The organism is Actinomadura pelletieri DSM 43383 (genome assembly GCF_003634705.1).
Classification (GTDB): Bacteria; Actinomycetota; Actinomycetes; order Streptosporangiales; family Streptosporangiaceae; genus Spirillospora; species Spirillospora pelletieri.
Map to the genome: position 1 here is coordinate 1 of NZ_RBWU01000002.1, position 111,708 is coordinate 111,708.

118 protein-coding genes, 3 tRNA genes and 1 pseudogene (1 of these 122 only partly in view) are annotated in these 111,708 nt (G+C 69.1%); 102 read left to right on the forward strand and 20 right to left on the reverse strand.

The window, feature by feature from the left end:
• The first annotated feature begins 90 nt into the window (after nt 1-90).
• From BZB76_RS06710 to BZB76_RS06720, 3 genes are all read left to right on the forward strand, one after another.
• The gene (locus tag BZB76_RS06710; protein WP_121433487.1) at nt 91-693 is read left to right on the forward strand and encodes an RNA polymerase sigma factor; all 603 of its coding nucleotides are present in this window, start codon (nt 91-93) and stop codon (nt 691-693) included.
• 1 nt (nt 694) lies between these two features.
• Entirely contained in the window at nt 695-1,711 is a 1,017-nt protein-coding gene (locus BZB76_RS06715; RefSeq protein WP_170180614.1) for a CU044_5270 family protein, read from the forward strand.
• A gap of 215 nt (nt 1,712-1,926) precedes the next feature.
• Nucleotides 1,927-2,457, forward strand: coding sequence for a hypothetical protein (locus tag BZB76_RS06720; protein WP_211342885.1), 531 nt, complete (start codon nt 1,927-1,929; stop codon nt 2,455-2,457).
• Nucleotides 2,458-2,853: 396 nt separating this feature from the next.
• Here the strand turns inward: BZB76_RS06720 and BZB76_RS06725 are convergent, their stop codons facing one another.
• Entirely contained in the window at nt 2,854-3,387 is a 534-nt protein-coding gene (locus BZB76_RS06725) for an SMI1/KNR4 family protein (protein ID WP_121434525.1), read from the reverse strand.
• Between the two features lie 129 nt (nt 3,388-3,516).
• Here BZB76_RS06725 and BZB76_RS06730 point away from each other — a divergent pair, with 129 nt between their 5' ends.
• Together BZB76_RS06730 and BZB76_RS06735 are read left to right on the forward strand one after the other, a co-directional pair.
• A complete protein-coding gene (locus BZB76_RS06730; protein WP_121433488.1) occupies nt 3,517-4,242 on the forward strand; it encodes a MerR family transcriptional regulator in 726 nt (241 codons plus the stop codon).
• Between the two features lie 63 nt (nt 4,243-4,305).
• Nucleotides 4,306-5,028 (forward strand): protein phosphatase 2C domain-containing protein, encoded by a 723-nt coding sequence (locus BZB76_RS06735; RefSeq protein ID WP_246006800.1) that lies wholly within the window; start codon nt 4,306-4,308, stop codon nt 5,026-5,028.
• On the opposite strand, the gene BZB76_RS06740 is transcribed toward BZB76_RS06735, so the two are convergent.
• The gene (locus BZB76_RS06740) at nt 5,025-6,056 is read right to left on the reverse strand and encodes a hypothetical protein (RefSeq protein ID WP_121433490.1); all 1,032 of its coding nucleotides are present in this window, start codon (nt 6,054-6,056) and stop codon (nt 5,025-5,027) included. The genes BZB76_RS06735 and BZB76_RS06740 overlap by 4 nt on opposite strands.
• Before the next feature lie 175 nt (nt 6,057-6,231).
• Here BZB76_RS06740 and BZB76_RS06745 point away from each other — a divergent pair.
• From BZB76_RS06745 to BZB76_RS06775, 7 genes are all read left to right on the forward strand, one after another.
• A tRNA-Thr gene (locus tag BZB76_RS06745) sits at nt 6,232-6,304 on the forward strand.
• Between the two features lie 267 nt (nt 6,305-6,571).
• Nucleotides 6,572-6,645: transfer RNA gene (locus BZB76_RS06750), tRNA-Met, on the forward strand.
• A 118-nt stretch (nt 6,646-6,763) separates the two neighbouring features.
• Complete coding sequence (gene rpmG / locus BZB76_RS06755; RefSeq protein WP_026404241.1) at nt 6,764-6,928, forward strand: 50S ribosomal protein L33; 165 nt, start codon at nt 6,764-6,766, stop codon at nt 6,926-6,928.
• Nucleotides 6,929-7,158: 230 nt separating this feature from the next.
• Nucleotides 7,159-7,596: a MaoC family dehydratase N-terminal domain-containing protein gene (locus BZB76_RS06760; RefSeq protein ID WP_121433491.1), complete on the forward strand. Its 438-nt coding sequence runs from the start codon at nt 7,159-7,161 to the stop codon at nt 7,594-7,596.
• Between the two features lies 1 nt (nt 7,597).
• Entirely contained in the window at nt 7,598-8,023 is a 426-nt protein-coding gene (locus tag BZB76_RS06765; RefSeq protein WP_121433492.1) for a MaoC family dehydratase, read from the forward strand.
• Nucleotides 8,024-8,071: 48 nt separating this feature from the next.
• Complete coding sequence (locus tag BZB76_RS06770) at nt 8,072-9,139, forward strand: UDP-N-acetylmuramate dehydrogenase (protein WP_121433493.1); 1,068 nt, start codon at nt 8,072-8,074, stop codon at nt 9,137-9,139.
• 261 nt (nt 9,140-9,400) lie between these two features.
• Nucleotides 9,401-9,982: a TMEM165/GDT1 family protein gene (locus BZB76_RS06775; RefSeq protein ID WP_121433494.1), complete on the forward strand. Its 582-nt coding sequence runs from the start codon at nt 9,401-9,403 to the stop codon at nt 9,980-9,982.
• Between the two features lie 379 nt (nt 9,983-10,361).
• Here BZB76_RS06775 and BZB76_RS06780 read toward each other — a convergent pair whose 3' ends face one another.
• Nucleotides 10,362-11,432, reverse strand: coding sequence for an adenosine deaminase (locus BZB76_RS06780; RefSeq protein ID WP_121433495.1), 1,071 nt, complete (start codon nt 11,430-11,432; stop codon nt 10,362-10,364).
• A 223-nt stretch (nt 11,433-11,655) separates the two neighbouring features.
• Here BZB76_RS06780 and BZB76_RS06785 point away from each other — a divergent pair, with 223 nt between their 5' ends.
• The 3 genes from BZB76_RS06785 to BZB76_RS06795 all read left to right on the forward strand — a co-directional run bounded on the left by BZB76_RS06785 (nt 11,656) and on the right by BZB76_RS06795 (nt 14,162).
• Nucleotides 11,656-12,648 (forward strand): hypothetical protein, encoded by a 993-nt coding sequence (locus BZB76_RS06785; protein WP_121433496.1) that lies wholly within the window; start codon nt 11,656-11,658, stop codon nt 12,646-12,648.
• Between the two features lie 245 nt (nt 12,649-12,893).
• Nucleotides 12,894-13,403 carry a SigE family RNA polymerase sigma factor gene (locus tag BZB76_RS06790; protein ID WP_117398304.1) on the forward strand — a complete coding sequence of 170 codons (510 nt, stop codon included), beginning with the start codon at nt 12,894-12,896 and terminating at the stop codon, nt 13,401-13,403.
• A 3-nt stretch (nt 13,404-13,406) separates the two neighbouring features.
• Entirely contained in the window at nt 13,407-14,162 is a 756-nt protein-coding gene (locus BZB76_RS06795) for a hypothetical protein (RefSeq protein ID WP_121433497.1), read from the forward strand.
• Nucleotides 14,163-14,371: 209 nt separating this feature from the next.
• Here BZB76_RS06795 and BZB76_RS06800 read toward each other — a convergent pair whose 3' ends face one another.
• The gene (locus BZB76_RS06800) at nt 14,372-15,583 is read right to left on the reverse strand and encodes a pyridoxal phosphate-dependent aminotransferase (RefSeq protein WP_121433498.1); all 1,212 of its coding nucleotides are present in this window, start codon (nt 15,581-15,583) and stop codon (nt 14,372-14,374) included.
• 231 nt (nt 15,584-15,814) lie between these two features.
• Here BZB76_RS06800 and BZB76_RS06805 point away from each other — a divergent pair.
• The 23 genes from BZB76_RS06805 (at nt 15,815) to BZB76_RS06915 (ending at nt 42,668) form a co-directional block, all read left to right on the forward strand.
• Nucleotides 15,815-15,887: transfer RNA gene (locus BZB76_RS06805), tRNA-Trp, on the forward strand.
• A 120-nt stretch (nt 15,888-16,007) separates the two neighbouring features.
• Nucleotides 16,008-16,274 carry a preprotein translocase subunit SecE gene (gene secE, locus BZB76_RS06810; RefSeq protein ID WP_117398310.1) on the forward strand — a complete coding sequence of 89 codons (267 nt, stop codon included), beginning with the start codon at nt 16,008-16,010 and terminating at the stop codon, nt 16,272-16,274.
• A gap of 223 nt (nt 16,275-16,497) precedes the next feature.
• The gene (gene nusG, locus BZB76_RS06815) at nt 16,498-17,247 is read left to right on the forward strand and encodes a transcription termination/antitermination protein NusG (protein WP_121434526.1); all 750 of its coding nucleotides are present in this window, start codon (nt 16,498-16,500) and stop codon (nt 17,245-17,247) included.
• Nucleotides 17,248-17,470: 223 nt separating this feature from the next.
• Nucleotides 17,471-17,899, forward strand: a complete 429-nt coding sequence (gene rplK, locus BZB76_RS06820; protein ID WP_121433499.1) for a 50S ribosomal protein L11 — start codon at nt 17,471-17,473, stop codon at nt 17,897-17,899.
• 76 nt (nt 17,900-17,975) lie between these two features.
• Nucleotides 17,976-18,692 (forward strand): 50S ribosomal protein L1, encoded by a 717-nt coding sequence (gene rplA / locus BZB76_RS06825; RefSeq protein ID WP_121434527.1) that lies wholly within the window; start codon nt 17,976-17,978, stop codon nt 18,690-18,692.
• A gap of 280 nt (nt 18,693-18,972) precedes the next feature.
• Nucleotides 18,973-19,827, forward strand: a complete 855-nt coding sequence (locus BZB76_RS06830; RefSeq protein ID WP_246006802.1) for an SCO4651 family lipoprotein — start codon at nt 18,973-18,975, stop codon at nt 19,825-19,827.
• Between the two features lie 133 nt (nt 19,828-19,960).
• Nucleotides 19,961-20,851, forward strand: coding sequence for an SCO4651 family lipoprotein (locus tag BZB76_RS06835; RefSeq protein WP_170180537.1), 891 nt, complete (start codon nt 19,961-19,963; stop codon nt 20,849-20,851).
• Nucleotides 20,852-21,189: 338 nt separating this feature from the next.
• Nucleotides 21,190-21,762: a 50S ribosomal protein L10 gene (rplJ, locus tag BZB76_RS06840; RefSeq protein WP_121433502.1), complete on the forward strand. Its 573-nt coding sequence runs from the start codon at nt 21,190-21,192 to the stop codon at nt 21,760-21,762.
• A gap of 53 nt (nt 21,763-21,815) precedes the next feature.
• Complete coding sequence (gene rplL, locus BZB76_RS06845) at nt 21,816-22,208, forward strand: 50S ribosomal protein L7/L12 (protein ID WP_121433503.1); 393 nt, start codon at nt 21,816-21,818, stop codon at nt 22,206-22,208.
• Nucleotides 22,209-22,485: 277 nt separating this feature from the next.
• A complete protein-coding gene (locus BZB76_RS06850) occupies nt 22,486-23,565 on the forward strand; it encodes an ABC transporter ATP-binding protein (protein ID WP_121433504.1) in 1,080 nt (359 codons plus the stop codon).
• Nucleotides 23,565-24,353 carry an MlaE family ABC transporter permease gene (locus tag BZB76_RS06855; protein ID WP_246006803.1) on the forward strand — a complete coding sequence of 263 codons (789 nt, stop codon included), beginning with the start codon at nt 23,565-23,567 and terminating at the stop codon, nt 24,351-24,353. Before BZB76_RS06850 ends, BZB76_RS06855 begins: the two co-directional genes overlap by 1 nt.
• On the forward strand, nt 24,353-25,201 hold the full coding sequence (locus BZB76_RS06860; protein ID WP_121433505.1) for an MlaE family ABC transporter permease: 849 nt from the start codon (nt 24,353-24,355) through the stop codon (nt 25,199-25,201). Before BZB76_RS06855 ends, BZB76_RS06860 begins: the two co-directional genes overlap by 1 nt.
• A gap of 16 nt (nt 25,202-25,217) precedes the next feature.
• Nucleotides 25,218-26,531, forward strand: coding sequence for an MCE family protein (locus tag BZB76_RS06865; protein WP_246006804.1), 1,314 nt, complete (start codon nt 25,218-25,220; stop codon nt 26,529-26,531).
• Nucleotides 26,528-27,568, forward strand: a complete 1,041-nt coding sequence (locus tag BZB76_RS06870; RefSeq protein ID WP_121433507.1) for an MCE family protein — start codon at nt 26,528-26,530, stop codon at nt 27,566-27,568. Before BZB76_RS06865 ends, BZB76_RS06870 begins: the two co-directional genes overlap by 4 nt.
• On the forward strand, nt 27,569-28,609 hold the full coding sequence (locus BZB76_RS06875) for an MCE family protein (protein ID WP_121433508.1): 1,041 nt from the start codon (nt 27,569-27,571) through the stop codon (nt 28,607-28,609). It begins immediately after the preceding gene.
• A gap of 15 nt (nt 28,610-28,624) precedes the next feature.
• Nucleotides 28,625-29,857: an MCE family protein gene (locus tag BZB76_RS06880; RefSeq protein ID WP_121433509.1), complete on the forward strand. Its 1,233-nt coding sequence runs from the start codon at nt 28,625-28,627 to the stop codon at nt 29,855-29,857.
• A complete protein-coding gene (locus BZB76_RS06885; protein ID WP_121433510.1) occupies nt 29,854-31,140 on the forward strand; it encodes an MCE family protein in 1,287 nt (428 codons plus the stop codon). Before BZB76_RS06880 ends, BZB76_RS06885 begins: the two co-directional genes overlap by 4 nt.
• Nucleotides 31,137-32,555, forward strand: coding sequence for an MCE family protein (locus BZB76_RS06890; RefSeq protein WP_121433511.1), 1,419 nt, complete (start codon nt 31,137-31,139; stop codon nt 32,553-32,555). The genes BZB76_RS06885 and BZB76_RS06890 overlap by 4 nt, the downstream gene beginning before the upstream one ends.
• A 10-nt stretch (nt 32,556-32,565) precedes the next feature.
• Entirely contained in the window at nt 32,566-33,054 is a 489-nt protein-coding gene (locus tag BZB76_RS06895; protein ID WP_246006805.1) for a hypothetical protein, read from the forward strand.
• The gene (locus BZB76_RS06900; RefSeq protein WP_121433512.1) at nt 33,051-34,535 is read left to right on the forward strand and encodes a hypothetical protein; all 1,485 of its coding nucleotides are present in this window, start codon (nt 33,051-33,053) and stop codon (nt 34,533-34,535) included. Before BZB76_RS06895 ends, BZB76_RS06900 begins: the two co-directional genes overlap by 4 nt.
• Before the next feature lie 352 nt (nt 34,536-34,887).
• A complete protein-coding gene (gene rpoB, locus BZB76_RS06905) occupies nt 34,888-38,355 on the forward strand; it encodes a DNA-directed RNA polymerase subunit beta (protein ID WP_121433513.1) in 3,468 nt (1,155 codons plus the stop codon).
• Nucleotides 38,356-38,375: 20 nt separating this feature from the next.
• Nucleotides 38,376-42,248, forward strand: coding sequence for a DNA-directed RNA polymerase subunit beta' (locus BZB76_RS06910; protein WP_121433514.1), 3,873 nt, complete (start codon nt 38,376-38,378; stop codon nt 42,246-42,248).
• Between the two features lie 177 nt (nt 42,249-42,425).
• Nucleotides 42,426-42,668 (forward strand): hypothetical protein, encoded by a 243-nt coding sequence (locus BZB76_RS06915; RefSeq protein WP_147449358.1) that lies wholly within the window; start codon nt 42,426-42,428, stop codon nt 42,666-42,668.
• 548 nt (nt 42,669-43,216) lie between these two features.
• Here BZB76_RS06915 and BZB76_RS06925 read toward each other — a convergent pair.
• On the reverse strand, nt 43,217-43,720 hold the full coding sequence (locus BZB76_RS06925) for a MarR family winged helix-turn-helix transcriptional regulator (protein ID WP_121433516.1): 504 nt from the start codon (nt 43,718-43,720) through the stop codon (nt 43,217-43,219).
• A 212-nt stretch (nt 43,721-43,932) separates the two neighbouring features.
• On the opposite strand from BZB76_RS06925, the gene BZB76_RS06930 reads away from it, so the two are divergent.
• The gene (locus BZB76_RS06930) at nt 43,933-44,469 is read left to right on the forward strand and encodes a dihydrofolate reductase family protein (RefSeq protein ID WP_121433517.1); all 537 of its coding nucleotides are present in this window, start codon (nt 43,933-43,935) and stop codon (nt 44,467-44,469) included.
• Between the two features lie 275 nt (nt 44,470-44,744).
• Here the strand turns inward: BZB76_RS06930 and BZB76_RS06935 are convergent, their stop codons facing one another.
• On the reverse strand, nt 44,745-45,464 hold the full coding sequence (locus BZB76_RS06935) for a tetratricopeptide repeat protein (protein WP_121433518.1): 720 nt from the start codon (nt 45,462-45,464) through the stop codon (nt 44,745-44,747).
• A gap of 105 nt (nt 45,465-45,569) precedes the next feature.
• Nucleotides 45,570-45,824 carry a DivIVA domain-containing protein gene (locus BZB76_RS06940; RefSeq protein ID WP_121433519.1) on the reverse strand — a complete coding sequence of 85 codons (255 nt, stop codon included), beginning with the start codon at nt 45,822-45,824 and terminating at the stop codon, nt 45,570-45,572.
• 47 nt (nt 45,825-45,871) lie between these two features.
• Between BZB76_RS06940 and BZB76_RS06945 the strand changes: the two genes are divergently transcribed.
• A complete protein-coding gene (locus BZB76_RS06945; protein WP_121433520.1) occupies nt 45,872-46,891 on the forward strand; it encodes a DNA polymerase IV in 1,020 nt (339 codons plus the stop codon).
• A 38-nt stretch (nt 46,892-46,929) separates the two neighbouring features.
• Nucleotides 46,930-47,748 (forward strand): DUF4253 domain-containing protein, encoded by an 819-nt coding sequence (locus BZB76_RS06950; RefSeq protein WP_121433521.1) that lies wholly within the window; start codon nt 46,930-46,932, stop codon nt 47,746-47,748.
• Between the two features lie 83 nt (nt 47,749-47,831).
• Here the strand turns inward: BZB76_RS06950 and BZB76_RS06955 are convergent, their stop codons facing one another.
• Nucleotides 47,832-48,776, reverse strand: coding sequence for an ankyrin repeat domain-containing protein (locus tag BZB76_RS06955; RefSeq protein WP_121433522.1), 945 nt, complete (start codon nt 48,774-48,776; stop codon nt 47,832-47,834).
• Nucleotides 48,777-49,494: 718 nt separating this feature from the next.
• Complete coding sequence (locus BZB76_RS06960; protein ID WP_121433523.1) at nt 49,495-51,153, reverse strand: hypothetical protein; 1,659 nt, start codon at nt 51,151-51,153, stop codon at nt 49,495-49,497.
• 131 nt (nt 51,154-51,284) lie between these two features.
• On the opposite strand from BZB76_RS06960, the gene BZB76_RS06965 reads away from it, so the two are divergent.
• Nucleotides 51,285-54,008 carry a hypothetical protein gene (locus BZB76_RS06965; protein WP_121433524.1) on the forward strand — a complete coding sequence of 908 codons (2,724 nt, stop codon included), beginning with the start codon at nt 51,285-51,287 and terminating at the stop codon, nt 54,006-54,008.
• 8 nt (nt 54,009-54,016) lie between these two features.
• Here BZB76_RS06965 and BZB76_RS06970 read toward each other — a convergent pair whose 3' ends face one another.
• The gene (locus BZB76_RS06970) at nt 54,017-54,400 is read right to left on the reverse strand and encodes an Lrp/AsnC family transcriptional regulator (RefSeq protein WP_211342964.1); all 384 of its coding nucleotides are present in this window, start codon (nt 54,398-54,400) and stop codon (nt 54,017-54,019) included.
• A gap of 66 nt (nt 54,401-54,466) precedes the next feature.
• Between BZB76_RS06970 and BZB76_RS06975 the strand changes: the two genes are divergently transcribed.
• From BZB76_RS06975 to BZB76_RS07135, 33 genes and pseudogenes are all read left to right on the forward strand, one after another.
• A complete protein-coding gene (locus tag BZB76_RS06975) occupies nt 54,467-54,832 on the forward strand; it encodes a type II toxin-antitoxin system RelE/ParE family toxin (RefSeq protein ID WP_121433525.1) in 366 nt (121 codons plus the stop codon).
• A gap of 16 nt (nt 54,833-54,848) precedes the next feature.
• On the forward strand, nt 54,849-55,130 hold the full coding sequence (locus BZB76_RS06980; RefSeq protein ID WP_121433526.1) for a helix-turn-helix domain-containing protein: 282 nt from the start codon (nt 54,849-54,851) through the stop codon (nt 55,128-55,130).
• A gap of 101 nt (nt 55,131-55,231) precedes the next feature.
• Nucleotides 55,232-56,212, forward strand: coding sequence for an aldo/keto reductase (locus tag BZB76_RS06985; protein WP_121433527.1), 981 nt, complete (start codon nt 55,232-55,234; stop codon nt 56,210-56,212).
• A gap of 158 nt (nt 56,213-56,370) precedes the next feature.
• Entirely contained in the window at nt 56,371-57,834 is a 1,464-nt protein-coding gene (locus BZB76_RS36320; protein WP_121433528.1) for a hypothetical protein, read from the forward strand.
• A gap of 670 nt (nt 57,835-58,504) precedes the next feature.
• Nucleotides 58,505-58,879, forward strand: coding sequence for a 30S ribosomal protein S12 (gene rpsL / locus BZB76_RS06995; protein WP_067889275.1), 375 nt, complete (start codon nt 58,505-58,507; stop codon nt 58,877-58,879).
• A complete protein-coding gene (rpsG, locus tag BZB76_RS07000; RefSeq protein ID WP_117398361.1) occupies nt 58,879-59,349 on the forward strand; it encodes a 30S ribosomal protein S7 in 471 nt (156 codons plus the stop codon). Before rpsL ends, rpsG begins: the two co-directional genes overlap by 1 nt.
• Before the next feature lie 39 nt (nt 59,350-59,388).
• Nucleotides 59,389-61,500, forward strand: a complete 2,112-nt coding sequence (gene fusA / locus BZB76_RS07005; protein ID WP_121433529.1) for an elongation factor G — start codon at nt 59,389-59,391, stop codon at nt 61,498-61,500.
• Between the two features lie 108 nt (nt 61,501-61,608).
• Nucleotides 61,609-62,802, forward strand: a complete 1,194-nt coding sequence (tuf, locus tag BZB76_RS07010; protein WP_121433530.1) for an elongation factor Tu — start codon at nt 61,609-61,611, stop codon at nt 62,800-62,802.
• A 136-nt stretch (nt 62,803-62,938) separates the two neighbouring features.
• Nucleotides 62,939-63,247: a 30S ribosomal protein S10 gene (gene rpsJ / locus BZB76_RS07015; RefSeq protein WP_018657599.1), complete on the forward strand. Its 309-nt coding sequence runs from the start codon at nt 62,939-62,941 to the stop codon at nt 63,245-63,247.
• Between the two features lie 13 nt (nt 63,248-63,260).
• On the forward strand, nt 63,261-63,911 hold the full coding sequence (rplC, locus tag BZB76_RS07020) for a 50S ribosomal protein L3 (RefSeq protein WP_117398365.1): 651 nt from the start codon (nt 63,261-63,263) through the stop codon (nt 63,909-63,911).
• The gene (gene rplD, locus BZB76_RS07025) at nt 63,908-64,510 is read left to right on the forward strand and encodes a 50S ribosomal protein L4 (protein WP_121433531.1); all 603 of its coding nucleotides are present in this window, start codon (nt 63,908-63,910) and stop codon (nt 64,508-64,510) included. The genes rplC and rplD overlap by 4 nt, the downstream gene beginning before the upstream one ends.
• Nucleotides 64,511-64,522: 12 nt before the next feature.
• Nucleotides 64,523-64,822, forward strand: a complete 300-nt coding sequence (rplW, locus tag BZB76_RS07030) for a 50S ribosomal protein L23 (RefSeq protein WP_117398367.1) — start codon at nt 64,523-64,525, stop codon at nt 64,820-64,822.
• 45 nt (nt 64,823-64,867) lie between these two features.
• Nucleotides 64,868-65,701 (forward strand): 50S ribosomal protein L2, encoded by an 834-nt coding sequence (gene rplB / locus BZB76_RS07035; protein WP_121433532.1) that lies wholly within the window; start codon nt 64,868-64,870, stop codon nt 65,699-65,701.
• Between the two features lie 12 nt (nt 65,702-65,713).
• A complete protein-coding gene (gene rpsS / locus BZB76_RS07040; protein ID WP_021597487.1) occupies nt 65,714-65,995 on the forward strand; it encodes a 30S ribosomal protein S19 in 282 nt (93 codons plus the stop codon).
• Between the two features lie 34 nt (nt 65,996-66,029).
• Nucleotides 66,030-66,410 (forward strand): 50S ribosomal protein L22, encoded by a 381-nt coding sequence (gene rplV / locus BZB76_RS07045; RefSeq protein WP_117398370.1) that lies wholly within the window; start codon nt 66,030-66,032, stop codon nt 66,408-66,410.
• Nucleotides 66,410-67,249, forward strand: coding sequence for a 30S ribosomal protein S3 (gene rpsC, locus BZB76_RS07050; RefSeq protein ID WP_117398372.1), 840 nt, complete (start codon nt 66,410-66,412; stop codon nt 67,247-67,249). The genes rplV and rpsC overlap by 1 nt, the downstream gene beginning before the upstream one ends.
• 6 nt (nt 67,250-67,255) lie before the next feature.
• Entirely contained in the window at nt 67,256-67,675 is a 420-nt protein-coding gene (rplP, locus tag BZB76_RS07055; protein ID WP_121433533.1) for a 50S ribosomal protein L16, read from the forward strand.
• Nucleotides 67,675-67,914: a 50S ribosomal protein L29 gene (gene rpmC / locus BZB76_RS07060; protein ID WP_117398376.1), complete on the forward strand. Its 240-nt coding sequence runs from the start codon at nt 67,675-67,677 to the stop codon at nt 67,912-67,914. The genes rplP and rpmC overlap by 1 nt, the downstream gene beginning before the upstream one ends.
• A complete protein-coding gene (rpsQ, locus tag BZB76_RS07065) occupies nt 67,911-68,183 on the forward strand; it encodes a 30S ribosomal protein S17 (protein ID WP_121433534.1) in 273 nt (90 codons plus the stop codon). The genes rpmC and rpsQ overlap by 4 nt, the downstream gene beginning before the upstream one ends.
• 63 nt (nt 68,184-68,246) lie before the next feature.
• Nucleotides 68,247-68,615, forward strand: coding sequence for a 50S ribosomal protein L14 (rplN, locus tag BZB76_RS07070; protein ID WP_067629407.1), 369 nt, complete (start codon nt 68,247-68,249; stop codon nt 68,613-68,615).
• A pseudogene (gene rplX / locus BZB76_RS07075) lies at nt 68,615-68,902 on the forward strand (50S ribosomal protein L24); the annotation flags it as partial. The gene rplN and the pseudogene rplX, both read left to right, overlap by 1 nt.
• Before the next feature lie 139 nt (nt 68,903-69,041).
• Nucleotides 69,042-69,617 carry a 50S ribosomal protein L5 gene (rplE, locus tag BZB76_RS07080; RefSeq protein WP_121433536.1) on the forward strand — a complete coding sequence of 192 codons (576 nt, stop codon included), beginning with the start codon at nt 69,042-69,044 and terminating at the stop codon, nt 69,615-69,617.
• A 6-nt stretch (nt 69,618-69,623) separates the two neighbouring features.
• Nucleotides 69,624-69,809 carry a type Z 30S ribosomal protein S14 gene (locus BZB76_RS07085; protein ID WP_018657585.1) on the forward strand — a complete coding sequence of 62 codons (186 nt, stop codon included), beginning with the start codon at nt 69,624-69,626 and terminating at the stop codon, nt 69,807-69,809.
• Nucleotides 69,810-69,967: 158 nt separating this feature from the next.
• The gene (gene rpsH, locus BZB76_RS07090) at nt 69,968-70,366 is read left to right on the forward strand and encodes a 30S ribosomal protein S8 (protein ID WP_117398383.1); all 399 of its coding nucleotides are present in this window, start codon (nt 69,968-69,970) and stop codon (nt 70,364-70,366) included.
• Between the two features lie 14 nt (nt 70,367-70,380).
• Entirely contained in the window at nt 70,381-70,917 is a 537-nt protein-coding gene (rplF, locus tag BZB76_RS07095; protein WP_117398385.1) for a 50S ribosomal protein L6, read from the forward strand.
• Nucleotides 70,918-70,919: 2 nt separating this feature from the next.
• Complete coding sequence (rplR, locus tag BZB76_RS07100; RefSeq protein ID WP_121433537.1) at nt 70,920-71,306, forward strand: 50S ribosomal protein L18; 387 nt, start codon at nt 70,920-70,922, stop codon at nt 71,304-71,306.
• 34 nt (nt 71,307-71,340) lie between these two features.
• Nucleotides 71,341-71,961 carry a 30S ribosomal protein S5 gene (gene rpsE, locus BZB76_RS07105; protein WP_407921463.1) on the forward strand — a complete coding sequence of 207 codons (621 nt, stop codon included), beginning with the start codon at nt 71,341-71,343 and terminating at the stop codon, nt 71,959-71,961.
• Nucleotides 71,958-72,140, forward strand: coding sequence for a 50S ribosomal protein L30 (gene rpmD, locus BZB76_RS07110; RefSeq protein ID WP_121433538.1), 183 nt, complete (start codon nt 71,958-71,960; stop codon nt 72,138-72,140). The genes rpsE and rpmD overlap by 4 nt, the downstream gene beginning before the upstream one ends.
• 2 nt (nt 72,141-72,142) lie before the next feature.
• Nucleotides 72,143-72,625 carry a 50S ribosomal protein L15 gene (gene rplO / locus BZB76_RS07115; protein WP_121433539.1) on the forward strand — a complete coding sequence of 161 codons (483 nt, stop codon included), beginning with the start codon at nt 72,143-72,145 and terminating at the stop codon, nt 72,623-72,625.
• Between the two features lie 284 nt (nt 72,626-72,909).
• Complete coding sequence (gene secY / locus BZB76_RS07120; RefSeq protein ID WP_420534767.1) at nt 72,910-74,208, forward strand: preprotein translocase subunit SecY; 1,299 nt, start codon at nt 72,910-72,912, stop codon at nt 74,206-74,208.
• Entirely contained in the window at nt 74,209-74,859 is a 651-nt protein-coding gene (locus tag BZB76_RS07125) for an adenylate kinase (RefSeq protein WP_121433540.1), read from the forward strand.
• A gap of 69 nt (nt 74,860-74,928) precedes the next feature.
• Nucleotides 74,929-75,771: a type I methionyl aminopeptidase gene (gene map, locus BZB76_RS07130; RefSeq protein WP_121433541.1), complete on the forward strand. Its 843-nt coding sequence runs from the start codon at nt 74,929-74,931 to the stop codon at nt 75,769-75,771.
• Nucleotides 75,772-75,785: 14 nt separating this feature from the next.
• Entirely contained in the window at nt 75,786-76,232 is a 447-nt protein-coding gene (locus BZB76_RS07135) for a DUF1707 SHOCT-like domain-containing protein (protein WP_121433542.1), read from the forward strand.
• 28 nt (nt 76,233-76,260) lie between these two features.
• On the opposite strand, the gene BZB76_RS07140 is transcribed toward BZB76_RS07135, so the two are convergent.
• A complete protein-coding gene (locus BZB76_RS07140) occupies nt 76,261-77,088 on the reverse strand; it encodes a phosphodiesterase (protein ID WP_121433543.1) in 828 nt (275 codons plus the stop codon).
• A gap of 157 nt (nt 77,089-77,245) precedes the next feature.
• Nucleotides 77,246-77,803 (reverse strand): hypothetical protein, encoded by a 558-nt coding sequence (locus tag BZB76_RS07145; RefSeq protein WP_121433544.1) that lies wholly within the window; start codon nt 77,801-77,803, stop codon nt 77,246-77,248.
• A gap of 262 nt (nt 77,804-78,065) precedes the next feature.
• Here BZB76_RS07145 and infA point away from each other — a divergent pair, with 262 nt between their 5' ends.
• The 8 genes from infA (at nt 78,066) to truA (ending at nt 83,023) form a co-directional block, all read left to right on the forward strand.
• Nucleotides 78,066-78,287 (forward strand): translation initiation factor IF-1, encoded by a 222-nt coding sequence (gene infA, locus BZB76_RS07150; RefSeq protein ID WP_018657567.1) that lies wholly within the window; start codon nt 78,066-78,068, stop codon nt 78,285-78,287.
• A 73-nt stretch (nt 78,288-78,360) separates the two neighbouring features.
• Nucleotides 78,361-78,474 (forward strand): 50S ribosomal protein L36, encoded by a 114-nt coding sequence (gene rpmJ / locus BZB76_RS07155; protein WP_026404072.1) that lies wholly within the window; start codon nt 78,361-78,363, stop codon nt 78,472-78,474.
• A gap of 198 nt (nt 78,475-78,672) precedes the next feature.
• Complete coding sequence (rpsM, locus tag BZB76_RS07160) at nt 78,673-79,053, forward strand: 30S ribosomal protein S13 (protein ID WP_121433545.1); 381 nt, start codon at nt 78,673-78,675, stop codon at nt 79,051-79,053.
• Between the two features lie 49 nt (nt 79,054-79,102).
• On the forward strand, nt 79,103-79,504 hold the full coding sequence (gene rpsK, locus BZB76_RS07165; RefSeq protein ID WP_117398397.1) for a 30S ribosomal protein S11: 402 nt from the start codon (nt 79,103-79,105) through the stop codon (nt 79,502-79,504).
• Between the two features lie 21 nt (nt 79,505-79,525).
• Nucleotides 79,526-80,152 (forward strand): 30S ribosomal protein S4, encoded by a 627-nt coding sequence (gene rpsD, locus BZB76_RS07170; protein ID WP_117398398.1) that lies wholly within the window; start codon nt 79,526-79,528, stop codon nt 80,150-80,152.
• Between the two features lie 107 nt (nt 80,153-80,259).
• Nucleotides 80,260-81,273: a DNA-directed RNA polymerase subunit alpha gene (locus tag BZB76_RS07175; RefSeq protein WP_089324443.1), complete on the forward strand. Its 1,014-nt coding sequence runs from the start codon at nt 80,260-80,262 to the stop codon at nt 81,271-81,273.
• Between the two features lie 92 nt (nt 81,274-81,365).
• Complete coding sequence (gene rplQ, locus BZB76_RS07180) at nt 81,366-81,890, forward strand: 50S ribosomal protein L17 (RefSeq protein ID WP_121433546.1); 525 nt, start codon at nt 81,366-81,368, stop codon at nt 81,888-81,890.
• 245 nt (nt 81,891-82,135) lie between these two features.
• Nucleotides 82,136-83,023 (forward strand): tRNA pseudouridine(38-40) synthase TruA, encoded by an 888-nt coding sequence (gene truA / locus BZB76_RS07185; RefSeq protein ID WP_211342965.1) that lies wholly within the window; start codon nt 82,136-82,138, stop codon nt 83,021-83,023.
• 55 nt (nt 83,024-83,078) lie between these two features.
• On the opposite strand, the gene BZB76_RS07190 is transcribed toward truA, so the two are convergent.
• The 3 genes from BZB76_RS07190 to BZB76_RS35745 form a co-directional block, all read right to left on the reverse strand.
• On the reverse strand, nt 83,079-84,560 hold the full coding sequence (locus BZB76_RS07190) for a hypothetical protein (protein ID WP_147449359.1): 1,482 nt from the start codon (nt 84,558-84,560) through the stop codon (nt 83,079-83,081).
• A gap of 24 nt (nt 84,561-84,584) precedes the next feature.
• Nucleotides 84,585-85,919 carry a hypothetical protein gene (locus BZB76_RS07195; RefSeq protein ID WP_121433548.1) on the reverse strand — a complete coding sequence of 445 codons (1,335 nt, stop codon included), beginning with the start codon at nt 85,917-85,919 and terminating at the stop codon, nt 84,585-84,587.
• A 130-nt stretch (nt 85,920-86,049) separates the two neighbouring features.
• Nucleotides 86,050-86,817, reverse strand: a complete 768-nt coding sequence (locus BZB76_RS35745) for a CAP domain-containing protein (protein ID WP_121433549.1) — start codon at nt 86,815-86,817, stop codon at nt 86,050-86,052.
• 684 nt (nt 86,818-87,501) lie between these two features.
• Between BZB76_RS35745 and rplM the strand changes: the two genes are divergently transcribed.
• From rplM to glmM, 3 genes are all read left to right on the forward strand, one after another.
• Nucleotides 87,502-87,954: a 50S ribosomal protein L13 gene (gene rplM / locus BZB76_RS07205; RefSeq protein ID WP_121433550.1), complete on the forward strand. Its 453-nt coding sequence runs from the start codon at nt 87,502-87,504 to the stop codon at nt 87,952-87,954.
• Nucleotides 87,955-88,054: 100 nt separating this feature from the next.
• Complete coding sequence (rpsI, locus tag BZB76_RS07210; RefSeq protein ID WP_121433551.1) at nt 88,055-88,558, forward strand: 30S ribosomal protein S9; 504 nt, start codon at nt 88,055-88,057, stop codon at nt 88,556-88,558.
• 678 nt (nt 88,559-89,236) lie between these two features.
• The gene (gene glmM, locus BZB76_RS07215; protein WP_121433552.1) at nt 89,237-90,580 is read left to right on the forward strand and encodes a phosphoglucosamine mutase; all 1,344 of its coding nucleotides are present in this window, start codon (nt 89,237-89,239) and stop codon (nt 90,578-90,580) included.
• Between the two features lie 40 nt (nt 90,581-90,620).
• On the opposite strand, the gene BZB76_RS07220 is transcribed toward glmM, so the two are convergent.
• Nucleotides 90,621-91,268: an HNH endonuclease family protein gene (locus tag BZB76_RS07220; protein WP_121433553.1), complete on the reverse strand. Its 648-nt coding sequence runs from the start codon at nt 91,266-91,268 to the stop codon at nt 90,621-90,623.
• Nucleotides 91,269-91,435: 167 nt separating this feature from the next.
• Between BZB76_RS07220 and BZB76_RS07225 the strand changes: the two genes are divergently transcribed.
• From BZB76_RS07225 to BZB76_RS07250, 6 genes are all read left to right on the forward strand, one after another.
• The gene (locus BZB76_RS07225; RefSeq protein ID WP_121433554.1) at nt 91,436-92,389 is read left to right on the forward strand and encodes an ABC transporter ATP-binding protein; all 954 of its coding nucleotides are present in this window, start codon (nt 91,436-91,438) and stop codon (nt 92,387-92,389) included.
• Entirely contained in the window at nt 92,386-93,264 is an 879-nt protein-coding gene (locus BZB76_RS07230; RefSeq protein ID WP_121433555.1) for an ABC transporter permease, read from the forward strand. The genes BZB76_RS07225 and BZB76_RS07230 overlap by 4 nt, the downstream gene beginning before the upstream one ends.
• Nucleotides 93,265-93,316: 52 nt before the next feature.
• Nucleotides 93,317-94,228, forward strand: a complete 912-nt coding sequence (locus BZB76_RS07235) for an ABC transporter ATP-binding protein (RefSeq protein WP_121433556.1) — start codon at nt 93,317-93,319, stop codon at nt 94,226-94,228.
• Entirely contained in the window at nt 94,225-94,941 is a 717-nt protein-coding gene (locus tag BZB76_RS07240; RefSeq protein WP_121433557.1) for an ABC transporter permease, read from the forward strand. Before BZB76_RS07235 ends, BZB76_RS07240 begins: the two co-directional genes overlap by 4 nt.
• A gap of 88 nt (nt 94,942-95,029) precedes the next feature.
• On the forward strand, nt 95,030-95,659 hold the full coding sequence (locus BZB76_RS07245; RefSeq protein ID WP_121433558.1) for a DUF4328 domain-containing protein: 630 nt from the start codon (nt 95,030-95,032) through the stop codon (nt 95,657-95,659).
• 105 nt (nt 95,660-95,764) lie between these two features.
• On the forward strand, nt 95,765-97,138 hold the full coding sequence (locus BZB76_RS07250) for an alkaline phosphatase PhoX (protein WP_121433559.1): 1,374 nt from the start codon (nt 95,765-95,767) through the stop codon (nt 97,136-97,138).
• On the opposite strand, the gene coaA is transcribed toward BZB76_RS07250, so the two are convergent.
• Complete coding sequence (gene coaA / locus BZB76_RS07255; protein ID WP_121433560.1) at nt 97,135-98,076, reverse strand: type I pantothenate kinase; 942 nt, start codon at nt 98,074-98,076, stop codon at nt 97,135-97,137. The genes BZB76_RS07250 and coaA overlap by 4 nt on opposite strands.
• 121 nt (nt 98,077-98,197) lie before the next feature.
• On the opposite strand from coaA, the gene glmS reads away from it, so the two are divergent.
• Nucleotides 98,198-100,042: a glutamine--fructose-6-phosphate transaminase (isomerizing) gene (glmS, locus tag BZB76_RS07260; protein ID WP_121433561.1), complete on the forward strand. Its 1,845-nt coding sequence runs from the start codon at nt 98,198-98,200 to the stop codon at nt 100,040-100,042.
• A gap of 256 nt (nt 100,043-100,298) precedes the next feature.
• Here the strand turns inward: glmS and BZB76_RS07265 are convergent, their stop codons facing one another.
• The 3 genes from BZB76_RS07265 to BZB76_RS07275 form a co-directional block, all read right to left on the reverse strand.
• Nucleotides 100,299-100,505 carry a DUF397 domain-containing protein gene (locus BZB76_RS07265; protein WP_121433562.1) on the reverse strand — a complete coding sequence of 69 codons (207 nt, stop codon included), beginning with the start codon at nt 100,503-100,505 and terminating at the stop codon, nt 100,299-100,301.
• Nucleotides 100,506-100,750: 245 nt separating this feature from the next.
• Complete coding sequence (locus BZB76_RS07270) at nt 100,751-100,972, reverse strand: DUF397 domain-containing protein (protein WP_121433563.1); 222 nt, start codon at nt 100,970-100,972, stop codon at nt 100,751-100,753.
• Between the two features lie 39 nt (nt 100,973-101,011).
• The gene (locus tag BZB76_RS07275) at nt 101,012-101,872 is read right to left on the reverse strand and encodes a helix-turn-helix domain-containing protein (RefSeq protein WP_121433564.1); all 861 of its coding nucleotides are present in this window, start codon (nt 101,870-101,872) and stop codon (nt 101,012-101,014) included.
• A 239-nt stretch (nt 101,873-102,111) separates the two neighbouring features.
• Between BZB76_RS07275 and BZB76_RS07280 the strand changes: the two genes are divergently transcribed.
• The 9 genes from BZB76_RS07280 to BZB76_RS07320 form a co-directional block, all read left to right on the forward strand.
• Nucleotides 102,112-103,590, forward strand: coding sequence for an NAD(P)H-hydrate dehydratase (locus BZB76_RS07280; RefSeq protein ID WP_121433565.1), 1,479 nt, complete (start codon nt 102,112-102,114; stop codon nt 103,588-103,590).
• A gap of 248 nt (nt 103,591-103,838) precedes the next feature.
• Nucleotides 103,839-104,963: an alanine racemase gene (gene alr / locus BZB76_RS07285; RefSeq protein ID WP_121434534.1), complete on the forward strand. Its 1,125-nt coding sequence runs from the start codon at nt 103,839-103,841 to the stop codon at nt 104,961-104,963.
• Nucleotides 104,964-104,974: 11 nt separating this feature from the next.
• Nucleotides 104,975-106,045, forward strand: a complete 1,071-nt coding sequence (locus tag BZB76_RS07290; RefSeq protein WP_121433566.1) for an alpha/beta fold hydrolase — start codon at nt 104,975-104,977, stop codon at nt 106,043-106,045.
• Nucleotides 106,046-106,098: 53 nt separating this feature from the next.
• On the forward strand, nt 106,099-106,560 hold the full coding sequence (gene tsaE, locus BZB76_RS07295) for a tRNA (adenosine(37)-N6)-threonylcarbamoyltransferase complex ATPase subunit type 1 TsaE (protein WP_281273868.1): 462 nt from the start codon (nt 106,099-106,101) through the stop codon (nt 106,558-106,560).
• Nucleotides 106,561-106,686: 126 nt separating this feature from the next.
• Nucleotides 106,687-107,427 (forward strand): hypothetical protein, encoded by a 741-nt coding sequence (locus tag BZB76_RS07300; protein WP_121433567.1) that lies wholly within the window; start codon nt 106,687-106,689, stop codon nt 107,425-107,427.
• 52 nt (nt 107,428-107,479) lie between these two features.
• The gene (tsaB, locus tag BZB76_RS07305; RefSeq protein ID WP_121433568.1) at nt 107,480-108,160 is read left to right on the forward strand and encodes a tRNA (adenosine(37)-N6)-threonylcarbamoyltransferase complex dimerization subunit type 1 TsaB; all 681 of its coding nucleotides are present in this window, start codon (nt 107,480-107,482) and stop codon (nt 108,158-108,160) included.
• Entirely contained in the window at nt 108,157-108,648 is a 492-nt protein-coding gene (gene rimI, locus BZB76_RS07310) for a ribosomal protein S18-alanine N-acetyltransferase (RefSeq protein ID WP_420534768.1), read from the forward strand. Before tsaB ends, rimI begins: the two co-directional genes overlap by 4 nt.
• Before the next feature lie 19 nt (nt 108,649-108,667).
• On the forward strand, nt 108,668-109,702 hold the full coding sequence (tsaD, locus tag BZB76_RS07315) for a tRNA (adenosine(37)-N6)-threonylcarbamoyltransferase complex transferase subunit TsaD (RefSeq protein ID WP_211342886.1): 1,035 nt from the start codon (nt 108,668-108,670) through the stop codon (nt 109,700-109,702).
• A gap of 147 nt (nt 109,703-109,849) precedes the next feature.
• Nucleotides 109,850-111,708 carry the 5' portion of an MMPL family transporter gene (locus tag BZB76_RS07320; protein WP_121433569.1) on the forward strand. 346 nt of this gene lie beyond the right edge of the window, so the window shows 1,859 of its 2,205 coding nt (coding positions 1-1,859); the start codon lies at nt 109,850-109,852; its stop codon lies beyond the right edge, outside the window.

Consider the following 111,708-nt stretch of genomic DNA (forward strand, 5'->3'; position numbering starts at 1 on the left):
GGGGGTGGGGGGGGGGGGGGGGGGGGGGGAACCGGTGGCTTTTGGGTGGGCAATAAGAGTTGTCCCCATCGAGAGCCGAGAGGCCAGAGTATGAGCGAAACCAGCCGGACCAAGGAGGAGGCCGATGCTTCCTTCATCGAGCGGTCTCGGCGCGATCCAGAGGCGTTCGCCGAGGTGTTTCGGCGGCATGCCGCCGAAATCAAGCGTTATGTGATTCGTCGGCTGGGTGCCGACGCGGCCGAGGACGTGGTCGCCGAGACCTTCCTGGTCGCGTTCCGGCAGCGCGAGCGGTATGACACGGCCAGACCGGACGCGCGGCCCTGGCTGTACGGGATCGCCACCAAGCTGATCCGACGGCACGTTCGGACCGAGGTCCGGTGGTTGCGGGCCCTTGCCCAGACCGGCACCGACCCGTTGACCGTTCCGTTCACCGATCGCAGTGACGAGCGGGTCAGTGCGGTCGCCGCTCGCCGCAGTCTGGCGGCCGCGCTGGCGAAGCTGCCCGCAAGCCACCGGGACACGTTGCTGCTGGTCGCCTGGGGTGGGCTGACCTATCAGGAGACCGCACAGGCACTGGGCGTGCGAATCGGGACCGTGCGGTCTCGGATCAACCGCGTTCGGGCCAAGCTGCGCAAGGAGCTCGGCGACCTCAACCCCATGTCACCGATTGTCGAGGAGTCTGTTCGTGGATGAGATGATCATGGTGGAGCGGCTGCGCGCGGAAGTTCCGCAGCCTGAGGCGGACGAGCTGCGGGTTGAGGAGGCCCGGCTGATGGCGGCCATCGCCGACTCGCGGCCCGTCCGGCGTGGATTCTCGCTGCCCCGACGGGTCGTCGTCCCGCTGCTCGCGGCGGCTGGCACAGCGGTGGCACTGGCCGGTGGTGGCATCTTCGTGGACGGCGATCAGCCGAAAGGTTCTGTTGTCCATGTGATGCCCGCGAGTTCGGTCGAGGTGCTCAAGCGTGCCGCCGACAACGCTGCGAGGCGACCCGAGTTGCACCCTCGTCCGGGGCAGTTCATGGTGTTCGAATCGGTGGCCATGAGCACCGTCGAGGCTATTCACAAGGACAGCCAGGAGCGGTATCTGTCCCGGTCCCGGCGCAAGGTCTGGCTGCCGGTCGAGGGAACGTCGGTGCAGGGAGTGATCGTCTACGAGAAGCTGGCGCCCCGCCAGTGGCCGGGATGGCCGCTGCCCCCGCAGGCCCGGGAGGGCGTCGGCGTCACCGGTGAACCCGAGCGGCTGGCCGACTTCGACCAGAGGCCGCAGTGGGCGCATACCGACTACGCCAGCCTGAGCCGGCTTCCCACCGATCCGGCCAAGATGTACCAGCACCTCTTCAGAGGGCTCGGCAATGACGAGCAGGCCAATCGGGACGCCTGGCAGCGGGTCATGGGCATGTTGAACGAGGCCTACATGCCCGCGGCGCAACGTGCGGCGCTGTACCGGGCGGCGGCGGCGATCCCCGGTGTTACCACCGTGCCGCAGGCCGAGGACGCGGCCGGTCGCAAGGGGATCGCGGCGGCAATGACCATCAAGGCGATGGGCGTCCGGGAGGAGTACATCTTTGATCCCCGGACCTACCAGTACCTGGGCGAGCGGACCGTCGTCGTGGACTCCGGCCCGCTCAAGACGCCCGTGGGGAGCGTGCTGACGGCTTCGGCGCTGTTGAAGGTGAGTGTCGCCGACAACGCTCCGGCGCCTCGGCGCTGACAGTCCTTCATCGCGAGATCTGGCAGGTCACGCAGGTAGGGCGTTGAGGTTGTGAACCTGTTGGCAACCGCCGCCTCGCATAGAACAGCCCTTGACCGGGCCCTGCCTGGTTAAGGGCTGTTGGCCACCTTGACGGCGAGCCCCGGGATAGGTCTCGAAGGGTTCCGATTTTAACGAGCTGCGGTTTGGTGGAGTTGTCATCGAGACTTGGGCGTGTGGTGGACGAGGGGGAACTGCGGCGGATCTGGTCGGGGCCGTCGGCTGAGGAACGTGCGTTTCTGGTGCGTGTTGTCTTCGAGGCTGAAGACCCGGAGGCGGTCTTGGCGGTGGCGCGGAAGACGCTCGCGGCCGTGTTGGGGCGGGTCGAGTCGTGGCCAGAAGACGACGGCGTGTGGATCGACCTGCTTCCTGCCGAGTTCATCGGACGTTGCGCACCCGAACCGGTTGAGACAGCACGCCTTGATGCACCCGAGGAAATCGCGAGGGGGACGGCGTGGTGGAGCGCGCTCACGCCGGAGGAGAAACGGGCGGCCAGTGAGGGGCCCTGGATGCTGTCGGATTGGTTGTACTACTTCGATCCCACGACCGACGGTGGGGGAGACGATCGAAGTTGGTGGTGGTGGGACGCGGGGATCGACACTTCTGAAACGGGCTGGATCGACGTCGCCACCACCGGGTGGCCGTTCGGGACGGGTTCGTTGTACTGGCTCATCGAGGCGAGCGGCGGACAGAATCCCCACTCCTGAGCGCGGACAATCCCGGTTCGCGTGGTGGACGCCGGCGAAGCCGGGTGCGGCATGTGTTCGGGGGTTTGGTCGCCTCGCCAATCGGCGCTCGGCGCCATCGCCCTGCATGCCATGCGCTGGGGAGGCCCGCGGCAGGACGGTCATGTTGTGCCCTGCTCTTCGATCCCGCTCGCGACGAACAGACGACCGTCGGCCGGAGCGTTGAACCCCTTGAGGGGGTGGCGCAGCAACGTGACGAGTATGGGACGGGGCTCGCCGCGTGCCCGCCGCTGTCCATTTCGCTGTTTTCTCTGGTCGAAGCGGCTTGTGCATGATGGCTGAGAACGCCACCCTGCGTTCACCATGGAACGGTCGAATTCCCATCGAATGTGCTCGACGTGCTTGATGTCGGGCGGTCTAGGTCAGGCGTTGTTTGGCTTGGGGCCATGGTCGGGGGTCTGAGTAGTCTTCGTCTGTCATGGCCTCCTCCATGTACCAGGCTTCTCCGGAAAGCCAGGTGCGCAGCCAGTCGGAGAGGGTGTCGGCGTCCTGGAACCACGCGTCGCTCCAGTTGCCTCCGGCCACGACGTTGGGTTCGAAGAGCAGGACGGGCGCTTGGGGGTCGGTGCAGTCGACGGCCGCGTACATGGCGCAGCCCCAGTCGAGGATAGGGAGGACGCCCGATGGCCACCGGTGGGGTTTCTGTTCAGCGTGGTAGGTGCTGACAGCGGTCGGGCCTTCTGCGGCGATCAGGGGTAGGAGTTGGGAGTCGGGCCCGAATCCGCCGTTGCCGACTTCCTGGTAGAGCCGTGCCAGTAGAGGAGGCAGGGAGAAGCCGAGCAGGGTTTCGGCTTCCTCGATCTCTTCGCGGGTGGCGGGGGAGAGCGTGTCGTCGGATTCCTCCATCGCGTGGGCCCTGACCTGACGCAGTAGCTCGTCCTCGTCTGTCATGCGGCTCATGATGGCAGTCGTCTACGACATGGATGCGGCGCATCGGTAGGCGGGCGTGCGAGGGTTGCCGCATGAGAGTGGGGCCGCTAGGGGCGGGGCTTGACCTTCACGCCGTGTCATGGTGTGGGTATGCGGATCGGTGAATTGGCCGCGTTGGTCGGGGTCTCGACTCGGACCGTGCGGCATTACCACCAGTTGGGGCTGATGCCTGAGCCGGAGCGGCTCGGTAATGGGTATCGGGATTATCGGTTGCGGGACGCCGTTCTGCTCGCGCGGGTGCGGAGGCTGGTGGGGTTGGGGCTGGCGCTGGACGAGGTACGCGATGTTCTCGCCAGTGATCGAGGGCGGGAACTGCGTGAGGTGCTGGTCGCGTTGGACGCCGATCTCGCCGCGGAGGAGAAGGCGATCAGGGCGCGACGGGAACGGCTGGCCCGGTTGCTGAACGAGGCTGACCTCACCCCCGACTCGGCCGTGTCACCTGAAATGGCGGAGGTGCTGCGGGGGTTGCCGCGCGGGTCGCGGTTCGGGGAGTTCGATCGGGATCTGTTGGCCTTGGTCGACACGAAGGTCGGGGAGGGTGAGCGGGAGCAGTTCGTAAAGATGATGCGGCCTTTCGGTGAGGCACGGGAGCGCATCGCCCAGATCTACGCGCGTATGGACGAGATAGCGGACGCGCCGACGAACGACCCGCGAATCGGCGAGATCGCCCGCGACCTTGCTGACGAGGTGCCGGAGGACATGGCGGCGCTGGCGGTCGGGCACGATCTGGATCACCGGTGGCTGGACGAGATGCCCCCGGCTCAGGCCGAAGTGCTCCGACAGATGATCGGCATTCTGAAGGGGCGGGCGGGCTGAACGTCCGCTCCTTTCCGGTTGGGCGCGCCTCGGTGTAGACCTGCTTGGGTGCAGGTGAGTTATGTGAGTGAGGCGACGCCGGGACGGAAGAACGAGGATTTCGTCGCGGCGGGCGCCGGGTGGGTCGTGCTGCTGGACGGGGCGACCGCACCGGCGGGTGTGGAGAGCGGGTGTCGGCACGATCCGGTGTGGCTGGTGCGCAGGCTCGGTGGGCGGATGGCCGGGCTGCTGGCCCTGGCGGACGGTAGGCCGCTGCCCGACCTGGTGGCCGAGGCGATCAAGGAGACGGGGGAGGCGCACACGGGGACATGCGATCTACAGAACCCGGACAGCCCGTCGGCGACGGTGTCGCTGCTGCGGCGCCGAGGTGAGGTGGTGGAGTGGTACGTCCTGGCCGACTCGCCGATCGTGATCGATGCCGGTGAGGTCCGGGTGTTCCGGGACGACCGCGTCGATCATTTGCCCAGTTACACACTCGAAGGCGTGCGGAGGTCGCGTAACAGTCCGGGCGGGTTTTGGGTCGCGAGCACGAGACCGGAGGCCGCGTACGAGGGGCTGACCGGGGAGGTGCCGGTCGCGGGGCTGAGGCGGGCGGCGGTGTTGAGCGACGGCGCGTCCAGGCTGGTGGAGCGGTTCGGGCTGTTGGAGTGGAAGGAACTGCTCCGGCTTCTCGATGAGGAGGGGCCGCGCGAACTCGTCAGGAGGACGAGAGAAGCCGAGGCCTCGGTTGAAGGGGGTCGGGGGAAGCGGTACGACGACGCTACGGCGGTCCTCGTTCGTTTCTAGTGTTTGGCGGGGGCGATGTGCTGCCACCAGCCGGTGAGGTCCTCGGGCGAATGGTCGGCGTTGACCTGGAGGGTGGCGGGCATCAGCGGGAAGCGTCGTCCGGCGGGGAACGTCCTCTCGTAGGACGGCGGATCGATGACGATGACACGGGTCGCGTTGACGACCGGGATGTCGGCGGGCACCCCCTCGTTCCAGATCCACTCGCCGTGCGCGTCCACGAGGTTCCACGGGCTGGAGATGACGGGCGGCCCGGACGGGACGTCGGCGTCCAGGAAACAGGCGATGATCTCGGGGGCCGGACGGTCCCCGGAGAGGCCGCCCGGTCGGTCGATGAGGGCGCCCGCGAGGAGGACGTGGAGCTGGAAGTTGTCGCCGATGCCGGCGATGGTGACCGTCCAGCCCTTACGGCTCTCCCGGTCGAGGACGAGGAGCCGCTCGTCGTCCAGGACGCGCAGCAACGCGTGGAAATGGTCCATCTGCGGCAGGTACTCGGCGGCCTCACCGGCGGCGAGGGCGCGGAAGTCCCGGTCGGGGAGCCCGGCGCGGATGGACGGCGCCATCTGCAGGACGGTGCAGCCCGCCATCGTGAACTGGGGCAGCGCGAACCACGCCAGCATCGCGCCGGCCGCGCGTTCTGCGAGCTTCGGCGTCAGGGTGTCGAAGATGTGCTGGGACGGCTGCTCCTCGTGCATGTCGGGGAGCGGCTTCCCGCCCGCGACCTCCTCCCAGGCGTTGGCGAACGTCAACGCCCCGGAGATCACATCGGTGATCCGCTGGACGACGGCGAGGCCCGCGATGACGGGCTCGGCCCCGGACTCGATCCAGGCGCCGGCGATGATGGCGAGCCAGCCGCCGAGGTTGGCGGGCGCCTCGGCGATGCCCTCCGCCATGCGCGGCATCGCGTCGTTCATCTCGGCGGGCGGCGCCGTCTTGGACGCCTCCATGAGCTGCGGCAGGAGGTCGCCGAAGGACCTGTCCTCGGTGACGGCGGCCCAGACGATCTGGTCGACGAGGTGTAGGAGCGCCATGGATGATCACCTTGGCACAGCGGACCGAAAGGTGGACCCCGCATCGGCCATCCCGCCCGCATTGCCCGCAACCTTCGGAGCTGACCAGCGATGACGACCGCAACCTTCGGTGAGGCTTAACGAGTTCGCGCCATCTGCTCCGGGCGTGTATGGTTTCACTGCGCGAACGACGCAGGCCCCTTTAGCTCAGTCGGCAGAGCGTCTCCATGGTAAGGAGAAGGTCTACGGTTCGATTCCGTAAAGGGGCTCACGACATCACGGCCGCCATCCGTACGGGACGGCGGCCTTCGTCGTCCCCGGAGCCCGAGCGGCCCGATTTCGCTCCATACCAGGCCCTGTGGTACCGTCCCACCGGTTCCAGTGGGACGTTTCGCAGGTCATCGGCGCAGCCGGTAACCTGAGGGGCGGTTCGGAGCCCGCGAAGCCGATTTCCCGATCATGATCCGGGGTTTTCGTGTTTCCAGGGTTCGGTGGACATCCGGTATCCTTGCAATCCGGTCCACACCGACCATCGCGGCGGGGTAGCTCAGTCAGGCAGAGCAAGCGGCTCATAATCGCTGTGTCGCCGGTTCAAGTCCGGCCCTCGCTACTACCCAAGTCTCTCACCTCCTCCGGAGGTGGGCAGGCCTGGGTCGATTCGCCGCCCGCCCATCCGGGTGGACGACGTCCGAAAGTCCTTTGTCCCTAGCCCAGAAAGGCACTCCATCGTGGCTGCCACCGACGTCCGGCCGAAGATCACGCTGGCCTGCCAGGAGTGCAAGCACCGCAACTACATCACGCGGAAGAACCGGCGCAACGACCCGGACCGCCTTGAGATCAAGAAGTACTGCCCCAACTGCCGTACGCACCGCCCGCACCGGGAGACCCGCTAGCCGACGGCCGGACGGCGAGGTCCCGCCCCTGTGACGGGCCGGAACCACCGTCCGCACCCGGGAACCCGGGCCGTGGAGGTTCGCGGCATGGCCGCTTCTTCGCACGCTTGCCCCGACTTGATCAGCCCGTCCTCGCCGGTGAGTCCGAGGGCGGGCTGTACGTCGTCCTGTTAGCGTCCGTCGCAGGGCGGATGCACCCCACCACGATCCACCCGGAGGGACGGGATTGCATGGCACTCAACCGTGACTACGTCGGACGGACCTTCCCGGCCAGCGAGCCGTACGAGGTCAGCCGGGTGAAGATCCGCGAGTTCGCGGACGCGATCGGCGACGACAACCCGATCTACCGCGACCAGGAGGCGGCCAAGGCCGCCGGACATCCCGATGTGATCGCGCCGCCGACCTTCCCGATCGTGGTGTCCCTCCTCAGCCCCGCCCTCACCGACCCGGGCCTCGGCCTGAACTTCGCGATGGTCGTCCACGGCGAGCAGCGGTTCGAGTACACCCGACCCCTCCGCGCCGGGGACGTCATCACCTGCGTCACCACCATCACCGAGATCAAGACGCTCGCGGGCAACGAGAAACTGTCCGTCGAGACCGACATCAGCACCGTCGAGGGCGAGCCGGTCTGCAAGACCTACAACGTGATCGTGGAGCGGGGGGCCTGAGATGACCGCCAACGTGAAGTACGCCGACGTCGAGGTCGGCACCGAGATCCCCGCGCGGACGTTCGCCGTCGACCGCGCCGACCTCGTCCGGTACGCGGGCGCGTCCGGCGACTTCAACCCGATCCACTGGCGCGAGTCCGCCGCGAAGGCCGTCGGGCTCCCGGACGTGATCGCGCACGGTATGTACACGATGGCGCAGGGCGGCCGGTTCGTCACCGACTGGGTCGGCGACCCCGGGGCCGTGGTCGACTACGGGGTACGGTTCTCCTCGCCGGTCGTCGTCCCGGACGACGGCGGCGCGACCCTGGAGATCAGCGGCAAGGTGGAGAAGAAGCTCGACGACAACAAGGTCGTCGTGGCGCTGACCGCCAGGTCGGAGGGCCAGAAGGTCCTCACCCGCGCGAAGGCCGTCGTCAAACTCGCCTGACCGGCGGGAACGGCGACGCGAACGCACGTAGGGGAGGGGAAGGACGACGTGGCGGTGTTCGCTGAAGAGGTGAACCTGGCCGGTTTCACCACGCTGCGGCTGGGCGGTCCCGCGCGGCGCTTCGTCGAGGCGACGACCGAGGCCGAACTCGTCGCCGCGGTCCGTGACGCCGACGCGGCCGACGAACCGTTGCTCGTGCTCGGCGGCGGCAGCAACCTCGTGGTGTCCGACCACGGTTTCCCCGGCACCGTCGTGCACGTCGGCACCCGCGGCGCCGAACGCGTCACCGCCGACGGTGACCGGGTCCTCGTCCGCGTCCAGGCGGGCGAGGACTGGGACGCGTTCGTCGCCCGCTGCGTCGCCGACGGCCTCGCCGGGGTCGAATGCCTGTCCGGCATCCCCGGACGCGTCGGCGCGACCCCGATCCAGAACGTCGGCGCCTACGGCCAGGACGTCAGCGAGACGATCGTCGAGGTCCGCGCCTACGACCGGCGGACCCGCGCCCATGTCACCCTCGACCGCGACGCCTGCCGCTTCACCTACCGGCACAGCGCCTTCAAGGGCGACGACCGGTACGTCATCCTCGACGTCACGTACGCGCTGCACGAGGCCGAGGAATCCCAGCCGATCGCCTACGCCGAACTCGCGAGGAAACTCGGCGTCCGGCCGGGCGACCGGGTCACGCTGAAGGAGGCCCGCGACGCCGTCCTCGAACTGCGGCGCGGCAAGGGCATGGTCCTGGACGCCGCCGACCCCGACACCCGCAGCGCCGGATCGTTCTTCACCAACCCGATCCTCGACCCCGACCAGGTCACCGACCTGGAACGCCGCGTCGTCGAACGCCTCGGACCGGACGTGACGTTCCCCCGCTACCCCGAGACCGACGGACGCGTGAAGACGTCCGCCGCCTGGCTCATCGACCGCGCCGGTTTCACCAAGGGCCACACCCTCGGACGGGCGCGCATCTCCACCAAGCACACCCTCGCCCTCACCAACCCGGGCGACGCCAGCACCGCCGACCTTCTCGCCCTCGCCCGCCAGGTCCGCGGCGGCGTCCACGACGCGTTCGGCGTCGAACTCGTCAACGAACCCGTCCTCGTCGGCGTGACCCTCTGACCGTTCCCTCTGCTGCTGGTCGGTGTGACGTTCCGAACGTCCGACCCGCCGCTCCGGCTTGATACTGTCGAAACGTCGAGGGGGAGTAGTCCCAATCGCGTGGTCGACATACTGGCGCCGCCGACGGCGCCCGGTCACGCGGGCCCGAACATCGCATCCGGGCGGACGAGACCTTCGGCCTGGCAGTCATTGCCGGGCCGAGGTCGCAGCGCCCGAAAAGCTCCCGCCCTCCGGCTCGGCAGTCCGAGCGAGAGGGAACCGGTGTCCGCCTTCCTCATCAGCCTGGCCGTGATCTTCGTCGCCGAACTGGGCGACAAGAGCCAGCTCATGGCCATGACCTTCGCCACCCGATTCCGGGCGCTTCCGGTGCTGGTCGGCATCACGGCGGCGACCGCGATCGTCCATCTGGCGAGCGTCGCCGTCGGCGCGGCGCTCGGCGCGGCGCTCCCCACCGGCCCGATCACCATCGCCGCCGGGCTCGCGTTCCTCGGGTTCGCGGCGTGGACGCTGCGCGGCGACGAACTCGACGACGACGAACGCGCCAAGGCCCGCCGCGCCACGGGCTCGGCGATCCTGGCCGTCGGCGGCGCGTTCTTCCTCGCCGAACTGGGCGACAAGACGATGCTCGCCACCGTCACCCTCGCCGCCGACCAGGGCGGGCTCATCGCGTTGACCGGGGTGTGGGCCGGATCGACCCTCGGCATGGTCGCCGCCGACGCGCTCGCCATCGGGGTCGGTCACCTCCTCGGCAGGAACCTCCCCGAGCGGATCATCAAGTACGGCGCGGCCGCCGGGTTCGCGGCCTTCGGCGTCCTGCTCCTCGTCGAAGGCTTCACGGGGTGACCTGACCTGGCGGTCAGCCGTCGAGCCGGCCGTCGACACTGGCCATGAGCCGTGCCCGGACGTCGCTGGGTGCTGCCGAAGCATTGGTCGATTGGTGGGTCGGCTCCGCTCATCGAGGACGGCGGTGCCGTCGGGTTCGCGGTTTCGGTGTTCTGCTGCTCGTCGAGGGCTTCACGGGGGTGACCTGGCCTGGCGGCCAGCCGATGAGCTGGCCGTCGGCACCGGCCATGAGCCGTGCCCGGACGTCGCTGGGTGCTGCCGAAGCGTTGGTCGATTGGTGGGTCGGCTCCGCTCATCGAGGACGGCGGTGCCGTCGGGTTCGCGGTTTCGGTGTTCTGCTGCTCGTCGAGGGCTTCACGGGGGTGACCTGGTCCACGGGTCAGGTGTTGAGCCAGCCGTCGACACCGGCCAGAAGCCGCGCGCGGACGTCGCCGGGCGCGGCCGACGCCCTGATCGACTGGCGGGCCAGCTCCGCGAGCTCCGCGTCGGAGAAACCCTGCTCGCTGCGGACGAGTTCGTACTGGCGGGCCAATCGGGAACCGAACAGCAGCGGATCGTCCGCGCCCAACGCGATGGTGGCGCCCGCCTCGTACAGCCGCCGCACCGGGACCTCCGACGCCGTCGACGCCACCCCGAGACTCACGTTCGACGCCGGGCAGACCTCCAACGCCACGTCCCGCCGGACCAGCGCCTCCACCAGCAGCGGATCGGCCGCCGCGCGCACCCCGTGGCCGATCCGGTCGGCCCCCAGCGTCTCCAGGCACTCCCGGACGCTCGCCGGGCCGAGCAGCTCACCACCGTGCGGCACCGACAGCAGACCACCGCGCCTGGCGATCCGGAACGCGCCCTCGAAGTCGTACGCGCGGCCCCGCCGCTCGTCATTGGACAGCCCGAACCCGACGACGCCCCGATCCGTGTACCGGACGGCGAGCCGCGCGAGCGTCTTGGCGTCCAGGGGATGGCGCGTCCGGTTCGCCGCGATCACGACGCCGATACCGACGCCGGACGCCCGCGACGCCTCCCGCGCCGCGTCCAGGATCAGCTCGACGGTCGGGGTCAGACCACCGAACATCGCCGCGTAACCACTCGGGTCCACCTGGATCTCCAGCCAGCCCGACCCCTCGGCCGCCTCGTCCTCGGCGGTCTCGCGCAGCAACCGGCGCAGATCGTCCGGTGTCCGCAGCACCGAACGCGCGATGTCGTACAGGCGCTGGAACCGGAACCATCCGCGTTCGTCCGTCGCGTGCAACCGGGGCGGCCAGTCCTCGACGAGCGCGTCCGGCAGATGCACACCGTGCAGCCCGGCCAGCTCCACCAGCGTGGAGTGCCGCATCGAGCCGGTGAAGTGCAGATGAAGATGCGCCTTCGGGAGCAGGGCCACGTCCCGACGGGAGGAGCCGCACGCGACGCGGGCGCTCCCCGGGTGAGCTGAAACGGTACTGGCCTCCATGAGCCAATGTTGCCGGATCATCGCCTCCGCCGAACCCCCGGCCCACCGGGATCACCACACCGGACTACCTCGAATGACACGCCACGGCCATGCCCGCGCATGGGCATCACAAAAAATCTCGGGAACCCGTGCAACCCCGACCGGCCACCGTGCGTATACGAGGGGCGCCAGAGAGAGAACATGCCGTCCCGCTGCGCAGCAGGCGGGCAGAAGGGATATCACGATGATCACGCTGAAGGCCGCCCTGATCGCGGCGTCCGCCGTTGGCACCGTCGCCGTGGGCGGCGGTGCGACGTGGGCGATGACCGGCTCCACCGGCACGGCGGCCCCTCAGTCCCACGCCGAGGCACCCGCGGCGGAGCGGAAGGTGCAGGACACCGTCCCCAACGGCGCTCCGACGTGCCTGCCGGTCAAGCCCGGCCTGCCCAAGACCAACCTCCCGGACGGCGCCGCCAGGAAGGAGGTCGAGAAGCACCTCAAGCAGAACCCGGTCACGAAGGACCTTCCGCCCACCACCCTGCCGAAGCCCGACGTCCCGACCGGAACCCTCCCGCAGGGCGAACTGCCCAAGACCGACCTCCCGAAGACCGACCTCCCGAAGGGTGATCTGGCCTCGCCGGGCCTGCCGAAGACCGACGTGCCCGGCGCCAAGGTCCCGAACGGCAGGACGCTCCCGGCCGACCTGCCCACCTGCGCGCCGTCCACCGGCGACCTCCAGAAGAAGGCGCCCGCGCCCAGGCCGTCCATCGATGTCCCGGGTGTCCCCGGTGTGCCCGGAAAGCCCGGCCTGCCCGCCGTTCCCAAGCTCGACTGCGCCAAGCTGCCGCCCGCGGTGAAGGCCGGCGGCCCGGTCGAGAAGGCCGTCATGCTGGCGAAGGGCCTGCGCCTCACCTCGACCGTCCCGGGCACCGCCGACCTCCGCAGGTACAACATCTGCGCCGTCACACAGAAGTGGACCGGCCCCGCCGGTCGGTGGATCACCGTCGAAACGCTGAAGACGCCGGTCGGGATGACGGAGAATCAGCTGCGGCGCGCGCTGAACCTGCCCCAGGGCGGCACCCCCGTCACCGTGCACGGTTCTACCGCCTGGATGGCCCCGGGCAACAACGGCGTGCTGCTGTTCGACCCGAACGGCTACTCGCTGCTCGTCAACGGCAGCCCCGTCCTCGCGGGCGACCTGAAGGACGTCACCACCGCCGTCCGCAAGGCCCAGTAACAGAAAGAGACTTGGCCCCAGCCACGCGCGAACGCGTGACCTGCGCGGTGCGGCGACGCCGATGGCGAACCGCATCACGCAGATCGCGGAGCGATGTCGCGTTCGCCCAGGCGCGGACACGGCGTGAGCCGCCAGGCGAACGCCGTGACCGGGGCTGAAATAAGCAGGGCGGGCGGCCCTCGGCGCGGTGGGTCGCTCGCCCTCGGGGGAACGCCGGAACCGCTCTAGAGCCGGGACGGAGCACAGTGGGGCGTCGAGACGACAGCTCGTTCGTGGAGTTCGTGACGGAACGCGGCGATGCCCTGCTGCGTACCGCGGCACTGCTGTGCGGGGCCCGGCAGGACGCCGAGGACATCCTGCAGTCCGCGCTGGAGAAGGCCTACCGGCACTGGGGCCGGCTGGAGGCCGACAGCGATCCGGAACCCTATGTGCGCCGGATCCTCGTCAACCTCGTGATCAGCCGGTCCCGCCGCTGGAAGGTGCTCCGGGAGATCCATATGGCGCGGCCCCCGGAGACACCGGCCGTCTCACCGAACCACGCCGTCGAGCTGAGGGGGACGCTCATGGACGAACTGCGCAGGCTCGGCCCACGGCAACGGGCCGTCCTGGTCCTGCGCTTCTGGGAGGACCTCTCGGAGGCGGAGACGGCGCAGGCCCTCGGCTGTTCGGTCGGAACGGTCAAGAGCCAGGCGTCCCGGGGGCTCGCCAGGCTCCGGGAACGGCTCGACACGAACCTGGCGCCACTGGGGAGATGAGCGATGGATCTGGAGAGTGAACTGCGGAAGGCCATGGCCGAGCAGGTGGCCGAGGCGTCCGCGTCGCCGTCGCTCGTCGCCGACGTCAAACGCCGCCACCGGCGCAGGAAGGCCCGGATCCACACCGCCGCCGCGGTGGCCGCGGCCTCGGTCGCCGCGCTGGTCCTGGTGCCCACCTACCAGTCGTTCCGGGCCACACCCGTCATGAACACCGGGACCGAACGTCCGACGAACCCTGTCCCGGCGTCTCGACGGCCGGAACGACCTCCCGCCCCGGGCCTCTCCCGGCCCCCATCACACAAGGAACGGCCCGGGGCGGGAACCTCGTCGAAACCGAGAATCCCCCCGCCGTCCGGCGGGCCGGAGGGCGGCCCCCACCGGCCGGGGCCCGGCGCGGCACTCGACGACCTGCCGCGCTGGATCACCTACCTCCCGGACGGTCTCGCCGCCGCCTCGCCGTGCGCGGTGGCGGGCGACGCCGAACGCAGGACGACGACCTGCGCATGGCGCGGAGACGTCGGCTGGGTGGAGATCGTCCTCGTGAAGAGCCAAGGGTTGTCCGACCCCCGGGACCTCATGAAGTCCGCGGGCATCCCCGGCCGCACCACCGTGCGCGGCATGCCCGCCTTCACCATCGACCGTCCCGACTCCGGACGCCAGATCTCGTGGCTGGCCAGGCCCGGAGTCGGCGTGACCGTGTCCGCGGGCGGATCGGTCAAAGGCCAACTGATGCGCATCGCCGAGGGAGTGCGCCCATGAACGTCGACACGGCCGTGCGCACGCGCGGCGACTGACCCCGTTCCGGCGGGACGTTCCGCGGCGGGGAGGGGCCGTTGACGGAACGTCCCGCCGGAACCTCCGGGGAACGGGACCGGGAGGCGGTCCTCGTTCCACCCGAAACCGGCCCCGGGCTTGTGTGCGAGCCCGGGGCCGGTTTCGGGTGGATCCGTATGGAGATCGTGCGGAGTTCAGCTCGCTTCGGAGAGCAGCTTCGCGACCCGCGAGACGCCCTCGACGAGGTCGTCGTCGCCGAGCGCGTACGACAGGCGGAAGTAACCGGGGGTGCCGAACGCCTCGCCCGGTACCAGCGCGACCTCGGCCTCCTCCAGGATCAGTGACGCCAGCTCCACCGACGTCTCCGGGCGCTTCCCGCGGATCTCCCGCCCCAGCAGCGCCTTGACCGACGGGTAGGCGTAGAACGCGCCCTCCGGCTCGGGGCAGACGACGCCCTGGATCTCGTTCAGCATCCGCACGATCGTCTTACGGCGCCGGTCGAACGCTGTCCGCATCTCCGCCACCGCCGACAGGTCGCCGGTCACCGCGGCCAGCGCCGCCGCCTGCGACACGTTCGCAACGTTGGACGTCGCGTGCGACTGGAGGTTCTGCGCGGCCTTCACCACGTCCGCCGGGCCGATCATCCAGCCGACCCGCCAGCCCGTCATCGCGTACGTCTTCGCCACGCCGTTCAGGACGAGCGTCCGGTCGGCGAGTTCCGGCACCACCACGGGCATCGAGTGGAACTCGGCGTCGCCGTACACGAGGTGCTCGTAGATCTCGTCCGTGATGACCCACAGGCCGTGCCCGTCCGCCCACCGGCCGATCGCCTCGACCTCGTCGCGGGAGTACACGGCACCGGTCGGGTTGGACGGCGACACGAACAGCAGCACCTTCGTCCGGTCGGTGCGGGCCGCCTCCAACTGCTCGACGCCCACCTTGTAACCGGTGGTCTCGTCGGCGACGACATCGACCGGCACCCCGCCCGCCAGCTTGATCGACTCGGGATAGGTCGTCCAGTACGGCGTCGGGACGATCACCTCGTCGCCCGGGTCGAGCAGCGCGGCGAACGCCTCGTACACCGCCTGCTTGCCGCCGTTCGTCACCAGCACCTGAGCGGCCTCGACCCGGTACCCGGAGTCGCGCTCGGTCTTCTCGGCGATGGCGGCCCGCAGCTCGGGCAGCCCGCCCGCGGGCGTGTACTTGTGGAAGCGCGGCACCCTGCACGCGGTCACCGCCGCCTCGACGATGTAGTCCGGGGTCGGGAAGTCGGGCTCGCCCGCGCCGAACCCGATGACCGGTCGGCCCGCCGCCTTCAGCGCCTTGGCCTTGGCGTCGACGGCCAGCGTTGCGGATTCGGATATCGCGGCGATGCGCTTGGAGATGCGAGGACGGTCGATGCTCATACCCCTATCGTTACAGACGCCGTCCGCGCGCCCGAGACATATTTCCGCGCCGGTGGGACGGCGTGCGGTCGGCTGGTTCGACGCGGGGGCCTTCGACACGTAGACTCACCGTCCTAGTGGCGGGTCCCGCCATACGAGCCTGTGCGCACACGGATGCCCGCGGAGGTCGTAAGCTGGGACTCACCATCACCCTGATCCCATGGTCGGGTGTTCTCCTTCCCGGGAGAATGAAGGGCAGTGGCTCAATTGGTAGAGCTCCGGTCTCCAAAACCGGCGGTTGGGGGTTCGAGTCCCTCCTGCCCTGCGAGGTGCGGTGCGCACCGCGTCGGCCGCGTCACGGCGATGCCGTGGCAGTCCGCCTTCGCGGTACGGGACCGCGCGACGACCACGGGGGTTGGAACGACCGATGAGGTGAACGGCGGCAATGGCTACCGAGACTGACGAGCGCGACGAGCCCGAGGCCAAGGACGAGGGCAAGCGCAAGAAGGAGAAGAGGTCGGCGTCCCGACGGACGTCTCCTTCGCTCTTCGTGCGCCAGATCGTCGCCGAGCTGCGCAAGGTCATCTGGCCCACGCGGCGGGAACTCGTCACCTACACGACCGTTTCCCTCGTCTTCGTGCTGATCATGGTTGCGCTGGTCTCCGCCGTCGACTACGGGCTGCAAGAGGGCGTTTACGCCATCTTCGGCTGACGGCCCCCGGGTCGGCGTCGGGCGGCGGACGCCGCCGTGGTCGGCGCGGGTCGTTCCGACCGCCCTCGCACCATCGCAAGTTCATCACCGAAGACCGAGAGAAAGAGTCACCGTGTCCGAGCCCTCACAGCCCTACGACGAGGCCGTTGACGAGGCCCAGTCCGCTGCGGCTGCTGCGGCGGACCAGGCGGCGCAGCCCACCGACGAGACGGCCGAGGCCGTCGTGTCCGCGGGCGACGCCGAACCCGCGGACACGAAGCTCGAGGGCGAGGACGGCCCCGCCCCCGACGCCGCCGAGGGCGCCGCCGAACTCGCCGAGTCCGTCGCGGACGAGGAGTCGACCGAGGCCGAGGAGGTCGAAGAGGAGGCCGCCGAGCCGCCCGTCGACCCCTACGCCGACTTCAAGATGCAGCTGCGCCTCCAGCCGGGCGACTGGTACGTCGTGCACTCCTATGCGGGGTACGAGAACCGGGTCAAGACCAACATCGAGACCCGCACCCAGACCCTCAACATGGAGGACTACATCTTCCAGATCGAGGTCCCGCAGCACGAGGTCACCGAGATCAAGGGCGGCAAGCGGCAGAAGGTCAACGAGAAGGTCCTGCCGGGCTACATCCTGGTCCGCATGGAGCTCACCGACGAGTCGTGGGCCGCGGTCCGCAACACGCCCGGTGTGACCGGGTTCGTCGGCCTGCTGAACAAGCCGTCCCCGCTGAGCCTGGACGAGGTCGCCAACCTGCTGGCCCCCGAGCCGGAGGAAGGCGCCGCGCCCGCCAAGGAGCAGGCGAAGGTCACCGCGACCGTCGACTACGAGGTCGGCGAGTCCGTCACCGTCATGGACGGCCCGTTCGCCACCCTCCCCGCCACCGTCAACGAAATCAACGCTGAGCAGCAAAAACTCAAGGTATTGGTCTCGATTTTCGGGCGGGAGACTCCGGTCGAGCTGTCCTTCAATCAGGTCTCCAAGATTTGAGCGAGGCGCTCTGGGGAGCGCCTATCCTGGATGAGCTTGTCCCCGCCTCTGCGGGGATGGTCCGTTGAAGGTGCTCGTGTCGATCTTCGGCCGGGATTTGGCCCCGCGCATGCGGGGATGAGCGGACATTTAGCGGTTCCTACACGGTGGATGCGTCCCAGCCGCCGTGTTGCCCGGACGTCCGGGAGTCGGAACCACCGATAAATGGGACAAAGGGGTTCACATGCCTCCGAGAAAGAAGCCGGTCGCGCTGGTCAAAGTCCAGTTGCAGGCGGGTGCCGCGACTCCGGCGCCGCCGGTGGGTACCGCGCTCGGTCCGCACGGTGTCAACATCATGGACTTCTGCAAGCAGTACAACGCTGCCACGGAGTCCCAGCGCGGCAATGTCATCCCCGTAGAGATCACCATCTACGAGGACCGGTCGTTCAGCTTCGTCACCAAGACCCCGCCCGCCGCGCAGCTCATCCTGAAGGCCGCGGGTGTGGAGAAGGGCAGCGGCGAGCCGCACAAGACCAAGGTCGGTTCCATCACCCGCGACCAGGTCCGCGAGATCGCCACGACGAAGATGCCCGACCTGAACGCCAATGACCTCGACGCCGCCGAGAAGATCGTCGCCGGTACGGCGCGGTCGATGGGCATCGACGTCAAGTAAGAGGGCACACAGCACATCCCAGTGGGAGGGCCAGGCGCTGGCCCATGACCACGAAGTTCCAGTGGAGGAACGCGAAATGAAGCGCAGCAAGGGTTACCGCGCCGCGGCGGACAAGATCGACCGGGAGCGGCTGTACAGCCCGGCGGAGGCCGTGAAGCTGGCCAAGGAGACCACGGTCGTCAAGTTCGACCCGACCGTGGAGGTCGCCCTGCGGCTGGGTGTCGACCCGCGGAAGGCCGACCAGATGGTGCGCGGCACCGTCAACCTGCCGCACGGTACCGGTAAGACCGCCCGGGTGCTGGTGTTCGCCGTCGGGGCGAAGGCGGAGGAGGCCGAGTCGGCGGGTGCCGACCTGGTGGGCTCCGACGACCTGATCCAGCGGATCCAGGGTGGTTTCCTGGACTTCGACGCGGTGGTGGCGACGCCCGACCAGATGGGCAAGGTCGGACGGCTCGGTCGTGTGCTCGGTCCGCGTGGTCTGATGCCGAACCCGAAGACGGGCACGGTGACCATGGACGTGGCGAAGGCCGTTTCCGACATCAAGGGCGGCAAGATCGAGTTCCGGGTGGACCGGCACGCGAACCTGCACTTCATCATCGGTCGGGCGTCGTTCGACGAGCGTCAGCTGGTGGAGAACTATGCGGCGGCGATCGAGGAGATCCAGCGGCTCAAGCCGTCCGCCGCGAAGGGCCGGTACGTGAAGAAGGCGGTGCTGACCACGTCGATGGGGCCGAGCATCCCGGTGGACCCGAACGCGGTCCGTAACCTGACCGCGGACCTCGAAGCGGTCTGACCGTCCCGGAGCAACGCATCGGGCAGTGTCTCAGGGTAGGGCGCTTCCGCCACGGCGGGGGCGCCCTATCGCTGTCCTGGGGTTTTCCGCCCGCCTTCGCGTTCTTCGTCGTGCCGACCCCGAGTCTGTGGGGTCGCCGTGTCGCTGATCGGCAGGGGAAAGGGCTACGTCGGTGGTCGTACTCCCCAAGGGGCCATTCGTACCATCGGGGGATGTAGCGCCGTTATCGCCTCGGGAGACTGGGAACATCAGCAGGGCGATCTAGGGAGGCTCTACCCTCATGAACCGACGACTCATGGTGGCGGCCGGCGGCACCGCCGTGGGTGCCGCGCTTCTCCTGTCCGGATGCGGCGGGGACGGGACGACGAGCACCGAGAACATGAAGCTCAGCGCCGATCAGGCGCTGCTCAAGGCGTCCGAGAAGACCGGACAGGCCGACACTTTCAAGGCCGATCTCACCGTGACCGGCACCGGTGACCATGTCGGCAAGGTCCGTGCCAGTGGGCGGTTCCAGTTGCGCCCGTCGCTGCAGTTCAGTGCGAAGCTGGACGAGTTCAGCGCGGGTGGGCAGAGCGTCCCCGGTGTGAAGGGGCAGGCGCTGTTCGCGGAAAACGTCCTGTACGCGAAGGTTCCGCAGCTCGCCAAGTTCGTCAGTGGCGGCAAGCCGTGGCTGAAGATCGACGTGAACCAGATGGCGCAGCGGACGGGCTTCGACGTCAAGGGGCTGCTCGAGCAGGTGCAGCAGGTCGATCCGGCCAACCAGACGAAGATGTTCACCGGTTCGAAGGACGCGCGCCGGGTCGGCACGGAGACGATCGACGGGGTGAAGACCGTCCACTACAGCGGGACGGTGACCGTCCAGGACGCGCTGAACCGCCTCGACCCGGAGGCGCGGGAGAAGGTGCGGACGTGGCTGCCGAAGGACGACCGCGTCAACAGCAAGATCTCCTTCGATCTGTGGACGGACGGCGAGAACCTGCCGCGCAAGCTCGTGTCGAAGGGGAAGAGCCCGCAGGGCGAGACCGGTACGGTGACGGTCGTCTACAGCGACTACGGAAAGTCGTTCAAGGTCAACCCGCCGCCGTCCGACCAGGTGGGGCGGCTGTCGCTGGATGGGCTGCTCGGCGGTAGCTGATAACTGTCATACAAACGACATCGCGGGACAGAGTGAACTCCGGCGGTCTCCGGGGCGTCTGATCTAGCATTCGGCTCCGATGGCCGGGCGCGTCCTTGCGCCCGGCGCTAGCAGACCAAGGAGACCCCCCACGATGATCCGACGTTTCGCCGCGGGCACGGTGCTGGCGACCGGCCTGGCCCTCTCGCTGACCGGGTGTCTCGGTGACGCCGGTAACAAGGTGGACGAGGCCGGCAAGAACCTGAAGTTGTCGGCCGCCCAGGTCCTGGGTAAGACCGCGGAGAATACCGGCCAGGCCGATTCGTTCAAGGCCGAACTCTCGCTGGAGGTCACCGGATCGAGCGAGGGCAACGTCACGGCGACCGGTGGGATGCAGTACCGGTCGAAGCCGGACCTGGCCTACAGCATGAGCTTCGACAAGATGTCGGTCGGCGCCCAGTCGATGGGAGGTATGCAGTACGTCCTGGTCGACCGCACCATGTACATGAAGATCCCGATGCTGTCGCAGCTCGGTGCCGGTACGGGTGCGGCGAACAAGCCGTGGCTGAAGATCTCGTTGGACGAGCTGGGCCAGAAGTCCGGCATGAACATCGACGAGCTGCTCAAGCAGTCGCAGCAGATGGACCCCGTCCAGAACACAAAGATGCTCACGGCGTCGAAGGACGCGCGCGAGGTCGGCAAGGAGACGATCGGCGGCGTCGAGACGACGCACTACACCGGCACGTACAAGATGGAGGATGCGATCGCGAAGCTCTCGCCCGAGCAGCAGCAGGCCGTCCGTAAGAACTACAGCGAGCTGGGCATGGGGACCATGTCCTTCGATCTGTGGGTGGACGACAAGCAGCTTCCGCGGAAGATGACGATGAAGTCGCCGCAGACCGCGCAGGGCGCGATGAGCATCTCGATGACGTACCGCGACTACGGTAAGCCGGTGGAGGTCACGGCGCCTCCGGCGAACCAGGTCACCGACCTCAGCCAGATGTTGAACGGTCTCGGTGGCGGCGGTGGCCTTCCGGGTAGCTGACCGGTAGCACCGCACCGTTCCGGGCTCGTAACGGGGGCCGCGCCGCGTTCGGCGTGGTCCCCGTTCGCCGTATCGGGTTTGGGGCGGGCGAGCTGATGAGGTAGCCTGCTTGACGCCGAAGACCGCCGGTCGTCACCTCGCCTGGGGTGACCGAAGGACCCGATCTCATGTCGGGCGGCCTGCGTAGGTGAGACGAGAGCTTCGCATGGCCTTCCCGCCGTGCCTGAACGCCCCGTGCGCCTGCGCCGGGGCGTTTTTTGGTCGATCCGAACCGTTCCGCCGGTCGTTCGCGGGGCCGGTGAGGGTCGTGACCACCCAGGTAATCGGAAGGAGGCCGCATGGCCAAGGCCGACAAGGACGCGGCGATCGCCGAGCTCAGGCAGGAGTTCGAGAGCTCCAACGGCGCCGTGCTGACCGAGTACCGCGGGCTGACCGTCGCGCAGGTCAGGGAACTGCGCGGCAACCTCGGCGAGACCGCACGGTTTCGCGTGGTGAAGAACACGCTGACCAAGCGCGCGGCGGACGAGGCGGGCCTCGACGAGCGGTTCCGCGACTGGCTGGAGGGCCCGTCGGCGATCGCGTTCGTGCGCGGCGACGTGGTCGAGGCCGCCAAGGGTCTGCGTGACTTCGCCAAGGCCAACCCGATGCTGGTGATCAAGGGCGGTTTCATCGACGGTCAGTCGATGGACGCCGAGCAGGTCACCAAGCTGGCGGACCTGGAGTCTCGCGAGGTTCTGCTCGCGAAGCTCGCCGGTGCGATGAAGGCGTCCATGGCGAACGCCGCCGGGCTCTTCAACGCCCTGCCGACGCAGGCAGCCCAGCTCGTCGAGGCGCTGCGCGTCAAGCGCGAGGCGGAGGGCGAGTCCGCCGAAGCCCCGGCCGAACAGCCCGCCGAGGCGTCAGCCGAGTAGGCACCGCGGTTACGTAATCCCCAGTTTTCACAAGCCATAGCGGAGGAAAGATCATGGCGAAGCTCAGCACCGACGAGCTGCTCGACGCGTTCAAGGAGATGACGCTCCTGGAGCTGTCGGCGTTCCTGAAGGAGTTCGAGGAGACCTTCGACGTCAAGGCCGCCGCGCCGGTCGCGGCCGTGGCCGCCGTGCCGGGCGCCCCGGCCGCCGGTGGTGGCGAGGAGGCCGCGGCCCAGGACGAGTTCGATGTCATCCTGGAGGCCGCCGGCGACAAGAAGATCCAGGTCATCAAGGAGGTTCGCGCGCTGACGAGCCTCGGTCTCAAGGAGGCCAAGGACCTGGTCGACGGTGCGCCGAAGCCGCTGCTGGAGAAGGTCAACAAGGAGGCCGCCGACAAGGCCAAGGAGGCCCTGGAGAAGGCGGGCGCGACGGTCACCGTCAAGTAGGCTCCGGCCCCCTCTGCGTGAAGAGGCGGTCGTCCACCTGGTGTGGACGGCCGCCTCTTTCGCGTGTTGGCGGTACGTAACGATTCGCTCACAACGCCATATTTCGCCGCCGAACCGTCCAAGAACCCCTTCCATTTCGTCAGCGGGCCACTACGGTAGGGGACCGGCTACCGAGGGGTAGCAAGAGGGCGGTCACCCTATGTAACGGCGGACCGGACCGGTGCGCTTCGCGCTCACCGCGTTCGGGATCCCCCCCGGCCTGGACGGATGGTGACGAGTGGGCGTCGAGATCAGGGTCGAGGGCTTGACGAAGTCCTTCGGCCGGCAGGTCATCTGGCAGGACGTGTCGTTGACCGTTCCGGCGGGTGAGATCTCGGTTCTTCTGGGCCCGTCCGGCACCGGTAAGTCGGTGTTCCTGAAGTCGCTGGTCGGGCTGTTGAAACCCGATCGGGGGCATATCTGGATCGGCGACCGTGATCTGCCCCGCCTTTCCGAGTCGAAGCTGTACGAGACGCGGAAGCTGTTCGGTGTTCTGTTCCAGGACGGCGCCCTGTTCGGCTCGATGAGTCTTTTCGACAATGTCGCGTTTCCGCTGCGCGAGCACACGAGGAAACGTGAGTCCGAGATCAGGCGCATCGTCCTCGAGAAGATGGAGATGGTGGGGCTGCTCGGCGCCGAGCACAAGCTGCCCGGCGAGATCTCCGGTGGCATGAGGAAGCGGGCCGGGCTCGCCCGCGCGCTGGTGCTGGACCCGGAGATCCTGCTGGTGGACGAGCCCGACTCGGGTCTCGACCCGGTCCGCACCGCGTTTCTGAACCAGGTGTTCCTCGATCTGAACGCGCAGATCGGCGCGACGTTCCTCATCGTCACCCACGACATCAACACGGCCAGGACGCTGCCCGACAACATCGGCCTGCTGTATCAGCGGCATCTCGCGATGTTCGGCCCGCGGGAGATGTTGCTGTCCAGTGAGGAACCGGTCGTCCGGCAGTTCCTCAACGCCAGCAAGGTCGGCCCGATCGGAATGTCGGAGGAGAAGGACGAGTCGGAGTTGGCGGCCGAGGCGAGGATGGGCCACGATCCCGGCCGTCTTCCGCCGATTCCGCCGCAGCAGATGCCGAGTGACGGCCTGGTCCGGGCCGGGATGCGCGCGCCCGGCGCCTGGTGCGCGGCGCACGGCGTGACCCCGCCGCCCGGGTCGTTCGTCGACGACCAGGGCCGCGACTGGGTAGAGGAGTGGCCGCGATATGTGGCGTCCATGGCCTCGGCCGCCGGCGCGGCCGCAGGTTCCGTTCCGAGCCGTCCGGGGCGCGCCGATCCGTCGCGGCGCCGGTACGACGCGGACGCGGAGTCCTGATGTCCGGTCGTGTCGGCGACGGCGTCGTCAACGTCATGCTCAAGGAGCCGGGCCGGTTCTTCGCGTTGTGCCTGGACACCGGCCGCGCGATGTTCCGGTGGCCGTTCCAGTGGCGCGAGTTCGTCCAGCAGGCCTGGTTCATCGTCAGCGTCACCGTCGTCCCCACGATGCTGGTCGCGATTCCCTTCGGCGGGATCCTGTCGTTGCAGGTCGGCGGGCTGATCAGGCAGCTCGGCGCGCAGTCCTACACCGGGGCGACGGCGGTGGTCGCGATCGTCCGGGAGGCCAGTCCGCTGGTCACGTCGCTGCTGGTCGCGGGGGCCGCGGGCGCGGCGATCTGCGCCGACATCGGTTCGCGGAAGATCCGTGAGGAGATCGACGCGATGGAGGTGCTGGGCATCGACCCGCTGCACCGTCTCGTCGTTCCGCGGGTGCTCGCCTGCGCGTTCGTCGCGCTGTTCCTGAACGGACTGGTGTCGGTGGTCGGCCTGATGGGCGGCTACTTCTTCAACGTCATGTTGCAGGACGGGACGCCCGGCGCGTATCTGGCGTCCTTCAACGCGATCGCGCAACTGCCCGACCTGCTTCAGGCGGAGTTCAAGGCGTTCGTGTTCGGCGTCACCGCCGGGCTCGTCGCCTGCTACAAGGGCCTGAACGCCAGGGGCGGCCCGAAGGGGGTCGGTGACGCGGTCAACCAGACCGTCGTCATCACGTTCATGCTGCTGTTCCTGGAGAACTTCCTGATCTCCGCGCTGTACTTCCAGCTCGTCTCGTCGAAGGGCATGTGATGCCCGTGCCGGGAAGCGGGACGACATGGTCGGCGCGGTGGCTAAACGCGCTGCTGCGGTGGCTGGACGACCTCGGCCGCCAGATGTCGTTCCACGCCCGCGCGTTCGGGTGGGTGTTCCGGGTGCTGCGCCGCTACCGCACCGAGGTGCTGCGGCTGCTCGCGGAGGTCAGTCTCGGCACCGGCGGCCTCGCCGTGATCGGCGGCTCGGTGGTGATCGTCGGCTTTATGACGTTCTTCACCGGCAGCCAGGTCGGGCTGCAGGGCTACGAGTCGTTGAACCAGATCGGCACGGCCGCGTTCACCGGGTTCGTCGCGTCGTACTTCAACACGCGGGAGATCGCGCCGCTGGTGTCGGCGCTGGCGCTGTCGGCGACGGTCGGCTGCGGCTTCACCGCGCAGCTCGGGGCGATGCGGATCTCGGACGAGATCGACGCGCTGGAGGTCATGGCCGTCCCGTCGATGCCGTTCCTGGTCACGACCCGGCTGCTGGCCGGGATGATCGCGGTCGTTCCGCTGTACATCGTGGGGTTGCTCGCGTCCTATGGCGCGACCCGGGTGATCGTGACCGTGTTCTACGGGCAGTCGACCGGCACCTACGACCACTATTTCCGTCTTTTTCTCCCGCCGACCGACATCCTCTGGTCGTTCGGCAAGGTGATCGTCTTCTCGATGCTGGTGATGCTGATCCACTGCTACCACGGCTACCACGCGAGCGGTGGGCCCGCGGGCGTCGGTGTCGCGGTGGGCCGCGCGGTGCGCACCAGCATCGTCGTGATCAACGTGGCCGATCTGATGCTCGGCATGGCGATCTGGGGCACCGACACGACCGTCCGGATAGCGGGGTGACGCCCCCATGAGCGCCATGAGCGAAAACGTCCGGTATCGGCTGCTCGGTACGGCGATGCTCGTCGTGATCGCGTTGCTGTGCGCGTTGACGGTGGCGCTGTTCAACAAGGCGTTCACGCCGGTGACCGAGGTGACCGTCGAGGCCGAGCGGGCCGGGTTGCAGTTGATGCCGCATTCGGACGTGAAGGTGCGCGGCCTGATCGTCGGTGAGGTCCGTGACACCGACGCGACCGCGAACGGCGCGACGGTGCATCTGGCGCTCGACCCCGACAAGGCGAAGTTGATCCCGCGCAACGTCCGGGCGCGGCTGCTGCCGAAGACCCTGTTCGGCGAGAAGTACGTCGATCTGGACGTCCCCGACCGGCCGGGCCCGCCGGGGCTGCGGGCGGGGACCGTCATCCCGCAGGACCGCTCCCAGGCCGCCGTGGAGATCGACGAGCTGCTGAACGACCTGCTGCCGCTGCTGCGCGCGGTGAAGCCCGCGGAGCTGAACGCGACGCTGAACGCACTGGCGACGGCGCTCCAGGGCCGCGGTGACCAGATCGGACGGAACCTGGAGCAGGCGGACGCCCTGCTGCAGAAGATCAACCCGGAACTGGGCACGCTGGTCCGCGACCTGCACGGCCTCGCGGACGTGTCCGACGTCTACCACGCAGCCGCGCCCGACCTGTTGCAGACGCTTCGGAACCTCAATGTCACCAGCCGGACGATCACTGCCAGGAAGGCGACGATCGAGGAGCTGATTCCGGCGACGACCGCGCTGGCGCAGGACGCCGACACGTTCATGCGCCGCAACGGCCCGAAGATCATCGGGGTGAACATCGCGAACCGGGAGGCGCTCAGCCTGGTCGCCCGGTACTCGCCGTCCATACCGTGCGTGCTGGCCGGTCTGATGAAGCTCAAGCCGGAGGCGGAGAAGGCGGGCGGCGGCGACGGGTCGAAGACGTTCAACCTCACCATCGAGATCGTCAAACCACGGCCCGGCTACAAGAACCCGCTGGACAGGCCCGAGGTCAAGGACCAGCGGAACCCGCGCTGCTACGGCCTGCCGAACCCGAAGGTCCCGTTCCCGCAGCACCTGGCGTTGGACGGCACGCAGGACGACCGGTGGTGGAAGAACCCCGACGGCCCGGACGGCGGAGGCCCCGCCACCGGGAGGGGCAGGGTGCTGTCGTCCGTGTTCGTCGATCCGGGCTCGATGAGCGAGGAAGAGAAGATCAAGAGCGTGGTCGGGCCGTTGACGCGGACCCCGGCCGGCGAGGTGTCCGACGTGTCGTCGCTGCTGTTCGGCCCGCTCCTCGGCGACGGATCGGTGGTGACGCTCCGATGAGCCGGAGGGGGACGACCAGCGCCGCGATCAAGCTGGCGATCTTCGTGGTGGCCACCTCGGTGGCCACCGGGGTGCTGGCGATGACGATCGGGAACCTGCGGTTCCGGAGCACCGTCGAGTACAAGGCGATCTTCACCGATGTCACGGGGTTGCTGGCCAACGATGACGTCCGCGCCGCGGGAGTCCGGGTCGGGCAGGTCGAAGACGTCCGGCTGTATCGGGGCACGCAGGCGGAGGTGACGTTCAGCGTCGAGGACGACGGCGTGTTCAGGAACGGGCTGCCGTCGTCGACGAAGGCGCAGATCCGCTACCGGAACCTGATGGGCCAGCGGTATCTCGCGTTGACCGACGGCGCCGGGCCCGCCAACCGGTACCTCGACCCCGGCGACACGATCCCGGTGTCGCGGACCGCGCCCGCGCTCGACCTGACGACCCTGTTCAACGGGTTCCGGCCGCTGTTCCGCGCGCTGGAGCCGAAGGACGTCAACACGCTCGCCATGCAGATCGTCCAGGTGCTCCAGGGTGAGGGCGGGACGGTCAACAGCCTCCTCGCGCATGTCGCGTCGCTGACCGGCACGCTCGCCGACCGCGACCGGGTCATCGGCCAGGTGATCGACAACCTGAACGCCGTCCTCGGCACCATCGACCGGCGCCACGCCGAGGTGGACCGGCTGATCAGGGACCTGCGCGGCTTCGTCGGCGGCGTCTCCGCCGACCGCGAGGCGATCTTCGACTCGGTCGCGGCGATCAACGACCTGACCGGCACCACGCGTGATCTGCTCGCCGAGGGGCGCCCGGACATCAGGAACGACATCGCCGGGCTCCGCAAGCTGATGGGGACGCTCGACGCGAACAAACGCGACCTCGACCAGGGCCTCCAACGGACTCCGAACCGGCTGCAGGAACTGGTCAACATCTCGTCCTACGGCTCCTGGTTCAACATGTACATCTGCGGTTTCGACGCGAGGGTGCGGCTGCCGGGCGGACCGGTCTACGAGACACCCGCGATCGTGAACGAGAACGCGAGGTGCAAGTAGATGAGGGTCTCGTTCCGGGAACGCAACCCCGTCCCCATCGGCCTCGCCGGGTTCGCGGTCATCACCGTGTTGGTGGTGCTTGCGCTGAACCTGGAGAGCGTCCCGTTCGTGTCCGGCGGCACCACCTACACCGCCGCGTTCAAGGAGGCCGCCGGCCTGAAGACGGACGAGGAGGTCCGTGTCGCGGGCGTCAAGGTCGGCGAGGTCACCGGTCTCGAACTGGACGGCGACCACGTCACGGTCACCTTCCGGGTGGACGAGGGCGTCCGGCTCGGCGACCGCACCGAGGCCGGAATCAAGATCAAGACGGTGTTGGGGGCGCACTATCTGGCGCTCACCCCGCGCGGCGAGGGGAGGCTGGGCCGCCATATCCCGATCGAGCGGACGCATGTCCCGTTCGAGATCGTCCCGGCGATCAGCGAGCTGACCCGCCGGGTCGGCGCGATCGACGTCCGGCAGGTCGCCCGGTCGTTCGACGTGCTGGCGGCCACGTTCGAGAACTCCCCGGACGAGGTCCGCGCGTCGTTGGAGGGGCTGCGGCGGCTGTCCCGCACGGTCGCGTCCCGGGACGAGCAACTCCACGAGCTGGCGGGCAAGGCCAGGGACGTCACCAAGCTGCTCGCCGACCGCAACCAGGACTTCGCGAGACTCGTCCAGGACGGCGACCGGGTGCTGCAGGCCGTGCGGGCCAGACGCGCGGTCATCCACCAGCTACTGCTCAACACCGTGGCCCTGTCGCAACAGGTGAACGCCCTCATCCGGGAGAACGAGAAGCAGCTCCGGCCGATGCTGGACGACCTGGCGAAGGTCAACCGGGTCCTGCTGAAGAACCAGGACAACCTCGACCGGATCCTTCAGCTGTTCGCGCCGTTCGCCCGGCAGTTCGCCGACGTCACCGGCACCGGACGCTGGTTCGACTCCTGGATCCAGAACCTCGTCCCGATCCCCGCCTCGCTGCAACCTCCAGGAGGGACGTCCAGAAAACCCGCCGACCGTCCCGGTAAGACCGGCGACCCGCTACCGCTCCCTTTCCTCCCGTAACCAGGCAGGCCACCAGTGCGCAACTCCGCAACCGTCCTTCGCCTCGGCGGCGCGCTCCTCGCCGTCGCGGTGCTCGCGGCAGCGCTCACGCTCCTGTTCCAGAAGCCGGAGCGGCGCCACCTGACGGCGTACTTCACGAAGACGGTCGGCCTGTACGAGGGCGCGGACGTGCGCATACTCGGCATCCCCGTCGGGGAGGTGACCGGCGTTGAACCGGTCGGCGACTCGGTACGGGTCGAGTTGAGCTACGACGCCAAGTACAAGGTGCCCGCGAACGCGCAGGCCGTCATCGTCAGCCAGACGCTCGTCGCCGACCGCTACGTCCAGCTCACACCCGTCTACAAGGGCGGCGCCGTCCTACCCGACGATGCGACGTTGACCGTGAGCCGCACCGCCGTCCCGGTCGAGGTCGACGAGATCGGCGGCAACCTGAACGAGCTGTCCAAGGCGCTCGGCCCCCAGGGTGCGAACGCGCCGGGTCCGGACGGTCGGGAGGGGTCGCTGTCGCGGCTGCTGGGCGTCGGCGCCGCGAACCTCGACGGCCAGGGCGACGACATCCGGCAGACGATCGCGGACACGTCCAAGGCGCTCGGCACGCTCAGCACCGACCGCGGCGACATCGCCGAAACGATCAAGAACCTGCGGATCATCACCGAGGCGATGAAGGCGAACGACCAACAGATCAAGTCGTTCACCGGACATCTCAACGCCGTGTCGGGGCAGCTCGCCGGGGAGAAGGAGGAGCTGAGCGCGGCCCTGAACACGCTCGCTCCGACCCTGCGGAACGTGCAGCGGTTCGTCCGCGACAACCGGGGCGAACTCGCCGCGAACGTCCGGCAACTCGCGCAGATCACGGGCGTGCTCGTGAAGGAGAAGGAGGCGCTCGCCGAGATCCTCACGGCCGGTCCGCTCGCGGTCAGCAACCTGACACACGCCTACGACCCGATCAGCGGCACCATCCACACCCGCAACAACTTCCGCCAGTTCCACGACCTCGCCGACTGGCTGTGCTCGCTGGCGTACTCGGTGGGAACACCGGCCCGGCAGTGCCTGAACCTCGTCCGCCCGGTCAACGGCATCGGCGAGGCGCTGACGGGTTTCAGCCTGGACCTGTCCTGGATCACCGCGCTGACCACGCACTACGACCCGGTCCCCGTCCCGCCGGACGCCTACGGCCCGTCCGGTCGGCCGCCTGACCGGAAAAGGCCGAAGGGCATCACCGCGCTCCTGCCCGGAGGCGCCCGATGACCACGACACGGCGACCGGCGCGCCTCGCCCGGTCCGTGGGCGCCGCGACGATCGCGCTGACCCTGGCGGGCTGCTCGTTCGACGGCGTGGCGTCGCTGCCGCTGCCCGGCGGCCCCGACCTCGGCGCCGACCCGACCACCGTGAAGATCGAGTTCGCGGACGTGCTGGACCTCGTCCCGCAGTCCGCGGTCAAGGTCAACGACGTCTCGGTCGGCAAGGTCGACGAGATCGAACTCGCCGGAGGAGCGTCCGGCGGGCGGGGCGGCTGGCACGCCGTCGTCACCGTCAAGATCCGCAAGGACGTCGCGCTGCCCGACAACGCCGTCGCCGCGATCGGCCAGACCAGCCTCCTCGGCGAGAAGTTCGTCCGGATCGACCCGCCGAAGAACGAGGCCCCGGCCGGAAAGCTGGCCTCCGGCGACCTGATCCCGCTGGACCGCACGACCCGCGGCACCGAGGTCGAGGAGGTCCTGTCGGCGATGTCGCTGCTGCTGAACGGCGGCGGGCTGGAACAGGTCTCCACGATCAGCCGTGAACTCCAGGCCGCCATGCGCGGCCGCGAATCCACGATCAGGTCGGTGCTGCACCGCGTCGACACCTTCGTCGGCACCCTCGACCGGAACCGCGCCGCGATCGTCCGCGCCCTCGACAGCATCGACAGGCTCAGCGGCAGGCTCGCGACCGAACGGAAGACCATCCGCAACACCATCGACGAGACGGGCCCCGCGATCGCCGTCCTCGACCGCAACCGCGCCGACCTGACCCGGATGCTCGTCGCGCTGAACCGGCTCGGCCGCACCACCACGAACGTGATCGACCAGTCCAAGGCCGACATGCTCGCGAACCTCCGGGACCTCGACACCATCCTGCGGAACCTGAACAGAGCGGGCTCCGACCTACCGAAGGCCTTGGAGAGCGCGATCACGTTCCCGTTCCCCGCCACGTTCGAGAACACCATCGCGGGCGACTACGGCAACGTCCGGCTGACCCTCGACCTGGACTTCGAGGCCATCGCCCGGAACCTGCTCGGCGGCACCGACGTGGAGGGCCTGCTCGGCAGCGGCGGGCAGAGGCGCGACATGCTCCAGGGGCCGAACGGCAACGACGGCCCGCTGGGCGTCCTGCCGGAAATGCCCGGCGACGGCGACCCCGGAGCCCTGCCCGATCTGCCCGACCTTCTCGCCCCGACCGAACCCCCGCCGAGCCGACCGGAACGGCCTGGCCAACCACCCCGACCCGGCGGCGGCGATCTGTGGACCCTGCTGATGGGAGGCATGTCGTGATCCTCAAACGCGGCGTCATCCTCCAACTGATCGCGTTCGCGGTCATCACGGTCGTCGGCGTGACGATCGTCGCGGTGAACTACATCGGCATCGGTCGCGGCCTGCTCGGCCGGGAGTACACCGCCTACGTCGACCTCACCGACTCCGGGGGAGTGTTCACCAACGCCGAGGTCACCTATCGGGGCGTCCCGGTCGGACGGGTCGGACCAATCGAACTCACCCGGGACGGTATACGCGTCAAGCTCGTCCTCGAACGCGGCGAACGGATCCCCCGCGACGGGACGAAGGCGATCGTCGCCAACCGGTCGGCGGTCGGCGAACAGTACATCGACCTGGAACCCACCAAGAAGAGCGGCCCGTACCTGGACGAGGGCGCCACCTACACGATCCCGCGGAACCGCACGACGCTGCCGGTGCCCACCGCCGAACTCCTCCGTAACGTCGACGCGCTCGTCGGTTCGGTCAACACCAAGCACCTCGGCGTCATCGTGGACGAACTAGGCAAGGCGTTCACCGGCTCCGCGGACGACCTCCAGTCGCTCCTGGACGACACCGACCGGCTGCTGAAGACCGCCGACCAGGCCTACCCCGACACCAAGCGGCTCCTGGACAGCGGCGTGACCGTCCTGGAGACCCAGCGCGGGCAGGCCGCCAACATCCGCGGCTTCGCCCGCAACCTGAACGATCTGACCGCCTCCCTACGCGACGACGACCCGGCCCTGCGCAAGACCATCGACGGCGTACCCGGCGCGGTGAGCGAAACCCACAAGGCCATCGACCAACTCTCCCCGACACTGCCGATCCTCCTGGCGAACCTCACCACCACCGGTCAGATCGTCACCTCGCGCAAGGCGGGCCTGCGGTCGCTGTTCGTCCTCTACCCGATGACGGTCGCGGGCGCGTTCACCGTCACACCCGGAGACGGAACCCAGCACCTGGGACTCGCACTGAACATCGACGAGCCACCGGCGTGCACCGACGGCTACGAAAAGGTCGAACACCGCTGGCCGCAGGACACCACAAGCAAGAACCCGCCGCTGAACGCGGGCTGCAAGGCCCCGCACGACGCGTCCACGGGCGTACGCGGAGCCCGCAACTTCCCGCGCGACGCCATCGCGCCGTACCCGTCCGTCCCGCCGGGGGCGACCGCAGGCGCCGGATTCCCCGAAGACGACGACAAGACCGAGGCCAAGGCCTCCAACCCGAGCCCATCCGCGCCCACCGGCCAACTGTCGGACGGACGGCTCTACCTGTCGTATCCCGCCGGATCAGTCGAGTTCGCCGGCTACGACCCGGCGACCGGCGCGGTCTACGGCTCCGACGGCGCGCGATACGTCATGCCCCGCAGTGCCGGTACCCGTGAGTTGGGAGATTCCTCATGGAAATGGCTCATGTTCGGACCCCTGACCCAGTGAGGCCGGTCCGATGAAGCAGCCCCGACGCCAGACCACCACCATCACCCTGAGCACCCTCGTCCTCGCCCTGGTCGTCACCACCGGTGTGCTCGGCGTCCGCACCTGGCACGGCAGAAGCGACGCCGACCAGCGCGCGGCGGCGGCACAGGCGGCACGGCAGATGGGCGTCAACCTGATGTCCATCAGCGCCGCGACCGGCCAGCGAGACGTCGACCGCATCGTCGCCGGCGCCACCGGCGACCTCAAGGACAAACTCAGCTCCCAGTCCAGACGGCTCCTCGCCCAACTCGCCAAGACGCAGGCCACATCGAGCGTGGACGGAGTGGAGGCGGGCGTCGTCTCGATCGACGACGACTCCGCGGAGGTCATGGTGTCCATCAACTCGACGGTCACCAACCCGAAGGTCAAGAACGGGGCTCCCCGCGCCTACCGGTACCTGATGGACCTCACCCGCGAAGGTGACCGTTGGCTCGTCTCCGACCTGGAGGTCGTCCCATGACGAAGCTCGGCAAGAGCGGACTCTCCGCTGAAGAACGAGCCCGCAGAGCCGCCGAGCAGGCGGCCAGGGCAGAAGAGGCCGCCGCGGCCGCCCGCCTCGCCGAAGAGGCGGCCGCCAAGGCCCGAGAAGCCGCCCGCCTGGCCATGATCGCCGCCACCGAGGCCGCCGCCGCACAAGCCCCGGACCCCGAGGCCCCATACACAGAACCGATCACGAACGACCCGAACGCAGACAAACCGAACGCGGAGCAGCCAGCCACCGAGGACCTGAGCGCGAAGAACCCAGGCGCGGAGCAGCGGGACGCGAAGAAGCCGGGCGCGAAGGAGCCGGAGGCGAAGGAGCCGGGCGGGGAGCAGCCGGGCGCGGAGGAGCCGCGCGCGGAGGAGCCGGTCGCGAAAGTGCTGGGCGCGGAGCAGTCGGGCACGAAGGAGCCGGGCGCGGAGGAGCCGGTCGCGAAGGAGCCGGTCGCGGAGGAGCCGGTCGCGAAAGTGCTGGACGCGGAGCAGCCGGGCGCGGAGGAGCCGGACGCGGAGGAGCCGGGCGCGGAGGAGCCGGACGCGGAGGAGCCGGTCGCGGAGGAGCCGGGCGCGGAGCAGCCGGTCGCGAAAGTGCTGGGCGCGGAGCAGTCGGACGCGGAGGAGCCGGGCGCGGAGCAGTCGGATGCGAAAGTGCTGGGCGCGGAGGAGTTGGGCGCGGAGGAGCCGGGCGCTGAGGAGGCGGGGGCGGAACGGTCGGTTGGGGAGGGGGGTGGTGTGGATGGGGGGGGGGGCGCCAGAGCGTCTCTGACGGACTGTGACGGTGCGAATGCAACTGAATGCGTGGGTGAGGTTGGGGAGTCCGTAGAGGGCGGCTCAGGGGCGGGGCCGGGGATGGCGGCGGGCGTTGACGATGGTGAAACGGACGCTGAGCCCGGAGAGGACGTTCCCGCCAAGAGGTCGGTTCGGCTCAAGAAGGGCGGGGCGGCCCGGGATGTGGGTGGCGCCGGTCGCCTGGGCGGGGCCTCGTCGGCCCTGGTCATCGCGGTCTTGGCCGTGCTGGTTGTGGTGCTCGGCGTTGCCGCCACTGTGTTGTTCCTCAAGGAGCGTGACCAGAGTGCCGTTGCCGATGCGCGGAAGGACGCGGCGTGGGCGGCGTCGAGGGTGGCCAAGGAGTTGTCGGCCTATGACTACCGGACGATCGACGGCGACATGAAGTCGGCCACGGCGCTCACGACCGGTGAGTTGCGCGAGGACTACCAGCGGGAGACCCCGGCGTTCAGGGCGGAGGCCGTCAGGAACCAGCTCGTCGGAACGACCACGGTGATGAAGACGGGAGTGGTCAGTGCGACCTCCGACAAGGTCGTGGTCCTCGTGTTCGCCGACCGGGTGTCGGCGACCAAGAACGACAAGACCCAACGGCTACCGGAGCCGTTGCGGCTCAAGGTGACGATGGTCAAGGTCGACGGCGCATGGCTGGCCTCGAAGATGGACGTCATCTCCTGACCAGGGACGCACCGGTCGAGGAGGCACGTTTTCGTCGCCGTTCCCGTGCGGTGGGGCACCTTAAACTATGGCGTTCCTCACTGCAGGTCAGAGCCCGAAAAGTCCAAGTCCGCTCTTGACTGAGAGGCGCTGAGGAGCGATGCTCCATGGCAACGTGATGCATACTGCGGCGCTAGAGTTGCGAGCGGTGTGGCATGTCGGCTACACTGCCCCTTTGCGCTGCCCTCTGACTATCCGCGTGTGAGAGCACCCCTGCTTCGGTCCGTTTTGGATCACTCTGTGCAGGTCTCGGACGTGGATCGTCTGGCGTGCGTGTCAACAGTTACGCCGCGAGCCCTCGGAAGGACCACTCTTGGCAGCCTCGCGCAACGCCTCGAATACCGCAACCGGTCCGAACCGCGTCTCCTTCGCGCGCATCAAGGAGCCGCTCGAAGTCCCGGACCTCCTTGCCCTGCAGACCAACTCCTTTGACTGGCTGCTCGGCAACGAGAGGTGGAAGGCCCGGGTCGAGGCGGCCCAGAAGGCCGGAAGTAAGAGCGTCCCGACCCAGTCGGGTCTCGAGGAGATCTTCGAGGAGATCAGCCCCATCGAGGACTTCTCCGGGACCATGTCCCTCTCGTTCCGCGACCACCGGTTCGAGCCGCCCAAGTACTCCGTCGAGGAGTGCAAGGACAAGGACATGACCTACTCCGCCCCGCTGTTCGTCACGGCGGAGTTCATCAACAACACCACGGGTGAGATCAAGAGTCAGACGGTGTTCATGGGCGACTTCCCGCTCATGACCCCCAAGGGCACCTTCATCATCAACGGCACCGAGCGTGTGGTCGTCTCCCAGCTGACCCGGTCGCCCGGCGTGTACTTCGACCGTGCCCTCGACAAGGCGTCCGACAAGGACATCTACGGCTGCCGCGTGATCCCGAGCCGGGGCGCCTGGCTTGAGTTCGAGATCGACAAGCGCGACAACGTCGGCGTGCGCATCGACCGCAAGCGCAAGCAGCCCGTCACCGTGCTGCTCAAGGCGCTCGGCTGGGACGAGGCGCGCATCCGCGAGCGCTTCGGCTCCTACGAGTCGATCAACGTCACGCTGGAGAAGGACCACACCTCCGGGCAGGACGACGCACTGCTGGACATCTACCGCAAGCTGCGTCCGGGCGAGCCGCCGACCCGCGAGTCGGCGCAGACCCTGCTGGAGAACCTGTACTTCAACCCCAAGCGGTACGACGTCGCCAAGGTCGGGCGCTACAAGATCAACAAGAAGCTCGGCCTCGACCTCGACATGAAGCAGGGCACGCTCACCAAGGACGACATCGTCGCGACGATCGAGTACCTGGTGCGGCTGCACGCCGGTGAGGAGGAGGCGACCCTCGGCGCCGTTCCCGTGCCGATCGAGGTCGACGACATCGACCACTTCGGCAACCGGCGCCTGCGTACCGTCGGCGAGCTGATCCAGAACCAGGTCCGGCTCGGTCTGGCCCGGATGGAACGCGTCGTCCGCGAGCGGATGACCACCCAGGACGTCGAGGCGATCACTCCGCAGACGCTGATCAACATCCGGCCGGTCGTGGCGTCCATCAAGGAGTTCTTCGGCACCAGCCAGCTCTCCCAGTTCATGGACCAGACCAACCCCCTGGCCGGGCTGACCCACAAGCGGCGTCTGAACGCGCTCGGCCCCGGTGGTCTGTCCCGTGAGCGGGCGGGCATGGAGGTCCGTGACGTCCACCCGTCGCACTACGGCCGCATGTGCCCGATCGAGACGCCGGAAGGCCCGAACATCGGCCTGATCGGCTCGCTCGCCGCGTTCGGCCGGGTCAACCCGTTCGGGTTCGTCGAGACGCCGTACCGCAAGGTCACCGACGGTGTGGTCACCGAGCAGATCGACTACCTCACCGCCGACGAGGAGGACCGCTACGTCATCGCGCAGGCCAACTCCCTGCTCAACGACGACGGCACCTTCGTCGACGACCGCATTCTGGTTCGCCGTAAGGGCGGCGAGGTCGAACTCGTCCCGGCCCGTGAGGTCCAGTACATGGACGTCTCGGCGCGGCAGATGACCTCCGTCGCCACCGCGATGATCCCGTTCCTGGAGCACGACGACGCCAACCGCGCGCTGATGGGCTCCAACATGCAGCGCCAGTCCGTCCCGCTGCTGCGCAGCGAGGCGCCGCTGGTCGGCACCGGCATGGAGTACCGCGCCGCGACCGACGCCGGTGACGTCATCACCGCCGAGAAGGCCGGTGTCGTCGAGGAGGTCTCCGCCGACTACGTGACCGTCATGAACGACGACGGCACCAGGACGACCTACCGCGTCGCCAAGTTCAAGCGGTCCAACCAGGGCACGTGCTTCAACCAGAAGCCGATCGTGGAAGAGGGCCAGCGCGTCGAGGTCGGCCAGGTCGTCGCGGACGGCCCCTGCACCGACAACGGTGAGATGGCGCTCGGCAAGAACCTTCTCGTGGCGTTCATGCCGTGGGAGGGCCACAACTACGAGGACGCCATCATCCTCAGCCAGCGCCTGGTGCAGGACGACGTCCTGTCCTCGATCCACATCGAGGAGCACGAGGTCGACGCCCGCGACACCAAGCTCGGCCCCGAGGAGATCACCCGGGACATCCCGAACGTCTCCGAGGAGGTCCTCGCCGACCTCGACGAGCGCGGCATCATCCGGATCGGCGCGGACGTCGTCCCCGGCGACATCCTGGTCGGCAAGGTCACCCCCAAGGGTGAGACCGAGCTGACCCCCGAGGAGCGGCTGCTGCGCGCGATCTTCGGTGAGAAGGCCCGTGAGGTCCGCGACACCTCGCTGAAGGTGCCGCACGGCGAGCAGGGCAAGGTCATCGGCGTCCGGGTGTTCTCCCGCGACGACGGCGACGAGCTCCCGCCCGGCGTGAACGAGCTGGTCCGGGTGTACGTCGCGCAGAAGCGCAAGATCACCGACGGGGACAAGCTGGCCGGACGGCACGGCAACAAGGGCGTCATCTCCAAGGTCCTGCCCGTCGAGGACATGCCGTTCCTGGAGGACGGCACGCCGGTCGACATCGTCCTGAACCCGCTGGGCGTCCCCGGACGCATGAACGTGGGTCAGGTCCTGGAGACCCACCTCGGCTGGGTCGCCTCCCGCGGCTGGAAGGTCGAGGGCGACGACAAGGAATGGAAGAGGGCGCTCAAGGAGATCGGCGCGTCCGAGGCCCCGCCGTGGACGAACACCGCCACGCCGGTGTTCGACGGCGCCCGCGAGGACGACGTCACCGGGCTGATCGAGAGCACCCTGCCGAACCGCGACGGCCAGCGCATGGTCGGCCCGGGCGGCAAGGCGAAGCTGTTCGACGGCCGCACCGGCGAGCCCTACCGCGACCCGATCTCCGTCGGCTACATCTACATCCTCAAGCTGCTGCACCTGGTCGACGACAAGATCCACGCCCGTTCGACCGGTCCGTACTCCATGATCACCCAGCAGCCGCTCGGCGGTAAGGCCCAGTTCGGCGGCCAGCGCTTCGGTGAGATGGAGGTGTGGGCGCTGGAGGCGTACGGCGCCGCCTACGCCCTGCAGGAGCTGCTGACCATCAAGTCCGACGACGTCCTCGGCCGCGTGAAGGTGTACGAGGCCATCGTCAAGGGCGAGAACATTCCCGAGCCCGGCATCCCCGAGTCCTTCAAGGTGCTCATCAAGGAGATGCAGTCGCTGTGCCTCAACGTCGAGGTGCTCTCCAGCGACGGCATGTCCATCGAAATGCGCGACACCGACGAGGACGTCTTCCGCGCCGCGGAGGAGCTCGGCATCGACCTGTCCCGGCGTGAGCCGAGCAGTGTCGAAGAGGTCTGATCAACTCAAGGGGAAATCTGTTGCTTGACGTCAACTTCTTCGACGAGCTACGCATCGGCCTGGCGACCGCTGACGACATTCGCCAGTGGTCGCACGGCGAGGTCAAGAAGCCGGAGACGATCAACTACCGCACCCTGAAGCCGGAGAAGGACGGGCTCTTCTGCGAGAAGATCTTCGGCCCGACCCGCGACTGGGAGTGCTACTGCGGCAAGTACAAGCGCGTCCGGTTCAAGGGCATCATCTGTGAGCGCTGCGGCGTCGAGGTGACCCGCGCCAAGGTGCGCCGTGAGCGGATGGGCCACATCGAGCTGGCCGCGCCGGTCACGCACATCTGGTACTTCAAGGGCGTCCCGTCCCGGCTCGGCTACCTGCTGGACCTGGCCCCGAAGGATCTCGAAAAGATCATCTACTTCGCGGCCTACATGATCACCAGCGTGGACGCCGAGCGGCGCGACCGTGACCTGCCGACGCTGGAGGCCCACATCTCCGTGGAGCGCCAGCAGATCGAGCAGGCCCGCGACGCGCAGGTCGAGGCCCGCCAGCAGAAGCTGGAGGGCGACCTGGCGGAGCTGGAGGAGGCCGGAGCGAAGGCCGACCAGAAGCGCAAGGTCCGTGACGGCGCCGAGCGTGAGATGAAGCAGCTGCGCGACCGCGCGCAGCGCGAACTCGACCGCCTCGACGAGGTGTGGAGCCGCTTCAAGAACCTCAAGGTCCAGGACCTTGAGGGCGACGAGCTGCTCTACCGCGAGATGCGCGACCGGTTCGGCAAGTACTTCGAGGGCGGCATGGGCGCCGCGGCCATCCAGGCCCGGCTGCAGAACTTCGACCTCGACGCCGAGGCCGAGAAGCTGCGCGACATCATCCGCACCGGCAAGGGCCAGAAGAAGGCCCGCGCGCTGAAGCGCCTCAAGGTCGTCTCGGCGTTCCTCAACACCCGCAACAGCCCGCTCGGCATGGTGCTGGACTGCATTCCGGTCATTCCGCCGGACCTGCGTCCGATGGTGCAGCTCGACGGCGGCCGTTTCGCGACGTCCGACCTGAACGACCTGTACCGCCGTGTCATCAACCGGAACAACCGGCTCAAGCGGCTGCTCGACCTCGGCGCGCCCGAGATCATCGTGAACAACGAGAAGCGGATGCTGCAGGAGGCCGTCGACGCGCTGTTCGACAACGGCCGCCGCGGCCGTCCGGTCACCGGGCCGGGCAACCGTCCGCTCAAGTCCCTGTCGGACATGCTGAAGGGCAAGCAGGGCCGCTTCCGCCAGAACCTGCTGGGCAAGCGCGTCGACTACTCGGGCCGTTCGGTCATCGTCGTCGGCCCGCAGCTGAAGCTGCACCAGTGCGGTCTGCCGAAGCAGATGGCGCTGGAGCTGTTCAAGCCGTTCGTGATGAAGCGGCTCGTCGACCTCAACCACGCGCAGAACATCAAGTCCGCCAAGCGCATGGTCGAGCGCGCCCGCCCGGTGGTGTGGGACGTCCTCGAAGAGGTCATCACCGAGCACCCGGTGCTGCTGAACCGGGCGCCGACCCTGCACCGTCTCGGCATCCAGGCGTTCGAGCCGCAGCTGGTCGAGGGCAAGGCCATCCAGATCCACCCGCTCGTCTGCACCGCGTTCAACGCGGACTTCGACGGCGACCAGATGGCCGTGCACCTGCCGCTGTCCGCCGAGGCGCAGGCCGAGGCGCGCATCCTGATGCTGTCGACGAACAACATCCTGAAGCCGTCGGACGGCAAGCCCGTCACCATGCCCACCCAGGACATGGTGATCGGCCTGTACTGGCTGACGACGCAGAAGGACGGGGCGCTCGGCGAGGGCCGCTCGTTCTCCTCGGTCGCCGAGGCGATCATGGCCTATGACCGGGGTGAGCTGGACCTTCAGGCGAAGATCCACGTCCGGCTGAAGGACGTTCCGCCGCCGCGGGACTGGATCGCGCCCGAAGGGTACGAGCCGGGCCGTCCGTACCGGCTGGAGACCACGCTCGGCCGCGCCATGTTCAACGAGACGCTGCCCGACGACTTCCCGTTCGTGGACGACGAGATCGGCAAGAAGCAGCTGTCGGCGATCGTCAACGAGCTGGCGGAGACCTATCCGAAGGTCCAGGTCGCGAACGCTCTGGACGCGCTGAAGAGCACCGGTTTCCACTGGGCGACCAGGTCCGGTGTCACGATCGCGATCGACGACGTCATCACGCCGCCGAGCAAGCAGGAGATCCTCGGCGGTTACGAGCAGCGCGCCGAGAAGGTGCAGCGGGAGTTCAACCGCGGCCTGATCACCGACGATGAGCGCAAGCAGGAGCTCATCGAGATCTGGAACAAGGCCACCGCGGACGTCGCGGTGGACATGGAGCGGGCGTTCCCGAAGGACAACCCGATCTGGATGATGATCCAGTCGGGTGCCCGAGGCAACCCGCTCCAGCTCCGCCAGATCGCCGGTATGCGCGGCCTCGTCTCCAACCCGAAGGGCGAGACGATCCCGCGTCCGATCAAGTCGTCGTTCCGCGAGGGCCTGTCGGTCGTCGAGTACTTCATCTCGACGCACGGCGCCCGGAAGGGTCTCGCCGACACCGCGCTGCGCACCGCCGACTCGGGTTACCTGACCCGGCGTCTGGTGGACGTCGCGCAGGACGTCATCGTCCGCGAGGAGGACTGCGGCACGGACCGCACGATCCCGTTCGAGGTCGCCGACAAGCTCGCCGACGGCACCCTGGTCAAGCTGGCCACCACGGAGACCAGCCTGACCGGCCGCACCATCGCCGAGGACGTCGTCGTCGACGGGACGGTCATCTTCCCGGCCGACACCGACCTGTCCGACACGGTCGTGACCCGGCTGCTGGAGGCCGGTGTGGACCGCGTCCGCACCCGCAGCCCGCTGGTCTGCGAGGCCAAGATCGGTGTCTGCGCCGCCTGCTACGGCCGTTCCCTGGCCACCGGCAAGCGGGTGGACGTCGGTGAGGCCGTCGGCATCATCGCCGCGCAGTCCATCGGTGAGCCCGGCACGCAGCTGACGATGCGCACCTTCCACACCGGTGGTGTGGCCGGTGGCGACATCACGCACGGTCTGCCGCGTGTCACCGAGCTGTTCGAGGCCCGCATCCCCAAGGGTGTCGCCCCGATCAGCGAGGTCGCCGGACGCGTCAAGATCGACGAGACGGAGAAGGCCCGTAAGGTCGTCATCGTCCCGGACGACGGTTCCGACGAGATCGCCTACCCGGTGCCGATGCGGTCCCGGCTCCTGGTCAAGGAGGGCGAGCCCGTCGGGGTCGGCCAGCAGCTCATCGCGGGTGCCATCAACCCGCACGAGGTGCTGCGCATCCTCGGGCCCCGCGCCGTGCAGCTCCACCTGGTCCAGGAGGTCCAGGAGGTGTACCGGTCGCAGGGTGTGTCGATCCACGACAAGCACATCGAGATCATCGTTCGGCAGATGCTGAAGCGGGTGAACATCCTCGAGTCGGGTGACACCGAGCTGCTGCCCGGCGACCTGGTCGAGCGTCCGATCTTCGAGGAGCGCAACCGCAACGTGGTCGCCGAGGGCGGCACGCCCGCCGCGGGCCGTCCCGTCCTGATGGGCATCACCAAGGCCTCGCTCGCGACCGAGTCGTGGCTGTCGGCGGCGTCCTTCCAGGAGACGACCCGCGTTCTCACCGAGGCCGCGATGCACGCCAAGAGCGACCCGCTGCTCGGCCTCAAGGAGAACGTCATCATCGGTAAGCTCATCCCGGCCGGTACCGGCATGCCGCAGTACCGCAACGTCCGGGTGGAGCCGACCGAGGAGGCGAAGGCGGCGGTGTACTCCGTCGGCTCCTACGACGACGGCGCCGAGTACGCCTTCGGTCAGGGCTCCGGCGAGGCCGTCCCGCTGGAGGAGTACGACTTCGGCCAGTACAACCGGTAAGACCGACATTGCGAAGGCCGCTTCCCGGGTTCCGGGGAGCGGCCTTCCGCATGCCCGGCGGAACACACCCGCTTGACCTGGCCATATGCTCCGTTTTTTACCGTTTTGCCGGGTTTTGCTGTGCTTCGTCCGGGGAGGTACTCCCTCGTTACGATGTACGCGACGGGGGAGAACAGCATGAAGCGGGTCATGACCGGGGCATTGATCGTCGGAGTCCTCGGATTCGGTGGGGTGGGCGGCGCGTCCGCCGCCGCGTCGTCCCAGGAACCGGCCCCGCGCCAGGACTGCCGCACCTACTCCGGCGTCACCGAGTGCGGCCAGCCCCAACTGACCGAGAAGCAGCGCGCATGCGTGACCACGGCCGTCCAGCAGGGCATGACCGAACGTCGCGCCACGGTGGAGTGCCGCGCCTTCGCCTGAGCCCGCGCAGCATGGCCGCCTCGTACGGGCCGAGAGCCCTCGCTCCGTCCTCTTTCTGAAGCCGTGTCTCGTCGGGCAGCGGGTGTTGGCGGGTGAGGCGACGCGGCTGGCCTCTGGCACAGAGGAGGTCGCCGAGGGGCCGGGCCGCGGTTCTGGAGAAGCGCGACCCGATCGGCGCCTACACGCGGATCTTTGAGCGGCTCGGCATTCCGGCGCAGCCGTGCGAGGCGTCCAGCGGCACCATGGGCGCCTTCGGCTCCACCGAGTTCCGTCTGCCCGTCGGACGTCGGGGAGGACCGTCTCGTCCACTGCTCCGCTTCGCGTTTCCCGTGGTACTACTAATGGTCGAACTCACAGTGTGATCCGTGTGCAGAAAGCCTGTGTGCCCGTCAAAGGGCTGCCCGGCTTCGTTCACCAACGTCCCGAAGATGACCACGAGGGCGAGCTGTGAAATCCCTCTCCAGGAGGGGAGGAAGCCAGGGCGCCGATCGCGCGCCCGCGCGCCCGCGTGGCGGAGGGCTTGCCGTGGACACCGGTCGCCGCGGTGCTCAGGGCTTTCTGTCGCGCAATGACTGCAGCAGGGCGTACATCACGTCGTCGAGCTGCCGTTGCTGGCGGTCGGAGAGCGAGGACAGCAGCCCTGCTTCGTTCGCGGCGTGGTCGGTCATGGCCGCGTCGACGGTGGACATCCCCCGCTCGGTCAGTGTGACCAGGAAACTTCGACGGTCGTCGGGGTCCAGCCTGCGCTCGATCAGACCGGCGCGGTCGAGGCGGTCGAGGCGGTTGGTCATGCCCGCTCGGGACAGCATCAGCTGTGCGGAGAGCACCGAGGGTGTCACCGTGTAGGGCGGCCCGGACCTGCGGATGGCCGCCAGCACGTCGAACTCTCCGTTCCGGAGACCATGGCGGGCGAACACCTCGTTGAACGAGCGGTTCATGATCGCGGCGAACCGGGTCACCCGTCCGAGCACCTCGACGGGCCACAGGTCCAGGTCGGGCCGCTCCCGGCCCCACTGTTCGATCACGCTGTCAACCTCATCCGGAGTGCGCATACCTCCATACTATTTGACCACAAGTAGTTTGGCGTCGTACTATCTACCCATCGAACTACCGGATGGTCCGTCACCGGTCCGTCCTTCAGGAACGCCGCCTCCATCGGGCGACCTGATTCCACACGTCCATTCGCGGCGAGCGCGAGGAACGTTCCAACGCTCGTCTCCGCCCCGGCTGTCCGGCCAGGGGATCATCGACCTTGGGAGGTCTGATGCGTAAGATCATCGCGAGCCTGTTCGTGTCGCTGGACGGCGTGGCCGAGGCGCCCGACACCTGGCACTTCCCGTACTTCAACGACGAGATGGGCAACGCCGTCGGCGCCGCCATGGCCGACTCCGACGCGATGCTGCTCGGCCGCGTCCAGTACGAGCAGTTCGCCGCGTACTGGCCCACCAGCGAGGACGACTTCGCCGACTTCATGAACAACCAGAAGAAGTACGTGGTCACCAACACGCTGACGGAGGCCGCCTGGCACAACACCGAGATCATCAGCGGTGACGTGCCCGCGAAGCTGGCGGCCCTCAAGTCCACCGAAGGCAAGGACATCGCCGTGACAGGCAGCCTCACCCTCGTGCAGTCCCTGCTCAAGACCGGTCTGCTGGACCAGTTGCAGCTCTTCGTCCACCCCATCGTCCTCGGCAAAGGCGCCCGGTGGTGCGACGACCTCGCCAACGTCAAGCTGAAGCTGGCCTCGTCCGAAACCTTCACCACCGGCGTGACGAACCAGATCTACACCCCGGATGCCTGACCCCGGGGAAACACGGCCGCAGGAGAGCGTCCTGCGGCCGTGTCGCGTGGCGCCCGACCCCACAGTGGTTCGCTGACCAGGGACTCAGGCTGAGGGTGGTGCGCGGTACCCAGCGAAGGCCAGTCACCTCGCATGGGAATCTCCAGGAGCGGTTCGGACGACGCACTCACCTAACAGATCCGCCCATGGTGGGCGGGACACGAAAGTCGACTCCACACGCCAGCGGCGCGCACCGTCAGCTCCGGCGTGCCGTCATGTGGCACATTTGTGGGACTTCAGGTTTTGGGGAGGTCGGCGAGCATATTGCGGGCGTGCGCGGATATCTCCGGATGGTTGAAGTGGACGGCCTGCTCGTACGCCGCTCGCGCCGCCTCGATGTCGCCTTCCTGGGTGAGGAGGACCCCGAGGTTGACGGCCGCCATGGGGGCCGATTCCCGGTGGCCGGAATTGATGGCGTACTCGTAGGCGGTCCGTGCTTCCGCGAATCTTCCCTGACGTTTCAACTGGACCCCGAGGTTGAAGGCCGCCTGAGGGGCGAGTTCGGCGGACCCGGAGTCGATGACGCGCTGATAGGCCTCGTGCGCCCCCTCCAGATCGCCCTGGTCGAACAGCAGACTCCCGAGGGCGAAGGCCGCCTCCGGCACGAAACCGGGGTGGCCCGAGTCGATGGCGCGTTGGAGGGCGGCGCGAGCGGCGTCCAGGTCTCCCCGCTTGTGGAGGAGCATCGACATGTTGAGCGCGGCCATGGGGGCGGCGTCGGGATGGTCCGAGTCGGCGGCCTGTCGCAGTGCGGCCAGCGCGCCGTCCGGGTCGCCGTTCTCGGCCAGGAGAATGCCGAGGTTGACGGTGGCCATGGGGGCGGTGTCCGGCCGGCCGAGCGCGATGGCGCGTTCGTAGGACTCCCGTGCCCCTTCGACGTCGCCCGCCTTCTCAAGCCAGATCCCATGGCTCATGGCGTATCCGGCCTCGCGTCGAGTGTCGGAATCGTCGCTCATGTCCTGCCCCCGTATCCCACATCGGTCACGAAAACGATAATTGTTCCATGCTGTGGGGAGGTATGCCGGGAAAGGTGTGGAATGGCGGGGCCGGGAGCCTGGCGCTCAGTTCCGTGGTAGCCGGAGTGGGGCGAGAAAGGCGTCCACCTGTTTGGGGTCGTAGCCGCGTATCACGACGTCGAAGGTCGCGGGCTCCAGCGCGGGGTTCTCGGCGCCGACCAGTTCGGCGATGCCGCGGAGATAGTTCTCGACCTGGTGGCGATCGTAACCCCTCATCTTGATGCGGAAGGGCGGGGGAGAGCCGGACTCGAACGCCTGCAACTGCGCTACCCGTTCGGGGCCGAGTCTTTGCGAGATCATGACGGCAACCTAGCAGCGGGGTCCGCCATCGGCAGTGTGATGGAGGTGTGCCTGCTTGGGTCCTGCATGTCGACCTGGACCAGTTCATCGCAGCGGTCGAGGTGCTGCGCCGTCCGGAACTACGTGGACGGCCCGTCGTCGTCGGCGGGGATGGCGATCCGACGAAGCGCGGTGTGGTGAGCACGGCCTCGTACGAGGCGCGCGCCCACGGCGTCCATTCCGGGCTGCCGCTGCGCACCGCCGTACGGCGCTGCCCGGACGCGGTGTTCCTGCCCGTGGACAGGGACCTGTACGAGGCCGCGTCGGCCCAGGTCATGGCGACGTTGCGAAGCCTCGGCGCCGTGGTCGAGGTGCTCGGATGGGACGAGGCGTTCCTGGCCGTCGACGGCGACCCGGAGGCGATGGCCGACGAGATCCGCGACCGGGTGCGGGCGGCGACCGGCCTCGACTGCACGGTCGGCATCGGACGGAACAAGCTTCAGGCGAAGCTCGCCACCGGCTTCGGTAAACCCGCCGGGGTCTTCACGTTGACGCCGGAGACCTGGTTCGAGGTGCTCGGCGACCGGCCGGTGGACGCGCTCTGGGGCATCGGAGCCAAGACCGCCAGGCGGCTCGGCGGGCTGGGACTCGTCACCGTCGGCGACCTGGCCGCCGCCGATCCACGGGCGCTCGCCGAGGAGTTCGGTCCCGCGACCGGTCCGTGGCTCGTACGGCTCGCGCAGGGCCGGGACGACTCGCCGGTGAGCGACGCGCCGTACGTCCCGCGCTCACGTGGTCGGGAGACCACGTTCCAGGCCGACCTGGCCGACTGGACGGACGTCCGTGCCGCGGTGGCCCGGTCGGCGCGGCGGGTCGCCGACGACGTCGCCGACGACGGCAGACCGATCGTCCGCGTCATCGTCAAGATCCGGTACGCGCCGTTCACCACCCGGACCCACGGGAAGACCCTGGACGCGCCGACCGTCGACGCGGACCGGATCGAGGAGGGCGCCCTCGCCGCACTGGACGCCTTCAGCGGACGGCGACCCGTCCGGCTCGTCGGCGTCCGCGTCGAGTTCGAACGTTGACGCCCGAACCGTCCGACCCACCTGCCAGCATCCTCGCCATGACCGAGCTTTCGGCTCTGTTCCCGGACGGCGGGGACGAGCGCACTCTCACGACCCAACTTCCACCCGGCCGCCTCGTGTGGCCCAAGGTCGCAGAAGGCGATCCGCCCGCCGAGCGTCCCGTCTACTGGCTGAGCGACACCCCGGCCTCCGCGGAACTGTGGAGCAGCCTGCTGGAAGAGCACCCCACCTCGGGGCTGTGGCCACTGCTCCTGGACCCGGTGAACAGCACGTACGCCGACCCGGATCGACCATGGGTCGTGGGAGAAGTCACCCCGGGGGCGGTGACCGACATCGATGGGTACGACCCGGCCGAGTTGATGCGGACACGGTGGACCGGGTGGGTCGCGGCGGATTCCGAGTACGACTACAAGGACCTCGAACCGTTCCGCCGCACCTGTCCCGGACTCGCCGAACCCGGTGAGCTCATGGACGCCCCGGACGCCCTCGCCGACTGGCTAGCCGGATCCCGCAAAGACGAGAAGACGCGCATCGGTCTGGTCGCGGCGTCCCGTGGCGCCGACACCCTGACGGTGCTGGGCTGGTGCGGCCCGGTCAACAGCGGGATGAAGATCGCCGCCATGTCCGCGATCCTGCGCGGCTGGGAGGACCGCTTCGGAGCCCGGGTCGTCCGGGTCGGGTTCGACACCCTGGACCTGAGCGTGGCCGCGCCGCCGGTGACCATGGAGCACGCCTTGCGCGTGGCCGCCGAGCACTTCGTCTTCTGCCCCGACAACATCCAGCAGGGCGCGGGCACGCTGCGCAGGTACGCGGAGGACATCCTCCGCGTGAACCAATGGTCCTTCTGGTGGGACTGAACTAACCGCTGCCACTCGCCGAGGTCATCACACCACTCTGCCGAAACAGCACCACGCACTGCCATGAACAGCGCATGGCGCCATCACCCGCCGGTGCGCTTGCCGAGCCGAAGCCAGACGTCAGGGTGTTCCAGACAGTCGGCCGTCTCGGGACGCAGGCCCGCGTACACCATGCAGTGCACGATCGCTTTGCGGCACGAGGCGTAGGCGGCCAGGACGTCGCGGGCGGTGGCGTCCGAGGCCGGGTCGTAGCCGGGGTGCAGGTCCCATCTCGGTATCCGGCCGTCCTCGGCGACGCACCCCTGGTTTCCGCTCTTGGGGTTGGCGTACATGCCGTAGGCGAACGTCCCCGCTGTCACGGCTTCGATCATGTCGAAGTCATTGGCCCGGTACGCCCACGGTTGGGCGAGGACGCACCCGCCGGGGACGTCGGTGACACCGATGATGTCCAGTTCGTAGCAGAAGGGCAGGTCGTGCCACGGGACGCGACCGTCCACGACGATGAGCCCGTCATTGTCCAGGCGCCGCACGGCCTCGGTGGCCGTCACATTCGCCACGCAGGTCAGCGAGAAGCCGTCGTAGTAGAGGTCGGAGAGCATTCGAGCCAGCTCCGGACCCGACTCGGCCAGGCCCCGCTCCTCCTCGGTGAGCCGATGCCCTTCGGGAGCCGCGCCGAAGTCGAACGGCCCCACCTGGCCCAGCCTGCCCGGCGACCAGCCGTCCATCATCGGCCGCCACGGGTCGGCCCCCTGCTCCAGCAGCGCCGAGACGTTGTCGGCGCGGCGGTGAAAGACGGCGTTCCACAGGGCGCTGCGGTTGTCGCAGAGGGCGTCGACATCATGGGCGCGGCGCGCCAGTTCGGACACGACCTCGGCCGAGCCTTCCTTCGCGGCCTCGTGCAGCGGGGTGCCATAGCCCCATAACTCCCCGACCGGGTCGGCTCCGGCGTCCAGACGCTGCCGGATCTTCTCCAGATCGGTCAGGTCACCGTGATACATACCGGACCAATCCGCCGCTGTTCCCGCCATGCCCATTCCTCCCTGAAAGCAGAAACCTGATCTTGACCGTGCCATGGGGGTAGGACATTCCGAACCCGAGCCAACGCCGACTCGGCCGGCCGGACGTGCCGAAGTCGAACCCCGACGGCACCGGAGTACGGCAGCCGAATCACACTGATCACGGGCCACCGGCTCGCCCTCCTCGCCCCCGGCGATAGGAACGGCAACGGTGACCTGGGAGAGGTCGACGATGTGTCCCGCGGCCGTGGTCGGTCGGCGTCTGGCGCGCGAGGGTGCCGTTCGGGGCCCGCTGGGCGGTGTTCGCGTCCCTTGTCCTGACCGGACGTGCCGCACTCGTCGCACGCCTGCGTACGCCTTGACGGCATGGGCGCGCCGGAGGCAGGCGCGTGGCCTCCGTGGTCATCGAGCGACCGCCCTCGACGGCGATGTGGACCGCGTTGCCGTGGTCGGTCGGCGTCTGGTGCGCGAGGGTGCCGTTCGGGGCTCGCTGGGCGGTGTTCGCGTCCCTTGTCCTGACCGGACGTGCCGCACTCGTCGCACGCCTGCGTACGCCTTGACGGCATGGGCGCGCCGGAGGCAGGCGCGTGGCCTCCGTGGTCATCGAGCGACCGCCCTCGACAGCGATGTGGACCGCGTTGCCGTGGTCGATCGGCGTCTTGTGCGCGGGGTGCCGTTCGGGGCCCGCTGGGCGGTGGCGCGTTTCTCGTTTGACCGGACGTGGCGCGGTTCAGGGGCGTGGGGGGCGTCCCAGGGTGGTCAGTTGGAGGAACAGGGGGAAGGCGACGCGGGGGCTGGTGTGGTGGGTGTCGGGGTGACGGGGGTCGGTCGCGGCGTCGATCAGGGGCGGTCGTTCGTGGGCGCCGTCGCGTTGGTAGGTCTCGTCCATGGTGACGCTGGTCCATCGGGCGTTCTGGAGTTGTTGGGCGCGTCCGATTCCCGCGACCGCGGGCAGGGTGACCTTGACGTCCAGGCCGCTGCCCGTCAGGTACTTCCACACCTTGTGCGGGTGGGTCAGTGGGTCCGGTGGCACCCGGTCGGAGGAGTGGTACGTCCGGACGGCGCGGGCCTCGTTCTCACGTGCCCACCGCAGTAGCAGGTCGAGATAGGCGGGCCAACCGCCGGTGTCGGGGTGGAAGCCGTCCAGGTCCCACAGCTCGTGCCAGGAGTTCCGCCAGCTCGACAGGGGGATCGTGCCGCCGCCCGGTGGGACGCCCCACAGGCTGGAGTCGAACGGGGTGTTCCTGGTCGACACCGTGAAGCCCGATTCGGGCATGAGCCCCTTGACCGGTGAGATGCCGGTGCTGAACCCGCCGACGGCCACCTTGCCGACCGTGGGCACCGGGCCGAAGGAGTCCGCCGCGATGGACGGCGTGTTGACGCGCAGGTTCGGTCCGGCCAGCTCCAGAACGTTGGGTGGACGCGGCGGACGCAGCCCGAGCCGACTCGTCCGGCATTGTCGGTGCAGGAACAGGCCGACCTCGCGAAGCGCGCGGTAGAGGCCCTCGCCGCGGGTGAACGGCCCCAGGTCGCCGAAGTCGGAGATCGGCATGACCAGGACGGCGCGGCTGCGCTGCGCGATCATCGAGTAGACGAAGTAGTAGGTGTCGAGCATGTAGCGCTTGGCCAGGTCCAGGTAGGTCTGTGACGGCCCGTCCTTGGCCAGCCCGTACGGGTAGGTCACCTCGGCGAAGTTCGATTTCTGGGTGTGCGGGCTGTAGAAGACGATGTAGTCCAGCGATGCGGGCGGTTTCTCGTCCGGGAGGTTCGGCGACCACACCGCGACGACCCAGCGCGGACGGCTCGGTCGCGCCGGGTACTCCAGCCAGAAGAACCGGCCGAAGGCCGCCGGGTCCGCGTCGGCCATGTCGCTCTGGAAACGTCCCCATCCGGGTGTGCCCGGTGCCACGGGCGTGGACGGCAGTAACTGCCTGCGTGGCACGTGCATGGCGTGTTTGTCGTTCCAGTGCCCGTCATATCCGCGTATTCCGGCAAATCGGGGAACGTCGAACAGCAGCGCGCCGCCCGGATCACGGCCCCGGGTCTTCATGAGTGCGGCGCGCTCCTCGGCGGACAGGTTCCGGGTGGGGCTGGTGTCCATCCGGCCCAGCGTCACCGCCAGCAGCACGTCGGCGCCGCTGCGGGTCGGGGCGACCAGCGCGTTGTCCCAGTCGGACGACCCGGGCAGGCCCAGGAAGACGCAGCGTTCCGGCACGTGGTGCGCGTCGTCCACCTCCAGGGTCACCTGCTGGGCGGGGTCGAGGTCGAGGCTCGCGGTGAAGCGGCCCGCCGGGTCGGTGAGTCCGGTCGCGGGCCCGAGCCGCACCCGCGCCGCGGGGAGCGGCCGTCCGTTGACGTCGCCGACCGAGACGATGTAGTTGACCGCCATTCCCCGAGCCTAGGCATTTCGGGAGTTCTTCTCGCTACTTTGCGACCACAAATGGTCACTTATTGTGATCATGGTGGCGGCGTGCGACATTTGGCCCAGCTCGGCGAGTTCGCACCGACGAGGGGGATCTCATGGCACTGGTCGTCTCGTTCACGGGCAAGACCGCGTTACCGGCACCGCACACCGGATCCGGATACCGGGTCTGGTCGTACCGGGTCGAGGCCTCCCCGCCCGGTGGCCTGCCCGCGAACCAGCGCATCGCGCTCGGCCTGCCCCACGACATGGACGTCCAGGACCCGAACCGGTACCCGGGCGTCCCGCAGCTCGCCGGAACCTTCCTGCGGCGCGACCCGGACACCAGCCGCCAGTACGTCGGCCGGGTCACCGGCAGCGCCGGCGGCGGGACGATCTCGTTCGTCGCCCCGGCCGGGGAGTCCACCTGCGAGATGCTGCTGGTGAGGCTGCCGGACGGGCAACCGCCGACGCCGCTGCCGTTCGCCGTGACCCCGGGCGGGACCGAACTGCCCGTCCAGGTGCTGACCGCCCCGGCGACACGCGTCCCGGGAACGTTCAACGGCCGTCCGGTGGGCGAGTTCGCCGGAACACTCCCGTACGCGAGCGAGATGTTCGGCGTCTACCAGCCGCTGGCCGGCTGGTTCGGCGTGGAGAACTCGCTGCGCGCCTTCCGGAGCGGCGCCGCCCACGGGATCCCTGGGCTGCGCCGCGACCTGTTCGCCGGGGACGCCGCCCGCGAGCTGACCGACGACGCCCTCGCCGAACTGGCGGCCCTCGCCGGACGCGTCGACGCCGCCGTCGCGCAGGGCGTCCTGTCCCCGGTGGGCCTGGTGAACCTCTTCCGCCAGTACTTCTTCGAGTTCGACACCTTCCTCGGCGCGCCCGCCGGGCACCTGTGGATCAGTCCGGGCGGGACGGTGGAGGTGGTGGAGACCAGCACCCGGCGCACGCTCGTGGAGAAGGCCTCCGAACAGACGGAGGAGACCTCGCGCAAGGTCGAGGAGAGCCTCACCGAACAGGACGACATCGCCGACGCCGTCAAGGAAGAGAACGCCAACGACACCAAGCTCGGGCTCAGCGCCACCGGCGGCGTGAACGCGCCGATCTACCACGGCGAGGTCACCGCCAGTTTCAGCGTGGGCAGCTCCGCCAAGAGGTCGTCGGAGGAGACGCACAAGCAGACCCGCACGCAGAGTTCCAAGGCCACCAGCGAGATCAAGCGGAACTTCAAGACCACCTTCCGCACGGTGACCGAGACGACCGACACCACCAGCCGCCGCTACGTCGTGCAGAACACCACCGACGAACTCGTGAACTACGAGCTGCGCCGCAAGATGCGCAAGGTCGGGGTGCAGTTGCAGCACATCGGCGCCCGCCTGTGCTGGCAGGTCTACATCGACCGGCCCGGCCGCATCCTCGGCCTCGGTGACCTCGTGGACGTCGTCGCCGCGCCCGACCTGACCGGCGTCCCCAAGCCGGAACCCAAGCCGATCCCCCAGGAACAGAAGATCACCTACCCGCTGTCGGTGCCGTTCGTGTTGATCCAGGGCGGTGACGACGAGGCGGAACTCACCTACAAGACGTCATCGGACAACCGCGATCACGGGATCAACAAGAGCACCGTCGGCGAGGACGACATCATCCAGTTCCGCTTCGACCTCCCCCTGCCGCCCCCACCGCCCGGCTACCAGGTCGGCGGCCTGGCCTCGATCGACTTCAAGGGCGCGCAGGTCCAGTGGACCGACAAGGCCTCCGACCTGTCGATGGAGAGGAACCCGGACCCGACCAAGAACACCCTCGGGCTCCGCCTCACCCACGCCAACTTCCAGGGACGCAAATCCCTCCCGGTCGACGCGTCCATCATCTACGTCCCCACACCCGACGCCGTCGCGGCCGTCGAGAAGGCCAACAGGGAGGCCGCGGAGGCCTATGCCGAACAGGTGGCGCAGCTCCAGGTCGAGGCGTACGGCAACGCGATCCGCACCCGGCTGAGGAAGGTCAGCTCGATGCGTCCGCGTCCGGCCGGTGACCTGCGCAGCGAGGAACGCCAGACGGTGTTCGGCAGCCTGGTCCGCCGGCTCGGCGTCGGCACCGACGAGCATCTCGGCGCCGAGATCATCCGGCAGCTCTTCGACGTGGACGAGATGCTGTACTTCGTCGCCCCCGACTTCTGGCGTCCGGGCGGCATCGTCTCGGAACCCGGCGCGGGCAGCGTCGGCCGCTACCCCGTCCCCCCGGCACCCTGGTCCGCCGACCAGGCGACACCGCTGGCCGGCGAGACGGTGGCGAGCTGGTACACCCACACCGACCGGACCAACACGCTCGACCCGCAGGGACGGCCCACCCCCGAGTGGCGCCTCGACTACCTCATCACCGAGGAGACCCAGCCCGCCCCGCTGGGCAGCTCGCTCGGCTGGCTCATCCAGATCGACGGCGACGAGCGCCGCAACCAGTTCCTGAACGCCGCATGGGCCAAGGCCATCCTGCCGATCCGCCCCGGCCACGAGGTCGCCGCCGTCGCCTGGCTCGCCGAGGTGGAAGGCCAGGCGGCACTCGGACTGCCCTACAAGTTCCAGCCCGGCGACCCGCCCGAGTACGAGGGCAAGAAGGTCGGCGAGGTGCTGGCCCTACTCGCCGCCGAACTCCAACGCGCCAACACCGAGGTGGCCAACACCCTCGCCACCGAGGAGGTCTTCGAAACCGGCTTCGACCCCTTGGCGGGCGGCTTCCGCCCCGCCGAGCCCTACCAGATCTTCGACCAGTGGACAGAGGTGCTCCCCACCGACCAGGTGGTCGCCGTAGAGGTCGAATACGACCCCAAGACCGGCCGGCAACTCTGACGTCCCGCTCAGTCGAGAGGCAGCGCCCGCCGAGGAACGGGAGCCGACTGCAGAACGGACGTCGTCGTCCTGGCGTACGGGGTGAAACGGTCAAGGATCGGTTCGAGCTCGTCCACCGCGCGCAGGTGGGCGATGAAGAAGAAACAGTCGTCACCCGTGATGCGGTGGCACTCGACGATCTGCGGGATCTCGTCGGCGATCTTGGGGATCCGGCTCAGCTCCCGCGGGCTCGGGCTGACCCGCACGAGCACGCTGATCGGGTAACCGAGCGCCACCGGGTCGACGGTCGCGTGGTAGCCCGTGATGACCCCGGTCTCCTCCAGGCGCTGGACGCGCTCGGCCACGGCCGGCGCGGAGAGCGCGACCCGGCGCCCCAGGTCCGCCAACGTCACCCGCCGTCCCCGCCGTTTCGTCGAACCGGCGACCTGATAGCATCTAATGAATATAGCGTCTATGCTATGGCATCCAGATTCGAGCTCGAGATGGAACCCGAGGTCCGGGCTTGGTTGAGCGAGCTGTCGCTGGGCGAGTACCGGCACGTGATGTTCTATGCCGACTTACTGGCGGACAACGCGGAAACGCTGGGCGAGCCGTACTCGCGGCACCTTGGCGAAGGCGTTCGGGAACTGCGCTTCTATCTGGGGCGGCAGGCGACGCGGATCACCTACTGGCTGGCGCCCGGTCGGCGTGTGGTGTTGCTGACGGTCTTCCGCAAGACGCGGTCTGTGGAGACGGCGGAGGTCGACCGGGCGAAGCGGGCCAAGAAGCTGTGCGAGGCAGAGCACTGCCCTGCGCTTGAGATCTACGATCGCAGTGATCAGTAGGACGTCGGGAGCTGGTATGAGCGACGAACACTCCAGATTGGTGATCACCGATGAGGATCGCGGCAGTGAGGAGTACCAGGCGGCTCGCTATGCCTATGAGTTGGGCAAGGCGGTCCGGGAGCGGCGGCTGGAGCTCGGCCTGACGCAGGTCGAACTGGCACGCCGGAGCGGGATGACACAGTCACAGCTGTCCCGGCTGGAAGCGGGCGGGGCGGAGCCGACGATTCGGGTTCTTGATCGGTTGGCTCATGCGCTGGATGCGACGCTTGAGGTGAGCTTCATCCCACGTGCGGCCTGACCACGGGCGGCTCCTGCGGCAGGTGCCGGTACCCGCCGCAAATGAGTTGGCCATTGTGGGTGTGTCGTTGCAACGTGGAGAACGTTGAAAGGAGCCGCTTCATGGAACAGGTACGTCTCGGCACGACGGGGATGAGGGTCTCCCGCATCTGCCTTGGCATGATGAGCTACGGCGACAAGGCCTCACGGGCGTGGGCGCTCGACGAGGACGCCGCCGAACCGATCGTCCGGCGGGCCGCCGAAGCGGGGGTGACGTTCTTCGACACCGCCGACGTGTACTCGAACGGTGTGAGCGAAGAGATCACCGGCAGTCTGCTCCGGAAGCTCTTCACACGGCGGGACGACTATGTCCTCGCCACCAAGGTTTGCCTCCCCATGGGATCGGGGCCGAACGACCGGGGCCTGTCGCGCAAACACATCATGGCCAGCATCGACGCCTCGCTGAAGCGGCTCGGCACCGACTACGTCGACCTCTACCAGATCCACCGTTGGGACTACGAGACACCGATTGAGGAGACCCTCGAAGCTCTCCACGACGTCGTGAAGTCGGGCAAGGCCCGGTACATCGGCGCGTCCAGCATGTTCGCGTGGCAGTTCGCCAAGGCGCAGCATGTCGCGGAACTGGGCGGCTGGACGAAGTTCGTCACCATGCAGAACCACTACAACCTCATCTACCGCGAAGAGGAGCGGGAGATGATCCCGCTGTGTCTCGACCAGGGCGTGGGTCTCCTTCCGTGGAGTCCGCTGGCCCGCGGGGTGCTCGCCGGAAACCGGGATCGCGGCGGTGAGCGCAGGACCCTCCGGTCCCAGAACGACGCCTACGGCGACAGCCTCTACACCGACGACGACTTCGACGTCGTCGACGCGGTCCGGGAAGTCGCCGGCGAAAGGGGCGTCCCCCCGGCGCAAATCGCGCTCGCGTGGCTGCTCGGCAGGCCCGGAATGACGGCACCGATCGTCGGAGCGACGAAACTCACTCATATCGAGGACGCGGTCGCCGCCGAACGCCTGGAGTTGGACGAGAAGGAGGTCGCGAGGCTGGAGGCGCCGTACAGGCCGCATCCCATTCGCGGGCACTCCTGACGAACGTGGTGTGGAACACCCCCGGAGCAGGAACGCGCCGGGGGTGTTCGGCGTCTATTCAGGGTGGTGATTTGCGATTGCGCGGGCGATCGGGGCAGGCTGGGGACGAGTACGCCCACGCATGGTCGAGGGGACGACGGCGCTGAAGGAGCCCGACGATGACCGAGAACGACGGTACGCAGGGACCGCGGCGGCCGTTGCCGGAGGACGAGGGGCGGCCCACGCCGCCGGAGCCGCAGGAGCCTCCCGCCCGGCCGATGGGCGACCGCACCGTGGTTTTCGGGGCGCCGCAGCTCGGCGGCGCACCGCAGGAGCCGCGTGAGGAGGAGCGGCAGGCGCCGCCTCCGCCGCCTCCCACGATGGTCGAGCAGCCGATGCAGCAGTACGGCGAGCAGCCTCCGCCGCCGCCGCAGCAGCAGTACGGCGCTCCCCAGGAGCAGCAGCAGTACGGGCCGCCCGCCGGGCAGCTGCCGTACGGTGCGCCTCCCGGCCCCGGCGGCTTCCCACCGCCGCAGGAGCAGCAGCAGTACGGCCCGCCGCAGCCCGGCTACGGGCAGCAGCCGGAGCCGCCCGCCTACAACCAGCAGCCGCCCAACCAGCAGCCGCCCGCGTATCCGCAGCAGCCGATGCACGGCGCGCCCCAGGAGCCGCAGCAGCAGTTCGGCCAGGGCGCGTTCGGTGGTCAGGAGCCGCCCGCCGAGCAGCCGCCGCAGGACGCCCTGTCGGACCGTACGCTGATCGTCCCCGGCCCGACCGCCGAGACCCCGGCGCCGGAGCAGCAGCGTCCCGTGGTGGACGACCAGGCCACACTGCACTGGTCACCGGGCACCGACATCCCGGTCGCCACCGGCCCCGAGCGCAGGCAGGAGCCGCCGGCGGAGCCGTGGCAGGCGCCGACACCGCCGGCCACCCCCGAACCGTGGACTCCGGAGTCGTCCCAGCAGGGGCAGGGGCCCCTGGACAACGACCGGACGATGATGGTGCCGCCGCCCGACTCCGGCTTCGGCGCGTCCTCCCAGCCGCCCGCCACGACCGAGGACGCCTACCGCGCCACCACCGAGGACGCCTACCGCACCCCCGGCACGGAGGACGCCCGCGCGACCGAGGTGTTCCACCAGTCCGCCGCTCAGGGCGCCCGTCCCGCCGAGCAGGAAATGCCGGAGCACACCCGGCTGGACATCGGCCAGCAGCAGTGGGGCCAACAGCAGCAACAACAGCAGCCCCAGCAGCAGGGCTACGGCCAGCAGCAGTACGGCCAGCAACAGCAGTACGGCCAGCCGTCCGACCAGCAAGGGCAGCAGGGTTACGGCCAGCCCGGCCAGCAGCAGGGCTATGGCCAGCAACAGCAGTACGGCCAGCCGTCCGACCAGCAGGGCCAGCAGTCCTACGGCCAGCCCGGCCAGTACGGCCAACAGGGCGAATACGGCCAGCCCGCCCAACAAGGACAGCAGGGCCAGCAAGGCCAGTACGGCCAGCCGCAGGCCTACGGTCAGCAGCAGCCCGTCTACGGCGGCGGCGCCGATGAGGCCGGTGGCGGCAAGAGCAAGCTTCTCCTCATCGTCGGAGCGATCGTCGCCGTAGTGGTCGTCCTGGCCATCGTCTACCTGGCCTTCCTCCGCTAGTAGGAGACGACGTAAAACCTGTCCCACGTCTTCCCAACAGGGAGGACGTGGGACACAATGCGTAGACCAGCACCCCATAAAGCGCCGACCGCAACCGGCACCGCAACCCCGCGACAACCTGGGCCACTGCGATCGCGTCCGAAGGCAGGTTGCGAGCGAAGCGAGAACCTGATCGCGCAGCGCGCCGCTAGGCGAGCCGAAGCGATGCCAGCGATCGCACGCAGTTCACGACGATGGAGGGCGCTCTGCGCCCGAAGGAGGAGTGGGCTGCCAGCCAACGCTGCCAACCAACTTTGCACTTTCGCTTATGGGTCGGTAACCTCTTCACTTGTGCCCGCGGCGTGCGGGCCGCTGTGCGTGTGCGTCGGCGAGGCCGTCAGGTCAGCCCCAGCGCCGCATCAATGAGACTTTCTCATCCTCAGCGGGCTCGGTGGCTCCGTGCCGTCCGGGTGCGCCGGATGAAAGAGGCTCGCTCCCCGGCTTGAGTCGGCCCCATTTACGGGCCGGGCGGTCTGTGTCGGTTTCACGCGGTTGTTTTTCCGTGTGGCGGCGACACGCCCGACCGCGTGGGTCGGAGAGGTCGGGAAACCGGCAGGTCACAGCCTCGTGTGAGGTGGTGATTGCAGCAATTTCAGACTTACCGGCTCGGTACGAGGAAGACGGAGACGCGGTGCCCACGATCCAGCAGCTGGTCCGCAAGGGCCGCCAGGACAAGGTGACCAAGAACAAGACGCCCGCGCTCAAGGGCAGCCCCCAGCGCCGGGGTGTCTGCACGCGCGTCTACACGACGACGCCCAAGAAGCCGAACTCCGCGCTTCGCAAGGTCGCCCGTGTCCGGCTGTCGAGCGGGATCGAGGTCACGGCCTACATCCCCGGCGTCGGTCACAACCTGCAGGAGCACTCGATCGTGCTCGTGCGCGGCGGCCGTGTGAAGGACCTCCCCGGGGTCCGGTACAAGATCATTCGCGGCACGCTGGACACCCAGGGCGTCCGGAACCGCAAGCAAGGCCGCAGCCACTACGGCGCGAAGAAGGAGAAGGGCTGATGCCGCGTAAGGGCCCCGCTGGCAAGCGCCAGCTCATCGCTGACCCGGTGTACAACTCGCCGCTGGTCACCGCGCTCATCAACAAGGTTCTCCTGGACGGCAAGCGTTCGATCGCGCAGAACATCGTGTACGACGCCCTGGAGGGCGCCCGTGAGAAGACCGGCAACGACCCGGTCGTCACGCTGAAGCGCGCGCTCGACAACGTCAAGCCCACCCTGGAGGTCCGCAGCCGCCGTGTCGGTGGCGCGACCTACCAGGTGCCCGTCGAGGTGCGGCCCGCCCGCAGCACCACCCTGGCCCTGCGCTGGCTGGTGCTGTACGCCCGGCAGCGCCGTGAGAAGACCATGACCGAGCGGCTGATGAACGAGCTGCTCGACGCGAGCAACGGCCTCGGCGCCTCGGTGAAGAAGCGCGAGGACACCCACAAGATGGCGGAGTCCAACAAGGCATTCGCCCACTACCGCTGGTAACCCGGCGAACTGCAACGACGAGACGACGCGAGGACGAAAGTGGCTACCAAAACCGGTGTAGACCTGGCCAAGGTCCGCAACATCGGGATCATGGCCCATATCGACGCTGGCAAGACCACGACGACCGAGCGCATCCTGTACTACACGGGGATGAGCTACAAGATCGGCGAGGTCCATGACGGCGCCGCGACCATGGACTGGATGGAGCAGGAGCAGGAGCGCGGGATCACCATCACCTCCGCCGCCACCACCTGCGAATGGTCGGTCGACGACGTCAAGCACACCATCAACATCATCGACACCCCGGGTCACGTCGACTTCACCATCGAGGTGGAGCGCAACCTGCGGGTGCTCGACGGTGCCGTCGCGGTGTTCGACGGCGTCGCCGGCGTGGAGCCGCAGTCCGAGACCGTGTGGCGTCAGGCCGACCGGTACGGCGTTCCGCGCATGTGCTTCGTCAACAAGCTCGACCGGGTCGGCGCGGAGTTCCACCGCTGCGTCGACATGATCGAGAACCGGCTCAACGCGACGCCGCTGCCGCTGCAGCTGCCGATCGGCGCCGAGGCCGACTTCAAGGGCGTCATCGACCTGGTGACGATGAAGGCCCTGGTCTGGAACGAAGAGGCCAAGCTCGGCGAGATGTACGACACGCTCGACATCCCCGACACGCACGCCGAGACGGCGCGGGAGTGGCACGACAAGCTGGTCGAGACCCTCGCCGAGAACGACGACGAGATCATGGAGCTGTACCTGGAGGGCGACGAGCCCACCGTGGAGCAGCTGCACGCGGGCATCCGCCGCGCGACGATCGCCGCCAAGCTGACGCCGGTCATGTGCGGCACGGCGTTCAAGAACAAGGGCGTGCAGCCGCTGCTGGACGCGATCGTCCGCTACCTGCCGTCGCCGCTGGACGTGGAGGCCATCGAGGGCCACGCCGTCCGCGACGAGGAGAAGGTGCTGACCCGCCGCCCGAGCGAGGACGAGCCGTTCTCCGCCCTGGCGTTCAAGATCGCGAGCGACCCGCACCTGGGCAAGCTCACCTTCGTGCGCGTCTACTCCGGTGTCATGGAGTCCGGCACGAGCGTGATGAACTCCGTCAAGGAGCGCAAGGAGCGCATCGGCAAGATCTACCGGATGCACGCCAACAAGCGCACCGAGATCGAGCGCGCGGGCGCCGGCGACATCGTCGCGGTGATGGGCCTCAAGCAGACCACCACCGGTGAGACGCTCGCCGACGACAAGGACCCGATCGTCCTGGAGTCGATGAACTTCCCGGCGCCGGTCATCCACGTCGCGATCGAGCCGAAGACCAAGGCCGACCAGCAGAAGCTCGGCACCGCGATCCAGCGGCTCGCCGAGGAGGACCCGTCCTTCCAGGTCCGCACGGACGAGGACACCGGCCAGACCGTCATCTCCGGCATGGGCGAACTCCACCTGGAGATCCTCGTCGACCGGATGAAGCGCGAGTTCAAGGTCGACGCCAACGTCGGCAAGCCGCAGGTCGCCTACCGCGAGACGATCAAGCGCAAGGTCGAGAAGGTCGAGTACACCCACAAGAAGCAGACGGGTGGCTCCGGCCAGTTCGGCCGCGTGATCATCGACCTGGAGCCGCTGGGCGGCGGGTCCGACGGCTACGAGTTCGAGAACAAGGTCACCGGTGGCCGCATCCCGCGGGAGTACATCCCGTCGGTCGACGCGGGCTGTCAGGAGGCCGCGGAGTTCGGTGTCCTCGCCGGCTACCCGATGGTGGGCGTCAAGGTCACCCTTCAGGACGGCGCCTACCACGAGGTCGACTCGTCGGAGATGGCGTTCAAGGTCGCCGGTTCCATGGCGTTCAAGGAGGCCGCCCGCAAGGCGTCCCCGACGCTGCTGGAGCCGATGATGGCGGTCGAGGTCACCACGCCCGAGGACAACATGGGCGACGTGATCGGCGACCTCAACAGCCGCCGCGGTCAGGTCCAGTCCATGGACGAGCGGCATGGCATGCGCGTCATCAAGGCGCTCGTGCCACTGTCCGAGATGTTCGGCTACGTGGGTGATCTGCGCAGCAAGACCCAGGGCCGGGCCGTCTTCACCATGCAGTTCGATTCCTACGCCGAGGTTCCGACGAACGTCGCGCAGGAGATCGTCGCCAAGGCGCGGGGCGAATGATGAGGAAGCCGGTTCTTCATCAGCCGTAAGCGCCGGCCTGTCAAGGATCACTAGACGTACATCGCAACGGTCGTCGAGACGGCCGAGGATCGAAGCAAGGAGCAACCAGTGGCGAAGGCCAAGTTCGAGCGGACCAAGCCGCACGTGAACATCGGCACCATCGGACACATCGACCACGGTAAGACCACGCTTACCGCGGCGATCACCAAGGTGCTCCACGACAAGTACCCGGACCTCAACCCCTTCACGCCGTTCGAGGACATCGACAAGGCGCCGGAGGAGCGCGAGCGCGGTATCACCATCTCCATCGCGCACGTCGAGTACCAGACCGAGGCCCGGCACTACGCGCACGTGGACTGTCCCGGTCACGCCGACTACATCAAGAACATGATCACCGGTGCGGCGCAGATGGACGGCGCCATCCTGGTGGTCGCGGCCACCGACGGCCCGATGCCGCAGACCAAGGAGCACGTGCTCCTGGCCCGCCAGGTCGGCGTCCCCTACATCGTCGTCGCGCTGAACAAGTGCGACATGGTGGACGACGAGGAGATCCTGGAGCTCGTCGAGCTCGAGGTCCGCGAGCTGCTCACCGAGTACGAGTTCCCGGGCGACGACCTGCCGGTCGTGCGCGTGTCCGCGTTCCAGGCGCTCCAGGGCGACGAGAAGTGGGCCGCGTCGATCACCGAGCTGATGGACGCCGTCGACCAGAACGTGCCGGAGCCGGTGCGTGACACCGAGAAGCCGTTCCTGATGCCGATCGAGGACGTCTTCACGATCACCGGTCGCGGCACCGTCGTCACCGGCCGTATCGAGCGCGGTGTCATCAACGTCAACGAGACCGTCGACATCATCGGCATCAAGTCGGAGTCGACGACGACCACCGTCACCGGTGTCGAGATGTTCCGCAAGCTCCTCGACCAGGGCCAGGCGGGCGACAACGTCGGCCTGCTCCTGCGCGGCATCAAGCGCGAGGAGGTCGAGCGCGGTCAGTGTGTCATCAAGCCGGGCACGAACACCCCGCACACCGAGTTCGAGGCGCAGGTCTACATCCTGTCCAAGGACGAGGGTGGCCGCCACACCCCCTTCTTCAACAACTACCGTCCGCAGTTCTACTTCCGGACCACGGACGTCACCGGCGTGGTGCACCTCCCCGAGGGCACCGAGATGGTCATGCCGGGCGACAACACCGAGATGCGCGTCGAGCTGATCCAGCCCGTCGCCATGGAGGAGGGCCTGAAGTTCGCCATCCGTGAGGGTGGCCGGACGGTCGGCGCGGGCCGCGTCACCAAGGTCATCAAGTAACACCCACGACGAAGCGGCGGCCCTGCCGCCAGGCGGGCCGCCGCTTCGACGCACCGGCGTGGCGCTCGCCTTCACCGGCGGGCGTGGATCGCAAGAACCATCCAGCGGCACTACAGCAAAGGACACCGAGGCCACCATGGCGGGACAGAAGATCCGCATCCGGCTCAAGGCCTACGACCACGAGGTCATCGACACCTCCGCGAAGAAGATCGTTGAGACGGTGACGCGGACGGGCGCCAAGGTCGCGGGCCCGGTGCCGCTGCCGACCGAGAAGAACGTGTACTGCGTCATCCGTTCGCCGCACAAGTACAAGGACAGCCGCGAGCACTTCGAGATGCGCACGCACAAGCGGTTGATCGACATCATCGACCCGACGCCCAAGACGGTCGACTCGCTGATGCGACTCGACCTTCCGGCCGGCGTTGACATCGAGATCAAGCTCTGAGGGACGCACCGACATGAGTACGCAGAGGAAGGGCGTCCTGGGCGAGAAGCTCGGCATGACCCAGGTCTTCGACGATGAGGGCCGGATCGTCCCGGTGACCGTCGTCCAGGCCGGGCCGTGTGTCGTCACCCAGCTCAAGTCCCAGGAGAAGGACGGCTACAGCGCCGTCCAGATCGGGTACGGGCAGATCGACCCGCGCAAGGTGAACAAGCCGCGCACGGGTCACTTCGAGAAGGCCGGCGTCACGCCGCGCCGTTACCTCGTCGAACTGCGGGCGGACGACACCACCGGGTACGAACTCGGCCAGGAGATCACCGCCGACGTCTTCGAGGCCGGCCAGAAGATCGACGTCACCGGCACGAGCAAGGGCAAGGGCACCGCCGGTGTCATGAAGCGCCACGGCTTCAAGGGCCTCGGCGCCTCGCACGGCACCCAGCGCAAGCACCGCTCGCCGGGTTCGATCGGCGGCTGCGCGACCCCCGGTCGCGTCTTCAAGGGCCTCCGCATGGCGGGACGGCACGGCAACGCCCGCACCACCGTGCAGAACCTGACCGTCCACGCCGTGGACGCCGAGAAGAACCTGCTGCTCATCAAGGGCGCGGTTCCCGGTCCCAACGGCGGCGTGGTGCTGGTCCGCGACGCAGTGAAGGGGCAGGGCAAGTGACGACGAAACTCGACATCGAGCTGCCCGCCGAGGTCTTCGACGCCAAGACCAACATCCCCCTGATCCACCAGGTCGTGGTGGCGCAGGAGGCGGCGGCGCGGCAGGGCACCCACGCCACGAAGACGCGCGGCGACGTCCGCGGCGGCGGTCGCAAGCCGTACCGGCAGAAGGGCACCGGCCGGGCCCGCCAGGGCTCGACCCGCGCGCCCCAGTTCGCGGGCGGCGGCACCGTCCACGGCCCCCAGCCGCGTGACTACTCGCAGCGGACGCCCAAGAAGATGAAGGCGGCGGCGCTGCGCGGCGCCCTGTCCGACCGCGCCCGGTACGGCCGGGTCCACGTGGTCGACCACCTCATCGAGGGCGACACCCCGAAGACGAAGACGGCGCTGAAGGCCCTGCGCGAGGTGACCGGCGCCAAGCGCGTCCTCGTGGTCCTGGACCGCGCGGACGAGGTCGCCTGGAAGAGCCTGCGCAACGAGCCGAGCGTGCACGTGCTCGTCTCCGACCAGCTCAACACCTACGACGTGCTGGTGAACGACGACGTCGTCTTCACGAAGACGGCGTACGACGAGTTCATCTCGCGTGCGGCGAAGAAGTAAGGAGGGTCGCACATGAACAAGATCGCCGACCCCCGCGACGTCATCATCGCGCCGGTCGTCTCGGAGAAGAGCTACGGGCTGCTGGACGAGAACAAGTACACGTTCATCGTCCGCCCGGACGCCAACAAGACCCAGATCAAGCAGGCGGTCGAGGCGGTGTTCGACGTCAAGGTGACGAGCGTGAACACGCTCAACCGGCAGGGCAAGCGCAAGCGCACCCGGTTCGGCTACGGCAAGCGCAAGGACACCAAGCGCGCCATCGTGAGCCTCGCCGAGGGCGACCGGATCGACATCTTCGGCGGCCCGGCGTAACACGTCGGAGCCGTCCCGAAGACGGACAAGGGATGAACGAACGAGATGGGCATCCGTAACTACAAGCCGACGACTCCGGGTCGTCGCGGCTCCAGCGTGGCCGACTTCGTCGAGATCACGCGCACCGAGCCCGAGAAGTCGCTGCTGCGCCCGCTGCCGAAGAAGGGCGGCCGTAACAACCACGGCCGCATCACCACCCGGCACCAGGGCGGCGGCCACAAGCGCGCGTACCGCGTGATCGACTTCCGTCGGCACGACAAGGACGGCATCCCGGCGAAGGTCGCGCACATCGAGTACGACCCGAACCGCACCGCGCGGATCGCGCTGCTGCACTACGTCGACGGCGAGAAGCGCTACATCATCGCGCCGCGCGGGCTGAAGCAGGGCGACCGGGTGGAGAACGGGCCGGGCGCCGACATCAAGCCGGGCAACTGCCTGCCGCTGCGCAACATTCCGACGGGTACCGTCGTGCACGCCATCGAGCTGCGGCCCGGCGGCGGCGCCAAGATCGCCCGCAGTGCGGGCGCGGGCGTCCAGCTGCTGGCCAAGGAGGGCAAGTACGCCACGCTGCGGATGCCCTCCGGCGAGATGCGGATGGTGGACGTCCGGTGCCGCGCGACGGTCGGCGAGGTCGGCAACGCCGAGCAGTCGAACATCAACTGGGGCAAGGCCGGCCGGATGCGGTGGAAGGGCAAGCGCCCGACCGTCCGCGGCGTCGCCATGAACCCGATCGACCACCCGCACGGTGGTGGTGAGGGCAAGACGTCCGGTGGCCGCCACCCGGTGAACCCCGCCGGTAAGAAGGAAGGCCGCACCCGCAAGGCGAACAAGCCGAGCGACCGGCTGATCGTCCGTCGTCGCAGCAAGAAGAAGCGGTAGGAGTCGCTCGTCATGCCACGTAGCCTGAAGAAGGGCCCCTTCGTGGACGACCACCTCATCAAGAAGGTGGACGCACAGAATGAGAAGGGCACCAAGAACGTCATCAAGACGTGGTCGCGGCGCTCCATGATCGTGCCGGACATGATCGGTCACACGATCGCCGTGCACGACGGCCGCAAGCACGTCCCGGTGTTCATCACCGACTCCATGGTGGGGCACAAGCTCGGCGAGTTCGCGCCGACGCGCACGTTCCGCAGTCACGTCAAGGAAGACCGCCGCAGCCGTCGCGGCTGAGCGGGCGCAGGATCGTAGGAGAGAGGGATCAGCGATGGAAGCCAGGGCCCAGGCGCGGTTCATCCGCGTCACGCCCAGGAAGGCCCGCCGCGTGGTGGACCTCATCCGCGGCCTGCCCGCCGCGGAGGCTCAGGCGGTGCTGCGGTTCGCCCCCCAGGCTGCGAGTGAGCCGGTGGGCAAGGTGCTGGCGAGCGCCATCGCCAACGCCGAGCACAACTTCAAGCTCGACTCGGACACGCTCGTCGTGAGCCGTGCGTGGGTGGACGAGGGACCGACGCTGAAGCGTTTCCGTCCCCGCGCCCAGGGCCGGGCTTACCGCATCAACAAGCGCACGAGCCACATCACCGTGGTCGTGGAGTCGCGCGACGAGGCGGCCGCGTCCGGCGGCGGCAGGAAGACGAGGAGGGCCCGGTAGTGGGTCAGAAGATCAACCCGCACGGGTTCCGGCTCGGCATCACCACCGACCACAAGAGCGTGTGGTTCGCCGACAAGCTCTACAAGGACTACGTCAAGGAAGACGTCCAGATCCGGCGCATGCTCCAGAAGGGCATGGACCGGGCGGGCATCTCCAAGGTGGAGATCGAGCGGACCCGTGACCGTGTCGAGGTCAACATCCACACGGCCCGGCCGGGCATCGTCATCGGCCGCCGTGGCGCGGAGGCCGAGCGCCTGCGCGGCGACCTGGAGAAGCTGACCGGCAAGCAGGTGCGGCTGAACATCCTCGAGGTGAAGAACCCCGAGATCGACGCGCAGCTCGTCGCGCAGGGCGTCGCCGAGCAGCTGTCCAGCCGTGTCGCGTTCCGGCGCGCCATGCGCAAGGCGATCCAGTCGGCGATGAAGTCGGGCGCCAAGGGCATCAAGGTGCAGTGCGGCGGCCGTCTCGGCGGCGCCGAGATGTCGCGGTCGGAGTTCTACCGCGAGGGCCAGGTCCCGCTGCACACGCTGCGCGCCGACATCGACTACGGCTTCTACGAGGCCCGTACGACGTTCGGCCGCATCGGCGTCAAGGTGTGGATCTACAAGGGCGAGGCCGCGCAGACCCGCGCCGAGCGGGAGCAGCAGGCCGCGCAGCAGCGCGCCGCGGGCGGTGGCGGCGGCCGGGAGCGTCGCGGTGACCGTCGTGGCGGTGGCCGCGGGGGCCGTGGCGGCCGCGGCGGCGACCGTGGTGACCGCGGTGGCGCGCAGAAGCAGCAGCAGGGTTCCGAGCAGCCGGCCCCGGCGGCCGAGGCTGCTCCGCAGGGTGAGGGGAGCTGACAACCGATGCTGATCCCTCGCAAGGTCAAGCACCGCAAGCAGCACCACCCGAAGCGCCGCGGCATGGCCAAGGGCGGCACGAGGGTGGCGTTCGGCGAGTACGGCATCCAGGCCGTCGAGCCCGCGTACGTGACCAACCGCCAGATCGAGGCGGCGCGTATCGCGATGACCCGCCACATCAAGCGTGGCGGCAAGGTCTGGATCAACATCTTCCCGGACCGTCCGCTGACCAAGAAGCCCGCCGAGACCCGTATGGGCTCCGGTAAGGGCTCGGTCGAGTGGTGGGTCGCCAACGTGAAGCCGGGCCGTGTGCTGTTCGAGATCTCCTACCCGAACGAGCAGATCGCTCGGGAGGCCCTCACGCGCGCGATCCACAAGCTTCCGATGAAGTGCAAGATCGTCAAGCGGGAAGTGGGTGAGTCCTGATGGCCAAGGGTCTTACCGCCGAGGACCTGCGGACCGAGCCCGAGGACGTCCTGGTCACCAAGCTGAAGGAAGCCAAGGAGGAGCTGTTCAACCTCCGCTTCCAGGCCGCGACCGGCCAGCTGGAGAGCCACGGGCGGCTGCGTGAGGTCAAGCGCGAGATCGCCCGCATCTACACCGTGATGCGGGAGCGCGAGCTCGGCATCGTCACGGTCGAGGAAGCCGCGGAGGAAGGCGAATGACCGAGCAGCAGACCGAGCAGCGGAACAGCCGTAAGGTCCTTGAGGGCCTCGTGGTCAGCGACAAGATGGACAAGACCGTGGTCGTGTCCGTCGAGGACCGCGTGAAGCACGCCAAGTACCACAAGGTGATCCGCCGCACGAAGAACTACAAGGCGCACGACGAGGCCAACGAGTGTGGCGTCGGCGACCGCGTCCGTCTCATGGAGACCCGCCCGCTGTCGGCCACCAAGCGGTGGCGCGTGGTGGAGATCCTCGAGAAGGCCAAGTAATTGCCGGTTCCACCAGGCTGCCGCGAGAGCGCGGCAGAACCGGTGTGACGAACAGGAGTTGACGTGATCCAGCAGGAGTCGCGACTCAAGGTCGCCGACAACACGGGTGCGAAGGAGATCCTTTGCATCCGGGTTCTCGGCGGCTCGGGTCGGCGCTACGCGGGAGTCGGCGACATCATCGTCGCGACGGTGAAGGACGCCCTTCCCGGCGCGGGCGTGAAGAAGGGTGACGTCGTCAAGGCGGTCGTCGTGCGCACCCGCAAGGAGCGCCGGCGCCCGGACGGCTCCTACATCCGCTTCGACGAGAACGCGGCCGTCCTCATCAGGGACGGCGGCGACCCCCGCGGCACCCGTATCTTCGGCCCGGTGGGCCGCGAACTGCGCGAGAAGAAGTTCATGCGCATCATCTCGCTCGCGCCGGAGGTGCTCTGATGAAGATCCGCAAGGGCGATGAAGTGATCGTCCTCGCCGGCAAGGACAGGGGCGCGACCGGCAAGGTCCTGCGCGTTCTGCCCCGCGAGGAGCGGGTGGTCGTCGAGGGCGTCAACCTCATCACCAAGAACATCAAGGCCGACCAGCAGCGCGCCGGCAAGGAGAGCGGTCGAGTCACCGTCGAGGCGCCGCTGCACGTCAGCAACGTCGCGTTGGCCGAGAACGGCGAGCCCGTCCGCATCGGCTACGAGTTCGACGAGGACGGCAACAAGGTCCGGGTCACGCGTCCGTACAAGAACCGGGCCAAGTCGTCCGGTAAGGCCAAGGCGTCCGGCAAGGCGAAGGCGTCCGAGAAGGCGTCCGACAAGGCTGAGACGTCCGCCAAGGCCGAGGCGTCCGACCAGGCCGAGAAGGAGCCTGCTTCCGATGACTGAGACCGCGACCGAGCGTCCCGTTCCGCAGCCGAGGCTCAAGCTCCGCTACCGCGAGGAGATCGCGGGACGGATGCGCGAGGAGTTCGGCTACGCCAACGTCATGCAGATCCCCACCCTCACCAAGATCGTGGTGAACATGGGGGTCGGCGAGGCGGCCCGCGACGCCAAGGTGATCGAGGGCGCGATCCGCGACCTGACGCTGATCACCGGGCAGAAGCCGTCCCTGAACCGGGCCCGCAAGTCCATCGCGCAGTTCAAGCTGCGCGAGGGCATGCCGATCGGCGCGCACGCCACGCTGCGCGGCGACCGCATGTGGGAGTTCCTGGACCGGCTGCTGGCCACGGCCCTGCCCCGCATCCGTGACTTCCGCGGCCTGTCGCCGAAGCAGTTCGACGGCAACGGGAACTACACGTTCGGGCTGACCGAGCAGGTCATGTTCCACGAGGTCGACCCCGACAAGGTCGACCGGCAGCGGGGCATGGACATCACGGTCGTCACGACCGCGAAGACCGACGACGAGGGCCGGGCGCTGCTGAGGCACCTGGGCTTCCCCTTCAAGGAGAGCTGACCGAGCATGGCGAAGAAGTCGCTGATCGCCAAGGCGGCGCGGAAGCCGAAGTTCGGTGTCCGCGCGTACACTCGATGCTCGCGCTGCGGGCGTCCGCGCTCCGTCTACCGGAAGTTCGGCCTGTGCCGCGTGTGCTTCCGGGAGATGGCCCACCGCGGCGAGCTGCCCGGCATCACCAAGTCCAGCTGGTGACCGTGTTCCCGGGGCGGGACCCCGGGACGGGAACCGGCCTGTAATGACCGACCGGGCGTCCGTGTGGACGCCCACGACCGCGCCAAAGGTCCACGGACCTCACACCCGAACGACCAGAGGAGCCCGAGGAAACCGTGGCGAGGGAGGGCCAGTAGGCCATGACGATGACCGACCCGATCGCAGACATGCTGACGCGTCTGCGGAACGCGAATTCGGCGTACCACGACCAGGTGGCGATGCCGTACTCGAAGATCAAGGCGCACATCGCCGAGATCCTCCAGCAGGAGGGCTACATCTCGGGCTGGAGCGTGCAGGACGCCAAGGTCGGCAAGGAACTTCTGATCGAGCTGAAGTTCGGGCCGACCCGGGAGCGTTCGATCGCCGGTATCAAGCGCGTCTCGAAGCCGGGTCTGCGCGTGTACGCGAAGAAGGACAACCTGCCGAAGGTCCTCGGCGGACTGGGCGTCGCGATCATCTCGACGTCCTCCGGCCTGATGACCGACCGGCAGGCGGGCAAGCGCGGCGTGGGCGGCGAAGTCCTCGCCTACGTGTGGTGAGGGGGTACTGACCAATGTCTCGAATCGGACGTAGCCCCATCACCGTGCCCGCCAACGTCGAGGTCACGCTCGACGGGCGTCAGGTCACCGTCAAGGGGCCGAAGGGCACGCTGTCGCACACCGTCGCCGAGCCCATCGAGGTCAAGCAGGAGGACGGCAAGATCGTCGTCTCCCGGCCGAACGATGTCAACAAGGTGCGCGGCCTGCACGGGCTCACCCGGACGCTGATCAACAACATGGTCGTCGGGGTCACCGACGGCTACAAGAAGACCCTGGTCATCCAGGGTGTCGGTTACCGTGTGGTGGCCAAGGGCAAGAACCTGGAGTTCTCGCTCGGGTACAGCCACCCGATCACCGTGGAGCCCCCGGAGGGCATCTCGTTCACGGTGGAGCGTCCGACCCAGCTGGTCGTCGAGGGAATCGACAAGCAGAAGGTCGGCGAGGTCGCCGCCAACATTCGTAAGCTGCGCAAGCCCGACCCGTACAAGGGCAAGGGCGTGCGGTACGAAGGCGAGCAGATCCGCCGCAAGGTCGGAAAGGCTGGTAAGTAGTCATGGCAGGCACGAAGACCCTGGCCCGCCGCGGCACGTCGGCGCGGACCAAGGCCCGCAGGCGCCGGCACATCCGGGTCCGCAAGAAGGTCGTCGGCAGCGCCGAGCGGCCCCGCCTGGTCGTGACCCGCTCCACCCGGCACGTGTTCGTCCAGGTCATCGACGACGACAAGGGCCACACGCTGGCCAGTGCGTCCACGATGGAGGCGGACCTGCGCGCCGACTCCGGCGACAAGACGGCCAAGTCCCGCAAGGTCGGCGAGCTCGTCGCCCGGCGGGCGCGGGAGGCCGGTGTCTCCGCGGTCGTGTTCGACCGTGGCGGCAACAAGTACCACGGCCGCATCGCCGCTGTCGCGGACGGTGCGCGCGAAGGGGGCCTGGAGCTGTGAGGGCCCCGAACAAGGTCAACGAGAGGAACCACTGATGGCAGCGCAGAGGCGTGGTGGCGGTCAGGGTGGCGACCGTCGCGATCGCCGCGACGACCGCCGCGGTGGCGCCGACAAGGGCCAGTCGTACATCGAGAAGGTCGTGGCGATCAACCGTGTCGCCAAGGTCGTCAAGGGCGGACGGCGGTTCAGCTTCACCGCCCTGGTGATCGTCGGCGACGGCAACGGCACGGTCGGTGTCGGCTACGGCAAGGCCAAGGAGGTGCCCGCGGCGATCGCCAAGGGCGTCGAGGAGGCCAAGAAGCACTTCTTCAAGGTGCCGCGGATCCAGGGCACCATCCCGCACCTGGTGCAGGCGCGGGACGCGGCGGGCGAGGTCCTGCTGCGTCCGGCGAGCCCCGGTACCGGTGTCATCGCGGGTGGTCCGGTGCGCGCGGTGCTGGAGTGCGCGGGCATCCACGACGTGCTGAGCAAGTCGCTGGGCAGCGACAACGCGATCAACATCGTGCACGCGACGATCGCGGGTCTGAAGGCGCTCAAGCGTCCGGAGGAGATCGCGGCCAAGCGTGGCCTGCCGATCGAGGACGTGGCGCCGGCGGCGATGCTGCGGGCCCGTGCCGCGGGCAGTGAGCCCAGGGCGGAGGCGGCCACCTCATGAGCCAGCTGAAGATCACGCAGACCAAGTCGGTGATCAGCGAGAAGCAGAACCAGCGTGACACGCTGCGCACCCTCGGGCTGCGGAAGATCGGGCAGAGCGTGGTCCGTGAGGACCGTCCCGAGGTGCTCGGCATGATCCGGACGGTGGCGCACCTGGTCACCGTCGAGGAGGTCGACTGACCATGGCCGATCTGTCCAAGCAGGACGCTCCCGAGGCCGCGGGCACTCCGCTGAAGGTGCACGACCTGCGTCCCGCCCCGGGCGCGAACCGCCGCAAGGTCCGTAAGGGTCGCGGTGAGGCGTCCAAGGGCAAGACCGCGGGCCGCGGCACCAAGGGCACGAAGGCCCGTAGCACGGTTCCCGTCGGGTTCGAGGGCGGTCAGATGCCGCTGATCCGCCGGGTGCCGAAGCTGAAGGGCTTCAAGAACCCGAACCGGGTCGAGTACCAGGTGGTGAACCTGGACAAGCTCGCCGCGCTCTACCCGGAGGGCGGCGAGGTCACGGCGGACGATCTGGCGGCGCGGGGCGCGGTGCGCCGCGGCCGTCCGGTCAAGGTCCTCGGCACCGGCGACATCTCCGTCGCGGTCCAGGTGAAGGTGCACGCCTTCTCCGGTTCCGCCAAGGAGAAGATCGCCGCCGCCGGCGGTACCGCCGACGAACTGTAAGTAGCAATCTTCATGTGGGGGCCGCTCTCGCTCAGCGCCCGGGGCCGTACGGCCGCCGGGACGTGCGGGGCGGCCCTCGGCATGTCGGGGGTTCGGACGTCGGCGTCTAGCACGTCGGCGCTCGGCGCGTCGGCAGTCGGCGCATCTGCTGTTAGAGTCACACCGGCGAAGGTGATCGGGGTGAGATTGCACACTCCCGCGTCTCACACGGTATCCTCCGCCCGAAATCATGGACCTGTAACCGGCCCCTCGGTGGCCATGACCCCGCCAGTCACGCAGGAGGAATGGTGCTGACCGCTTTCGCTCGGGCTTTTCGTACGCCTGACCTGCGTAAGAAGTTGCTGTTCACGTTGTTCATCATCTTGGTGTTCCGGCTGGGGTCGATCATCCCGACGCCGAACGTCAACGTTGAGGTCCTGAAGAAGACCGCGGATGACGCCAAGGAGGCCAACAACCTTTACGGCCTTGTCGACCTGTTCAGCGGTGGTGCGCTGCTGAAGCTCTCGATCTTCGCGCTGGGGATCATGCCGTACATCACGGCGAGCATCATCCTTCAGCTGCTCACGGTGGTGATTCCCCGGTTGGAGGCCCTGAAGAAGGAGGGCCAGTCCGGTACCACGAAGATCACCCAGTACACCCGCTACCTGACGGTGGGGCTGGCGATCCTGCAGGCCACCGGCATCGTGGCGATGGCGAGCACCGGACAGTTGTTCCAGGGCATCTCCGGTAGCGGCGACATCCTGTACGACAAGGGCGTCTTCCCGATCATCACAATGGTCATCTGCATGGTCGCGGGCACGTCCGTGATCATGTGGCTGGGTGAGCTGATCACCGACCGTGGCGTCGGCAACGGTATGTCGTTGCTGATCTTCACCCAGGTGGTCGCGGTGTTCCCCGCCCAGTTCTGGAGCATCTACAAGGCCAAGAACGGCTTCGTCTTCGCGGTGGTGCTCCTCGTCGGCCTCGCGATCATGGCCGGAGTCGTGTTCGTCGAACAGGCGCAGCGGCGCATCCCCGTCCAGTACGCCAAGCGCATGGTCGGCCGCCGCATGTACGGCGGAACGTCGACCTACATCCCGCTGAAGGTGAACCAGGCCGGCATCATCCCGATCATCTTCGCGTCGTCCCTGCTGTACCTGCCGGTGCTGGCGACCCAGCTGTGGCCCAACACCAAGTGGCTCCAGAAGGTCCAGCCGTACCTGCAGCAGGACAACCCCTGGCACATGGCGGTCTTCTTCGTCTTCATCATCTTCTTCACCTACTTCTACGTGGCGATCACCTTCAACCCCACTGAAGTGGCCGACAACATGAAGAAGTATGGTGGTTTCATCCCAGGTATCCGTCCTGGTCGGCCGACCGCCGAGTACCTCGACTTCGTGCTGACCAGGATCACCACACCCGGTGCCCTGTACCTGGGGCTCGTGTCGCTGATCCCCATGGTCGCGTTCGCACTCCTGAACGCGACACAGGAGTTCCCCTTCGGCGGTGCGAGCATCCTCATCATCGTCGGCGTCGGACTGGATACCGTGAAGCAGATCGAAAGTCAGCTCCAGCAGCGCAACTACGAGGGCTTCCTTCGATAGATGCGTATCGTCCTGGTGGGCCCCCCTGGTGCGGGCAAGGGGACTCAGGCCCAGTACATCGCATCGCATCTGTCCATCCCGAAGATTTCGACAGGTGACATCTTCCGCGCCAACGTCAGCGGCGGTACCGAGCTGGGCCGGCAGGCCAAGCAGTACATGGACCGTGGTGATCTGGTGCCCGACGAGGTCACGATCGCGATGGTGCGTGACCGGCTCGGGCAGGACGACGCTCGCGACGGGTTCCTGCTGGACGGGTTCCCGCGCAACGTCCCGCAGGCCGAGACGCTGAAGAAGATCCTCGCCGAGTGGGACACTCGGCTCGACATCGTGTTGGAGCTGGTGGTCGACGAGGACGAGGTCGTCCGGCGGCTTTCGGGCCGCCGGACGTGCGACCGGTGCGGGCGGATCTGGCATGTCGACTTCGACGACAAGCAGGACGACATCTGCGACGACTGCGGCGGTCACCTCTTCCAGCGTGACGACGACAAGAAAGAGGTCGTCATGCATCGCCTGGAGGTGTATAAGCACGACACGGCGCCGCTGGTGCAGTTCTACGCCGACGAGCACATCCTCGTCGGGATCGACGCGACCGGCCCGGTCGAGGAGGTCACCAAGCGCGCCCTGACCGCGCTCCGCCCGTTGGAGAAGTGAAGGGCGCTCCTTGGTGGGGTGAAGGGCTCCCGGACGCGGCGACCGTGAGCGTGAGGAGGCGCGAGAGAGATGTTCAGAGGCCTCAGACAGAAGCCGGTCATCCAGATCAAGACGGCCGAGCAGGTCGAGTCGATGCGCGCGGCCGGGTTGCTGGTCGGGCGGACGTTGGAGCTGATGCGCGACGCCGTCCGGCCCGGGATCACCACCCTGGACCTGGACGCGCTGGCCGAGCAGCACATCCGCGACAACGGCGGTGTGCCCTCGTTCAAGGGCTACCACGGGTTCACCGGGACGATCTGCGCGTCCGTCAACGAGGAGGTCGTGCACGGCATCCCGCGGGCCGGGAAGGTCCTGCGGGACGGTGACCTGCTGTCCCTCGACTGCGGGGCGATCGTGGACGGCTGGCACGGCGACGCGGCGATCACCGTTCCGGTGGGCGAGATCACCGAGGAACGGCGGCGGCTTCTCGAGGTGACCGAGGGGGCCCTGTGGCGCGGTCTGGCGGCCGGCAGGGTCGGGGCCAGGCTCACCGACATGTCGCATGCGATCGAGGCTTACATCCGCTCTGAGGGCTCCTACGGCATCGTCGAGGGATATGGGGGGCATGGCATCGGGACCGAGATGCACATGGACCCCCTCATCCCGAACCACGGCGAGGCCGGGCACGGGCCCGTCCTGAAGCCGGGCATGTGCTTCGCGGTCGAGCCGATGGTGAACCTCGGGGCGAAGGAGACGGTGGAACTCGACGACGGGTGGACGGTCGTCACCCTCGACGGGCGGGCCTCGGCGCATTTCGAGCACACGTTCGCGGTCACGCCGGACGGCCCCCGCGTCCTCACCGCCCTGGACGAGGGCGAGGCATGGTTCACTCGGCTCGGCGTCGTCCAGAATGGAACTGAGACCTCGTCCTGACGAGCGGAGGAGCCATGGCGCCGAACCCTGAGATCCGGGCCTCGGACGCCGATCGCGACCGGGTGGCGGAGAGCCTGCGGGACCACTGCGGCGAAGGCCGGATCACCGTGGACGAACTGCAGGAGCGGTTGGAGGCGGTGTACGCGGCGAAGACCCTCGGGGAGTTGCAGGACGTCACCTTCGACCTTCCGGAGAAGGATCTGTACCAGCTCCCGGTCCCGGCGTCGCAGGCCAAGAGCACCGAGCCGGCCGTCCGGAGGTCCTCGTCCGGCGACGTCGAGTCCCAGCGGATCCGAACGATGTGGGGCTTCTGGGCCCTCGTCAACGTGATCAACTTCGCCGTCTGGTCGGTCCTGATGGTGCAGGGGTCCGGGACCGTCTACCCGTGGTGGATCTGGGTGGCGGGTCCGTGGGGCGCGCTGCTGCTCCTGCGCACGATCTTCGGCGATCGGCGCGGCTGACCGCTCACCCCACGGCCCGTCCGACGGTTCACTCCGTGGCTCGATCCACGTCCATCAGCGGGCGGTAGTTCCCGGTCGGCGCGAAATGGGTCGTGGCCGTGCCGTCGTCGCCGACGAGGTGGACGGCGAACCCGGCGGGCTCCCCGGTGAAGGCCGCGCGGCCCTGTGCCGTGAGGTCAAGGTAGAGCTGCCGGTACGTGCTCGGGCACGTCGTGCTCACTGTTCCGGCCAGCGAGCCGACCGAGGCTCGGTGGACGTGCCCGGAGATCACCCGCACGACCTGCGGGTGGCGGGAGAGCACCGACGCGAACCCGGCCGGGTCGACGAACCGCAGGTCGTCGATGAACCGCATTCCGACAGGGAAGGGCGGGTGGTGCGTCGCGATGACCGTCGGGGTGTCAGGGGCGGCTGCGAGTGTCCGGTCGAGCCACCCGAGCCGTTCCTCGTTCATGTGCCCGTGGGAGTGACCGTCGACGGTGGTGTCGCAGCAGACGAGCCGTACGCCCGCCACGTCGACGGCGTACTGGAGGGGCGCCTGCGGGTAGAGCCCCGTGTCGGTCACCGCCGAATGCTCGGTGAACGCCTTCCGTAGCTCGTCACGGTCGTCGTGGTTGCCGCACATCGGGTACACCGCCATCGGCAGCGGCGACAGCAGCGCGTGCAGCCGGGTGTACTCGGCGGCCGTGCCGCGCTCGGCGAGGTCGCCGGTGATGACGACGGCGTCCGGTCGCGCGGGCAGCGACAGCAGGCTCGACACGGCGGCCCGGAGCGCGCGGACCGGGCCCGAGCCGTCGTCCACCTCGCCGTCCCGTCCGGCCGCCAGGTGGATGTCGCTCAGCTGCGCGATGATCGCCATCGATCCTCTCTCCTTGCCCGAGCACCAACGATCCCGGGGACGTTCCCGGGACGGCACGATGACGATCTTCGCGCCCGCCGGGCCGCACTGTCGACTTCGGCGCGGCCGCCGTCCCGTACGGTTCCGGCGCCGTCACGCACGGACACGCGCGCGGGGTTCAGGCGACGTGCGAGATCACCAGGGAGAGGGCGGAGGTGACGTCCTCGGCGGGCGGCGCGACGTCCGGGACGACCTCGCGGAGGGCGAGCCAGCCGTTGATCGCCTGGACGGTCGGTTTCGCCTCCACGAGCTGCGGGTCGTCCAGCCCGTACCAGGCGGCCACCTTGGACCAGCGCCACAGCCGGTGGCCCGCCGACGACATCTCCGACGAGGGGAAGCCGGCGGCGCCGCGGGCCCCGGTGATCGCGTGCCGGACGGAGTCGAGGGACCGTCCGACCCGTTCGGCGATGTCGCGGATGGTCAGCAGCGGATCGGCCTCGACCTGGAGCACGTTGACGCCGGACGCGCTGGCCTCGACATGCTCCACCACCTCCATGATCGCCGCGGCCAGGGTGGTGCTCTCCCACGAGCAGGAGGCGCTTCCCGTCCGGTTCGCGTGTTGGGGGTCTTGGACGACCGAGACGGTGACGGCGCCGTGGGTGCGGTCGAACAGCGGGTCCAGCTCGTCCTCGTAGAGAGGGCGGCTGAGGATCAGCGCGAAGTCATAGCTCGGCATGCCGATCCTCCTCGAACGTATCTCTCCTGGGAAAGGTACCAACGCGTGCGGGATGTATGCTTGAGGCGGGAGCAGTCTCCGCGCCCGTATCATGCGTTGATTTCGCATTGCACGGCCGGTTGACGTAGACTCCTTTGTCGGTCCGTCGCCGGCCGCCTGATTCCCCTTCCTGACGTGTCCCACGTCGCGGTGTGGATTGCGGTCGATTCTCCTCCGGGAGCCGGGCCACGTCCAATGAGCCGATCAGCGAAGCGCGGAGGACATGCCCAAGAAAGAAGGGGCCATCGAGATCGAGGGCACCGTCATCGAGTCGCTCCCGAACGCCATGTTCCGGGTGGAGCTCGACAACGGGCACAAGGTGCTCGCCCACATCAGCGGCAAGATGCGGATGCACTACATCCGGATCCTGCCGGACGACCGCGTCGTTGTGGAGCTGAGCCCCTACGACCTCACGCGCGGTCGGATCGTCTACCGCTACAAGTGAACAAGCCATCCCACTGGGGTTGCCTTCCCCGCGCGTGGCGGCGCGGGGGTGACCCTTATCTCCAGGAGACCCAGTGAAGGTCAAGCCGAGCGTCAAGAAGATCTGCAAGAACTGCCGGGTCATCCGGCGGCACGGCCGGGTCATGGTCATCTGCTCCGACCCGCGCCACAAGCAGCGCCAGGGCTGACAGGCCCGGAGCCGCACACAGGCAAGCGCATCGCAACCTTCGCATTCCAGGGTGGCCGTACGGTCCGTTCCGGGCCGTACGGCACCGGTGTGTGAAGGGGCCACCCCCGGATCGACGGAGGCCGGGGCCGCCACCCGGGCAGGGTGTTCGCGGACGCGATGCGTCCATACCTCCGCACTATGAAGGGAAACTGCCCATATGGCACGCCTCCTCGGCGTCGACCTCCCGCGCGAAAAGCGCTTGGAGGTCGCTCTCACCTACATCTTCGGCATCGGCCGGACGCGGGCGCTGGAGACCCTCGAGGGCACCGGCATCAGCGGCGACCTGCGGGTGCACCAGCTCGGCGACGACGAGATGGTGAAACTCCGCGACTGGATCGAGGCGAACTACAAGATCGAGGGTGATCTTCGCCGCGAGGTCCAGGCGGACATCCGCCGCAAGATCGAGATCGGCTGCTACCAGGGCATCCGGCACCGCCGCGGGCTTCCCGTGCACGGTCAGCGCACGCAGACCAACGCGCGCACCCGCAAGGGCAAGAAGAAGACGGTCGCCGGTAAGAAGAAGGCCGGCAAGAAGTAGTCCGGAGTTCGGTCCTCCGGATCGATGACCTCACGAGTAGAGAGAGCAGATGCCTCCTAAGAGCCGTCCAGGCGCCAAGAAGGTGCGCCGCAAGGAAAAGAAGAACATCGCTCACGGGCACGCCCACATCAAGAGCACGTTCAACAACACGATCGTTTCGATCACCGACCCCAACGGCAACGTGATCTCCTGGGCCTCCTCGGGCCATGTCGGGTTCAAGGGCTCCCGCAAGTCCACGCCGTACGCCGCGCAGCAGGCCGCCGAGGCCGCCGCCCGGCGCGCGATGGAGCACGGGATGCGCAAGGTCGACGTCTTCGTGAAGGGCCCGGGTTCGGGCCGCGAGACCGCCATCCGGTCGCTGCAGGCGACCGGCCTCGAGGTCGGCTCGATCCAGGACGTCACGCCCGTTCCGCACAACGGCTGCCGCCCGCCCAAGCGTCGCCGGGTCTGAGGCAGGGGAGAACACGAAACCATGGCTCGTTACACCGGTGCGGACTGCAAGCTCTGCCGCCGCGAGAAGATGAAGCTGTTCCTCAAGGGCAGCAAGTGCGAGGGCCCCAAGTGCCCGATCGAGATCCGTCCCTACCCGCCGGGTGAGCACGGTCGCGGTCGGCCGAAGGAGACCGAGTACCTGCTGCAGCTCCGCGAGAAGCAGAAGGCACGGCGCATCTACGGCGTGCTGGAGCGGCAGTTCCACAACTACTACGTCGAGGCGAACCGCCAGCAGGGCAAGACGGGCGACAACCTGCTCGCCCTCCTGGAGCGGCGGCTCGACAACGTCGTCTACCGCGCGGGCTTCGCCAAGTCCCGCGACATGGCCCGCCAGCTCATCCGGCACGGCCACATCAGGGTCAACGGCAGGAAGGTCAACATCCCGTCGGCCCTGGTCTCCGAGGCCGACATCGTCGATGTCAAGCCGAAGTCGCTGGAGATGACGCCGTTCCAGGTCGCCAAGGCCGAGGTCGGCGAGCGTCCCGTCCCGGCGTGGCTCGGCGTGGACGGCGACCGGATGCGGATCCTCGTGCACTCGCTGCCCGTCCGGCAGCAGATCGACGCTCCCGTCCAGGAGCAGCTGATCGTCGAGCTCTACTCCAAGTAGGGGCTCAACGCGTCCCGCCGGGGTCCCCACGTGGGATTCCGGCGGGACGGGGAACACTCACACACGCGGTAGTCAAATAGCGGGCACCGCGGAAAGAAGGCACTACCATGCTCATCGCTCAGCGTCCGACTCTCACCGAAGAGCAGGTCGACGAGTACCGGTCCCGGTTCACCATCGAGCCGCTGGAGCCGGGCTTCGGCTACACGATCGGCAACTCGCTGCGTCGTACCCTGCTCTCCTCGATTCCCGGTGCGGCCGTCACCAGCATCCGGATCGAGGGCGTCCTGCACGAGTTCTCCACCGTGCCGGGCGTCAAGGAAGACGTCACCGACATCATCCTGAACCTCAAGGAGCTCGTCGTCTCGTCCGAGCACGACGAGCCCGTGGTCATGTACCTGCGCAAGCAGGGCCCGGGCGAGGTCACCGCGGCCGACATCGCGCCGCCCGCGGGCGTCGAGGTCCACAACCCCGACCTGCACATCGCCACGCTGAACAACAAGGCCAAGCTGGAGATGGAGCTGACGGTCGAGCGCGGCCGCGGCTACGTCTCCGCCGCGCAGAACAAGCAGCCGGGGCAGGAGATCGGCCGGATTCCGATCGACTCGATCTACTCGCCGGTGCTGAAGGTCACCTACAAGGTCGAGGCGACCCGAGTCGAGCAGCGCACCGACTTCGACCGCCTCATCCTGGACGTGGAGACCAAGCAGGCGATGCTGCCGCGCGACGCGGTGGCGTCCGCCGGCAAGACCCTCGTCGAGCTGTTCGGCCTGGCCCGTGAGCTCAATGTCGAGGCCGAGGGCATCGACATGGGCCCGTCCCCGACGGACGCGGCGCTCGCCGCCGACCTGGCCCTGCCGATCGAGGAGCTGAACCTCACGGTCCGCTCCTACAACTGCCTCAAGCGCGAGGGCATCCACTCGGTGGGCGAGCTCGTCGCCCGCTCCGAGCAGGACCTGCTCGACATCCGCAACTTCGGCGCCAAGTCGATCGAAGAGGTCAAGCAGAAGCTCAACGACATGGGCCTGTCGCTGAAGGACTCCCCGCCCGGGTTCGACCCGAGCGCGGCGGCCGACAACTACAGCGACGACGACCAGAGCTACGCCGAGACCGAGCAGTACTGACATCCGAGCCCGGCGGCCGGGGGCGCGTCCCCCGGCCGTCCGGGACCAGCTGACACCGGTACCTGACACGGCCGGTGCAGAAAGGAAGCACCATGCCCCAGCCGACCAAGGGCGCCCGCCTCGGCAGCGGCCCCGCACACCAGCGCCTCATGCTCGCGAACCTGGCGACGGCGCTGTTCGAGCACGGCCGCATCACCACCACCGAGGCCAAGGCCCGGCGGCTGCGCCCGCTGGCGGAGAAGCTCATCACCAAGGCCAAGAAGGGCGACCTGCACAACCGTCGCCTGGTGGCCAGGACGATCCGCGACAAGTCGGTCCTGCACGAGCTCTTCACCGAGATCGCGCCGCGCTACGAGACCCGTCCGGGCGGCTACACCCGCATCACCAAGATCGGCCCGCGTAAGGGTGACGCCGCGCCGATGGCCGTGATCGAGCTGGTGCAGGAGGCGATGCCGGTGGCCTCGACCACCAAGGCCGCGCCGACCACCAAGGCCGCGCCGAAGGCGACCGAGGACGTGCCGCTCGACAAGGCCGAGGACGCCGAGGCCACGGAGAGCGGGGCGGACGAGACCGCCGCCGACGCCAAGACCGACGCCGAGAGCGGCGACGCCAAGTAGGACTTCGGTCGCCGAGGGACTCGCCGCACGGGGTGATCAACCCCTTGGCTAATCCATTAATGGTCTAGGCCGACATGATGGATAGGGCCCGCCGCCTGCCACGGGACGGCGGGCCCTCATCTTTGCCAGACTTGATCGCATGGGCAGGTCAGGAGGACGACGATTCGCTGGAGAGCGTTTCAGGGGGGCACTCGATGAGTGCTTCCCGGGAGAAGGCCGCGGTGCAGAAGGACAGCTCGGCTGACATGACCGCTCTGGTACGACTGCGGCTCGACATCTCCTACGACGGGTCGGACTTCGCGGGCTGGGCGAGGCAACCGAACCAGCGGACCGTCCAGGGGGTCATCGAGGACGCCCTGGCCCGGATGCTGCGCCTCGACCCGCCGCCGATGCTCACCGTCGCGGGCCGCACGGACGCGGGCGTCCACGCGCGGGGGCAGGTCGCCCATCTGGTGGTGCCCGTCGCGGCCTACTCGGCGATCAACGGGACGATGCCGCGCCGTCTCGCCGGGCTGCTGCCGTCCGACGTGCGGGTGTGGCGCGTGTCCGTCGCGCCCGAGGGGTTCGACGCGCGGTTCTCGGCCCTGTCCCGCCGCTACGTGTACCGGGTGTGCGACAACCCGGTCGGCGTGGAGCCGTTGCGGCGCCACGACGTGCTGTGGCATCCGCGTCCGCTGAACCTGGACCGGATGAACGCGGCCGCGCGGCTGCTGCTCGGCGAGCAGGACTTCGCCGCGTACTGCCGCAAACGCGAGGGCGCGACGACGATCCGGGAGCTGCTCCGCTACGAGTGGGTTCGTGATGACATCGACCCGCACCTGGCGTTCGCGACGGTGGAGGCGGACGCGTTCTGCCATTCGATGGTGCGTGCGCTGGTCGGCGCGCTGCTGATGGTCGGGGACGGGCGCCGCGAGATCGAGTGGCCCGCCGAGGTGCTCGCCGCCCGGGTCCGCGACTCGGGCGTGACCGTGGTGCCCGCGCACGGGCTGTCGCTGGAGGAGGTCCGTTACCCGGACGACGACAGCCTCGCCAGACGCGCGCAGGAGACCCGGCGTGTCCGGACGCTGAACGCCGTCGCGGCGGCGGAGGCGGCGGCCGCGGCCGAGGAGGCGTCCCAGCAGGGTTCGGCCTGAAAGACGAGAAACGGCCGCGAACCCGTGCGGGTTCGCGGCCGTTCGCCGTCCCGGTTCAGCCCTGGGTGCGGGCCACGATCGGGCTGAGGTCGTAGTCGAGGAACTGCTGGGCGACCTGCTTGATCATCGGATCGCCGGGCTCGGCCTTCTTGCCGTCCGCCCGCTGCACATAGGCGTAGGCGACATACCGGCCGCGGAAGGTGGCGGCGGCGTAACCGCCCGCCCGGTCGAGGTCGGGGGCGTTCTTGCCGCCGAGACCGCGGAACCACTCGTACTTGGCGGGGTCGCCCGCCTTGCTGATCGTGATCGCGGCCTCCCTGGTCGGCATCACCGCGATGCCGGAGGTGACGGCGAGATTCCGCTCCCGGTCGATGAACGTGGCGCGGACGATCTTGCGGCACTGCGCACGTTCCAGGGCCTCGAGCATCGAGCCCCTGGCCGCGTACGACACGTCGCGGTTCAGTGACCAGCGTTCACGGGTGTAGGTGCGGCCGCCGAGGGTGATGGTCTCGGTGGGGAAGACGTCCCGGAACGCCAGGTCCTTGGTGTCGGTCTTCTCGTCGCTGATGTCCACGGGCGTGGACGTGGGGGCCGGGGCGGGCTGTGTCGCGACCGGGGGCCGCATGTCCTCGCCCTTGTCGTCCTGGTCCTTGCCGGAACCCGTCCCGCCGAGGATGAACAGGGCGATGGTCGCGGTGAGGATCACGGCCGCGCTGGCGCCGATCAGCCGCGGCCGTCCGCGTTCGCCGCCGAGGTCGAACCGCCGGGGCAGGGTGGGCGGGAGGGTGTCGATCGGCAGGCCGCCCTCGGCATGGAAGGTCGGTGTGTTGGCGGGGAGGGCTTCGGCGGGCGCCGCGTCCTTGTCGGCGGTCGCCGAGTTCGGAAACGCTCCGCTGCCGGTGGGCGGTGTGACGCCGGGCGGCAGGATCGCGTCCGGCACGAGCACGGGCGAGAGGGCGGCGGATGTCGCGTCCTCCGCCTCCCTGGCCTTCTGGAACGCGGAGGGCGCCTCGGATGGCTGGTCCACGACGTCCACGACGGTCTCCTTCACTTCGGGGGCGTCCTCGTCCGGGCCGACGGCCGGGATGCCGTCCGGGTCGGTGTCACCGGACACGAAAGGACGTTTGACGATCGGCTCCGCGGGCACCGCGCGGCGGGAGTCGACGTTCGGGACGCCGACTCCGGCGACGAGCGTCCCCGGCGGGACGGCGTCGGTCGTCTCCGGGTCGTCCGGACGTTCGCCGGCGGTCTCGGCGCCGACGACGATCTCGTCACCCTCGTCCGCCTCGTCCGCCGGGACCTGCCGGTCGGAACGGTCCGCCTCGACGTCCGTGTCCGCCGTTTCGGTCGTCTCGGCCGCCCACCAGGGGGCCTCCAAGCCGAAGGCGGCCGGCTTGAAGGGGGAGGCGGGAGACGCGTCGGCGGGCGGCGCGTCGACCGGGGGGACCGCGCCGAAGGCGGGCGGCACCGACCCGGCGGGGACGTCGCACGTCCCCGCCGAGTCGGTGGACTCCCGGGTGTCTCTAGGTCCAGACATAAGCAGAGAGGGTATTCGTACAGGTCAGTTTTGGAGGGGTTTGCCTTCGGTTTCCCTGTAGTGCAGGGCCAGTGCCAGATTGCTGCTCTTCACCAGTTGCGTCCCGAAGACACGGACGGCGGCGTGGTACTTCGTGGCGATCTTCTTGCCGTCGGGTCGCTGAACCCACGTCATCACCAGGTAGTGGCCGCGCGCCTCGGAGGTGCCGAGCGCCTCGCCTTTGCCGTTGGTCTTGGAGACGCCCTTGCCGGGCAGCGCCACGAGGAACGCGTCCTTGTCGGCGGCGGCCTTGACGGCCAGTTCGGCCGCTTCCTCGGTCTCCAGGTTGAACACGCCGACCGTCCCGATGAGGGAGCCGCTGGTGAGGGCGTAGGTGGCCCGCAGCGCCTGCGTGCAGCCGCCCTTCTTGAGGGCCTTCTCCAGTTTCGCCCCGCCGACGAAGGCGGCGCAACTCTTCGTCTGGTTCGCGGCCGTCCGCACGTACCTGTGCTTGCCGACCTTGAACTTCCCGTTGCCGAAGGCCTCCTTGAGCGTCAGCGGCTTCGGGTCGGTCGTGCGGCTCTGGAGCTTCACCGGCTCCAGAACGGGCTGTGTCGGGCTCGGCGCCGGCTGCGGCTGCTGCGGCGTGGTCTTGGCCGGTGTCGCGGTCTTCTTCGACTTGGAGTCGTCCGACAGGGCGGACGACGCCACGACGCCACCGCCGATGAGAAGAATCCCGGCGACGACGGCGCCACCGATGACCAGCGGCAGGTTGCGGCGCCGCCCGGTCGGCGGCGGTCCGCTCGACGGCATCGTCGGCCCGTCCGCGGGAGGCCCGTAGGGGTCCGCTCCCTGCCCGCCCGTACCGAACTGACTCGGCGGGGAGAAGGCGGCCGCGTCCCCGGCCGGGGACTCGTCGCCCCACGGAGGAGCCTGGTCCGCGGGCGCGCCGAAGGGGGGCGCGCCGAACGTCTCGCCACCCCCCGGCCCGGCACCGAACGACTCGTTCCTGAAGGACTCGTTCCCGAACGACCCGTTGGGGGACGCCTCGGTTCCGAACGCCTCGTTCCCGAACGTCTCGTTACCGCCCGTCCCGGCACCGAACGACTGACCACCGAACGGCTCGGCGCCGGTCGACTCGGCTCCGAACGGGTCGGCGCCGAACGACTGGGGGCCGGTCGAGTCGGCGCCGAACGGCTGGGAGCCGGGCGGCGTCGGGCCGAAGTCCTCGCCGCCCGGGGAGTAGGGGGGTGTGAAGGAGGTCTCGTCGTTGTCGGGGCCGTACGGTGGCGCTTCGGCTCCGGGGCCGTACGGCGGGGGTGGCGGCTGATGGTGTGGGGGCCGGCCGCCAGGCTTGCCTTGATCGCCCGGATAACCCATGGCTTGGACCTTACCGTTCCTCGTTCAGGGTTCTGGACCTTCGAGACACCCACCATGACATGGGGGTGAACCGGACGCCGGTGCTTTCGTGAAGGTCAGGAGCCGGGACCGGAGCCGATCGTTCGATGGATCACTTCCAGCCGAAGTCCTGTGTCCACAGCGGGCCGCCGGAGCCGGACGCCCTGCCGACGCCGATGGCGCGCAGGTCGCAGTTCAGGATGTTGGCGCGGTGACCCGGGCTGTCCATCCATCCCTTCATGACGGCCTCGGCGGTCGCGTAGCCCTTGGCGATGTTCTCCGCGCCGGGGCTCGAGTAACCGGCGGCCTCCATCCGCTTCCACGGGCTGTCGCCGTTGCGGGACGTGTGGTCGAAGTAGCCGTTGGCGGCCATGTCGGCGGAGTGGCGGCGGGCCGCGGTGACGAGCCGCTCGTCGACGCGCAGGGGCTTGCAGCCCTCCTTGGCGCGCTCGGCGTTGGTGAGCGCCACCACGGCCGCCTCGGCGGCGGACCCGCCCGCGGAACCGTCCGGCGAGCCGCCGCGCGTGCGGGCTCCGCTCGTCGTGGGCGGCCTGTCGGGCTCGGTCGACTTCTTCGGCGGGTTGCCGGGGGCGCGCATCGGCTTCAGTGGCGGCGTCGGCGCGTCGGCGGTCGGCGGGCGACCGGCCTCGTCCCCGCGCTTGCGCGGCTTGCCGTCGCCGTCGTCGCCCCCGTCGGGGGTCCCGGGCTCGGTCGAGGTCTCGGTCTGCGGTCCGGGCTGCGGGTCGCCGGACGGCTGAGTCTTCGGCCCGGACGCGGTGGTCCGCTCCTGCCGCAGCTCGGGCAGGACGAGCCGGTCGACCGCGATGCCGGTACCGACGGCGAGAGCGGACGCGGTGACCGCCACGACGATGCCGGTCACACCCTTCGACCTGGACCGTTTGTGTTCGTCGTCCGATCGCCTACGCCCTCCGGGCGGAGGGCCGGTGGGGGGCTTGGGACGGCGTCGGCCACTGGCGACGAGGGTGTCGCGATGGGGGGAGGTTCCGCGCGGGGCGGCGTCACGAGGTGCGGCGCCGGACGGCCCGTTTCGGGTCCGGCGGCGGTTGGCGGGGTCACCTGGTCTGCGGGGGGTGGACAGCGGGGGCTCCCGGGTGCGGGTCGGAACATACCGACGTGGACCGGTCGCCCGGCACAATATCCCCCTATACACCCCTTGTTACGGAGATCGCGCAAAAAAGATCAACACCACTACTCCATGTAACACAATTGCCGCTGACTGTTCACCAAAGCGCGATAAAGCGGACCGGCGACCGCCCTCGGCCACGACCGCGCCTCGTTTTGACCCTGGGGTGCGAGGCCGAGTATTCTGCCTGTTTGTTGTATGCGTCGTTGTCCGCGGACGGCGGGCTGGAGTCGACGTGACGACGTGCCGGTGCACCCCTGACGTGCTCGCGCCCACGGCGTGGGCACCGGTTCCGGGTCCCGGCATCCCGGAGCGCCAGGTCGGACGATCCTTCGATCGGCGCAAGCAGGATTCCGCTGACGGCGCTCGTCCGTGAGGGCGAGTGAGGATCGAAACGACGAGAAACGAAGGCCTACGACCGTGCGCACGTACACCCCAAAGCCCGCTGACATCCAGCGTCAGTGGTACGTCATCGACGCGACCGATGTCGTGTTGGGTCGTCTCGCCAGCCAGGTCGCGCAGCTGCTTCGAGGCAAGCACAAGCCGATCTACGCGCCGCACCTCGACACCGGTGACTTCGTCGTCATCGTGAACGCCGAGAAGGTGGCGCTGTCCGGCAACAAGCTGGAGCAGAAGAGGGCCTACCGGCACTCCGGCTACCCGGGCGGGCTGCGCTCGGTGACCTACGCCGACCTGCTTGCCAAGCACCCCGAGCGGGCCGTCGAGAAGGCGATCAAGGGCATGCTGCCCAAGAACTCCCTCGGCCGGAAGATGTTCGGCAAGGTGAAGGTCTACGCCGGGCCGGACCACCCGCACCAGGCGCAGAAGCCGGAGCCGTTCGAGATCACCCAGATCAGCCAGACGCAGAAGTGACGCCCGCGCACGGCCCGTCCGTGCGCACCCATGAACCGTGGCCGCCGGGGCACCCGTGAAACGGGCCCGCCGCCCTGGCCAGAACACCCCAAGGAGATCCGTGGACGAGACCACCGAGCCGAGCGTCGAGCTCGACTCCTACGAGGACGCACCGTCCGAGTACAGCACCGAGACCCCCGAGACGGCCGGTGAGAGCTACCTCGGCAAGCCGGTCGCGACCGGCCCCGCCGCCGGTACCGGCCGCCGCAAGCAGGCCATCGCGCGGGTCCGCATCGTCCCCGGCAGCGGCAAGTGGAAGATCAACGGCCGCACCCTGGACCAGTACTTCCCGAACAAGGTCCACCAGCAGATCGTGAACGAGCCGTTCGTGCTGCTGGGCCTGGAGGGCCAGTTCGACGTGCTCGCGCGCGTGAACGGCGGCGGCACCACCGGCCAGGCCGGCGCGCTCCGCCTCGGCATCTCCCGCGCGCTCCAGTTCAGCAACATCGAGCACCGCCCCGCGCTGAAGAAGGCGGGCTTCCTCACCCGCGACGCGCGGGTGCCGGAGCGCAAGAAGGCAGGCCTCAAGAAGGCCCGCAAGGCTCCCCAGTACAGCAAGCGCTGATTTTCCGGGGGGGGCGACCCCCTGGAACCCCGCTCCGACACAGGCGACCGACGACGCCGCCGCGATTCCTCATCCTGCGCATCTCGCACGGCGTCGCCACGGTCGCCTGTGTTGGTTCAGGGGAACCCCTGAACTCCCGCCCCACCACAGCCACCCCTCACACCACCACCACGCTTCACGCGGTGCCGCCACGGTCGCGGAACCACTCCAAGGGGCAACCCTCTTGGAATCCCCTGGCTTCTGTTGGGCGCACAGCGCCGTTGCGGTCCCTGCCTTGGTCTCGGGCGGCGACCTCTGCGGCTCCGTCACGACGCTGGGGGTGCTCACGCCATCGCCGCGGTTCGCGTGGCGTTGCGGGGCGCGGTTTCGGTCCAGGGAGGTGACCCTCTGGATCCCGGTCATGAGGCAGGCGATCCTCATGCCGCTGTTGCGGTCCCGTGCGGGTCTGGGGCGACCGCTGAGGTTCCGTCACGATGCCGGCGGTGCTCACGCCATTGTTGGGGTCGCCCGTGTTGGGGGTGGGCCTTACTTGTTCGGGCGGCCACGTTGGGACGGGCATCGTGGGGTGTGGGGGGTTTGTATGGTCGGTGCCCACTAGATTTGACCGCGCGGAGCGGACCGGGGTTCGTCCCTCGGGAGCCGTCCGCGCGGTTTTTTCGTCATTTCGGGAGTTGAACTGTGGCTCGTCTGTTCGGGACCGATGGTGTGCGGGGGCTCGCCAACCGTGAGTTGACCGCACCGCTCGTCATGGATCTGTCCGTCGCCGCGGCGCGGGTCCTGGGCGAGCAGGGCGCGTTCAAGGGACATCGGCCGCTGGCGGTGGTCGGGCGCGACCCGCGGGCCTCCGGCGAGTTCCTTGAGGCGGCCGTGGTCGCGGGCCTCGCCAGTAGTGGGGTGGACGTGCTGCGCCTCGGTGTCCTGCCGACGCCCGCCGTCGCGCATCTGACGCACGAACTGGACGCCGACCTCGGTGTGATGCTGTCGGCCTCGCACAACCCGGCGCCCGACAACGGCATCAAGTTCTTCGACCGCAGCGGCTACAAGCTTCCCGACGAGCTGGAGGACAGGGTCGAGGCGCGGCTCGGTGAGCCGTGGGACCCGCCGGTCGGTTCCGGTGTCGGACGGGTCCGCGAGGCGCACGGCGCCGTCGAGCAGTACGTGGCGCATCTGCTGTCGACCGTCCCGGTGTCGCTGGACGGTCTGCGCGTCGTCGTCGACTGCGCGAACGGCGCGTCCAGCGATGTGGCGCCGGAGGCGCTGCGCCGGGCGGGAGCCGAGGTGTTCACGATCGGGACGGCCCCGGACGGGCTGAACATCAACCTGGGCTGCGGCTCGACGCATCTGGAGGCGTTGCAGCAGGCCGTCCTGGACTACGGCGCGGACGCGGGCATCGCCAACGACGGTGACGCCGACCGGTGTCTTGCGGTCACCGCGTCCGGGGAGATCGTGGACGGTGACCAGATCATGGCGATCCTGGCGCTCGATCTGCAGAAGTCGGGCGAGCTGACCGCCGACACCGTCGTCGCGACCGTGATGTCGAACCTCGGGTTCAAGCTCGCGATGCGGGACGCGGGCATCAACGTCGTGGAGACCGCGGTCGGTGACCGGTACGTCCTGGAGGCGATGAAGGAGGGCGGGTTCGGGTTCGGCGGCGAACAGTCCGGCCATGTCATCATGCTTGACCACGCGACGACGGGCGACGGTGTCCTGACGGGCCTGCACCTGCTCGCCGCGATGGTGCGCAGCGGCAGCCCCCTGGACGACCTGACGAAGGTGATGACGCGGCTGCCGCAGGTGCTCATCAACGTCGAGGGCGTCGACAAGAACCGGGCCGAGACGTCGCCGGAGCTGGCCATGGCCGTATCCGTCGCCGAGAACGACCTCGGTGACACCGGGCGGGTGCTGATCCGGCCGAGCGGCACCGAGCCGATCGTCCGCGTGATGGTCGAGGCGGCGTCGGAGGACCAGGCCCAGTCGGTCGCCGAGCAGCTCGCCGACGTCGTGCGGTCCGCCCTCACCTAAAGGCGCGCCCGGCCGGGGAGGCGAGCCTCCCCGGCCGGGTTCAGCAGCGTTCGAGGAACGTGCGGAGGGCGTCGTGGTCGGCGCGGGTGACCGGGAGTGAGTACTTCTTGGCGACGCCGATGTACTTGACCGCGTAGGTGCACTGGAACGCCTTCTGCGGTTTCCAGTCGCCGGGGCCGGAGTCGCTCTTCTGGCGGTTGGGGACACCCCAGACGGCCAGCAGGTTGGCGTGGTCGTTGGCGAACCGTTCGCGCCGGTCCTCGCTCCAGCGGGACGCGCCCATCCGCCAGGCGAGCGCGAGCGGGTAGATGTGGTCGATCTGCACCTCGGCGGCGTCCTTCTTGGCGAAGGTGATCTCCTTGCCGCTGTAGGGGTCGTCGAGCCGGCCGCTGAGGACGACGCAGTCGCCCTTCTTCCGGGTCGCCGTCAGGTCGCGGGCGAGGACGTCGTTGCGCTGGTCGCAGCCGTTGCGGTCGATGTCCTTCCACCGTGTGCCGAACCGGTCGCGCTCGTAGCCGTCGCGGTCGCCCTCCGCCGCTATGCGCAGCCCGGACAGGTCACGGCGGGCACCCGTCTCGTCGCCGCTCGGCCGTGGGGCGCCGGTCTCGGAGAGGCCGATGTCGCCCTCGCAGGCCGCCGTCAGCAACGGGACCGCGAGTGCGAGGCCCGCCACCACCCACCGCATCATGACCTCACCGTCCTGGTTTCCCCCTATTTATACGCAATCGGGGTGGAAAGTGGGCCGGAGGCTCGCGGGTGGACGAACTTAGGTCGATCCGGAGTCTGGCCGAAAGGCGGAGGCACATCGCCCTTCAGGCTGACGTGCCATGCGGCGCGGACGGATAGTTTCTAGGCATGCCGATCATCGCCACCCAGGGCCTGACGATGAGGTTCCCCCGGGTGACCGCCCTGGACGACCTCTCCGTGGCCGTCGAACCGGGCGTCGTCGGGCTGGTCGGCGCCAACGGCGCCGGCAAGTCGACGCTCATCAAGATCCTGCTCGGACTGCAGCCGCCGTCCTCCGGGACGGCGACCGTGCTGGGCCTCGACATCGCCCGCGACGGTCTCCGGATCCGGGAGAGCGTCGGGTTCATGCCCGAGTACGAGTGCCTGCCGCCCGACGTGTCCGCGACCGAGTTCGTCGTCCACATGGCCAGAATGTGCGGGCTGCCGCCGTCGGCCGCCCGTGAACGCGCCGCCGACACGCTCCGGCACGTCGGCCTGTACGAGGAGCGCTACCGTCCCATCGGCGGTTACTCCACCGGGATGCGCCAGCGGGTGAAGCTCGCGCAGGCCCTCGTCCACGACCCGAAGCTCGTGTTCCTGGACGAGCCCACCAACGGCCTCGACCCGGCCGGACGCGACGAGATGCTCGACCTGATCCGCCGTATCGGCGCCGAGTTCGGGATCAGCGTGCTCGTCACGTCCCATCTGCTCGGTGAGCTGGAACGGGTCTGCGACCACGTCGTCATCATCGACGGCGGGAAGCTGCTGCGCTCCCAGGCCGTCGAGGCCTACACGGCCGCGAGCGGCGTCCTCACCGTCGAGGTGGAGGAGGGACGCGACGACCTCGGACGGCGCCTGCACGAGCAGGGCGTGTCCGTCCACCCGGAGGGGCGGTTCCTCGTCATCGACATCGCCGGTGAGACGACCTACGACCTGATCCGCGACGGTGTCGCCGACCTCGGGCTGCGGCTGATCCGGATGGAGCAGCGCCGCCACCACATCGAGGAGGTCTTCCAGACCGCGCCGCAGGGTCCTCCGGGCCCGCACGCGGCCGGGACCGTCCCGCAGGGGGTGTCCCGATGAGCACGAGCACCATCCACGACATCGGGTACCGGCACTACGACGGGCGCCGCAACGGCCGCGCCTACGTGATCCGGTCGCTGTACGTCCACAACCTGCGGGCCGCGTTCGGCCTCGGCCGGCCCGTACGCGCCAAGATCATGCCGTTCGTGCTGGCCGCGCTGATGCTGCTTCCGGCCGCCGGGTCCGTCGCCGCGTTCGCGTTCACCAAGCAGGAGGACGCGCTGATCCCGTACGCGTCCTATGCGAACCTGATGCAGGTCATCGTGGCGATCTTCCTGGCCACGCAGGCGCCGGTACTGGCCTCGCGGGAGGTGCGTTTCCACGTCGTCCCGCTGTACTTCTCCCGTCCCGTGGGCCATCTCGACTTCGTCCTGGCCAAGGGCGCGGCGATGGCGACCGCGCTGCTGGCGCTGCTGGCCGTGCCCGTCACCGTGCTGTACGTCGGCGGCCTGGTCACCAAGGCGCCCGACTCGAGCCGGCAGTTGCTCGACTATCTCGGCGGGCTCGTCGGGTGCGTGCTGTACGCGCTGGTCCTCGCCGCGATCGGCATGGTCGTCGCGGCGTTCACGCCCCGGCGCGGCTTCGGGGTCGCCGCGGTCATCGCCGCGTACATGGTGCCCACCGCCGTCGCGACGGCCGTCCAGGGCATCGCGGAGGCGGAGACGAACTTCACCCTCCAGGGCTGGATGGGGCTGCTCGCGCCGTTCAACCTGGTCGACATCGTGCAGGTCCGGCTGCTCGGCGCGGAGACGTCCTCGCCCGGCATCGCGCCCGGTGTCACCGGTGGCCTGGTGGCGCTGGCGTTGTGCGCCGCCATCGTCCTCGGCTCGATCGCGGTGCTGTACCGCAGGTTCCGGAAGGCGGGCCTGTCATGAGCGGAGCGAACCGGGGGGTGTGGGGGGTCGTCCCCCCACAAAGGAGCACAGCATGAGCGAGTTGATTCTCGAGAACGTGTCGCGGTGGTACGGCAACGTCGTCGCCGTCAACGGGGTGTCGATGAGGATCGGCCCGGGTGTCACCGGGCTGCTCGGGCCGAACGGCGCCGGAAAGTCGACGCTGATCCACATGATGGGCGGGTTCCTCGCGCCGTCGTCCGGGACCGTCACGTTGGACGGGACGCCGATCTGGAGCAACCCGGGCATCTACCGCAGTCTCGGACTCGTCCCGGAACGCGAGTCGGCGTACGACTTCCTCACCGGCGAACAGTTCATCGTCGCGATGGCGAAGCTGCACAAGCTGCCCGACCCGAACGGCGCCGCGCGCCGCGCCATCGGCCTCGTCGAGATGGACTACGCGGCCCAACGCACGATCGGCAAGTACTCCAAGGGCATGAAGCAGCGCATCAAGATGGCGTCCGCGCTGGTGCACGACCCGCCCGTCCTGCTGCTGGACGAGCCGTTCAACGGCATGGACCCGCGGCAGCGGATCCAGCTCATGGAGCTCATCCGCAGGATGGCCGACGAGGGCCGCACGATCCTGTTCTCCTCCCACATCCTGGAGGAGGTCGAGCGGCTCGCCAGCCACATCGAGGTCATCGTCGCGGGACGGCATGCCGCGTCCGGCGACTTCCGCAAGATCCGGCGGTTGATGACGGACCGGCCGCACATCTTCCTCGTCCGTTCGTCCGACGACCGGCGGCTCGCCGCCGCCCTCATCGCGGACGGCTCGTCCCGCAGCGTGCAGCTCACCGACAAGGGCCTGCAGATCGAGGCCGTCGACTTCCAGCGTTTCACCTGGCTGCTGCCGCGCCTGGCCCGCGACACCGACGTGCGCCTCTGGGAGGTCTCCCCGGCGGACGAGTCCCTGGAAAGCGTCTTCTCCTACCTGGTGGCCCGATGAACTCCACGATCGCGATGATGACGTTCCGGTCGATGCTCGGCCGCAAGCGTGCGCTGCTCCTGATGGGGTTGCCACTGATCATGCTCGTGCTGGCGGCGGTCCTGCGCGTGACCGGCAACGACGACCTGGACATCTCGTCCGACATCCTGCAGCAGTTCGGTCTCGCGACTCTGCTGCCGCTGCTCGCGCTGATCGCCGGAACGGGTGTGATCGGGCCGGAGATCGACGACGGTCAGATCATGTACGTGCTGACCAAGCCGATCCCGCGGGAGGTGATCGTGCTGACCAAGCTGGTCGTCGCGATCATCCTGGTGACGGTGTTCGCGGTCGTGCCGACGCTGCTGGCGGGGCTCATCCTGATCGGCACGACCGGCGGGGTCACGCCCGCGTTCACGGTCGGCGTCCTGGTCGGCGGTGTCGCCTACAGCGCCGTGTTCGTCGCGCTCGGCGTCGCCAGCCGGAACGCCGCCACGATCGGGTTGCTGTACGCGCTGGTGTGGGAGTCGCTGCTCGGCAGGTTCGCGCCGGGCGCGAAGTCGGCGTCCATCCAGCAGTGGTCCCTGTCGGTCACGGACGCGCTCACCGACGCGTCGCCGGTCGTCTCGACCGTTCGACTGGCCGTGGCGATCTCGCTCCTGGTCGTGGTCACGCTCGTGGCGACGTTCCTGGCCACGTTCCGGCTCCGCACCCTCACGGTCGCCAGCGCCGACTGACGCGCCGACCGTCACGCTTTTGTGATCGATCGGACCGACCGGACGAGAGCCGATGCACCAGGATTGAGCGCCCACGAAGGAGCTCCCCATGGTCACCTCTCCCCAGTCGCCCGATCTCGTCCATCCGCCGAGCGGGGCCTCGGTTCCCGCGCTCATCGGCCTCGGCGCGAACGCGGTCATGCTGAACATCGTCACCGTCGTCGGGGTGTGGACGGTCTATGTGGTCGACGACGGCACGGACGAGGCCCGGAACGCGGGTGATCTCCTCGCGTTCGGGACGTTCGTGGCGGCGCTGCTCGTCGTCGCCACCGGCGTCGCCGTGATCGCCTGGCTGTGGCGGGCGCGGGCGAACGCCGAAATCATCGACGACCTCTCGGCGAGCTGGTCATCGCCGTGGGTGATCCTCGGCTGGATCGTGCCGATCATGAACCTGTGGGTGCCGCGCGGTGTCGTCGGCGCGGTGTGGCGCGTCAGCGCTCCGCACCGCGAGTCGCCGTGGCCGGTGAACCTGTGGTGGACGGCCTTCCTGGCGTATCTGATCGGTGGACGTTTCGCCAGCACGAACCCCGCCGACGGGTTCCGCTCGGACATCTACCCGTTCGTCACCTTCACCGGTGCCCTCGCGGCCCTGTTCGCGATGATGGTCGTCTGGCGGATCACCCGGTTCCAGGAGGCACAGGCCGTCCGCCTCCGGGAGGCCCTCGCGCCCGGACACTAACCGGACTTTGGGACACGCCTGTCAGGCTCGATCCTGACTGTGTGGCACCCTGCGTGTTACAACGGCACGGAGGGTCGTGAACGTCTCGGATACAGGAGTGCTCCCATGGCAGTGTCGCGCCGTCAGGTATTGACCGGAACGGGGATGGCAGGGGCGGGGATCGTCTTCGGCGGTGCCGTCGAGCACCTGTTCGCGAACGGGAGGGCCGACGCGTCGATCATGGGTCGTGCCGGGTACGGGCCGCTCGTCCCCGACCCGAACGGCTTACTGGACCTGCCGCGCGGCTTCCGGTACACCGTGCTGTCCCGCGAGGGCGAGCCGCTGCGCTCGGGGGAGGGGCCGGTGCCGAGCCGCTGCGACGGCATGGCGGCGTTCCCCGGCGAGAAGAACCGGACCTGGCTCGTCCGCAACCACGAGAATCCGCCGTCCGCCACGCACCGCGTTCCGGCCGTCAAGGGGCTCACCTACGATCCCGGGGCGCTCGGCGGCTGCACGGCCCTGGAGGTCGACGCGTCGGGACGTGTCCACACCGAACGCGTCGCCATCGCCGGGACGGCCGTCAACTGCGCGGGCGGCCCCACCCCCTGGAACACCTGGCTGACCTGCGAGGAGACCGAAGAGAGGGCGGGCTCCGGCAACTACACCAAAGACCACGGCTTCATCTTCGAGGTCGACCCGTACCGGCCGGACAGGACCGTCCCGGAGCCGCTGACCGCGATGGGACGCTTCTCCCACGAGGCGGTCGCCGTCGACCCGCGCGACGGCACCGTGTACGAGACCGAGGACGCGTTCGAGAAGCCGTTCGGCCTCTTCTACCGGTTCCTGCCGGCGAAGCCGCGCCGCGGGTCCGGCGCCCTGCGGGCCGGTGGACGGCTGGAGGCGCTGCGCGTCCCCGACGTCCCCGACCTGTCGGCGGTGCGGGAACCCGGCACGGTGTTCGACCGCGTCGAGTGGCTGCCGGTGCCCGACCCCCTCGCGAAGAAGACGCCGATCCGGTTCCAGGACTTCGGCCGCGGCGGCATCACGCACGCGCAGAAACTGGAGGGCTGTTACTGGGGCGGCGACCGCGTCTACTTCGTGTCGAGCTTCGCCCGCAGGAAGGACGGGTCGAGCGCCGACCACTTCGGACAGGTGTGGTCGTACGAGCCGGACCGGCGCCGCCTCACCCTCGTCATCGTCTTCGGTCCGGGCACCGACACGTCGCTGCCGGGCGAGTCGCCGGACAACATCTGCCTGGCACCCGAGGGCGGTCTGATGGTGTGCGAGGACGGCGGCGGTGCCCAGCACGTCTACGGCGTGACCCGGCAGCGCGAGGTCTATCCGATGGCCAGGAACAGGAAGAACATCCGCACCGAGGACGACCCCGAGTGGGGCGAGTTCGCGGGCGTCACGTTCTCCCCGGACAAACGCACGATGTACGTCAACGTCTACCGGCCGGGCACCACGTTCGCCATCACCGGCCCCTGGCAGGGCCGCTAGATACGCCGCAGCTTCACGCGCTGGACGGTGTGGTCGCGTCCCTTGTGGAGGACGAGGGTGGCGCGGGCGCGGGTCGGGAGGATGTTGGAGACGAGGTTGATCTCGTTGACGTCCCGCCAGACGCGCTGGGCGAACGCGGCGGTCTCGTCCTCGTCGAGTTCATGCGCGTACTTGTGGAAGTAGGAGCGCGGGTCGGTGAACGCGGTGCGGCGCAGCGCGAACAGACGGTCGACGTACCACTGCCGGATGTCCTCGACCCGGGCGTCGACGTAGATGGAGAAGTCGAAGAAGTCGGATACGCCCAGGGCGCCGGGCGGGGGCGCCTGGAGCACGTTCAGGCCCTCGACGATCAGGATGTCGGGGCGCCGGACGGTCTGTGCCGCGCCCGCGACGATGTCGTACTCCAGATGCGAGTAGACCGGGATCCGGACCTCGTCCGCGCCGGACTTGATCGACGACACGAACCGGACGAGGGATCGGCGGTCGTAGGACTCGGGAAACCCCTTCCGGTCCATGATGCCGCGCTCGGACAGGACGGCGTTCGGGTACAGGAAGCTGTCGGTGGTGACCAATTCCACTGTCGGGTGCTCGGGCCAGCGGGCGAGGAGCGTCCGCAGCAGCCGGGACGTGGTGGACTTGCCGACGGCGACGCTGCCCGCCACCCCGATGATGAACGGTGTGGGCTCGACCGTCCCGCCGAGAAAGTCGCCGACGGTGTCACGGAGTCGTCCTTCCGACTGGAAGAACAGGTTGAGTAACCGCGAAAGCGGCAGGTACACCTCCTCGACCTCGGTGATGTCGATCGGGTCCTTGAGGCCGCGCAACGCGTTCAGCTCACCGGGAGTGAGGGGCAGCGGCGTGTTCTCGCGCAGGCCGCGCCAGGCTTCACGGGGTAGTTCCACGTAGGGGCTCGGCACGCTGTCCCATCCGGTCGTCATGACTGAACAGTAACCGTCGGGTCCACCGGTCACGGCGGTTTCCCCCCTCGCCGCGTCCCGCGCGGGCCCGGCTGCTCCGTTCCAGGTAGGCCCCTGGCCTGGCATTGAATAGAGTTGCCGCATGTGCGGAATCGTGGGGTACGTAGGCGGCCGGGCGGCGCTCGACGTGGTCGTCGATGGGTTGGCGCGGCTGGAGTACCGCGGCTACGACTCGGCCGGGGTGGCCGTGCTGGCCGATGGGAAGCTGGCGACGGCGAAGCGGGCGGGCAAGCTCGTGAACCTGCGGGGCGTCCTGGAGGAGGATCCGCCTCCCGCGGGGACGCTCGGCATGGGGCACACGCGGTGGGCGACGCACGGCCCGCCCAACGACCGCAACGCCCACCCGCATGTCGACTGCACCGGCTCCGTCGCGGTGATCCACAACGGGATCATCGAGAACTTCGCGGAACTGCGCGCCGAGCTGGAGGAGAACGGGCACGGACTCGCCTCCGACACCGACACCGAGGCGGTCGCGCACCTGCTGGAGGAGGAGCTGAAGGCGGGCGACGGGCTCGCCGCGGCGATGCGCCGCGTGTGCGGGCGGCTGGACGGCGCGTTCACGCTGGTCGCCATGCACACCGGCGACCCCGACCTGGTGGTCGGCGCGCGCCGTAACTCGCCGCTGGTCGTCGGGGTCGGCGCCGGGGAGAACTTCCTCGCCAGCGATGTCGCCGCGTTCATCGCGCACACCAGGGACGCGATCGAGCTGGGCCAGGACCAGATCGTCGAGCTGCGCGCCGACGGGGTGCGGATCACCGACTTCGAGGGGCGCCCCGCCGAGGTGAAGGAGTACCACGTCGACTGGGACGTGTCCGCCGCGGAGAAGGGCGGCTACGACTACTTCATGCTCAAGGAGATCGCCGAGCAGCCGCGGGCGGTCGCCGACACCCTGCTCGGCCGGATCGGCACCGACGGCCGTCTCCGGCTGGACGAGATGCGCATCTCCGACCGTGAGCTGCGCGAGGTCGACAAGATCATCATTGTGGCGTGCGGGACGTCCTACCATGCCGGGCTGATCGCCAAGTACGCGATCGAGCACTGGGCCGGGCTGCCGTGCGAGGTGGAGCTGGCGAGCGAGTTCCGCTACCGCGACCCGATCCTGTCGCCGACGACGCTGGTCATCGCGATCTCCCAGTCGGGGGAGACGATGGACGCCCTGATGGCCGTCCGGCACGCACGGGAGCAGCGGGCCAAGCTGCTCGGCATCTGCAACGTCAACGGCTCGACGCTGCCGCGCGAGTGCGACGGCGTCCTGTACACGCACGCGGGCCCGGAGATCGCGGTCGCGTCCACCAAGGCGTTCCTCACGCAGCTCGTCGCCGTCTACCTCATCGCCCTCTACATCGCGCAGACCCGCGGCACCAAGTGGGGCGACGAGGTGTTCGCGATGGTGCAGCTCCTGGAGCGGATGCCGGAGAAGGTGGAGAAGGTCCTGGAGACCATGGAGCCCGTCCGCGAGCTGGCCCGGTCGCTGGCCGGGGAGCGGTGCGTGTTGTTCCTCGGCCGCCATGTCGGCTTCCCGGTCGCCCTGGAGGGCGCGCTGAAGCTCAAGGAACTGGCGTACATGCACGCGGAGGGCTTCGCCGCGGGCGAGCTGAAGCACGGCCCGATCGCGCTGATCGAGGAGGGCCTGCCGGTGGTGGTGGTCGTGCCGCCACGGGCGCGGGACGTCCTGCACGACAAGATCGTCTCCAATATCCAGGAGATCCGGGCCCGGGGCGCCCGGACGATCGTGATCGCCGAGGAGGGCGACGAGTCCGTCGTGCCGTACGCGGACACGCTGATCGGCGTTCCGGCCGTCCCGACGCTGCTCCAGCCGCTGGTCACGACCGTCCCGCTGCAGGTGTTCGCGTGCGAGCTGGCCACGGCGAAGGGCCATGACGTCGACCAGCCCCGCAACCTCGCCAAGTCCGTCACGGTCGAGTAGCGACGGAACGTTCCGGAAACCGGGCCCGCGACCCGTGAAGGGTCGGGGCCCGGACGGTCGTGGACGTGCTTCGACCGGTGCCGCACGCCGTCCGGGCGACCGATTTCGGGGTCGTCGTAGCGTGATTTCCGGACGTCGTGTTCGGCGCCGAGCCGTGATGCGACACTAAGTGTCCGGAGAGTCTCGCGCACACCATTGGGCGCAAATCTCCACTGAACTGAGAATCTCAGTTCAGCTGTAATTTGCAGAGATTGTTTCAGTGCCGGTCGAAACGACCGGCCTTCGCGTCCCTGACGAAGTCGCGCCATTCACCCAGACCGAACCCGAGGCGTGTCGCGGTGTCCTCGGTGTCCCGGACGGATATCGCGTCCTCGGTGAGTCGTGCGACCTCGACGCACGCGTTGCTGGCGCATCGAGTACTCCTTCTCCAACGGGCGGGCGTTGTCTCGTGGACCAAACTCATTCCGGCTCCTGCCTCGAAAGTTGCATTTGCCCGCGGCCACGCTGCCGGTGCTGAGCACACGGTAACAAGGGTGGAAAAAACTACTGATCACCCACGATCAGGACGGTGTTCCTGTGGCCGGAGTGGCAGAGAAGGAGCAGAGTTGCCGGTGTGCGGGCGACGAGCCGTGTCCGGTGTGGACCCGGCTCGTCCGCCGCGGTGCCCTGCCGCGCCCTCGTGAGGCGCGAACGGGACTTATCCGCCTGTCATCGGCCCAAATCGAACGCGCCTTTCTTGGCTTGTTCGACGAACTCCCGCCACTCTCCCTGGGAGAACGACAGGACCGGGCTCTGCGCACCGTGCTTGGCATCACGCGCCCCAATGAATTGGGACGACCCGGCCAGTGAGGCGATTTCTACGCAGGTGTTGCTCGCCCCGCAGTGGGCGCTTCTCCTCCATTGCGGAGCAGGAGTGACGAAACGGGACACTCGGTGCCTTTCACAAGGATTAAGCCCCTTTGCGGACCTTCACCAGGCATCCCTGGCCTCGAGAATGCGCCGCCGTGAATCGGCGGGATCGAGGGCCTGGCCGGCCAGGCTCTGATAGGCGAGAGTGTACATATGAGTGACAGCCTCTTCCGCAAAGTGGCTGATCGTCAGTGATTCCGTGTGAACGATATCAGGGAAAACGATGTCGTGCACCGGTGAGAATTGCAGAAGGATAAACGACTCGGCCAACACCGAGTGTGCCGCGTTCAAAGGCAGGATCTGTACGGTCACGTTCGGAAGGTCGGCCATCCTACAGAGATGTTCGAGTTGCTCCCGCATGACGTTCCGGTCCCCGATCCGGCGTTGGAGAACCGCCTCGTCGAGAACCACCGACAGTTCCAGCGGACGGGGCCGCTGGAGAACCTCCCGGCGGCGCATTCGCACGTCCAGCCTGCGCTCCAGTTCCTGCGGTGGCAGGGTCGCCAGGTCGCTCCAGCCGTCGATGACGATCCGCGCGTAGTTCTCGGTCTGCAGCAACCCGGGGAACACCGTGCTGCCCCATTCCCGCACCGCCGTCGCCTCGGCCTCCAGCGCGATGTAGTCGGCCAGGGGGCTCGGCAGGTCGCGGTACTCCTCCCACCAGCCGCGCCGCGCGGCGTCGTGCGCCAGCGAGACGAGGTCCTCGCGGCGCCCGCCGTCGATCTCGTAGACGTCGAGCAGGCGCCGCACATCGCCGATCTTCGCGCCGGTCCGCGCGTTCTCGATCCGGCTGACCTTCGCCGTGGACCAGGCCAGCCGCTCGGCGACCTCGTCCCCGGTGAGTCCCCGCCGCTCGCGCAGCCGCCGCAGTTCGGCGGCCAGCCGCCGCTGCCGGACGGAGGGACCACGGGAAGTGCTCATTGCTCGGGCCTCTCCAGTCCAGGCGGACTGATCTGGGCGCGTTCTGCCGTACCGGGGGGCCGCAGCGCGCGAACATCGGACCGGATGACCAAGATTCTACGGCCGATCAATCACCCCCGCACCTGACGCTGAAACTTGCAATGCAAGCTGCAATTGCGGAGGGGGACGCGCTCCCGGAGAGCCGCTCCGTGGCACCCTGAGGGTGTGATCGACGGACCGTGAGCGATGGGGAGCCGCGGATGAGGTACGCGCACGAGGTCGGCAAGGTTCGGGCGGCCGAGCAGGCCCTGATGGCCCGGCTCCCGGAGGGCACGCTGATGCAGCGCGCCGCCGCCGGGCTGGCGTCGGTGTGCGCGCGCCTCCTGCCCGCCGTCTACGGGGCCCGGGTGGTGCTCCTCGTCGGCGGCGGAGACAACGGCGGCGACGCCCTGTACGCGGGTGCCCGCCTCGCCCGTCGCGGCGCCCGCGTGCAGACCGTCCAGGCCGGGTCGAAGATCCACCACGGCGGTCTGGCCGCACTCCGGGCCGCCGGCGGTCGACTCCTGGACGAGCACGAGACCGCCGGCGCCATCGCGGACGCCGACCTGATCATCGACGGGTTGACCGGCATCGGCGGGACGGGCGGCCTCCGCGAACCCCACGCCCGCCACGCCGCGCTCGCCTCCGAGTCCGCCGGGCTCGTCGTCGCCTGCGACGTCCCGAGCGGCGTGGACGCCAGTACCGGGCGCGTCGAGGGGACCGCCGTCCACGCCGACGTCACCGTCACCTTCGGCACGCACAAACCGGGCCTGCTGATCGACCCGGGCGCCTCCCACTGCGGCGTGGTCGAACTGGTCGACATCGGGCTCGGCCCCGACCTGCCCGACCCGGACGTCGTCGCGGCCCGGCCGACGGACCTCCAGCCGCCCGAGCCCGCGCCCGAGTCCGACAAGTACCGCCGCGGCGTCGTCGGCATCCTCGCGGGCGGCGACGCCTACACCGGCGCGGCCGTGCTCAGCGTCGGCGGGGCCGCCCACGGCGGCGCGGGCATGGTCCGGTTCGCCTCCGTCGCCCACCCGGTCGAACTCGTCCGGCAGCGCTGGCCCGAGGCCGTCACCACGGTCCTCGACCCCGGCCCGCACGGACCGTCGGTCCTCGACCGCGTCGGCCGCGTCCAGGCCTGGGTCGTCGGCCCCGGCCTCGGCACCGGCGACGCCGCCGAGTCGCTCCTGCACGCCGTTCTCACCACCGACCTGCCCGTGCTCGTCGACGCCGACGGTCTCACCGTCCTGGCCCGGCGCCGCGACCTGCTCGCCCGCGCCGCGCCGACCGTCCTCACCCCCCACGCCGGGGAACTGTCCCGCCTCGTCGACGCCTCCCGCGACGCCATCGAGGCCGCCCGCCTCGAACACGTCCGGCGCGCCGCCGCCGAACTGTCCGCGACCGTCCTGCTCAAGGGCTCCACCACGCTGGTCGCCGAGCAGGACCGTCCCGTCCGCGTCAACCCGACCGGCACCCCGCGCCTCGCCACCGCCGGGACGGGCGACGTCCTCGCCGGCCTCATCGGAGCCCTGTTGGCGGGCGGTATGCCCGCCATCGACGCCGCCGCGACCGGCGCCTACCTCCACGGCCTGGCCGCCCGGCTGGCCGCCGCCCCCACCCCGGGCCCCGAGGCCCCCATCACCGCCCCCGACGTGATCGACGCCCTGCCCGCCGCCTTCCGCGCCCTGCGCACTTGAGGCCGCGGGGCGTTGCGGTGACATCGACCACCGCCGCGACCACGCACCAACCCCGACCGTTGCGATCGCGTCCGAAGGCAGGTTTCGAGCGAAGGCGAGAACCTGATCGCGCAGCGAGCCGCAAGGCGAGCCGGAGCGAGCCGCAAGGCGAGCCGGAGCGACGTGGCGATCGCATACAGTGACCGACGCTGGAGGGCCGCCAGGCCCGAAGGAGGAGGTCACTGAGAGAGACAGGGCACACTATGGGCATGAACGTTCCAGCGGAGGCGCGGGTCGATCTCAGCGCGATCGCCGACAACGTCGGGGTGCTGCGCGAGCGGGCGCGGGGCGCCGAGGTCCTGGCCATGGTGAAGGCCGAGGCGTACGGGCACGGGCTGGTCGAGGCCGCCGGGGCGGCGCTCGCCGGCGGCGCCACCTGGCTCGGGGTGGCGAAGCTGGGGGAGGCGCTGCGGCTGCGGGACGCGGGCCTCACCGTCCGGACCCTGTCGTGCATCGGCGTGCCGGGCGAACCGTACGAGGAGGCCGTCGCGCGCGACATCGACCTGACCGTGGGCGCCCGCTGGCTGCTGGACGAGATCGCCGAGGCGGCGGAGCGGGCGGGCCGGACGGCCCGGGTGCACCTGAAGGCCGACACCGGCATGACGCGCGGCGGGGCCCGAGGCCGCGACTGGGAGGAACTGGTCGACGCGGCGTTGAAGGCGGAGGCGTCGGGACGGGTGCGCGTGGTGGGGGCCATGTCCCATTTCGCCTGCGCGGACGAGCCGGGCCACCCGTCGATCGCGGCACAGATCTCGGCGTTCACCGCGATGGTGGAGTACGCGGAGAAGGCGGGCGCGCGGTTCGAGGTCCGGCACCTGTCGAACTCGGCGGGCGCGCTGACCGTGCCCGAAGCCCGGTTCGACCTGGTGCGTCCGGGCATCGCGTTGTACGGGCTGTCGCCGGTGCCGCAGCTGGGCACGTTCGGGCTGCGTCCCGCGATGACGATGGTGGCGAACGCGGCGCTGGTCAAGCGGGTCCCGGCGGACAGCGGCGTGTCGTACGGCCTCACCTACCGCACGCTCAAGGAGACGAACCTGGCCGTCGTTCCCGTCGGATACGGGGACGGGATCCCCCGGCACGGGTCGAACCTCCTGGAGGTCCTCGCGGGCGGACGCCGGCGGACGATCGCCGGACGGGTCTGCATGGACCAGTTCGTCCTCGACCTCGGCGACGACCCGCTCTCCGCGGGAGACGAGATCATCCTGTTCGGTCCGGGAGACCGGGGCGAGCCGACCGCGCAGGAGTGGGCGGACGCACTGGGCACGATCTCCTATGAGATCGTCACCCGCATCGGGGTCCGGGTACCGAGGGCGTACCCGGGAGGGGCGCTGTAGGAGGCGCGCGGATGGGCAAAGGGCGCAGGGTCGGCCTCGTCGGCACGGTCGCGGGCGTGGGCGCGGCCGGGATCGGCGCGGCCGTCGGGCTGCGGCATGTCGCGGTCGGCCGGGTGCGGCTGCGCCCCGACCCCGACGCCGACGAGCCGTTCGGCGAGCTGCGCGGCCGGGAGCTGACCGTCGAGGCGAGCGACGGCCTTCCCCTGCACGTCGAGGTGGACGGCCCCGACGACGCCGACCTCACCCTCGTGTTCAGCCACGGCTACACGCTCAACCTGCACTCCTGGCACTATCAGCGTCGTGACCTGCGGGAGTCGTTCCGGATGGTGTTCTGGGACCAGCGCAGCCACGGCCGTTCCGGGCGCAGCGACCCCGCCGACGCGACGATCGAGCAGACCGGCGACGACCTGTACGCGGTGGTGCGGGCGACGGTCCGGCCCGACCGGCCGGTCGTCCTCGTCGGGCACTCCATGGGCGGAATGTCGATCATGGCGTTGGCGGACCGGCATCCCGAGCTGTTCGAACGGCAGGTCGTCGGGGTGGCGGTGGCCAACACGTCCTGCGGTGACATGGCGGAACTGACGCTGGGGTTGCCGCTGGTGCTGGCGAAGGTCGTCCGTCCGCTGGCGCCCCGGACGCTGCGCGGGCTCGGCCGCCGCGCCGAACTGGTGGAGCGGGCCCGGGGGCTCGGCGCCGACCTCGCGTTCGTGGTGACGCGGAAGATGGCGTTCGCCGACCGGCATGTCAGCCCGACCGTCGTCGACTTCCTGGAGCAGATGATCAGGGCGACGCCGATCGACGTGATCGCGGAGTTCTATCCGGCGCTGATGGCCCACGACAAGGTCGCCTGCCTGGACGTTCTCGGCCGGGTGCCGACCCTGGTGCTCGCCGGCGGGGAGGACCGGCTGACCCCGGCCGTGCACGCGCGCCGTATCGCCGAGGCGCTCCCGGACGTGGAACTGGTAGAGGTGGAGGAGGCCGGGCACGTGCTGCCCCTGGAGTACCCGGGCGTGGTCACCGGCGGCCTCCGCCGGTTGATCGACCGCGTCCGGCCGGAGCGCGAGGAGGAACGCACCGCTTGAACGAACACGACCTGTTCCAGGAATCCGACCTGAACGAGACGCCCTCCAACGAGATCTCGGTCACCGTGCCCACCGCCGAGGCCATGCGCGAGTTCGGCGTCCGCGTCGCCGGTCTGCTGCGTCCGGGCGACCTGATCGTGATGACGGGCGAGCTGGGCGCGGGCAAGACGACGCTCACGCAGGGCATCGGGGAGGGGCTGAAGGTCCGCGGCCCGATCACCTCGCCGACGTTCGTGATCGCGCGGGTGCATCCGTCGCTGGCCGCGGGGCCGCCGCTGGTGCATGTGGACGCCTACCGGCTGGGCGGTTTCGCCGAGCTGGACGATCTCGATCTCGACGCGTCCGTCGAGGAGTCGGTGACGGTCGTCGAATGGGGAGAGGGCCTCGCGGAGGGCCTGGCCGACGACCGGCTGGAATTGATCATTTCGCGCGGGGACGGCCCGGACGAGCAACGCCGGGTCAGGCTCGTCGGAATCGGTCCACGCTGGTCGGATCTGGTGCTGCCCGCCGAGTGAAACCGACGTTCTCACGCCCTTGTTCGAGCAGGCCAGGGGCTATTTAAGGCCGCCATGTCGTACTCTTTGCCGGAACGAAGCTCACGTTCACGACATAGCGATTTTCCGTAACGGGAGTGAGAACCGGTGAGCGGCAGCCATCGCAGCGGTAGCCACCGCGCCGTCCGTCCACGTGGCACCCGCGGGCGCTGGGCGCTCGTCGTCGGAGGCGTCGGGGCCGTCATCGCCGTCTGCGTGCTCGCCGCGTTCGTCGTCCTGGCGGGGGTCGGCACGGGCGGCGACGACCGTGACGGCGCGGACGGCCGGGCCGTGGGGGCCGGTCCCCCCGAGACCTCCACGATGTCGCGGAGCGAGCGGACGACCGTCCCCGACTCCTGCACGATCGTCGGGCAGCCCCTCGTCGACCGGCTCGCGCCCGGCTCCGAACGCACCGAGGCCGACAGCACCCAGCGCGACGACCGGCAGAACCAGTGCGTGTGGGGCGCCTACACGGGCGAGGTCAGGCGGCAGCTCACCATCGAGCTGCGCGCGATCGCCGGCAGCGCAGCCCAGACGCCGACGCAGGCCGCCCGCGCCACGTTCGCCTCCGAACGCACCGCCGACGAGTCCGGCAAGGCGCTTCTCGCCGGCCGGAAACTCACCGCCAAGACCCGCCTCACCGGGGTCGGCGACGACGGTTACGTCGTCTACAGCGTCGACGACGGGCAGGGCTCGGGCGAGGCGATCGGCAACGTCCGGTCGGGCAACGTCCTCGTCACCGTCCACTACTCCGGCTCCGACGGCGGCGACCCGCTGTCCTCGCGCGCCGCCACCGACGGGACCGTCGAGGCGGCCAAGGCCGTCCTCCAGGGGCTCGCCCGGTCATGATCCTTCAGGCGGTCTGACCGGGGGCCTGACCGGGCCTGTAGGCTTACAACCCGTGCTGGTCTTGGCTTTCGACACCGCGACCGCCGCGATCACCGTGGCGCTGTACGAGTGGACGCCCGGTGAGGGCGCCGTCCCACGCGGCATGGCCGAGGCCGTCGACCGGCGCAGGCACACCGAGCTGCTGACCCCGTCCGTCGCGAGCGTGATGGCGGAGGCGGGCGCCGCGCCGGAGGACCTCAGCGCGATCGCCGTCGGTGTCGGGCCCGGCCCGTACACGGGTCTGCGCGTCGGGTTGGTCACCGCCCGAGCCATGGGCGAGGCGCTCAGCATCCCCGTGCACGGCGTCTGCACGCTCGACATCATCGCCTGGGCCACCGGACGGGACGAGCCGTTCGCCGTCGCCACCGACGCCCGCCGCAAAGAGGTCTACTGGGCCCGGTACCACTCGTTCCGCGCCCGCGCCACCGAGCCAGCCGTGGGGCCGCCGTCCGACGTCCTGGACGGCGCGCCGGAAGGCCTTGCCGTCGTCGGCGAGGGCGCGGCCCTGTACCGGGAGGCCCTCGGCGTCGGTGACCACGAGCCGCTGTTGCCCACCGCCGGTGCCCTCGCGGAGCTGACCGTCGCGCGCCTCGCCGGGCTGAAGGGCCCGGACCTCCTGCCGCCCGAACCCCTCTACCTGCGCCGTCCGGACGCCAGGGAACCGGGTCCGCGCAAGAAGGTGACACCGGCGTGAGCGATGTCGTCCTGCGGGCGATGTCCGGCGCGGACATCGCGGCCGTCACCGTGCTGGAACGGGAGCTGTTCCCCGAGGACCCGTGGAGCGAGGAGTTGATCCGCGGCGAGCTCGCCGACCAGCCGCGGACCCGCCACTACGTCGTCGCGGAACGCCCCGACGGCGAGATCGTCGGCTACGCGGGCCTGGCCGCGGCCGGTGGGCAGGCCGATGTGCAGACCCTCGGCGTCCGCGCCGACCAGCGCGGGTCGGGCATCGGCGCCGCGCTGCTCACCGAACTGCTGGACGAGGCGATCCGCCGCGACAGTGAGGCGGTGTTCCTGGAGGTCCGCGCCGACAACGACGCCGCGCGCCGCCTCTACGAGCGGTTCGGTTTCGACGAGGTCGGCCTCCGCAGACGCTACTACCAACCCTCGAACGTGGACGCGATCGTCATGTGCCGCAAGCTGCGCCCCCGTCCACCCGTGGGTTTCAACAGGGCCGAGTGAGCCGGGCAGGGGGAACACGTTGATTCGGGATGAGCCGCTGGTACTCGGCATCGAGACGTCGTGCGACGAGACCGGTGTCGGGATCGTCCGGGGCCGCACGCTGCTCGCCGACGCGATCGCGTCCAGCGTCGACGAGCACGCCAGGTTCGGCGGCGTGGTGCCCGAGGTCGCGTCCCGCGCGCACCTGGAGGCGATGGGCCCCACGATCGAACGGGCCCTCGCCGACGCGGGCGTCGCGTTCACCGACATCGACGCGTTCGCGGTGACGGCCGGGCCGGGCCTGCCCGGCGCGCTGATGGTCGGCGTCGCCGCCGCCAAGGCCTACGCGCTGTCGCTGGGCAAGCCGCTGTACGGCGTGAACCATCTGGCCGCGCACGTGTGCGTCGACCAGCTCGAACACGGTCCGCTGCCGAAGCCGTGCGTGGCGCTGCTGGTGTCGGGCGGGCACTCGTCCCTGCTACTGGTGCCGGACGTGGCGAGCGACGTCCGGTCGCTCGGCAGCACCGTGGACGACGCGGCGGGCGAGGCGTTCGACAAGGTCGCCCGCGTCCTCGACCTCGGCTTCCCCGGCGGCCCCGTCATCGACCGGATGGCCCGCGACGGTGACGCCGCCGCGATCCCGTTCCCGCGCGGGAAGTACAACGACGGCACCTACGACTTTTCGTTCTCCGGTCTGAAGACGGCGGTGGCGCGCTGGGTGGAGGCCAGGGAACGCGCGGGCGAGCCGGTGCCCGTCGCGGACGTCGCCGCGTCGTTCCAGGAGGCCGTCGTGGACGTCCTCACGCGGAAGGCGTTGCAGGTCTGCAAGGACAACGACGTCCACGACCTGCTGATCGGCGGCGGTGTCGCGGCCAACTCGCGGCTGCGCGCCCTCGCCGCGGAACGCTGCGAGGCGGCGGGCGTGCGCCTGCGCGTCCCCCGCCCGAAGCTGTGCACCGACAACGGCGCCATGGTCGCCGCCCTCGGCTCCGAGCTGGTCGCCACCGGGGCCGCCGCGTCCACCCTGGAGCTGCCCGCCGATTCGAGCCTGCCGATCGAGTCGATCCTGCTCTGAGGCCGGTCCACTCCTCCTTCGGGCCCAGACGAAGGCGACTGTCGTACGCGTTTTTCAGTACCGGAATGCCTTGGCACGCATGATTACGGGAGGGTGCGCGCCCGGAGAGCCTTGTGGGGTTCCCACGAGCAGATACGGAGACTCTCCATGGCCACCCTCCTGTACCGGTTGGGGCGCGGAGCCTTCAGACGGCGTTTCCCGGTGGCGCTGTTGTGGCTCGCCGCCCTGGCCGCCGCGTTCCTCGGCTCCGCGAGCGCGGGCGAGGCCCCGTCCGACTCGTTCACGATGCCGGGGATCGAGTCGCAGAAGGCGTTCGACCACATCAACGAGAAGTTCCCCGGCGTCGCGGCCGACGGCGCCGACGCCCGGGTCGTCTTCATCGCCCCGAAGGGGCGGCGGATCACCGCGCCGGAGAACCGCGCGCCCGTCGACGCGCTGGTGACCGAAGTGGCCAGGGGGCCGCAGGTCGCCGACGTGGAGAGCCCCTTCGACGCGGGGACGGTGAGCGAGGACGGGTCCACGGCGTTCGCCACCGTCACCTACAAGGTCACGGCGGACGACCTCACCGAGGCCGGCAAGGCGGCACTGAGGGACGCCGTCGAACGGGCCCGGGCGTCGGGCCTGACCGTCGAGGTCGGCGGATCGGCGCTGGAGACCGACCCGGCGGGCGCGGTCGGTGAGATCCTCGGCATCGCCGTCGCCGCGGTGGTCCTGCTGGTCACCTTCGGGTCGCTCGCCGCCGCCGGGCTGTCGCTGCTCACCGCCGTTCTCGGGGTGGGCGTCAGCCTCATGACGATCACCGCCCTGCAGAACGTCTTCGACCTGTCCCCGTCGACGGCCGAGCTGTCCCTGATGCTCGGGGTCGCCGTCGCCATCGACTACGCCCTGTTCGTCGTCTCCCGCTACCGGGAGGAACGGGCGGCCGGGCACGAGCCCCGGGAGGCGGCCGGCCTGGCCGTCGGCACCGCCGGGACCGCGGTCGTGTTCGCCGGGCTCACCGTCGTCATCGCGCTGGTCGGGCTGGCGGTGGTCGGCGTTCCGATGCTGACGAGGATGGGCATGGGCGCCGCGGGCGCGGTCGTCGTCGGCGTCCTGGTCGCGTTGACGCTGGTCCCCGCCCTGCTCGGCTTCCTGCCGAACGCCGTCCTCGCGCGCCGTACCCGGAAGAACCGGAGCCGGGCCGAAGGACGCGACGCCCTCGGCGCCCGCTGGGCCCGGTTCGTCGTGCGGCGCCCGATCCCGGTGCTGCTCGTCGCGGTCGCCGCGCTGGGCGCCACCGTCCTGCCGTCGCTGAACATGCGGCTGGGCATGCCCGGCGACGAGGCCAAGCCGACCTCGACCAGCGAGCGGCGCGCCTACGACGCGCTCGCGGACGCGTTCGGCCCCGGGTTCAACGGCCCGCTGACCCTCGTCGTGGACGCCGGCGACGCCCCCGACCCGAAGGCCGCGGTCTCGACGATCGCCGGAAGGATCGCCGCCACCGAGGGCGTGGTGTCGGTCTCCGTCCCGCGGTTCGACCGGACGGGCACGACCGCGGTGCTGTCGGCGACACCGTCCACGGCGCCCACCGACCAGCGGACGAAGGACCTCGTCCAGGACATCCGTTCCGGGCGTCCCGCGATCGAGTCCGCCGCCGGGGCGACCTTCGAGGTCACCGGTGCCACCGCGTTGAACATCGACGTCGGCGCGAAGATGCAGCGGGCACTGATCCCCTACCTCGCGACCATCGTGGGCCTGGCGTTCCTGCTCCTGCTGCTGGTGTTCCGCTCCGTGCTGGTGCCGCTGAAGGCCGCGCTCGGGTACCTGCTGTCGATCGGCGCGGCCCTGGGCGCGCTCGTCACGGTCTTCCAGAACGGCCATGGAGCCGGGATCTTCGGCGTCGACCAACCCGGGCCGATCATGAGCATTCTGCCGATCTTCCTGGTGGGCATCAGCTTCGGCCTGGCCATGGACTACCAGGTCTTCCTGGTCTCCCGGATGCGGGAGGCGCATGTCCACGGGGAGGC

Excerpts from the sequence above, each read along its gene's own strand:
- BZB76_RS06710 (WP_121433487.1), top strand. The coding sequence starts at position 91 with ATGAGCGAAACCAGCCGGACCAAGGAGGAGGCCGATGCTTCCTTCATC.
- BZB76_RS06715 (WP_170180614.1), top strand. The coding sequence starts at position 695 with ATGATCATGGTGGAGCGGCTGCGCGCGGAAGTTCCGCAGCCTGAGGCG.
- BZB76_RS06725 (WP_121434525.1), bottom strand. The coding sequence starts at position 3,387 with ATGACAGACGAGGACGAGCTACTGCGTCAGGTCAGGGCCCACGCGATG.
- BZB76_RS06730 (WP_121433488.1), top strand. The coding sequence starts at position 3,517 with ATGCGGATCGGTGAATTGGCCGCGTTGGTCGGGGTCTCGACTCGGACC.
- BZB76_RS06740 (WP_121433490.1), bottom strand. The coding sequence starts at position 6,056 with ATGGCGCTCCTACACCTCGTCGACCAGATCGTCTGGGCCGCCGTCACC.
- BZB76_RS06760 (WP_121433491.1), top strand. The coding sequence starts at position 7,159 with ATGGCACTCAACCGTGACTACGTCGGACGGACCTTCCCGGCCAGCGAG.
- BZB76_RS06765 (WP_121433492.1), top strand. The coding sequence starts at position 7,598 with ATGACCGCCAACGTGAAGTACGCCGACGTCGAGGTCGGCACCGAGATC.
- BZB76_RS06780 (WP_121433495.1), bottom strand. The coding sequence starts at position 11,432 with ATGGAGGCCAGTACCGTTTCAGCTCACCCGGGGAGCGCCCGCGTCGCG.
- BZB76_RS06785 (WP_121433496.1), top strand. The coding sequence starts at position 11,656 with ATGATCACGCTGAAGGCCGCCCTGATCGCGGCGTCCGCCGTTGGCACC.
- BZB76_RS06795 (WP_121433497.1), top strand. The coding sequence starts at position 13,407 with ATGGATCTGGAGAGTGAACTGCGGAAGGCCATGGCCGAGCAGGTGGCC.
- BZB76_RS06800 (WP_121433498.1), bottom strand. The coding sequence starts at position 15,583 with ATGAGCATCGACCGTCCTCGCATCTCCAAGCGCATCGCCGCGATATCC.
- secE (WP_117398310.1), top strand. The coding sequence starts at position 16,008 with ATGGCTACCGAGACTGACGAGCGCGACGAGCCCGAGGCCAAGGACGAG.
- rplK (WP_121433499.1), top strand. The coding sequence starts at position 17,471 with ATGCCTCCGAGAAAGAAGCCGGTCGCGCTGGTCAAAGTCCAGTTGCAG.
- rplA (WP_121434527.1), top strand. The coding sequence starts at position 17,976 with ATGAAGCGCAGCAAGGGTTACCGCGCCGCGGCGGACAAGATCGACCGG.
- BZB76_RS06830 (WP_246006802.1), top strand. The coding sequence starts at position 18,973 with ATGAACCGACGACTCATGGTGGCGGCCGGCGGCACCGCCGTGGGTGCC.
- BZB76_RS06835 (WP_170180537.1), top strand. The coding sequence starts at position 19,961 with ATGATCCGACGTTTCGCCGCGGGCACGGTGCTGGCGACCGGCCTGGCC.
- rplJ (WP_121433502.1), top strand. The coding sequence starts at position 21,190 with ATGGCCAAGGCCGACAAGGACGCGGCGATCGCCGAGCTCAGGCAGGAG.
- rplL (WP_121433503.1), top strand. The coding sequence starts at position 21,816 with ATGGCGAAGCTCAGCACCGACGAGCTGCTCGACGCGTTCAAGGAGATG.
- BZB76_RS06855 (WP_246006803.1), top strand. The coding sequence starts at position 23,565 with ATGTCCGGTCGTGTCGGCGACGGCGTCGTCAACGTCATGCTCAAGGAG.
- BZB76_RS06860 (WP_121433505.1), top strand. The coding sequence starts at position 24,353 with ATGCCCGTGCCGGGAAGCGGGACGACATGGTCGGCGCGGTGGCTAAAC.
- BZB76_RS06865 (WP_246006804.1), top strand. The coding sequence starts at position 25,218 with ATGAGCGAAAACGTCCGGTATCGGCTGCTCGGTACGGCGATGCTCGTC.
- BZB76_RS06870 (WP_121433507.1), top strand. The coding sequence starts at position 26,528 with ATGAGCCGGAGGGGGACGACCAGCGCCGCGATCAAGCTGGCGATCTTC.
- BZB76_RS06875 (WP_121433508.1), top strand. The coding sequence starts at position 27,569 with ATGAGGGTCTCGTTCCGGGAACGCAACCCCGTCCCCATCGGCCTCGCC.
- BZB76_RS06885 (WP_121433510.1), top strand. The coding sequence starts at position 29,854 with ATGACCACGACACGGCGACCGGCGCGCCTCGCCCGGTCCGTGGGCGCC.
- BZB76_RS06895 (WP_246006805.1), top strand. The coding sequence starts at position 32,566 with ATGAAGCAGCCCCGACGCCAGACCACCACCATCACCCTGAGCACCCTC.
- BZB76_RS06900 (WP_121433512.1), top strand. The coding sequence starts at position 33,051 with ATGACGAAGCTCGGCAAGAGCGGACTCTCCGCTGAAGAACGAGCCCGC.
- BZB76_RS06915 (WP_147449358.1), top strand. The coding sequence starts at position 42,426 with ATGAAGCGGGTCATGACCGGGGCATTGATCGTCGGAGTCCTCGGATTC.
- BZB76_RS06925 (WP_121433516.1), bottom strand. The coding sequence starts at position 43,720 with ATGCGCACTCCGGATGAGGTTGACAGCGTGATCGAACAGTGGGGCCGG.
- BZB76_RS06930 (WP_121433517.1), top strand. The coding sequence starts at position 43,933 with ATGCGTAAGATCATCGCGAGCCTGTTCGTGTCGCTGGACGGCGTGGCC.
- BZB76_RS06935 (WP_121433518.1), bottom strand. The coding sequence starts at position 45,464 with ATGAGCGACGATTCCGACACTCGACGCGAGGCCGGATACGCCATGAGC.
- BZB76_RS06940 (WP_121433519.1), bottom strand. The coding sequence starts at position 45,824 with ATGATCTCGCAAAGACTCGGCCCCGAACGGGTAGCGCAGTTGCAGGCG.
- BZB76_RS06950 (WP_121433521.1), top strand. The coding sequence starts at position 46,930 with ATGACCGAGCTTTCGGCTCTGTTCCCGGACGGCGGGGACGAGCGCACT.
- BZB76_RS06955 (WP_121433522.1), bottom strand. The coding sequence starts at position 48,776 with ATGGCGGGAACAGCGGCGGATTGGTCCGGTATGTATCACGGTGACCTG.
- BZB76_RS06960 (WP_121433523.1), bottom strand. The coding sequence starts at position 51,153 with ATGGCGGTCAACTACATCGTCTCGGTCGGCGACGTCAACGGACGGCCG.
- BZB76_RS06965 (WP_121433524.1), top strand. The coding sequence starts at position 51,285 with ATGGCACTGGTCGTCTCGTTCACGGGCAAGACCGCGTTACCGGCACCG.
- BZB76_RS06975 (WP_121433525.1), top strand. The coding sequence starts at position 54,467 with ATGGCATCCAGATTCGAGCTCGAGATGGAACCCGAGGTCCGGGCTTGG.
- BZB76_RS06980 (WP_121433526.1), top strand. The coding sequence starts at position 54,849 with ATGAGCGACGAACACTCCAGATTGGTGATCACCGATGAGGATCGCGGC.
- BZB76_RS06985 (WP_121433527.1), top strand. The coding sequence starts at position 55,232 with ATGGAACAGGTACGTCTCGGCACGACGGGGATGAGGGTCTCCCGCATC.
- BZB76_RS36320 (WP_121433528.1), top strand. The coding sequence starts at position 56,371 with ATGACCGAGAACGACGGTACGCAGGGACCGCGGCGGCCGTTGCCGGAG.
- rpsG (WP_117398361.1), top strand. The coding sequence starts at position 58,879 with ATGCCGCGTAAGGGCCCCGCTGGCAAGCGCCAGCTCATCGCTGACCCG.
- rpsJ (WP_018657599.1), top strand. The coding sequence starts at position 62,939 with ATGGCGGGACAGAAGATCCGCATCCGGCTCAAGGCCTACGACCACGAG.
- rplC (WP_117398365.1), top strand. The coding sequence starts at position 63,261 with ATGAGTACGCAGAGGAAGGGCGTCCTGGGCGAGAAGCTCGGCATGACC.
- rplW (WP_117398367.1), top strand. The coding sequence starts at position 64,523 with ATGAACAAGATCGCCGACCCCCGCGACGTCATCATCGCGCCGGTCGTC.
- rplB (WP_121433532.1), top strand. The coding sequence starts at position 64,868 with ATGGGCATCCGTAACTACAAGCCGACGACTCCGGGTCGTCGCGGCTCC.
- rpsS (WP_021597487.1), top strand. The coding sequence starts at position 65,714 with ATGCCACGTAGCCTGAAGAAGGGCCCCTTCGTGGACGACCACCTCATC.
- rplV (WP_117398370.1), top strand. The coding sequence starts at position 66,030 with ATGGAAGCCAGGGCCCAGGCGCGGTTCATCCGCGTCACGCCCAGGAAG.
- rplP (WP_121433533.1), top strand. The coding sequence starts at position 67,256 with ATGCTGATCCCTCGCAAGGTCAAGCACCGCAAGCAGCACCACCCGAAG.
- rpmC (WP_117398376.1), top strand. The coding sequence starts at position 67,675 with ATGGCCAAGGGTCTTACCGCCGAGGACCTGCGGACCGAGCCCGAGGAC.
- rpsQ (WP_121433534.1), top strand. The coding sequence starts at position 67,911 with ATGACCGAGCAGCAGACCGAGCAGCGGAACAGCCGTAAGGTCCTTGAG.
- rplE (WP_121433536.1), top strand. The coding sequence starts at position 69,042 with ATGACTGAGACCGCGACCGAGCGTCCCGTTCCGCAGCCGAGGCTCAAG.
- BZB76_RS07085 (WP_018657585.1), top strand. The coding sequence starts at position 69,624 with ATGGCGAAGAAGTCGCTGATCGCCAAGGCGGCGCGGAAGCCGAAGTTC.
- rpsH (WP_117398383.1), top strand. The coding sequence starts at position 69,968 with ATGACGATGACCGACCCGATCGCAGACATGCTGACGCGTCTGCGGAAC.
- rplF (WP_117398385.1), top strand. The coding sequence starts at position 70,381 with ATGTCTCGAATCGGACGTAGCCCCATCACCGTGCCCGCCAACGTCGAG.
- rplR (WP_121433537.1), top strand. The coding sequence starts at position 70,920 with ATGGCAGGCACGAAGACCCTGGCCCGCCGCGGCACGTCGGCGCGGACC.
- rpsE (WP_407921463.1), top strand. The coding sequence starts at position 71,341 with ATGGCAGCGCAGAGGCGTGGTGGCGGTCAGGGTGGCGACCGTCGCGAT.
- rpmD (WP_121433538.1), top strand. The coding sequence starts at position 71,958 with ATGAGCCAGCTGAAGATCACGCAGACCAAGTCGGTGATCAGCGAGAAG.
- rplO (WP_121433539.1), top strand. The coding sequence starts at position 72,143 with ATGGCCGATCTGTCCAAGCAGGACGCTCCCGAGGCCGCGGGCACTCCG.
- secY (WP_420534767.1), top strand. The coding sequence starts at position 72,910 with ATGGTGCTGACCGCTTTCGCTCGGGCTTTTCGTACGCCTGACCTGCGT.
- BZB76_RS07125 (WP_121433540.1), top strand. The coding sequence starts at position 74,209 with ATGCGTATCGTCCTGGTGGGCCCCCCTGGTGCGGGCAAGGGGACTCAG.
- map (WP_121433541.1), top strand. The coding sequence starts at position 74,929 with ATGTTCAGAGGCCTCAGACAGAAGCCGGTCATCCAGATCAAGACGGCC.
- BZB76_RS07135 (WP_121433542.1), top strand. The coding sequence starts at position 75,786 with ATGGCGCCGAACCCTGAGATCCGGGCCTCGGACGCCGATCGCGACCGG.
- BZB76_RS07140 (WP_121433543.1), bottom strand. The coding sequence starts at position 77,088 with ATGGCGATCATCGCGCAGCTGAGCGACATCCACCTGGCGGCCGGACGG.
- BZB76_RS07145 (WP_121433544.1), bottom strand. The coding sequence starts at position 77,803 with ATGCCGAGCTATGACTTCGCGCTGATCCTCAGCCGCCCTCTCTACGAG.
- infA (WP_018657567.1), top strand. The coding sequence starts at position 78,066 with ATGCCCAAGAAAGAAGGGGCCATCGAGATCGAGGGCACCGTCATCGAG.
- rpsM (WP_121433545.1), top strand. The coding sequence starts at position 78,673 with ATGGCACGCCTCCTCGGCGTCGACCTCCCGCGCGAAAAGCGCTTGGAG.
- rpsK (WP_117398397.1), top strand. The coding sequence starts at position 79,103 with ATGCCTCCTAAGAGCCGTCCAGGCGCCAAGAAGGTGCGCCGCAAGGAA.
- rpsD (WP_117398398.1), top strand. The coding sequence starts at position 79,526 with ATGGCTCGTTACACCGGTGCGGACTGCAAGCTCTGCCGCCGCGAGAAG.
- BZB76_RS07175 (WP_089324443.1), top strand. The coding sequence starts at position 80,260 with ATGCTCATCGCTCAGCGTCCGACTCTCACCGAAGAGCAGGTCGACGAG.
- rplQ (WP_121433546.1), top strand. The coding sequence starts at position 81,366 with ATGCCCCAGCCGACCAAGGGCGCCCGCCTCGGCAGCGGCCCCGCACAC.
- truA (WP_211342965.1), top strand. The coding sequence starts at position 82,136 with ATGACCGCTCTGGTACGACTGCGGCTCGACATCTCCTACGACGGGTCG.
- BZB76_RS07190 (WP_147449359.1), bottom strand. The coding sequence starts at position 84,560 with ATGTCTGGACCTAGAGACACCCGGGAGTCCACCGACTCGGCGGGGACG.
- BZB76_RS07195 (WP_121433548.1), bottom strand. The coding sequence starts at position 85,919 with ATGGGTTATCCGGGCGATCAAGGCAAGCCTGGCGGCCGGCCCCCACAC.
- BZB76_RS07220 (WP_121433553.1), bottom strand. The coding sequence starts at position 91,268 with ATGATGCGGTGGGTGGTGGCGGGCCTCGCACTCGCGGTCCCGTTGCTG.
- BZB76_RS07225 (WP_121433554.1), top strand. The coding sequence starts at position 91,436 with ATGCCGATCATCGCCACCCAGGGCCTGACGATGAGGTTCCCCCGGGTG.
- BZB76_RS07230 (WP_121433555.1), top strand. The coding sequence starts at position 92,386 with ATGAGCACGAGCACCATCCACGACATCGGGTACCGGCACTACGACGGG.
- BZB76_RS07235 (WP_121433556.1), top strand. The coding sequence starts at position 93,317 with ATGAGCGAGTTGATTCTCGAGAACGTGTCGCGGTGGTACGGCAACGTC.
- BZB76_RS07240 (WP_121433557.1), top strand. The coding sequence starts at position 94,225 with ATGAACTCCACGATCGCGATGATGACGTTCCGGTCGATGCTCGGCCGC.
- BZB76_RS07245 (WP_121433558.1), top strand. The coding sequence starts at position 95,030 with ATGGTCACCTCTCCCCAGTCGCCCGATCTCGTCCATCCGCCGAGCGGG.
- BZB76_RS07250 (WP_121433559.1), top strand. The coding sequence starts at position 95,765 with ATGGCAGTGTCGCGCCGTCAGGTATTGACCGGAACGGGGATGGCAGGG.
- coaA (WP_121433560.1), bottom strand. The coding sequence starts at position 98,076 with ATGACGACCGGATGGGACAGCGTGCCGAGCCCCTACGTGGAACTACCC.
- glmS (WP_121433561.1), top strand. The coding sequence starts at position 98,198 with ATGTGCGGAATCGTGGGGTACGTAGGCGGCCGGGCGGCGCTCGACGTG.
- BZB76_RS07265 (WP_121433562.1), bottom strand. The coding sequence starts at position 100,505 with ATGAGTTTGGTCCACGAGACAACGCCCGCCCGTTGGAGAAGGAGTACT.
- BZB76_RS07275 (WP_121433564.1), bottom strand. The coding sequence starts at position 101,872 with ATGAGCACTTCCCGTGGTCCCTCCGTCCGGCAGCGGCGGCTGGCCGCC.
- BZB76_RS07280 (WP_121433565.1), top strand. The coding sequence starts at position 102,112 with ATGAGGTACGCGCACGAGGTCGGCAAGGTTCGGGCGGCCGAGCAGGCC.
- alr (WP_121434534.1), top strand. The coding sequence starts at position 103,839 with ATGAACGTTCCAGCGGAGGCGCGGGTCGATCTCAGCGCGATCGCCGAC.
- BZB76_RS07290 (WP_121433566.1), top strand. The coding sequence starts at position 104,975 with ATGGGCAAAGGGCGCAGGGTCGGCCTCGTCGGCACGGTCGCGGGCGTG.